The organism is Dechloromonas aromatica RCB (assembly GCF_000012425.1).
The window spans coordinates 2553698-2669040 of the sequence record NC_007298.1 but is presented as its reverse complement, the minus strand read 5'-3'; the positions used below and the strand labels follow the sequence as shown (position 1 = coordinate 2669040).

100 protein-coding genes, 2 tRNA genes and 2 riboswitches (2 of these 104 running past the window's edge) are annotated in these 115343 nt (G+C 54.2%); of the genes, 39 read left to right on the top strand and 63 right to left on the bottom strand.

Translation table 11 applies throughout. The features are described 5' to 3' along the window. Both DARO_RS12690 and DARO_RS12685 read left to right on the top strand, forming a co-directional pair. On the top strand, window positions 1-57 hold the end of the coding sequence (locus tag DARO_RS12690; protein ID WP_041225023.1) for an arginase. It extends 843 nt beyond the left edge of the window; only the last 57 of its 900 coding nucleotides appear in the window; its start codon lies off the left edge, out of view; it ends in the stop codon at window positions 55-57. A 3-nt stretch (window positions 58-60) separates the two neighbouring features. Continuing rightward, entirely contained in the window at window positions 61-1068 is a 1008-nt protein-coding gene (locus DARO_RS12685) for a J domain-containing protein (RefSeq protein ID WP_011288201.1), read from the top strand. A gap of 9 nt (window positions 1069-1077) precedes the next feature. Here DARO_RS12685 and DARO_RS12680 read toward each other — a convergent pair whose 3' ends face one another. From DARO_RS12680 to gcvT, 4 genes are all read right to left on the bottom strand, one after another. After that, window positions 1078-1620, bottom strand: a complete 543-nt coding sequence (locus tag DARO_RS12680; protein WP_011288200.1) for a DUF2946 family protein — start codon at window positions 1618-1620, stop codon at window positions 1078-1080. Continuing rightward, window positions 1620-4511: an aminomethyl-transferring glycine dehydrogenase gene (gcvP, locus tag DARO_RS12675; protein WP_011288199.1), complete on the bottom strand. Its 2892-nt coding sequence runs from the start codon at window positions 4509-4511 to the stop codon at window positions 1620-1622. Before gcvP ends, DARO_RS12680 begins: the two co-directional genes overlap by 1 nt. Window positions 4512-4642: 131 nt before the next feature. Further along, window positions 4643-5029, bottom strand: coding sequence for a glycine cleavage system protein GcvH (gcvH, locus tag DARO_RS12670; RefSeq protein ID WP_011288198.1), 387 nt, complete (start codon window positions 5027-5029; stop codon window positions 4643-4645). A gap of 23 nt (window positions 5030-5052) precedes the next feature. Beyond that, on the bottom strand, window positions 5053-6144 hold the full coding sequence (gene gcvT / locus DARO_RS12665) for a glycine cleavage system aminomethyltransferase GcvT (protein WP_011288197.1): 1092 nt from the start codon (window positions 6142-6144) through the stop codon (window positions 5053-5055). 77 nt (window positions 6145-6221) lie between these two features. Continuing rightward, window positions 6222-6301, bottom strand: a riboswitch (glycine riboswitch). Between the two features lie 11 nt (window positions 6302-6312). Then, window positions 6313-6401, bottom strand: a riboswitch (glycine riboswitch). 110 nt (window positions 6402-6511) lie between these two features. Here gcvT and DARO_RS12660 point away from each other — a divergent pair. From DARO_RS12660 to pnp, 15 genes are all read left to right on the top strand, one after another. After that, the gene (locus DARO_RS12660) at window positions 6512-7351 is read left to right on the top strand and encodes a 3',5'-nucleoside bisphosphate phosphatase (RefSeq protein ID WP_497462971.1); all 840 of its coding nucleotides are present in this window, start codon (window positions 6512-6514) and stop codon (window positions 7349-7351) included. A 1-nt stretch (window position 7352) separates the two neighbouring features. Further along, on the top strand, window positions 7353-7979 hold the full coding sequence (locus DARO_RS12655) for an L-threonylcarbamoyladenylate synthase (RefSeq protein WP_011288195.1): 627 nt from the start codon (window positions 7353-7355) through the stop codon (window positions 7977-7979). Window positions 7980-7986: 7 nt separating this feature from the next. Next, window positions 7987-8640 carry a site-2 protease family protein gene (locus DARO_RS12650; protein WP_011288194.1) on the top strand — a complete coding sequence of 218 codons (654 nt, stop codon included), beginning with the start codon at window positions 7987-7989 and terminating at the stop codon, window positions 8638-8640. A gap of 7 nt (window positions 8641-8647) precedes the next feature. After that, window positions 8648-9850, top strand: coding sequence for a tryptophan--tRNA ligase (locus DARO_RS12645; protein WP_011288193.1), 1203 nt, complete (start codon window positions 8648-8650; stop codon window positions 9848-9850). Further along, window positions 9850-10140, top strand: coding sequence for a lipid-A-disaccharide synthase N-terminal domain-containing protein (locus DARO_RS12640; RefSeq protein WP_011288192.1), 291 nt, complete (start codon window positions 9850-9852; stop codon window positions 10138-10140). Before DARO_RS12645 ends, DARO_RS12640 begins: the two co-directional genes overlap by 1 nt. 1 nt (window position 10141) lies before the next feature. After that, window positions 10142-10993, top strand: a complete 852-nt coding sequence (locus DARO_RS12635; RefSeq protein ID WP_011288191.1) for a segregation and condensation protein A — start codon at window positions 10142-10144, stop codon at window positions 10991-10993. A gap of 28 nt (window positions 10994-11021) precedes the next feature. Further along, on the top strand, window positions 11022-11498 hold the full coding sequence (scpB, locus tag DARO_RS12630) for an SMC-Scp complex subunit ScpB (protein ID WP_157037309.1): 477 nt from the start codon (window positions 11022-11024) through the stop codon (window positions 11496-11498). Continuing rightward, on the top strand, window positions 11495-12517 hold the full coding sequence (gene rluB, locus DARO_RS12625) for a 23S rRNA pseudouridine(2605) synthase RluB (RefSeq protein WP_011288189.1): 1023 nt from the start codon (window positions 11495-11497) through the stop codon (window positions 12515-12517). The genes scpB and rluB overlap by 4 nt, the downstream gene beginning before the upstream one ends. Before the next feature lie 117 nt (window positions 12518-12634). Beyond that, window positions 12635-13075, top strand: a complete 441-nt coding sequence (gene rimP / locus DARO_RS12620) for a ribosome maturation factor RimP (RefSeq protein WP_011288188.1) — start codon at window positions 12635-12637, stop codon at window positions 13073-13075. Between the two features lie 21 nt (window positions 13076-13096). After that, the gene (nusA, locus tag DARO_RS12615) at window positions 13097-14569 is read left to right on the top strand and encodes a transcription termination factor NusA (protein ID WP_011288187.1); all 1473 of its coding nucleotides are present in this window, start codon (window positions 13097-13099) and stop codon (window positions 14567-14569) included. A gap of 16 nt (window positions 14570-14585) precedes the next feature. Then, window positions 14586-17300 carry a translation initiation factor IF-2 gene (gene infB, locus DARO_RS12610; RefSeq protein ID WP_011288186.1) on the top strand — a complete coding sequence of 905 codons (2715 nt, stop codon included), beginning with the start codon at window positions 14586-14588 and terminating at the stop codon, window positions 17298-17300. After that, the gene (rbfA, locus tag DARO_RS12605) at window positions 17300-17671 is read left to right on the top strand and encodes a 30S ribosome-binding factor RbfA (protein WP_011288185.1); all 372 of its coding nucleotides are present in this window, start codon (window positions 17300-17302) and stop codon (window positions 17669-17671) included. Before infB ends, rbfA begins: the two co-directional genes overlap by 1 nt. 7 nt (window positions 17672-17678) lie before the next feature. Further along, a complete protein-coding gene (truB, locus tag DARO_RS12600; RefSeq protein ID WP_011288184.1) occupies window positions 17679-18578 on the top strand; it encodes a tRNA pseudouridine(55) synthase TruB in 900 nt (299 codons plus the stop codon). Window positions 18579-18679: 101 nt separating this feature from the next. Next, the gene (gene rpsO, locus DARO_RS12595) at window positions 18680-18949 is read left to right on the top strand and encodes a 30S ribosomal protein S15 (RefSeq protein WP_011288183.1); all 270 of its coding nucleotides are present in this window, start codon (window positions 18680-18682) and stop codon (window positions 18947-18949) included. 133 nt (window positions 18950-19082) lie between these two features. After that, on the top strand, window positions 19083-21230 hold the full coding sequence (gene pnp, locus DARO_RS12590) for a polyribonucleotide nucleotidyltransferase (RefSeq protein ID WP_011288182.1): 2148 nt from the start codon (window positions 19083-19085) through the stop codon (window positions 21228-21230). 91 nt (window positions 21231-21321) lie between these two features. Here the strand turns inward: pnp and dksA are convergent, their stop codons facing one another. Further along, on the bottom strand, window positions 21322-21747 hold the full coding sequence (dksA, locus tag DARO_RS12585) for an RNA polymerase-binding protein DksA (protein ID WP_011288181.1): 426 nt from the start codon (window positions 21745-21747) through the stop codon (window positions 21322-21324). A 139-nt stretch (window positions 21748-21886) separates the two neighbouring features. Between dksA and DARO_RS12580 the strand changes: the two genes are divergently transcribed. After that, a tRNA-Pro gene (locus DARO_RS12580) sits at window positions 21887-21963 on the top strand. Between the two features lie 23 nt (window positions 21964-21986). Continuing rightward, window positions 21987-22063 (top strand) — tRNA-Arg (locus DARO_RS12575). Window positions 22064-22165: 102 nt separating this feature from the next. Here DARO_RS12575 and DARO_RS12570 read toward each other — a convergent pair. The 13 genes from DARO_RS12570 to DARO_RS12520 form a co-directional block, all read right to left on the bottom strand. Continuing rightward, window positions 22166-23182 carry a nucleotidyltransferase domain-containing protein gene (locus tag DARO_RS12570; protein WP_049758679.1) on the bottom strand — a complete coding sequence of 339 codons (1017 nt, stop codon included), beginning with the start codon at window positions 23180-23182 and terminating at the stop codon, window positions 22166-22168. A 70-nt stretch (window positions 23183-23252) separates the two neighbouring features. Next, window positions 23253-24194, bottom strand: coding sequence for an HprK-related kinase A (locus DARO_RS12565; protein ID WP_011288179.1), 942 nt, complete (start codon window positions 24192-24194; stop codon window positions 23253-23255). Continuing rightward, entirely contained in the window at window positions 24191-24457 is a 267-nt protein-coding gene (locus tag DARO_RS22330; RefSeq protein ID WP_011288178.1) for an HPr-rel-A system PqqD family peptide chaperone, read from the bottom strand. Before DARO_RS22330 ends, DARO_RS12565 begins: the two co-directional genes overlap by 4 nt. Before the next feature lie 8 nt (window positions 24458-24465). Further along, window positions 24466-24993, bottom strand: a complete 528-nt coding sequence (locus DARO_RS22855; protein ID WP_157037206.1) for a hypothetical protein — start codon at window positions 24991-24993, stop codon at window positions 24466-24468. Between the two features lie 210 nt (window positions 24994-25203). Next, window positions 25204-25983: a S1 family peptidase gene (locus DARO_RS12560; RefSeq protein WP_011288176.1), complete on the bottom strand. Its 780-nt coding sequence runs from the start codon at window positions 25981-25983 to the stop codon at window positions 25204-25206. 2 nt (window positions 25984-25985) lie between these two features. Further along, a complete protein-coding gene (locus DARO_RS12555) occupies window positions 25986-26888 on the bottom strand; it encodes a lytic transglycosylase domain-containing protein (protein WP_011288175.1) in 903 nt (300 codons plus the stop codon). Between the two features lies 1 nt (window position 26889). After that, a complete protein-coding gene (locus DARO_RS12550) occupies window positions 26890-28170 on the bottom strand; it encodes a nucleotide sugar dehydrogenase (protein WP_011288174.1) in 1281 nt (426 codons plus the stop codon). Window positions 28171-28207: 37 nt separating this feature from the next. Then, the gene (prsT, locus tag DARO_RS12545; protein WP_011288173.1) at window positions 28208-30979 is read right to left on the bottom strand and encodes an XrtA/PEP-CTERM system TPR-repeat protein PrsT; all 2772 of its coding nucleotides are present in this window, start codon (window positions 30977-30979) and stop codon (window positions 28208-28210) included. Between the two features lie 30 nt (window positions 30980-31009). Next, window positions 31010-32365, bottom strand: a complete 1356-nt coding sequence (gene prsR, locus DARO_RS12540) for a PEP-CTERM-box response regulator transcription factor (RefSeq protein ID WP_011288172.1) — start codon at window positions 32363-32365, stop codon at window positions 31010-31012. Further along, window positions 32362-34476 (bottom strand): XrtA/PEP-CTERM system histidine kinase PrsK, encoded by a 2115-nt coding sequence (gene prsK, locus DARO_RS12535; protein ID WP_011288171.1) that lies wholly within the window; start codon window positions 34474-34476, stop codon window positions 32362-32364. Before prsK ends, prsR begins: the two co-directional genes overlap by 4 nt. 41 nt (window positions 34477-34517) lie before the next feature. Then, window positions 34518-35900, bottom strand: coding sequence for a TIGR03013 family XrtA/PEP-CTERM system glycosyltransferase (locus tag DARO_RS12530; protein ID WP_011288170.1), 1383 nt, complete (start codon window positions 35898-35900; stop codon window positions 34518-34520). A gap of 363 nt (window positions 35901-36263) precedes the next feature. Then, complete coding sequence (locus DARO_RS12525) at window positions 36264-37502, bottom strand: pyridoxal-dependent decarboxylase, exosortase A system-associated (RefSeq protein WP_011288169.1); 1239 nt, start codon at window positions 37500-37502, stop codon at window positions 36264-36266. Further along, window positions 37492-39090, bottom strand: a complete 1599-nt coding sequence (locus tag DARO_RS12520) for an acyl-CoA ligase (AMP-forming), exosortase A system-associated (RefSeq protein WP_041224378.1) — start codon at window positions 39088-39090, stop codon at window positions 37492-37494. The genes DARO_RS12525 and DARO_RS12520 overlap by 11 nt, the downstream gene beginning before the upstream one ends. Before the next feature lie 115 nt (window positions 39091-39205). Between DARO_RS12520 and DARO_RS12515 the strand changes: the two genes are divergently transcribed. The 7 genes from DARO_RS12515 to DARO_RS22325 all read left to right on the top strand — a co-directional run bounded on the left by DARO_RS12515 (window position 39206) and on the right by DARO_RS22325 (window position 48624). Then, entirely contained in the window at window positions 39206-39457 is a 252-nt protein-coding gene (locus DARO_RS12515) for an acyl carrier protein (RefSeq protein ID WP_041225009.1), read from the top strand. An 89-nt stretch (window positions 39458-39546) separates the two neighbouring features. Continuing rightward, window positions 39547-40296, top strand: a complete 750-nt coding sequence (locus DARO_RS12510) for a hypothetical protein (protein WP_011288166.1) — start codon at window positions 39547-39549, stop codon at window positions 40294-40296. Between the two features lie 195 nt (window positions 40297-40491). After that, window positions 40492-41307, top strand: coding sequence for a hydrolase 2, exosortase A system-associated (locus DARO_RS12505; protein ID WP_041224377.1), 816 nt, complete (start codon window positions 40492-40494; stop codon window positions 41305-41307). Continuing rightward, entirely contained in the window at window positions 41304-42161 is an 858-nt protein-coding gene (locus DARO_RS12500; RefSeq protein ID WP_011288164.1) for a hydrolase 1, exosortase A system-associated, read from the top strand. Before DARO_RS12505 ends, DARO_RS12500 begins: the two co-directional genes overlap by 4 nt. 51 nt (window positions 42162-42212) lie before the next feature. Then, a complete protein-coding gene (locus tag DARO_RS12495) occupies window positions 42213-45482 on the top strand; it encodes a VanZ family protein (protein WP_011288163.1) in 3270 nt (1089 codons plus the stop codon). 126 nt (window positions 45483-45608) lie between these two features. Next, entirely contained in the window at window positions 45609-47276 is a 1668-nt protein-coding gene (locus tag DARO_RS12490) for an asparagine synthase C-terminal domain-containing protein (RefSeq protein WP_011288162.1), read from the top strand. Window positions 47277-47547: 271 nt separating this feature from the next. Next, complete coding sequence (locus DARO_RS22325) at window positions 47548-48624, top strand: acyltransferase family protein (protein ID WP_011288161.1); 1077 nt, start codon at window positions 47548-47550, stop codon at window positions 48622-48624. Between the two features lie 465 nt (window positions 48625-49089). Here the strand turns inward: DARO_RS22325 and DARO_RS12485 are convergent. After that, a protein-coding gene (locus DARO_RS12485; protein ID WP_085961238.1) for an IS3 family transposase occupies window positions 49090-50210 on the bottom strand; the annotation gives its coding sequence in 2 pieces (ribosomal slippage) (window positions 49090-49964 and window positions 49964-50210; 1122 coding nt in all). 171 nt (window positions 50211-50381) lie between these two features. Between DARO_RS12485 and DARO_RS22850 the strand changes: the two genes are divergently transcribed. Next, on the top strand, window positions 50382-51956 hold the full coding sequence (locus DARO_RS22850; protein WP_198134034.1) for a hypothetical protein: 1575 nt from the start codon (window positions 50382-50384) through the stop codon (window positions 51954-51956). Between the two features lie 18 nt (window positions 51957-51974). Here DARO_RS22850 and DARO_RS12470 read toward each other — a convergent pair whose 3' ends face one another. Further along, window positions 51975-52703, bottom strand: coding sequence for a tetratricopeptide repeat protein (locus DARO_RS12470; RefSeq protein WP_011288157.1), 729 nt, complete (start codon window positions 52701-52703; stop codon window positions 51975-51977). Between the two features lie 287 nt (window positions 52704-52990). On the opposite strand from DARO_RS12470, the gene DARO_RS12465 reads away from it, so the two are divergent. Together DARO_RS12465 and DARO_RS12460 are read left to right on the top strand one after the other, a co-directional pair. After that, window positions 52991-54523, top strand: coding sequence for an MBOAT family O-acyltransferase (locus DARO_RS12465; protein WP_041224376.1), 1533 nt, complete (start codon window positions 52991-52993; stop codon window positions 54521-54523). A 4-nt stretch (window positions 54524-54527) separates the two neighbouring features. Beyond that, the gene (locus DARO_RS12460; protein WP_011288155.1) at window positions 54528-55727 is read left to right on the top strand and encodes a hypothetical protein; all 1200 of its coding nucleotides are present in this window, start codon (window positions 54528-54530) and stop codon (window positions 55725-55727) included. A gap of 87 nt (window positions 55728-55814) precedes the next feature. Here the strand turns inward: DARO_RS12460 and DARO_RS12455 are convergent, their stop codons facing one another. The 26 genes from DARO_RS12455 to DARO_RS12335 form a co-directional block, all read right to left on the bottom strand. Beyond that, on the bottom strand, window positions 55815-56888 hold the full coding sequence (locus DARO_RS12455; RefSeq protein WP_049758672.1) for an acyltransferase family protein: 1074 nt from the start codon (window positions 56886-56888) through the stop codon (window positions 55815-55817). Window positions 56889-56980: 92 nt separating this feature from the next. After that, a complete protein-coding gene (locus DARO_RS12450) occupies window positions 56981-58258 on the bottom strand; it encodes a glycosyltransferase family 4 protein (RefSeq protein WP_041224375.1) in 1278 nt (425 codons plus the stop codon). Between the two features lie 400 nt (window positions 58259-58658). After that, window positions 58659-59453: a methyltransferase domain-containing protein gene (locus DARO_RS12445; protein WP_083761527.1), complete on the bottom strand. Its 795-nt coding sequence runs from the start codon at window positions 59451-59453 to the stop codon at window positions 58659-58661. Between the two features lie 36 nt (window positions 59454-59489). Continuing rightward, window positions 59490-60665, bottom strand: a complete 1176-nt coding sequence (locus DARO_RS12440; RefSeq protein ID WP_011288151.1) for a glycosyltransferase family 4 protein — start codon at window positions 60663-60665, stop codon at window positions 59490-59492. Window positions 60666-60706: 41 nt separating this feature from the next. Then, complete coding sequence (locus DARO_RS22315; RefSeq protein ID WP_011288150.1) at window positions 60707-61570, bottom strand: hypothetical protein; 864 nt, start codon at window positions 61568-61570, stop codon at window positions 60707-60709. 2 nt (window positions 61571-61572) lie between these two features. Next, a complete protein-coding gene (locus tag DARO_RS12435; protein ID WP_011288149.1) occupies window positions 61573-63051 on the bottom strand; it encodes a lipopolysaccharide biosynthesis protein in 1479 nt (492 codons plus the stop codon). Beyond that, a complete protein-coding gene (locus DARO_RS23115) occupies window positions 63048-65066 on the bottom strand; it encodes a glycosyltransferase (protein ID WP_011288148.1) in 2019 nt (672 codons plus the stop codon). The genes DARO_RS12435 and DARO_RS23115 overlap by 4 nt, the downstream gene beginning before the upstream one ends. 4 nt (window positions 65067-65070) lie before the next feature. Further along, window positions 65071-66405 carry a putative O-glycosylation ligase, exosortase A system-associated gene (locus tag DARO_RS12425; RefSeq protein WP_011288147.1) on the bottom strand — a complete coding sequence of 445 codons (1335 nt, stop codon included), beginning with the start codon at window positions 66403-66405 and terminating at the stop codon, window positions 65071-65073. A gap of 9 nt (window positions 66406-66414) precedes the next feature. Then, window positions 66415-67770: an AMP-binding protein gene (locus DARO_RS12420; RefSeq protein ID WP_011288146.1), complete on the bottom strand. Its 1356-nt coding sequence runs from the start codon at window positions 67768-67770 to the stop codon at window positions 66415-66417. After that, complete coding sequence (locus tag DARO_RS12415) at window positions 67767-68873, bottom strand: glycosyltransferase family 4 protein (protein WP_011288145.1); 1107 nt, start codon at window positions 68871-68873, stop codon at window positions 67767-67769. The genes DARO_RS12420 and DARO_RS12415 overlap by 4 nt, the downstream gene beginning before the upstream one ends. Further along, on the bottom strand, window positions 68870-70087 hold the full coding sequence (locus tag DARO_RS12410) for a TIGR04063 family PEP-CTERM/XrtA system glycosyltransferase (protein ID WP_041224998.1): 1218 nt from the start codon (window positions 70085-70087) through the stop codon (window positions 68870-68872). The genes DARO_RS12415 and DARO_RS12410 overlap by 4 nt, the downstream gene beginning before the upstream one ends. Further along, entirely contained in the window at window positions 70087-71994 is a 1908-nt protein-coding gene (locus DARO_RS12405; protein ID WP_011288143.1) for an XrtA/PEP-CTERM system amidotransferase, read from the bottom strand. Before DARO_RS12405 ends, DARO_RS12410 begins: the two co-directional genes overlap by 1 nt. Before the next feature lie 11 nt (window positions 71995-72005). Further along, window positions 72006-73169 carry a TIGR03088 family PEP-CTERM/XrtA system glycosyltransferase gene (locus tag DARO_RS12400; protein WP_011288142.1) on the bottom strand — a complete coding sequence of 388 codons (1164 nt, stop codon included), beginning with the start codon at window positions 73167-73169 and terminating at the stop codon, window positions 72006-72008. Beyond that, window positions 73166-74683: an exosortase A gene (xrtA, locus tag DARO_RS12395; protein WP_011288141.1), complete on the bottom strand. Its 1518-nt coding sequence runs from the start codon at window positions 74681-74683 to the stop codon at window positions 73166-73168. The genes DARO_RS12400 and xrtA overlap by 4 nt, the downstream gene beginning before the upstream one ends. Continuing rightward, a complete protein-coding gene (locus tag DARO_RS12390; RefSeq protein ID WP_011288140.1) occupies window positions 74674-75894 on the bottom strand; it encodes a TIGR03087 family PEP-CTERM/XrtA system glycosyltransferase in 1221 nt (406 codons plus the stop codon). Before DARO_RS12390 ends, xrtA begins: the two co-directional genes overlap by 10 nt. 6 nt (window positions 75895-75900) lie before the next feature. Further along, window positions 75901-76935, bottom strand: coding sequence for a FemAB family XrtA/PEP-CTERM system-associated protein (locus DARO_RS12385; protein ID WP_011288139.1), 1035 nt, complete (start codon window positions 76933-76935; stop codon window positions 75901-75903). Between the two features lie 3 nt (window positions 76936-76938). Further along, window positions 76939-77778, bottom strand: a complete 840-nt coding sequence (locus tag DARO_RS12380) for an XrtA system polysaccharide deacetylase (RefSeq protein WP_011288138.1) — start codon at window positions 77776-77778, stop codon at window positions 76939-76941. Window positions 77779-77780: 2 nt separating this feature from the next. Then, entirely contained in the window at window positions 77781-78953 is a 1173-nt protein-coding gene (wecB, locus tag DARO_RS12375) for a non-hydrolyzing UDP-N-acetylglucosamine 2-epimerase (protein WP_011288137.1), read from the bottom strand. Beyond that, a complete protein-coding gene (locus DARO_RS12370) occupies window positions 78946-80022 on the bottom strand; it encodes an XrtA/PEP-CTERM system-associated ATPase (RefSeq protein ID WP_011288136.1) in 1077 nt (358 codons plus the stop codon). The genes wecB and DARO_RS12370 overlap by 8 nt, the downstream gene beginning before the upstream one ends. Before the next feature lie 4 nt (window positions 80023-80026). After that, entirely contained in the window at window positions 80027-81556 is a 1530-nt protein-coding gene (locus DARO_RS12365; protein WP_198134033.1) for a TIGR03016 family PEP-CTERM system-associated outer membrane protein, read from the bottom strand. A gap of 31 nt (window positions 81557-81587) precedes the next feature. Next, window positions 81588-82559, bottom strand: coding sequence for an XrtA-associated tyrosine autokinase (locus DARO_RS12360; protein ID WP_011288134.1), 972 nt, complete (start codon window positions 82557-82559; stop codon window positions 81588-81590). A gap of 9 nt (window positions 82560-82568) precedes the next feature. Further along, window positions 82569-84128 carry an XrtA system polysaccharide chain length determinant gene (locus DARO_RS12355; RefSeq protein ID WP_041224374.1) on the bottom strand — a complete coding sequence of 520 codons (1560 nt, stop codon included), beginning with the start codon at window positions 84126-84128 and terminating at the stop codon, window positions 82569-82571. Window positions 84129-84196: 68 nt separating this feature from the next. Then, complete coding sequence (locus DARO_RS12350) at window positions 84197-84820, bottom strand: XrtA/PEP-CTERM system exopolysaccharide export protein (RefSeq protein ID WP_011288132.1); 624 nt, start codon at window positions 84818-84820, stop codon at window positions 84197-84199. 167 nt (window positions 84821-84987) lie between these two features. Then, window positions 84988-85860 (bottom strand): ThiF family adenylyltransferase, encoded by an 873-nt coding sequence (locus tag DARO_RS12345; protein ID WP_011288131.1) that lies wholly within the window; start codon window positions 85858-85860, stop codon window positions 84988-84990. A gap of 59 nt (window positions 85861-85919) precedes the next feature. After that, window positions 85920-87134, bottom strand: a complete 1215-nt coding sequence (locus tag DARO_RS12340; RefSeq protein ID WP_011288130.1) for an FtsX-like permease family protein — start codon at window positions 87132-87134, stop codon at window positions 85920-85922. 6 nt (window positions 87135-87140) lie between these two features. Further along, window positions 87141-88361: an FtsX-like permease family protein gene (locus DARO_RS12335; protein ID WP_011288129.1), complete on the bottom strand. Its 1221-nt coding sequence runs from the start codon at window positions 88359-88361 to the stop codon at window positions 87141-87143. 236 nt (window positions 88362-88597) lie between these two features. Here DARO_RS12335 and pepA point away from each other — a divergent pair, with 236 nt between their 5' ends. Beyond that, window positions 88598-89431 carry a flocculation-associated PEP-CTERM protein PepA gene (gene pepA, locus DARO_RS12330; protein ID WP_041224372.1) on the top strand — a complete coding sequence of 278 codons (834 nt, stop codon included), beginning with the start codon at window positions 88598-88600 and terminating at the stop codon, window positions 89429-89431. Between the two features lie 501 nt (window positions 89432-89932). On the opposite strand, the gene DARO_RS12325 is transcribed toward pepA, so the two are convergent. Beyond that, window positions 89933-91294 (bottom strand): DUF1302 family protein, encoded by a 1362-nt coding sequence (locus tag DARO_RS12325; protein ID WP_011288127.1) that lies wholly within the window; start codon window positions 91292-91294, stop codon window positions 89933-89935. Between the two features lie 21 nt (window positions 91295-91315). After that, window positions 91316-92077, bottom strand: a complete 762-nt coding sequence (locus DARO_RS12320) for an ABC transporter ATP-binding protein (RefSeq protein WP_011288126.1) — start codon at window positions 92075-92077, stop codon at window positions 91316-91318. A 50-nt stretch (window positions 92078-92127) separates the two neighbouring features. Here DARO_RS12320 and DARO_RS12315 point away from each other — a divergent pair, with 50 nt between their 5' ends. Beyond that, window positions 92128-92925 (top strand): outer membrane lipoprotein-sorting protein, encoded by a 798-nt coding sequence (locus tag DARO_RS12315; RefSeq protein WP_011288125.1) that lies wholly within the window; start codon window positions 92128-92130, stop codon window positions 92923-92925. 44 nt (window positions 92926-92969) lie between these two features. Continuing rightward, window positions 92970-94409: a mannose-1-phosphate guanylyltransferase/mannose-6-phosphate isomerase gene (locus tag DARO_RS12310; protein WP_011288124.1), complete on the top strand. Its 1440-nt coding sequence runs from the start codon at window positions 92970-92972 to the stop codon at window positions 94407-94409. Here DARO_RS12310 and DARO_RS12305 read toward each other — a convergent pair whose 3' ends face one another. Then, entirely contained in the window at window positions 94410-94781 is a 372-nt protein-coding gene (locus tag DARO_RS12305; protein WP_041224994.1) for an Mth938-like domain-containing protein, read from the bottom strand. It abuts the gene before it with no gap. A 107-nt stretch (window positions 94782-94888) separates the two neighbouring features. Between DARO_RS12305 and DARO_RS12300 the strand changes: the two genes are divergently transcribed. The 7 genes from DARO_RS12300 to DARO_RS12270 all read left to right on the top strand — a co-directional run bounded on the left by DARO_RS12300 (window position 94889) and on the right by DARO_RS12270 (window position 102276). Beyond that, window positions 94889-96133, top strand: coding sequence for a pyridoxal phosphate-dependent aminotransferase (locus tag DARO_RS12300; protein WP_011288122.1), 1245 nt, complete (start codon window positions 94889-94891; stop codon window positions 96131-96133). Between the two features lie 2 nt (window positions 96134-96135). Continuing rightward, window positions 96136-97446, top strand: coding sequence for a homoserine dehydrogenase (locus tag DARO_RS12295; protein WP_011288121.1), 1311 nt, complete (start codon window positions 96136-96138; stop codon window positions 97444-97446). A 135-nt stretch (window positions 97447-97581) separates the two neighbouring features. Beyond that, window positions 97582-98658 carry a rhomboid family protein gene (locus tag DARO_RS12290; RefSeq protein ID WP_011288120.1) on the top strand — a complete coding sequence of 359 codons (1077 nt, stop codon included), beginning with the start codon at window positions 97582-97584 and terminating at the stop codon, window positions 98656-98658. 131 nt (window positions 98659-98789) lie between these two features. Continuing rightward, window positions 98790-99065 (top strand): DUF2249 domain-containing protein, encoded by a 276-nt coding sequence (locus tag DARO_RS12285; protein ID WP_011288119.1) that lies wholly within the window; start codon window positions 98790-98792, stop codon window positions 99063-99065. Further along, the gene (locus DARO_RS12280; protein ID WP_157037204.1) at window positions 99066-100190 is read left to right on the top strand and encodes a hypothetical protein; all 1125 of its coding nucleotides are present in this window, start codon (window positions 99066-99068) and stop codon (window positions 100188-100190) included. Window positions 100191-100222: 32 nt separating this feature from the next. Next, window positions 100223-101650, top strand: coding sequence for a threonine synthase (gene thrC / locus DARO_RS12275; protein WP_011288117.1), 1428 nt, complete (start codon window positions 100223-100225; stop codon window positions 101648-101650). Further along, entirely contained in the window at window positions 101647-102276 is a 630-nt protein-coding gene (locus tag DARO_RS12270; RefSeq protein ID WP_011288116.1) for a class I SAM-dependent methyltransferase, read from the top strand. The genes thrC and DARO_RS12270 overlap by 4 nt, the downstream gene beginning before the upstream one ends. On the opposite strand, the gene DARO_RS23110 is transcribed toward DARO_RS12270, so the two are convergent. The 14 genes from DARO_RS23110 to DARO_RS12205 form a co-directional block, all read right to left on the bottom strand. After that, on the bottom strand, window positions 102263-102400 hold the full coding sequence (locus tag DARO_RS23110; protein ID WP_198134032.1) for a hypothetical protein: 138 nt from the start codon (window positions 102398-102400) through the stop codon (window positions 102263-102265). The two genes, DARO_RS12270 and DARO_RS23110, sit on opposite strands and share 14 nt — an antisense overlap. 69 nt (window positions 102401-102469) lie before the next feature. Then, complete coding sequence (nadC, locus tag DARO_RS12265) at window positions 102470-103333, bottom strand: carboxylating nicotinate-nucleotide diphosphorylase (protein WP_011288115.1); 864 nt, start codon at window positions 103331-103333, stop codon at window positions 102470-102472. 8 nt (window positions 103334-103341) lie between these two features. Then, a complete protein-coding gene (locus DARO_RS12260; protein ID WP_011288114.1) occupies window positions 103342-104862 on the bottom strand; it encodes a bifunctional ADP-dependent NAD(P)H-hydrate dehydratase/NAD(P)H-hydrate epimerase in 1521 nt (506 codons plus the stop codon). A gap of 30 nt (window positions 104863-104892) precedes the next feature. Further along, a complete protein-coding gene (locus DARO_RS21760; RefSeq protein WP_011288113.1) occupies window positions 104893-107598 on the bottom strand; it encodes an ATP-binding protein in 2706 nt (901 codons plus the stop codon). Between the two features lie 125 nt (window positions 107599-107723). Then, the gene (locus DARO_RS12250; protein WP_011288112.1) at window positions 107724-108626 is read right to left on the bottom strand and encodes a histone deacetylase family protein; all 903 of its coding nucleotides are present in this window, start codon (window positions 108624-108626) and stop codon (window positions 107724-107726) included. Window positions 108627-108648: 22 nt separating this feature from the next. Continuing rightward, entirely contained in the window at window positions 108649-109509 is an 861-nt protein-coding gene (locus tag DARO_RS12245; protein ID WP_011288111.1) for a tetratricopeptide repeat protein, read from the bottom strand. Window positions 109510-109527: 18 nt separating this feature from the next. Next, window positions 109528-110202: a hypothetical protein gene (locus DARO_RS12240; protein WP_011288110.1), complete on the bottom strand. Its 675-nt coding sequence runs from the start codon at window positions 110200-110202 to the stop codon at window positions 109528-109530. Further along, window positions 110202-111281 (bottom strand): beta-ketoacyl synthase N-terminal-like domain-containing protein, encoded by a 1080-nt coding sequence (locus tag DARO_RS12235; RefSeq protein WP_011288109.1) that lies wholly within the window; start codon window positions 111279-111281, stop codon window positions 110202-110204. The genes DARO_RS12240 and DARO_RS12235 overlap by 1 nt, the downstream gene beginning before the upstream one ends. Next, window positions 111278-111547: a phosphopantetheine-binding protein gene (locus DARO_RS12230; protein WP_011288108.1), complete on the bottom strand. Its 270-nt coding sequence runs from the start codon at window positions 111545-111547 to the stop codon at window positions 111278-111280. Before DARO_RS12230 ends, DARO_RS12235 begins: the two co-directional genes overlap by 4 nt. Beyond that, window positions 111544-112776 carry an ABC transporter permease gene (locus DARO_RS12225; RefSeq protein ID WP_011288107.1) on the bottom strand — a complete coding sequence of 411 codons (1233 nt, stop codon included), beginning with the start codon at window positions 112774-112776 and terminating at the stop codon, window positions 111544-111546. The genes DARO_RS12230 and DARO_RS12225 overlap by 4 nt, the downstream gene beginning before the upstream one ends. Before the next feature lie 3 nt (window positions 112777-112779). After that, a complete protein-coding gene (locus DARO_RS12220) occupies window positions 112780-113691 on the bottom strand; it encodes an ABC transporter ATP-binding protein (protein ID WP_011288106.1) in 912 nt (303 codons plus the stop codon). Further along, complete coding sequence (gene darH, locus DARO_RS12215) at window positions 113691-114683, bottom strand: BtrH-related acyltransferase DarH (protein WP_011288105.1); 993 nt, start codon at window positions 114681-114683, stop codon at window positions 113691-113693. Before darH ends, DARO_RS12220 begins: the two co-directional genes overlap by 1 nt. Beyond that, window positions 114683-115078 (bottom strand): DarG family dialkylresorcinol biosynthesis protein, encoded by a 396-nt coding sequence (locus DARO_RS12210; protein WP_011288104.1) that lies wholly within the window; start codon window positions 115076-115078, stop codon window positions 114683-114685. Before DARO_RS12210 ends, darH begins: the two co-directional genes overlap by 1 nt. Continuing rightward, a protein-coding gene (locus DARO_RS12205; protein WP_011288103.1) for a beta-ketoacyl-ACP synthase III crosses the window boundary here: on the bottom strand, window positions 115068-115343 show its 3' portion. It continues 876 nt past the right edge of the window; the window shows 276 of its 1152 coding nt (coding positions 877-1152); its start codon lies off the right edge, out of view; its stop codon occupies window positions 115068-115070. Before DARO_RS12205 ends, DARO_RS12210 begins: the two co-directional genes overlap by 11 nt.

The window sequence follows — 115343 nt, the reverse complement described above, 5'->3', positions numbered from 1 at the left end:
ACGGCGGCGTTGATTTCCAACATGATCGAGCAGATTTTGCCGGTTGGCGCAAAGTAAGCCATGGACATTGATCCTTACGAAATTCTCGATGTGGCCAAAGATTCAGGCCCGGTTGAGTGGAAACGGGCCTATCGTCGTCTTGCCATGCGCTGGCACCCGGATCGTAATGCTCACCCGGAGGCCACCGAGCGTTTCAAGGCAATCAACATCGCCTACGAGCGCCTGACGACCGGCGATTTGCCGGAAGAGAATGATGCCGAATCGCCGGAAAACCAAGCCGCTGAACCGGAAGAGAGTGTCGCCAAGGCTGCTGATATCCGCCTGAACCTCGAGGTCAGCCTGGAAGAAGCCGCCACCGGTTGCCGCAAGACGGTTCATTACGCTCGCGGCAAGGATTGTCCGACCTGCGAGGGCAGCGGCGAGGCAGGCATGTCGCGGACCCGCTTTTGCGATGCCTGTCATGGTAGTGGCCGTATCCACGATGCTCAACGCAAGCTGGTTCGTTGTGATGCCTGTGACGGCCGAGGCTTGTTCAGGGAGCGTATCTGCCCGGATTGCGGCGGCAGTGGTCGTGAAACGGATGATGTCAGCCTGACAATCACCGTGCCACCCGGCATGCTGCCTGGCGATGAGCTGCGGCTGGCTGGGCAGGGCGAACCGGGCAACGATGAATGCACGGCAGGCGATCTGTATCTGACGCTGATCATTCGTTCGCACCCGCTCTATCAGTTGCAAGGCCGCGATCTACATTTTCAGATGCCGGTCAGCGCGCTGGCGATGATTGCCGGGGCTGAGGTTGAACTACCATCCTTGAACGGTGTATTCGGTTATTCGCTGGCGCCTGGTGTTGCCGAGCGCCGCGAGTTGCGGCTGGCCGGCAAGGGTTATCCGGGGCGTGGCACGAATCCGGTCGGCGATCTGGTGGTTGAACTGGAGCCAGTGTTTCCGCACAAGCTCAGTGCTCGCCAGCGCAAGCTGCTTCTGCAGGCGAATGCGGCGTTGCTTGACGATGCCGCTGAGGCATTGCCGGAAATCGCCGAGTGGCGGCAAAGTCACGGCCTCGACTGAACGCTGTCTTCAGGGGCGGGGATTGGGGTTGAAACTGAAGCGTTTGGGCAAGTCGGCAGCCGCAATGGTTTGCACGCGCAGGTTTTGCCAGTGGATGTCGCCAGAGCCGGTTTCCATCAGATGGATGATTGCCTCGTCGCTGGCGAGTTTGCCATTGCCAGCACGGCATTCGGCCAGGATACCTGCCAGATCGCGGTCATCCAGCAGGCCGATGCCAAGTTCCGCTTCAAGCAGCAGGTTGCCGTCTTCATCGAGATAGAGCGCCTTCAACAGGCCGGTCGGTGCGCCGGTATGACTGACGAAGCCAGTCCCTTCTCGGCGAAAGATCCAGGGGGTGGAGGCCAGCGCAACGAACACCCGTTGCGGGCCGTTTTGCAGAAACCAGCAGCCTGATTCATCACGACCATACTGCCGGTTGATGAATTGAATCAGGCCGCTGTGCGTCACACGCTCTCCCTGCAATCGCCAGTCGCCCCGCCGGTCGAGCGACAACCAGTCGTAACAGGCGGGGACGTTGGGCCATTTGGCGATGGCAGAGAGATCGATAGCCATCAGTCGGCGTAGGCTTCCATCGGCGGGCAGGCGCAGTTCAGGTTGCGATCGCCATACACATCGTCGATGCGATTGACGCTCGGCCAGAACTTGTTGGCCGCCACCCAAGGCAGCGGGAAGACGGCCTGCTGACGGCTGTACGGATGCTTCCATTCGGCATCCATGACGTCCGCCTGCGAATGCGGGGCATTCTTCAACGGATTGTTGTCGGCCGTCCAAACGCCATTTTCGATCTGGCGGATTTCCTCACGGATGGCGATCATGGCGCCGATGAAGCGATCCAGTTCGGCCTTCGATTCGGATTCCGTCGGCTCGACCATGATCGTGCCAGCGACCGGGAAGGAGACCGTCGGCGCATGGAAACCGTAGTCCATCAGGCGCTTGGCGATGTCGATCTCGGCGATGCCGGTAGCGGCCTTGATCGGGCGGATGTCGAGAATGCACTCGTGCGCCACGCGGCCGTTCTTGCCGACGTAGAGCACCGGGTAGTGCGCGTTGAGCTGCTTGGCGACGTAGTTGGCGTTGAGGATGGCAACCTGCGTCGCCTTCTTGACGCCGGCGCCGCCCAACATGGCCAGGTACATCCACGAAATGGTCAGGATCGAGGCCGAGCCGAAAGGCGCTGCGGAGACTGCTCCCTGGCCGGCGTTGACGCGGTTGGCGTCGCCGGTTGGCTGGACAACGTGGTCGGCCATGAACGGTGCCAAGTGAGCCTTGAGGCCGATCGGGCCCATGCCCGGTCCACCGCCGCCGTGCGGGATGGCGAAGGTCTTGTGCAGGTTCATGTGGCTGACATCGGCGCCGATGAAGCCGGGCGAGGTCAGGCCGACCTGGGCGTTGAGGTTGGCACCGTCCATATACACCTGGCCGCCGTTGGCATGCACGATGGCGCAGATGTCGCGAATGGCTTCCTCGAACACGCCGTGCGTCGACGGGTAAGTGATCATCAGGCAGGCCAGGTCGTCCTTGTGCTCTTCGGCCTTGGCCTTGAGATCGGCGACATCGACATTGCCGTTCTCGTCACAATCGACAACCACCACCTTCATGTTGGCCATCTGGGCGGTGGCCGGGTTGGTGCCGTGGGCCGATTTGGGAATCAGGCAGACGTTGCGGTGCTCTTCACCACGGCTGGCGTGGAAACGGTCGATAGCGACCAGACCGGCGTATTCACCCTGCGCCCCGGAGTTCGGCTGCATGCAGATGGCGTCGAAGCCGGTGACGGTCTTCAGCCACTCGGTCAGGCTGGTGATCATTTCCAGATAGCCAACGGCCTGATCGCGCGGCGCGAACGGGTGTATCCCGCCGAATTCCGGCCAAGTGACCGGGATCATCTCGCTGGTCGCGTTCAGCTTCATGGTGCAGGAGCCGAGCGAGATCATCGAGTGGTCGAGCGCCAGGTCCTTGTTCTGCAGCGACTTCAGGTAGCGCAGCATCTCGTGCTCGGTGTGGTGCGTGTTGAACACCGGGTGCTGCAGCACGGCATCGCTGCGGATCAGGCTGTCGGGCAGAGCGGAGTCGGCTGCGGCGACTTGCGCATCGATGGTAGCAACGTCGAGCGTGGTTTGGGCGATCAGCTTGAACAGGGTGGCGACATCGTCTCGCGTGGTGGTTTCGTCGAAGGAAATACCAAGCACACCGGCCGAGACGCGGCGCAGGTTGTAACCGGCGGCGAGCGCGTCGTTGTAAACCGATTCGGCGCGGGCGCCAAGATCAAAATGCACGGTATCGTAGAACTGCTTGGTCAGCAGATTGACGCTGGCACGCTTGAGGCCTTCGGCCAGGATCGCGGTCAGGCGGTGGATGCGACCGGCGATGGTACGCAGACCTTCGGCGCCATGATAGACCACGTACATGCCGGCCATGTTGGCGAGCAGTACCTGCGAGGTACAGATGTTGGAGTTGGCCTTTTCGCGGCGGATGTGCTGTTCGCGAGTCTGCAATGCCATGCGGTAAGCGGTGTTGCCGCGCGCATCCTTGGAGATGCCGATGATGCGGCCGGGCATCGAGCGAACGAAGGCTTCGCGGGTGGCGAAGAAGGCAGCATGCGGCCCGCCGAAGCCCATCGGAATGCCGAAGCGCTGGCTGGAGCCAAGCGCGATGTCGGCACCCATGGCACCGGGGGATTTGAGTAGCACCAGTGCCATCAGGTCGGAGGCGACAGCAACGGTCGTGCCCTTGGCCTTCAGGCCGGCGATCACGTCGGTCAGGTCACGGACTTCGCCGTTGTCGCCCGGGTACTGGAGCAGGGCGCCGAAGAAGTCACCGTCCTTGTGCGCGTCGATGTTGCCGATGACCAACTCGAAGCCGAAATAGGCGGCGCGGGTCTTGACCACGTCGATACTCTGCGGGAAACAGTTGGCATCGACCAGGAAACGGTTGGATTTCGACTTCGAAACACGGCGCGCCATGGTCATCGCTTCAGCGGCGGCGGTGGCTTCGTCGAGCAGTGAGGCGTTGGCGATTTCCAGTCCGGTCAGGTCGATGACCATTTGCTGGAAGTTCATCAGCGCTTCCAGGCGGCCCTGGGCGATTTCAGCCTGGTAGGGCGTGTAGGCCGTATACCAGCCCGGGTTTTCCATGACGTTGCGCAGGATGACCTTGGGCGTCAGTGTGTCGTAATAGCCCATGCCGATGCAGGACTTGTTGACGACATTCTTGCTGGCCATGGCCTTGAGGTCGGCCAGCGCTTCGTGTTCGCGGCGCGGGGCGGGCAGCGGCAGATCAGCCGGCAAACGGATGGCGGCGGGAACGGTCTGGTCGATCAGCTGCTCCAGGCTGTCGGCACCGATGGCGGTCAGCATGGTAGCCATTTCGGTCGAGCATGGGCCGATGTGGCGGCCGATGAACTCGTCGTGCTGCTCCAGGGCTGAAAGGGGAAGATTCAACGGCATGGGAATCCTTGCATTAGATATACTTGAATACATCATCCCCGCCCAGGCGGGGATTCACTGATTTGATGTTTTTGGGTTCCCGCTTGCCCCCAGAGGGGACTCCCTGTGGGGGCGGGAACGACATGCCGCTTTTAGGCGGCGTCAGCAACGGCCTGGTAGGCAGCGGCGTCAAGCATCTTGTCGAGGTCGGCGACATTGTCCGGGGTCATCTTGAACAGCCAGGCGGCGTAGGCGTCCTGATTGACCGATTCCGGGGCATCGGCAGCGGCCTGATTGACTTCGGTCACGGTGCCGGCGATCGGGGCGTACACGTCAGCCGCAGCCTTGACCGATTCGACGACAGCAATTTCCTTTTCGGCATCGAAATGGGCGCCGACTTCCGGCAGTTCGACGAAAACGAGGTCGCCGAGGGCTTCCTGGGCGTGGTCGGTAATGCCGACAGTGACCGAGCCGTCAGCGTTGAGCAGCATCCATTCGTGGGAGGCGGTGTACTTGAGGTTGGAAGGAACGTTCGACATGGTTTTCTCCTGAATGGGTTGAATTAGATGACTGCTTTGCCGTTGCGGGCGAATACGGGTTTGGTGACCTTGGCTTTCAAAGCCTTGCCACGGATATCGACTTCGACTTCGTCGCCAATCTGCACGCCGAGCGGTAGGCGGGCGAGAGCGATGGACTGCTGGAGCGTCGGCGAGAAGCTTCCGGAGGTGATTTCACCGTCGCCTTGCTTGGTCATGACCTTCTGGTGGCCGCGCAGCACGCCCTTGTCGAGCAGGATCAGGCCGAGGAACTGCTTCTGCTGGCCGTTGGTGACCAACGCAGCCTTGCCGACGAAATCACGGTCGGTGTTCAGCGAAACCGTCCAAGCCAGGCCGGCGTCGAGCGGCGAAACCGTCTCATCCATGTCCTGGCCGTACAGGTTCATGCCGGCTTCCAGGCGCAGCGTGTCGCGGGCACCGAGGCCGCAGGGGGCAACACCAGCAGCATTGAGCTTGTTCCACAGAGCCTCTGCTTCGCCGGCCGGCATCATGATTTCGTAACCGTCTTCACCGGTGTAGCCGGTGCTGGCAATGAAATACTGATCGACCTCAGCGGCGAAGAAAGCCTTCAGGCCTGCGGTCGCGGCCTTGGTCTGCGGCAGCACTTCCCACACCTTGGCACGGGCATTCGGGCCCTGGACGGCGATGATGCCGAGATTGTTGGCGCCGTCACGGCGCTGGGTAATGGTCACGTCGAGCTTCCATTCGGCGACCTTGGCCTGCATCCAGGCCAGATCCTTCTCGGCGGTGCCAGCATTGACCACGATGCGGAAGCGCGTGTCGGTCAGGAAATAGATGATCAGGTCGTCGATGACGCCGCCGGCTTCATTGAGCATGGCCGCATAGAGCGCCTTGCCGGAAACCTTGAGCTTGGCCACATCGTTGGCGACGAGGCGGGACAGGAAGGTGCGGCAATCCGCGCCAACGACGTCGACCGGGCACATGTGCGAAACATCGAACATGCCGCAGTTGTTGCGGACCGCGTTGTGCTCCTCGATCTGCGAACCGTAGTTGACCGGCATGTCCCAACCACCGAAATCGACCATCCGGGCATTCATTGCGCGGTGAGCGGCGTTCAAAACTGTTTTCTTCAGCATATCAATCCTTTACAGGCGGTTGTTGGCGCCAGTTCTAGAAACGAAAAAGGGGTGAAACGAAAGATACACATCTTGCGTTTCACCCCTCTGTCCTCGATACCTGAGAGATTTGCCCCATCGGTGGGCGCTGTTAACGCCGCTCTCCAGAGTTTCAAAATGGCCAGCCATTTTGGTTCCGCGGTCCTTTTGCCTGAGCGTTTTCGGGTGAAATTGCGCCTTCGGCGGCAGACGGATCTGCGCTCTCCCACGGAACGGGAGGCACTATAGCGGGATGCACGGGTCTAATCAACCTGCTGCACCGCACAAGGGGGGCCGGGCCATGGCCTCCTTCGTGCTAAACTCTTCGTTTGCCTTCAATCGCTTGCCTGTGACGCCTACCAATTTCGATTTTCACTGCCATTCCATCGTTTCCGACGGCCTGTTGCCGCCCGAAGTGGTGGCTAGACGCGCGGCAGAAAACGGCGTCGATCTTTGGGCGCTGACCGATCACGACGATATCGGTGGTCTGGTCACAGCCCGGACGACTGCTGAGGAAGTCGGCATGAGCTTCGTCAATGGTGTCGAAATTTCCATTGAGTGGCGCGGCACCCCGATTCATATTGTCGGACTCGGTTTCGATGCAGCCAATGCAGCACTGACCGGTGGCCTTGATGAGCTTCGTATTGGCCGTGTCGAGCGGGCCAAGCGCATGGGCGACGCCCTCGCAGCGATCGGTATTCCCGGCGTCTATGAAGGTGCCCTGTGTTTTGTGACCAATCCCAGTCTGATCTCGCGAGCGCATTTTGGACGCTATATGGTCTCTATCGGGATTGCCCGGGACATGGCCGGTATCTTTCAACACTATCTGACACCCGGCAAGCCGGGCTACGTCGACCATCGCTGGGCGACGCTCGAAGAAGCGGTTGGCTGGATCGCCGGCGCCGGCGGCGTGGCCGTTGTCGCGCATCCCGGGCGCTACAAGATGTCCGGTGGTGACATGCGCCGCTTCCTTGATGATTTCAAGGATGTTGGCGGTCAGGGTATCGAAGTGACCTGTGGCAGCCATTCGCCGGATCACGTGATGCATTTCGCCCGTCTGGCTCGTCATTATGAGTTCCATGCTTCGCGCGGCTCCGATTTTCATGGGCCCGAGGAAAGCTATGTGGATCTCGGTAAACTTCCTCAATTGCCTGAAGACCTGAAACCGGTCTGGCGTCTGGTGTTCTGACATGGCACGCGTTGTCAATATTCATCCCGAATCTCCGCAGCAGCGCCTGCTCGCCCAGGCAGCCGAATTTATTCGCAATGGCGCCATCGTCGCCTTGCCCACCGACTCCTGCTACGCGCTGGGTTGTCATCTCGGCGACAAGGAAGCGCTGGACAAGATTCGCCTGATTCGCCAGATGGATGATCGCCATCACCTGACGCTGATGGTCCGCGACCTTTCCGAAATTGCTCATTTCGCCCGGGTCGACAATGCACAGTACCGTCTGCTCAAGGCGGCGACGCCGGGCAGCTATACCTTCATTCTGGAAGGTTCCAAGGAACTGCCGCGCCGGGTCATGCATCCGAAACGCAAGACCATCGGCCTGCGTGTGCCGGATCATCCGGTCGCGCTGGCCTTGCTTGAAGAGTTGAATGAGCCGCTGCTGACAACGACGCTGCAGTTGCCGGGCGACGAGTTTCCGCTGACCGAAGGCTGGGAAATCCAGGATCGACTTGAAGATCAATTGGAGCTGATTCTCGATGCGGGGCCTTGTGGTACTGAGCCGACAACCGTCATCGATCTGACCGGTTCGGCACCCGAGCTGATTCGCGCCGGCCGCGGTCCGCTCGAAATCTTCGGTCTGGGCTAAAGGGCCCATGCTCGAAAGCCTGATCCAGACCCTCGCCATATCGGCTCTGCCGGTGATTTTTGCAATCACGCTGCACGAAGCGGCACACGGCTATGCGGCACGACATTTCGGCGATCCGACCGCCTGGATGCAGGGGCGCATCAGCCTGAATCCGCTGCGCCACATCGATCTGGTCGGCACCATTATCATCCCGATTACTATCCTGCTCTTTTCGGGTGGTACCTTCCTGTTCGGCTACGCCAAGCCGGTACCAGTCGATTTCAGTCGCCTGCGCAAACCCAAACAGGACATGTTCTGGGTGGCTGCCGCCGGTCCTGGAGCCAACCTTTTCATGGCTTTCGTCTGGGCTGCCTTGCTCAAGCTGGCCTGGCTGCTGCCAAGCAGCGAATACACGCTGCCGCTCTCCGAAATGAGCAAGATCGGCATCATGGTCAATTGCGTGCTGATGGTGCTCAATCTGCTGCCCCTGCCGCCGCTTGATGGTGGCCGCATCGCGGTCAGCCTGCTACCGCATCAGCTGGCATGGAAGTTTGCCCAGCTCGAACGCTGGGGTTTTCCGATTTTGCTGCTCCTGTTATTCACCGGTATCCTCGGTGCTGTCATGAACCCGCTGGTTGTTTTGTCAGCCCGGGCGATCGAGTTAATTTTTGGTCTTTACTAAATAATCTATGTACGCAGAACGTGTTCTCTCCGGCATGCGCCCAACCGGGTCGCTGCACCTTGGCCACTATCACGGTGTTCTCAAGAACTGGGTCAAGCTCCAGCATGAATACCCCTGCTTGTTTTTTGTGGCTGACTGGCATGCGCTGACCACCCAATACGACAATCCGCAGGGGATCGAAAAGTCCTCGATGGACATGGTCATCGACTGGCTGGCGGCTGGTGTCGATCCGAATCAGGCGACGCTGTTCATCCAGTCCAAGGTGCCGGAGCATGCCGAACTGCACCTGCTGATGTCGATGATGACGCCGCTCAGCTGGCTGGAGCGGGTGCCGACCTACAAGGACCAGCAGGAAAAGCTGGCAGGCAAGGACCTGACAACCTACGGCTTCCTCGGCTACCCGCTGCTGATGAGCGCCGACATCCTGATCTATCGTGCCGACAAGGTGCCGGTTGGCGAAGACCAGATTCCGCACGTTGAATTCACCCGGGAGCTGGCCCGCCGCTTCAATCATATGTATGGCCGTGAGCCGGGTTTCGAAGACAAGGCTCGCGAGGCCGTCAAGAAGCTGGGCAGCAAGAAGGCACGTTTGTATGAAGAGTTGCGCACCCGTTTTCAGCAGAACGGCGACAAGGAAGCCGTCGAGCAGGCCAAGGCCATGCTCAACGAAATTCAGCACATGTCGGCGATCGACCGTGAGCGCCTGTTCGGTTTCCTCGAAGGCACGGGCAAGATGATCCTGGTTGAACCCGGTTACCTGCTGACCGAGGAATCCAAAATGCCCGGCCTGGATGGGCAGAAGATGTCCAAGTCATATCACAACACCATCACCATGCGCGAATCCGAGGAATCGGTGGCCAAGAAGGTGAAGAGCATGCCGACCGACACCAATCGCGTGCGTCGCACCGATCCGGGTGATCCGGCACGTTGCCCGGTCTGGCAGCTGCATCAGGTCTATTCCGACGACAGCACCAAGGAATGGGTGCAGCAGGGTTGCAAGACCGCCGGCATCGGTTGCATCGAGTGCAAGCAACCGGTCATTGATGGCATCCTGAAAGAGCAGGTGCCGATGCGGGAGCGGGCGCAGGTCTATCTGGACGATCCGACGCTGGTCAAGAACATCATTGCCGACGGCTGCGAGAAGGCTCGTGAATACGCCCGTGAAACGATGCGCGATGTCCGCGAGTCGATGGGGCTGGAATACCACTGATGTTCGGTTATGACTGGGAAGCGCTGATCTGGATCGGTATTGGCTTTGGCGGCCAGGCGCTGTTCATGATGCGCTTCGTTATCCAGTGGTGGAGCAGTGAAAAGGCCAAGCGGGTCGTGATCCCGGTTGCCTTTTGGTATTTCAGTTTGGCAGGAAGTTTGGTGTTGGTGATCTATGCAATTCACCGCAGGGATCCTGTCTTTATTTTCGGGCAGGCGTTGCCGGTGGTGATCTACCTGCGCAACCTGCATCTGCACTACAAGGGCAAGGGCCGCGCCGCGGCCTCCTGAGATGATTGCCGAGCTTGATGTTCCTGAAATTGGCAAGACTGCGGAGCTTTTTACGCCGGTCGCCCGCATCTATGGCGAGCCCATGGAGCATCTGCCGCAGGATCTTTATATCCCGCCCGATGCGCTGGCCATCATGCTCGATGCCTTCGAGGGGCCGCTTGACCTGCTGCTTTACCTGATTCGCAAGGCCAATGTCGATATCCTCGACATTCCCATGGCGCCGCTAACCCGGCAGTATCTCGATTACATCGAGTCCATGCATGCCAGCAATCTAGAACTGGCGGCCGAATATCTGGTCATGGCCGCCATGCTGATCGAGATCAAGTCGCGCATGCTGTTGCCGCGTCCCAAACTGGGTGAGGGTGACGAAGCAGAAGATCCTCGTGCCGAGCTGGTTCGCCGCCTGATGGAGTACGAGCAGATCAAGCTGGCCGGGCAGAAGCTGAATGAAATGCCACAAGCCGAGCGGGAGTTTTTCTGGGTCGAGACGCTGATTGAAAAATCGCTCTATGTGCGCCAGCCAGAAGTCTCGGTTGATGATCTGAAGGATGCCTGGATGGCTGTGGTGCGCCAGGCTGGTTTGAAGAAGCACCACAAGATTGGTCGTGAGGAGTTGTCGGTGCGTGAGCACATGGGCATCATCTTGCGTGCCTTGCAGGAAAAGGGTGGTTTTGTGCAGTTCGAAACCCTGTTTGACCCGGAAATGGGCGTGCCTGGCCTGGTTGTTCATTTCATTGCCATGCTTGAACTCGGCCGGGAAAAACTGATTGAAATTACCCAGAGCGAAGCTTTTCAACCCATTTACGTTCGAGTGCATCAAGGTGGAACCGAGCCTGATCAAGAGAGTGCTTGAGGCGGCGCTGCTCGCCGCGCGTGAGCCGATGACGCCCAGCGACATGAAAAAGATGTTCGACGAGGAATTTTCGTCCGAAACCCTGCGCAAGCTGCTCGACCAGCTCCGCGAGGAGTGGGCCGAGCGGCCGGTCGAACTGATCCAGCTCGCGTCCGGCTGGCGCTTCCGGACGCGGGCCGAATACCTGCCGTACATCGAGCGTTTGAACCCCGAGCGGCCGCCAAAATATTCGCGCGCCGTCCTTGAAACCTTGGCCATCATCGCCTATCGTCAGCCGGTAACGCGGGGTGATATCGAAGAGATTCGTGGTGTCGCGGTCAATACCAACGTCGTCAAAACCCTTGAAGAGCGCGGCTGGATCGATGTTGTCGGCCATCGTGATACACCGGGGCGGCCAGCGCTATTTGCCACGACCAAGCAATTTCTCGATGATCTCGGTCTCAGAAGCGTCAGCGAACTGCCGCCGTTAGAACAAATCAGCCAGACACTGGAGCTGGAACAATGAAAAATAAACGCACACCATTCCGTCAATCGTCGAACAAATCCGAGGGGGCTGCCGAGCGCCGACCGGAAGATGCAGGTCCACGTGTCGGCGCACCGTCGCGTGGACGCGCGGCCGCGCAGCGTGACCAGGTGCCAGGCGATGCTCAGGGGGCGAAACCTGCGCCGCGCAGAAAGCCGGCACCCAATACCGGCGGAAGAGCCAATCGTGGTAGCGTCGCCCGCGACGGACGGCCGCTTGCTGAGGCCAAGCCAGTGCGTTTGCAGAAGGTGCTGGCCGAGGCTGGTGTCGGTTCGCGTCGCGAAATGGAAGAGTGGATTGCTGCAGGCAAGGTCAGCGTCAATGGCGTCGTGGCGACTGTAGGGCAATCGGTTGTGAATTCCGACAAGGTCAAAATTGGTGGCCGCCTGATCAATATCCGCTTTACGGGCAGTTCTCGTCCGCCGCGCGTCTTGATGTATCACAAGCCGGAAGGCGAAATCGTTTCGCGCGACGACCCGGATGGTCGGCCGTCGGTGTTTGCTGCGCTGCCACGGATGCGCGGTGGGCGGTGGATCAATGTCGGTCGCCTCGACTTCAATACCTCGGGTTTGCTGTTATTCACTACTTCTGGTGAGCTGGCCAACAAACTGATGCATCCGAGTTCGGAACTGGTTCGCGAGTACGCCGTGCGTGTTCTTGGTGAACTGACCCTGGATGCACAACAGAAGCTGTTGCACGGCGTCGAACTGGAAGATGGTCGAGCGAACTTTGGTTCGCTACACGACGGTGGTGGCGAGGGGGCGAACCACTGGTACCGAGTAACGATCTCCGAGGGGCGTAACCGTGAGGTCCGTCGCATGTTCGAGGCGGTCGGTTGCACGGTCAGCCGATTGATTCGCGTTCGCTATGGCCCGTTCATCCTGCCGCCGCAACTGAAACGAGGTATGGCCCGCGAGTTGAAAGAGGCGGAAATCAAAATGCTGATGCGAGAACTCGAAAACATGCCATCGTCTCAGCGAAAAGGCCCTGAAGGCACGTAAATCGATTTACTGGGGGGAATAAACTCGTTATAATTCACGGGTTTGTTCCTCCCGTCGTTTCTGGCGGGCATCTTTTTATTGTGATGTGGGCGTTTCGCCCATTTTTTATTTGTGGCTATGGATTTAAACACGCTGCTTGAAACGACTGTTGTTGGTCTGGGTTATGAACTCGTTGATGTCGAGATGTCGCCGCGCGGTCGTACGATTCGCGTCTTCATCGATGCGCCGGCGAAAGAAACCGGTATTGATGTTGAGGATTGTGCCAAGGTTTCCAATCAGCTGACGCGTGTTTTCGAAGTCGAGAATTTCGATTTTGATCGTCTTGAAATTTCTTCGCCGGGGCTCGATCGAGTCGTCAAGAAGGCTGCAGATTTCGAGCGTTTTTCTGGCCAGGAAATTCAAATAAAGGTTCGTATTCCCCAGGGGGGGCGCCGCAATTTCCAGGGTGAACTGCTTGGCCTGAAAGATGGCAAGGTTGGTTTGCGCCTGGCAAAAGATGATGTGGAACTGGAATTCACCAATATCGAGAAGGCACGTCTGGTGCCTCGTTTCGACTGAAGGACTAGGAGGTTTTAGCCCATGAGCCGTGAAATTTTGCTGCTGGTCGATGCTCTGGCCCGCGAAAAAAATGTCAGCAAGGAGATCGTCTTTGGCGCCCTTGAGCTGGCACTCGCGTCAGCGACCAAAAAGCGCATCAATGACGAGGCCGATGTTCGTATCTCAATCGATCGCGACACTGGTAGCTTCGAATCATTCCGTCGCTGGCAGGTTGTGCCGGATAACGAATACGTCAACGAATTCCTCGAAATTCCGTTGTCCGATGCCCAGAAGGATGATCCTGAAATCGAGCCCGGCGACTCTCTGGAAGAGCCGCTTGAGCCGATCGATTTTGGTCGTATCGGTGCTCAGGCTGCCAAACAGGTTATTTTGCAGAAGATCCGCGACGCCGAGCGCGAGCAGATTCTGGCTGACTTTCTTGGTCGCGGCGAGCATGTCGTTTCCGGTACCATCAAGCGCATGGAGCGTGGCAACGCCATTATTGAGGCTGGTAAAATTGAAGCCATGCTGCCGCGCGACCAGATGATCCCCAAGGAAAATCTGCGTGTCGGCGACAGAGTTCGTGCCTATTTGCTGCGCATTGATCGCAATGCCCGTGGTCCGCAAATCATCCTTTCGCGCACCGCTCCGGAATTTGTCATCAAGCTTTTTGACATGGAAGTGCCGGAAATTTCCGATGGCCTGATGGAACTCAAGGCCTGTGCCCGTGACCCCGGTCTGCGCGCCAAAATCGCTGTCAAGTCGAACGATCCCCGTGTTGATCCAATCGGTACCTGCGTCGGTTTGCGCGGTTCCCGGGTTACCGCCGTTCGTAACGAAATCGGTGGCGAGAATATCGACATCGTGCTGTGGTCAGCCGATCCGGCGCAATTCGTTATCGGCGCGTTGTCGCCAGCTGAAGTGTCCTCCATCGTGGTTGATGAAGAAAAGCACGCAATGGATGTCGTGGTCGACGAGGATAACCTTGCGATCGCCATCGGTCGCAACGGGCAGAACGTTCGCCTGGCCTCCGAACTGACTGGCTGGACCATCAATCTGATGACGCAGGACGAGTCGGCCAAGAAATCCGAAGCCGAATTCGCCGAGACGCGCGTCGTCTTTATGGAAAAGCTGGATATCGATGAAGAACTTGCCGATCTGCTGATCGAGGAAGGGTTCTCGACGCTGGAAGAAGTGGCCTACGTGCCGCTGGCAGAAATGCTGGAAATCGAAGGTCTGGATGAGGAAATCGTAAATGAGTTGCGTAATCGGGCTCGTAACGTCCTGCTCACCGAGGCTATCGCAACTGAAGAAAAGCTGGAAAGTGTTTCCGAAGACCTGATTGGTCTCGAAGGCATGAGCAAGGAACTGGCCGCCAAACTGGCTGGACACGATGTCAAAACCCGGGATGATCTCGCGGAATTGGCTGTTGATGAATTGACGGAAATGACCGGCATTGACGATGAGCGTGCCAAGGATCTTATCCTGAAGGCACGGGCTCACTGGTTCGAGTGAGCGGGAGGTAGCAAATATGTCCGCAACAACTGTTTCACAATTTGCCGTTGAACTCAAAATGCCGGTTGTGGCCTTGCTCGAGCAATTGGGCAAGGCTGGCGTTGGCAAGTCCGATGCTAACGATATGCTGAACGATCAGGATAAGACACGGCTTCTCGACTACCTGCGCCGCGCGCACGGCGACGAGTCCCAGACCAAGATCACCCTGACGCGTAAGCAGACTTCTGAAATCAAGGCGACCGATTCGCATGGTCGAGCCCGTACCGTCCAGGTCGAGGTGCGCAAGAAGCGTGTCCTGGTCAAGCGCGATATTGGCGAGCACGCGCCAGAGGTTGAACTGGAAGCGTCCAATGCGCTGCAGGAAGAGGTTTCTGCTCCGGAGGTGATTCCTGAGCCGGTGGTCGAAGTTGTTCCTGAACCCGTTATCGAAGTAGTCCCTGAGCCGGTCGTTGAGATTGTTCCCGAACCGGTGGTCGAAGCTCCAGTTGAGGTTCCCGTAGAGGAAGTGGTCCTTGAAAAGGCTGCCCCTGTCGCGCCAACTCGTGCTTCGATTATTGGTGAGAAGGAACTGCAGGCGCGTGCGGAAGAGTCTCGTCGTTACAACCAGTTGCGCGAGATTCAGGAGCGCGAACTGCGTGAAAAGCAGGCCCGCGAAGCCCAGTTAGTTCAGATGCGCCAGCAGGCCGAATTGGCTGCAGCCGCAGCCAAGGCTGCCGAATTGGCCAAAAACCAGGCTGCCACACAAGCAAAGACTAGCGAAGGTGCCGAGAAAGGCACGCTGCACAAGAAGCCGGAAACCCCGGGCAAGAAGGGTGACAAGGGCGGCCGTGCGGCTGATGATGGCAAGAAGAAGGGTGGTATCAAGACCCGAGGTTCCGATGGTGCGGGTGGCTGGAAGGATAATCGCCACGGCCATAAGAAATCCCACAAGGTTGATGATGGTCAGGGCAGTTTCCAGGCCCCGACCGAGCCGGTGGTTCGTGAAGTCCATATTCCCGAAACCATTTCCGTGTCTGATCTGGCGCACAAGATGGCCATCAAGGCTACCGAGATCATCAAGGTCATGATGAAGATGGGTTCGATGGTTACCATCAACCAGGTGCTTGATCAGGAAACGGCCATGATCGTGGTCGAGGAAATGGGGCACCAGGCCCTGGCCGCCAAACTTGATGACCCGGATGCCTTCCTGGAAGAGCACGCCGAGCACAAGGATGTGCCGCTCGAGCATCGCGCTCCGGTCGTTACGGTCATGGGTCACGTTGACCACGGCAAGACATCGCTGCTCGACTATATTCGTCGCGCCAAGGTTGCTTCCGGCGAAGCTGGTGGCATTACTCAGCACATTGGTGCCTACCACGTCGAAACCGACCGTGGCATGGTGACCTTTCTCGATACCCCGGGTCACGAAGCCTTTACGGCGATGCGTGCGCGTGGTGCCAAGGCAACTGACATCGTTATCCTGGTGGTCGCTGCCGATGATGGCGTGATGCCGCAGACCAAGGAAGCGATCCACCACGCCAAGGCGGCCGGTGTGCCGCTGGTCGTGGCGGTCAACAAGATCGACAAGCCCGATGCCAATCCGGAGCGCGTCAAGCAGGAACTGGTTGCTGAAGGTGTTATCCCTGAAGAGTACGGTGGCGACTCGCCCTTCGTGCCGGTATCGGCCAAGAAGGGAACTGGTATCGATGAACTGCTTGAGCAGGTTCTGCTGCAGGCCGAAATTCTCGAACTGACGGCACAGAAGGATGCGCCGGCCAAGGGGTTGATCATTGAAGCGCGTCTCGACAAGGGGCGTGGTGCCGTGGCGACTATGCTGGTTCAGTCCGGTACCTTGAAGCGTGGTGATATCGTGTTGGCTGGCCAAGTTTTCGGTCGCGTTCGTGCCATGCTTGATGAGAACGGCAAGCCGATCAACGAAGCAGGTCCATCCATTCCGGTTGAAATTCTCGGTCTGTCTGACGTGCCGGCGGCTGGCGAAGAAGCCATTGTGCTCGGTGATGAAAAGAAGGCCCGTGAAATTGCGCTGTTCCGTCAGGGTAAGTTCCGCGACGTCAAGCTGGCCAAGCAGCAAGCCGCCAAGCTGGAGAACATGTTCCAGCAGATGGAGGAGGGCGAGGTCAAGACTCTGCCGCTTATCGTCAAAGCCGACGTGCAGGGTTCGCAGGAGGCTCTGGTTCAGACGCTGTCCAAGCTATCCAACGAGGAAGTTCGTGTCCAGATCATCCATGGCGCGGTCGGTGCAATCAGCGAATCCGACGTCAATCTGGCTCAGGCTTCGGGTGCGGTCATCATCGGCTTCAACATCCGTGCCGATGCCGGTTCCCGCAAGTTGGCCGAGAGCTTCGGCGTTGATATCCGTTACTACAACGTGATTTACGACGCAGTTGACGAGGTCAAGGCTGCACTGTCTGGCATGTTGTCGCCGGAGAAGCGCGAGCAGATTACCGGTATGGTCGAAATTCGTCAGGTCTTCCTCGTTTCCAAGGTTGGCGCCATTGCCGGCTGTTACGTGCTGGAAGGTTTCGTCAAGCGCAATTCCCGCGTTCGTCTGCTGCGCAACAACGTCGTACAGTGGGACGGCGAGCTGGATTCGCTCAAGCGCTTCAAGGACGATGTCAAGGAAGTGCGTTCGAACTTCGAGTGCGGTCTGTCGCTGCGTGGCAATAACGACATTCAGGTCGGCGATCAGCTCGAAGTGTACGAAATCCAGGAAGTGGCGCGTTCCCTGTAATGAAGAAAAAGGGTTTTCAGCGCAGTGATCGGGTCGCGGAGCAAGTGCGCCGCGACCTTGCCGATCTGATTCGCACCGAACTCAAGGACCCGCGTGTCGGGATGATCAGCCTGACTGCCGTCGAGCTGACGCCGGACTACGCGCATGCAAAGGTTTTCTTCGCAACCTTGAATTCGGAGCATCTGGAAGAAGTTGAACGTGGCCTGAAGCGGGCAGCGGGTTTCCTGCGCCGCGAGTTAGGTAAGCGCATCCATATACATACCTTGCCGGAGCTGCATTTTGTATATGACAGTTCCATTGAGCGTGGTGCCAGCCTGTCGCTGCTGATTGATCAGGCCAACGCACTTAGCGACCAGACGCCGGAAGAGTAATTCCCCAATGCAATTTAAAAGGGCCTGGAAACAGGTCGATGGCGTTCTCTTGCTCGACAAGCCGCTAGGGATGACCTCCAACGATGCTCTGCAAAAGGCACGTCGCCTCTTTTCGGCGGCAAAGGGCGGCCATACAGGGACACTGGACCCCCTGGCTACTGGCCTGCTCCCATTGTGTTTCGGCGAGGCGACCAAGTTTTCGGCCGATTTGCTTGATGCCGACAAGACCTATGAGGCCGTTCTCAAGCTTGGTGTTACGACTGATTCAGGGGATGCAGAGGGGCAGGTGACGTCGACTGCGATGGTCGATATCCAAAAGGAGCAGGTTTCTGAAGTCTTGCCCAGATTCGTTGGCGACATCCAGCAGATTCCGCCCATGCATTCGGCCTTGAAACGCAATGGTCGGCCACTCTATGAATTGGCTCGCCAGGGGATCGAAGTCGAACGCGAGCCGAGGGCGGTTACTATTTTTGCCATCGATTGCCTCGATTTTTCCGGTGATTTGCTGACGTTGCGCGTTGCTTGCAGCAAGGGAACCTATATTCGTGTGCTGGCCGCTGATATCGGCAAGGCATTGGGTTGCGGTGCGCATCTGGCAGCGCTCCGCCGAATCGTGGTGGGCGATATACGCCTGGGCAACTCCGTCACACTGGCTGAGTTGGAAACCTTGGACGAGGCAGGCCGTATGGAGAGGCTCCTGCCGGTTGATGCCTTGCTGCAGTCTTTGCCCATCGTCGGCGTCGAGGGGCCGGAAGCGGAACGCTTCCGCCATGGCAATCCGGTGAGCTTGCCGGCCGGGTTGGCCGGTAAAGCTCGGGTCTATGCCGAGGGGCGATTGATTGGTGTCGGTGAGCCGGGTCATGGTGGTTTGCTTTGGCCGAAAAGGCTGGTTCAACTGGCTGATTAAACTGTTATAATCTTTTACTTTCCGTCTTTGGCGGAATTTTCCCAACGGGCGCCCGCTCTATCAAACTGGGGCAGCGTCGCATCAATGAAAGAGAGTTTGACATGGCATTGACCACCGAAAACAAGGCGGCTATCGTCGCCGATTACGCTCAGTCCAAGGGTGATACCGGTTCTCCGGAAGTGCAAGTTGCGCTGCTGACCGCACGTATCAACGACCTGACCCCGCACTTCAAGGAGCATTCCAAGGATCATCACTCCCGCCGTGGTCTGCTGCATCTGGTTTCCCAGCGTCGCAAGCTGCTTGACTACTTGAAGGGTAAGAATGTCGAGCGTTATCGCACCTTGATTACCCGTCTCGGTCTGCGGAAATAAGCTAGACCGTAGCGAAGGAAGAGCGGCCCGGAAATCTCCCGGCCGCTTTTTTGTTTTTGTTGCTTCGTTGTTTTTTGTTGATATCGTAAGTTGTTGTTATTGTTGTTAATTGTGATGAGAGAGAAAGGAAGCTATGTTTAACGTCGTTAAAAAGACCTTCGCCTATGGGGACCATCAGGTCACCATCGAAACCGGTGAAGTTGCCCGCCAGGCTGGCGGTGCTGTTCTCGTTTCCATGGAAGAAACCGTGGTTCTGGTTACCGTCGTGGCTGCCAAGAATGCCAAGCCGGGTCAGGATTTCTTCCCGCTGACCGTTGATTACCAGGAAAAGACCTACGCTGCCGGCCGTATCCCCGGTGGCTTCTTCAAGCGCGAAGGCCGTCCTTCCGAAAAGGAAACGCTGACCTGCCGCCTGATCGACCGTCCGATCCGTCCGCTGTTCCCGGATGGTTTCTACAACGAAGTCCAGGTCATCGCCACGGTGATGTCCCTGAACCCGGAAATCGATTCTGACATTCCCGCCTTGATTGGCGCTTCCGCCGCACTGGCTATTTCCGGCGTGCCGTTCAACGGCCCGATCGGCGCCGCTCGCGTTGGTTATATCGATGGTCAGTACGTCCTGTGCCCGACCCTGAGCCAACTCAAGGGTAGCCAGCTCGACCTCGTCGTCGCCGGTACCGAAGCTGCTGTGCTGATGGTTGAGTCCGAAGCCGACCAGCTGTCCGAAGAGGTCATGCTCGGCGCCGTCGTTTTTGGCCACACCGAAATGCAGAAGGCGATCAACGCCATCAACGAACTGGTTGAAGAAGCCGGCAAGCCGGAATGGGAATGGGAGGCTGCGCCGAAAGACGAAGCGTTGGTTGCCAGCCTGTCCGCTCTGGTTAGCGCCAAGCTCGAAGAAGCCTACAACATCACCGTCAAGCAAACGCGCAGCCAGGCCGTCAAGGCCATCCGTGCTGAAGCTGTTGCCGCCCTTTGTACCGGTGCCGAAGGCGCCCCGGACGAAAACACCGTCGGCAACCTGTTCCATGAAATCGAAGCCTCGATCGTTCGTGGCCGCATCCTGAGCGGTGCCCCGCGTATCGACGGTCGCGACACGCGCACTGTGCGTCCGATCACCATGCGTTCTGGCGTTCTGCCGCGTACCCATGGTTCCGCCCTGTTTACCCGTGGCGAAACCCAGGCGCTGGCAGTTGCCACGCTCGGTACCAACCGCGACGAGCAGATCATCGATGCCCTGGCTGGTGAGTATCGTGATCGCTTCATGCTGCACTACAACATGCCCCCGTACGCCACCGGCGAATGCGGTCGTGTCGGTACGCCGAAGCGTCGTGAAATCGGTCACGGCCGTCTGGCCAAGCGTGCACTGCTTGCTGTGCTACCAAAGCCGGAAGACTTCTCCTACTCGATGCGTCTGGTTTCGGAAATCACTGAATCCAACGGTTCGTCCTCGATGGCTTCCGTCTGTGGCGGCTGCCTCGCCCTGCTCGACGCCGGTGTGCCGCTCAAGGCCCACGTCGCCGGTATCGCCATGGGGCTGATCAAGGATGGCAATCGTTTTGCCGTTCTGACCGACATTCTCGGCGACGAAGATCACCTCGGTGACATGGACTTCAAGGTGGCCGGTTCGACAACCGGTATTACTGCGCTGCAGATGGACATCAAGATCCAGGGTATCACCAAGGAAATCATGCAGGTTGCACTGGCCCAGGCCAAGGAGGCACGCATCCACATCCTGAACCTGATGCAGGAATCGGCTGCCGGTCCGCGTGAAGAGATGTCTGCTTACGCTCCGCGTCTGTATACCTTCAAGATCAATCCGGAAAAGATCCGTGACGTCATTGGCAAGGGCGGTGCTGTTATCCGCGCCCTGACCGAAGAGACCGGCACGACGATCGATATTCAGGATGATGGCACGATTACCATTGCTGCCACCAGTGGCGAAGCTGCTGCTGCGGCTCGTTCGCGTATTGATGCGATTACCGCTGAAGTCGAGATTGGCAAGATCTATGAAGGAACTGTGCTGAAGATTCTTGACTTCGGTGCAATCGTCTCCGTGTTGCCGGGCAAGGATGGTTTGCTGCACATCTCCCAGATCGCTCAAGAGCGAGTCAATAAGGTCGAAGATTACGTCAAGGAAGGCCAGATTGTTCGCGTCAAGGTTCTGGAAACCGATGACCGTGGTCGCGTCAAGCTGTCGATGAAGGCTGCTGCAGCGGACGAGGGTACGGTAGCTCAGCCGGTCGCTGCACCAGAGGCCGCTGTCCAACAACAGCAGTAATTCAGCATCGTCTGAACGCAAAAAGGGCGCCGAAAGGCGCCCTTTTTTTGTGCTGCCGATTGAGATATAGGCAGCGGAAAAACGTGGCGAGTTACTTCGCCATCTGCTTTTCCTTGAGTTCGTCCAATGTCTTGCAATCAATGCACAGCGTCGCGGTCGGGCGCGCTTCCAAGCGCTTAATGCCGATTTCGACACCGCACTTGTCGCAGAAGCCGTAGTCACCGCTTTCGATGCGCCCAAGGGTTTCATCGATCTTTTTGATCAGCTTGCGCTCGCGGTCACGGTTGCGCAATTCGATCGCCATGTCCGTTTCCTGGCTGGCGCGATCATTGGGATCGGCAAACACCGTCGCTTCGTCCTGCATGGTGTGAACCGTGCGGTCGATATCTTCGCTCAGTTCTTTCTTGAGCGTTTCTAGAATCTTGCGGAAATGCGTTAGCTGCTTGGTGCTCATGTAATCCTCGCCAGCCTTTGGCTGGTAGGGAGTGAAATGTTTGTGGAGCAGTTCTTCTGCCATTTTTTTGTGCGTCCTGGTGACGAGAAAAGCGATTAAATATCATGAAGACGGCCATCAGGCAAGGATTCTTTCTTTCAAAAAGATAGTCGCTTGATCTGGTGCGGTTTTTCAGGCGGTGCTAGAATGCGGTCTCTCGTGTCGGGGCGTAGCGCAGTCTGGTAGCGCATCTGCTTTGGGAGCAGAGGGTCGTGAGTTCGAATCCCACCGCCCCGACCAATCCCTCCTAGTTTCACCCTCAAGTGCCCGTAGCTCAACTGGATAGAGCAGCTGCCTTCTAAGCAGCAGGTCGGGGGTTCGAGTCCCTCCGGGCACACCAAAAAAATCAGATGGTTAAGCTGTACCATGATGTTGGCTGAATGCTCTATCCGGCATTTGTCTCTCAACAGCATGGGCTAGGTAGCCTTCAATGGGATTTCCATCAGGCGCCTTGCCGTTTGATTAGTCCTTGAAGAATTTTATGGGATGCGTGCCGGACCAGCAGGCCGGGGGGCATTCTCAGCCAGTGATAATGCAGGCGTCCGAATTGCTCAGCGATACGCTTGCGGAAACCAGTATTCCTATCAGGTAGGCTGGGTAGGCAGCAGTGGGTGAGAATGCTGTCCATAAGTCTACGCGCTACTGCAGGAGGTGGTGGCAGGGCGAGGTTTTCCGGCGCTGGTGTGTCCAGCCAAGAATGGCAGTAGTGCAGCGTGTACCAGAGATAGCGGCTGGCACCGTGTGCTTCTGCGCGCAGCAGCAATTGCTCCCAGTTGGTCGTGCTGCGTACGGACAGTCGAATCATGCCGTCAATGTCGACAAAATCGCGCAAGCGACCACTCAGTTCTGAATCCTGGAAGAGATGGATGCTTGCGTGGATGATCTGGTCAAATGGATGCAGGCAGAGAAATCGCGATCCAGGGATAGTCTGCAGGCCTGAAAAGAGGATGTTGTCGTCTGCGCGTACCCTGCTTGTGACCGGTGTGATTGTATGGTGCAGGTCGACCTCAAGCGCATGGCCTGGTAGGCGCATTGGTGGTAGCTCATGGCTCCATTCCCGATAGTAGTGCTGATCGTAGGCATCTTGTGTATCCGAAACCCAGCCGGCTGCATTCAGGATTGCTTCAGTGCGATCAAGGTCAGTACGCGTGACCAGCAGGTCCACATCATTTGGAATGCGCCCTTGCGCATATTCGGCGCCCTGGGCAATGTAGGCTGCACCTTTTAGGAGGATAACCGGTATGTCCTCGGGAATCGCCTTGTTGATCGTATCAAGCTCCATGAGAACCATTTGCTTTCGGTGCGCGGAGTAATTGATTGCGGAAGTTAAGTGTCCTTGAACGGGAGGGGGTATTTGGGCCCAAATATCCTTTTGCTCGCATAGCCGGTGGCCGAGTAGGCCAAGCAATCGGGCTTGCCTGGCAAGTCGAAGCGTATCGTCCCAATCGGTAAGAGTCATTGCTGCAGCATGGGCAGTGTCTCTAAGGAGTGGAAGGAGGTTGTGGCCGGCCGGAATTGTTGTCCAGATATTAAACATCGTTTGTATGGGTGTTCGCGACGAGGTCGCGCAAGCAGTTCACGGCTTCATCAAGTTGGCTGTAGCGCAGCTCGTAAGCTGGGCATCTTGCAGCGAGAGCGGCTACGGCAGTAAATGAAATAGGGCCGAGCAATGCATAGTTAAAACTGTTGAATGCCAATCTGGAAAAAGCAAGGTCCGGTGACTGGAGGGTCAGGGTAAGCTTTGCTCCATCTTCGTAGCGCGGAAAGATAATCAGGGCTGGTGTTGCCGCTTGGTGCCGGGCAATGACGCTTGGCCGGTCAGGGCCAAGATGTGCAACATCTCCCTTTTTCGTACCCACAAAGGTAGTTCCTAGCGACGCACTGTCAGAAAAAAAACGGATGATATCGATAGATTGGTTTTTCAGTGCAATGGGTTTGAGCATCGGAAGTAACCCGCCTGTCGCTGGATCAAGCACCCCGAACTCATCGGAAAGAAGGCGGAATCCCCTCAGCATCATGGCGGCGGAAAGAGTGCTCTTGCCCGACCCCGGAACGGCTGCCATGACGATACCTTTGTTGCCCTGTGCCAGTGTTCCTGCATGTAGAAGAATGTATTGATTGAAACGCTGAGCAAAACACCAATTGATTCCCCATTCGTAAAGAGGGAGTGCGTTGGAGAGGGGGAAAGGGTCAAAAGGTCGAATGCCGTCGATCTGAAAGTGAACAGTGGGGCGAATATAACGGCGAATCTTTGAGCCGCGCTGCAGGTTGATATGAAAATCAGAGAATTCTGGGTTTTCGATGAAATCGAAAGCGCCGTAGACCGTTTTTAGTGAGGTCTCGAATCCTGTATGTGGTGCAACAATCCTGACGGTGCATGCGCCGTAATCAAGACTCAGGCCGACATTTTTTAAGGATGACGCGATTAATGCAGGAGGAGTGGATTCAAGAGATTGGAGTTGCAGGCTCATTCGTCGAGCATACCAATTTCCCTTAATGTTCCCAAGAACTGACGTAGGGAAAGCGCGTCCAACTCGATTTTGTATTCGCTTCTCAGGGTGTGTTCCAGCTCCGCTTCGGAAACATTTCCAGATTGCTCTTTAAGCTCTTGAGCGATTTCAAGCAACACAGCCGCTTGCGCAGGTAAAAGGTGCGACTCCCATGTACGGCAATCAAAGACTGCTAACGCATCCCCGAAATTGGCTACAAGAAAACGTTCTTTGGCAAGTCGCAAGTTCTTGATTAATTCAATACAGTCGAGCTGATCTGTTTATTTGGTGTGACAGAGTTCCAGCAACTATTCCCGGCAACGGGAGAGGTAACTTGATTTTCACTGCCCAAAAATACAAAACTCTGCGGGGAGTTTGGCTGATTCTGGTATTTTGACTGGTCGACCAACAAGAAATATCCCCCTGTCTGCAGAACTGGGGTGTATGTTGTATCTCGATTCAGGCTAACGTTCGCGATGGTGTTAGCGGCACCGGTTACGCTATACCATTGGTTGTTAAGACTGAATCCGAGAACTTTTGAACTGTCTTTTAGTTTGATTTTGTATTTGGCTACACTAAATCGAACCCATGTATCGGCTGCCGTCGTCACTCCCATCGGTGGCGTTTGAGCAGCAAAAGCCTTACTTTTATCAACGCAAGTCAGGCTCGTCTGGGCTAATGCAGCCCCTGTAGGTAGCGTGAAAATAGCAGGAACTGCTGTCGCAGCTTTTAGGATGTTGCGGCGCCGTTGTTTTTGCTTGTCTGAGTCGGAAGTCGACATGTGTAGCCTCTTTGTTTCGTTATCCACCTATAACTTACGATATGAATAACTACCTAAGGTGGAAATATTTCTCAGTGATGCTGTTTTGGACGCAATATTCATACCAAAAAACAATTGTCCCGTAAGATCATCGACATAAGGCCTTTTAGAGAAGAGTTGGAGTGTTAGGCAGTCAATAATGTAAAAAAAGCCGACAACTTCTTCATTGGGTCAGAATTTTCTCAACGCATCAATTAAGTAGCGGACGGGTATGGCGTAAGTGATGCCTGATGGCTGGCTGAGGATGGCTTCTTTGCTTCCTTTAATGAATACCATATTGATAATGCCAAGGACTTCACCTGTTTCCGGGTCAAAAACCGGACTTCCACTGTTGCCTGGATAGGCCGTCGCATCCAGTTGGAGAATATCGAAGGTGCCACTTTTCAGTCGTTGGATCAGTTTTTCGTTGAGTTGTTGCGCATTCCCACCAGGAATGGCGATGGGGGTGATGGCGGATATTATGCCGCGATGAGTAACGGGAGAAAAGCCGAGAGCTCCCCCGATTGGGAAGCCGGTAAAAGCAACTGCCTGCCCCTCACGAACGCGATAGTTGTCGGCAAGATGAAAAGGCGGAAGAGGTGATCCTTCAACACGCAATATGGCCAAATCATGGTCCTTGTCACTGGCTATTTTTTGGGCTCGCCGTAACTGGATGTCGCCATTAGTTGCCCTTGCCTGAATGACAAGTATCGGACCATCCGGGTCCGATTGCTCGGCGACAACGTGTGCATTGGTGGCTACAAGGTTGCCATTTCCTACAACAAACCCTGTGCCGCGTAGCGTAAATGCTGGACTACTCGTTTTCTTGTAGCTTCCGACGACGACAATCGAGGGTTTTATTTTTTCGATTGTTTCCGCCAGGTCGGCACTCGCCGAGGAGGGCGAGGCAAGGAGTCCTGCAAGGCAAAGAAGAGAAGAAAAATGCTTGAGTAACAGAGGAGCGTATGCCACGGCTACATGAGTTGCCGACGGGTTATTTTCGGCAATTCCGGTGATGGTGTTGTCACTGATGGATCAAATGGATGATCATCGCGTTTGAACATCTCCCGTATGCGCTTTACGTAGCCTTGTGTTTCCGCGTATGGCGGAATCCCTGCATAGCGATTCACCGCGCCTTCTCCTGCGTTGTAGGCTGCTGCCACCAGTGTGATATTCCCCTCGAAGTAGGCCAGAAGCCAGCGCAGGTATGAAAGCCCACCCCTAATGTTCTGCTCCGGGTCAAGCGGCTTCTTGACGTTAAATCGTTCTGCCGTTTCCGGAATCAACTGCATCAGCCCTTGTGCATTCTTCGGTGATATGGCTCCGGGGTTGAAGTTGGATTCTGTACGAATAATTGCCATTGCAAATCGTGGGTAAATGCCGTATTCCGGTGCCAGTTTTTGAACAAGGTCCATTACCTTTCGGTGTTCTAGTGGAGCCTTGGATACGATGTCATCGCCTTCGCTATCAAATAGGCACGCAGGAGGCTTGGCAATCGGCTCTCCGACTTGGCGAAGCATGCGTGCAGCCAACGCGTCTCCCTGCTTGGCAGCCATGGTAAAGAAATAGGCCGCTGTCGCGTCGTCGCGCGTGATGCCTCGGCCCATTGCGTACATCCAGCCCAGATTGTATTGGGCCTCCATATCCCCAAGGCGAGCAGCTTCGCAATAGAGTTCTACCGCTTTTTCCGGGTTCCGTGGATTTCCATTTCCATGTTCAAAACTCTTGGCTTCTGTGCGAAGAGCGGCTGCTCGTTTGCCCTGTTCGGAGAGATCGGCAATGGCAGGCTTTACCACGGAAAAAGCGGCAAGAAACGCCAAAAGCAGCCAAGGGCGTTGCCATTGGTTGGCTTGCTTTGAGCGTTTCGTAGATTTCATTTTATAGTCGCCAAACAGTAATACCGTTTTCCGAAAAGGCCTTGCTATCAAGCATGCTCTTGACGTCGGCGATTACGCCATCTTTTTCCAGTCTAGCCAGAAAGTCGCCAATTGGAAGGGCTTTGTATTCCTTGTGATTGACGGCTGCGACAATGGCTGCTGCCTTTGGCAGATCGTTCCAGGCAACTAGATCGACGCCATATTCGTGACGCGCCTCGGCTGCATCGGCAACTGGGTCGTGAACTACCACCTTGGCGCCGTAGGATTCCAGTTCCCGAATGACATCGATGACTCTTGAGTTGCGTAGGTCGGGACAGTCTTCCTTGAAGGTAAGGCCCAGCACAATAATTGGGCAATCCTTGACCGGGTGCCCTGCCTTGACGAGCATCTTGATCGTTTGCTCGGCGATGAACTTCCCCATTCCGTCATTGATACGGCGGCCGGCAAGAATGACCTCCGGGTGATAGCCCAGCTTTTGTGCCTTGTGGGTCAGGTAGTACGGGTCAACGCCAATACAGTGCCCACCGACCAGGCCCGGGCGGAAGGGAAGGAAATTCCACTTTGTACCGGCCGCTTGCAAGACCTCCAGTGTGTCGATGCCTATCTTGTCAAATATGATCGCCAGTTCGTTCATCAACGCAATATTCAGGTCACGCTGCGTGTTCTCGATTACCTTGGCGGCTTCTGCAACCTTGATGTTCGATGCTGGGTAGACACCGGCCGTGATTATGCTGCCGTAGATTTCCTGTACCGTGGCCAGTGTCTCAGGGGTGTCACCAGAGACTATCTTGATGATCTTGGTGACGGTTCTTTCCTTATCGCCAGGATTGATGCGCTCAGGCGAATAGCCAACGAAAAAGTCTTTCTTCCACGTTTTTCCGGATTCTCTTTCGATAATTGGAATACAAACTTCTTCGGTGGCACCGGGGTAAACGGTCGATTCAAAAACGACAATCGCACCTTGTTTTAGATTTTGGCCAACAGCCGTCGATGAGCCGACTAGTGGGGAGAAATCAGGCTGATGGGCATCATCTACAGGAGTGGGCACGGCAACAACAACAAAGTCAGCCTCACGGATGGCCGCGGGATCTGTGCCAACTTCTAGCAACGTAGCTGCTTTTAGATCGTCGGTACTGACTTCCCCCGTGGGATCGTAGTGCTTTTTATAGCATTCGATCTTGTGCGTCGAGAGATCAAATCCAATCGTCCGATATTTTTTGCCAAATTCCACTGCCAAGGGCAAACCAACATATCCCAAGCCCACCACTGCTATTGTCGTCATCGAAAATTCCTATTTATTAATGGTTTGTTAATTATGTTCAAAGAGCCTGCAGCAGTTTAGCAACCTCCGGTTGGCCGGAGAATTTGTCGCCTAGCTTCGCAAGGGCCTCAAGCTCCTTGCGGGCCTCTTTTTTCTCGCCGGCGGATATCAATACCTTCGCGAGGTTGAGCTGAATCGATGCGGCGTTTGGCGCGGCGTTCATAGCATTACGTAAGAGGTCAATGGCCCGTTTGGTTTCGCCTTTTTGCGCAAGTAGCATTGCGAGGGTGTCCATGAATTGTGGTTGCCCTGGCGCCAGTTGGTTGGCCTTTTCTGCATACTCGATTGCTTTTGGTGCTTTGAGTTCCCCGGATACCCAGGCTAAATTGTTCAGGACAAGCGCATTGTTTGGCTGGATGTCGAGCGCTTGACGATAATGTTGTGCCGCCAATGAATAGTCCTTGCGAGCGGTCGCTACGTCCCCTTGATGAACGAGCAGTGCAATGTCTTTGGGGTGTTCTTTCTGCCATGCTGCTGCCATCCGTCCTGCTTCTTGGGGGTTACCCGATGCCAGTAATACGGAGTGAAGCTTGATGGCAATGTCTGCGCTGCCGGCTCGTTTTATTGCATTACGATAGGCATTTGCCGCCTCAGTCCAATTCTTTGATGTGGCGTGGATGTCTCCTTCTAGCGCAAAACCAACGGCTTCCTTGGGGCGTTGTTTTTCAATCTGTTGGGCAATCTGCAGCGCTTCGTTCGGCTTTTTTGCGTCCAGTGCCAACAAAATTAGACCTCGCTGCGCTTCAACCAGGTCCGATTTGATCTCAAGTGCCTTTTTTAGACTCTTTGCTGCTTCATCCTTATTCTTGTTCGCGAGATGAACGTCTGCTGTCCTTACCAAGGGCAATGGTGAGGCTGGCTGAAGTGCTGCGAGCTTGGTGTAGCTTGCCAAAGCCTGATTCAGGTCTCCGGCCATCTGCTGGGTACGACCGAGGGCATCTATGATTTCTGGCTTGTCTTTAATTGCTGCAGCGGCGTCATTCGCAGCGCCCAAGGCCTTTTTGGTCTCTTTTTGGCTAAGGTAATACTGGATCAGAGCGAGCCGTGGGCTGATTTCTGTTGGATTGCTCGTGATGGCTTTCCCGATTAAGCCGGCAACTTCATCAACAGAACCTTTGTTCGCAGCTTTTAATTCAGCAAGGGCAAGTAACGCGGGGACGCTCTTTGGGTCGGCAAGGAGTACGTTTTCAAAGCGTTTTTTTGCGTCGTCTGGCTTCTTTTCTGCCAGATCGATTTTCGCGAGACTGGCGGCTGCGGGGAAGAAGGCCGGATTGATCTTTAACGCAGCCTCATAGCTTGAGCGGGCGCCAGCCAGATCTTTCTTTAACAACAGCGTCTGGGCGCGCAAGTTATGCGTTGCAGGGTTGTCAGGCTGTTTCTTTTCAAGGCTGTCGATTGCTTTCAGCGCCTTGTCGGCTTGGTTGGTACGGATAAAAGTGGAGATCAACGCGAGGTCTGCCCTCACGCCTTTATCGGTTTGGGCAATTTGTTCCAGATCCTCAACTGCACCAGAAACATCGCCCTGAGCCAAGTGGGTCAAAGCAATTGACGTTTTCTTCCCGGGGTCGTTCGGATCAAGCTTGCTGGCCTTTGCAAAATACTCTTCGGCTTTTTTGGCATCCCCATTTTGCAAATAGGTCTCTCCTGCCAGCGTTAGTAGTGCTGAATCAGTATCTGCCTTGTCAAGCATCGGTTGGAGCGTGTTCAGAGCTTTCGCTGCTTGTCCGTTACGAAGATAGGTGGCAACTAAAATGCGTCGTGCTAAGCGCAATTCAGGGGCTTGCGAGAGGGCTTTATTCAGGTAAGTTTCCGCCTGCATATACGAACGTAGTTGGAATTCGACGGCACCCGCAAGCTGTAATGCAGTTGGATTGTTTGTGTTGAACTTGAGTAGATCTTGAAGTTTTGAGCGTGCGCCTTGGAAATCCTTCCGCTGGTAGCTGGCTTGGGCATCCAGATAGAGCGTTTGCGGATGTTTCGGCGCAATTTTCCTCAAGGCATCCAACTGGGTGGATGCCTCGTCGAATTTCTGTTGCTGGAATAGCGTGGTAATGAGCGCAGCGTGCCCGGCAATAAAGTCAGGCTTGGCCTCGATTGCCTTGCGATATTCAGCTAAGGCGGCTTCGGGACCCGACTTGACTCCTTGCAGGGAGCCATTCAACAGCAAAGCGTCGTGATTTTTTGGGTTCTTCTCCAAGACTTGGGCGACGAGTGCTTGGGCGCCATCAATGTCTCGATTTGTGACTTTGCTACGAGCCAGGGAAAGTAGGGCAGGAGCGAAGTCCGGTTGTGCCTTTAGAGCATCGGAAAGTGCTGATTGAGCAGCATCTTGGTTGCCTTGGATGAGGTAAGCAACGCTCAAGGTCGTCTTGAGCGCAGCAAGAGATTCCCCGCTAAGCGAATCAGTTTTTCCGAATTCGTCGATTAACTTCTTTGCTTGGCCAGCGCCAAGCATCGCCTTGGCCAGAAGAGGAGTTGTTTGTTCTGGGGAGTATTTCAGATCTTGGGCCTTGCGGAGCTCAACTTCCGCACCCGCTGCATCGCCAGTCTCAAGAAGCGTTTTCCCGAGCAAAAAGCGTGCTTCGCCAAGACTGGGATTTTGTTGAAGGGCATTTTTTAACTGAATAACAGCCGCCTTATTGTCATTCTTGGCGAGAAACTCTCGGCTTGAGGCGATGAGCGATTCAGGGGAGTCGCCGCAGCCCCCAAGGAATGCAGCGAGCAGTGCAGTAGTGAGAGCTGACGTAATGAAGAAACGGTTTTTTTTCATGATTGTCTTCTTTGCTGGATTTGCGTCGGATTATTTCAAGCCAAGGCGGTGCATCAGGTCATAAAGGGTCGGTCGGCTAATACCCAGAATTTCGGAGGCGCGAACCATATTGCCATCTGCTCGGGATACAGCAGTGGCTACAGCACGTCGTTCGGCCTCTTCGCGAACCAGTCGCAAATCAATGAAGTTGGCAGTACCTTCAAGATGGTCAAGGCCAATGTCCTCGCGAGTGATTTGGTGACCATCGGCCATGATCACGGCACGTTTCACAGCATTTTCAAGTTCTCGGACATTGCCAGGCCAATTGTGCGCCTCAATGGCCCGTACGGCATCTTCCGTTAAGGTCATGCCGCCTCGCTTGTGGTCATTGGCAAAGCGGTGGACAAAGGCATGTGCGAGTAAGGCAGCGTCCCCATCTCTGCTGCGAAGTGGTGGAATATCGATAACAATTTCCGCCAATCGGTAGAAGAGGTCCTCCCGAAAACGGCCTTCCTTGATGTGCGATTTGAGATCCTGATGGGTAGCACAGACAATCCGGACATCAACGGGTATTTCATGCCTGCCACCGAGTCGTTCGATGACACGTTCTTGCAAAAAGCGCAGGAGTTTTGCCTGAAGTGCTAGTGGAAGATCGCCGATTTCATCAAGCATCAGAGTGCCACCGTGCGCCGTTTCGATCTTGCCAAGCGTGGTCTTGGCTGCACCGGTGAATGCGCCTTTTTCGTAGCCGAACAATTCGCTTTCGAGCAGGTTTTCAGGTATTGCCGCGCAGTTAATTGCGACAAAGCGCTCATTCTTGCGTGGGGAGGCTTCATGCAGGCCACGTGCGAGAACTTCTTTGCCTGTACCGCTCTCGCCGAGGAGCAAAACTGTTGCGTTGCTGTTGGCAACCTTTTCGATGGTGCGGCAGATACGCTGCATGCCGGCATCGCGGGTCAGCAAACCGCCAAGAGCTGTCGGATGCTGCGCAGCCTGCAGTCTTCGGTTCTCTTGCTGTAATTCATACAGGCGGAACGCACGGTCGATCGTTAAGGTAAGTAGTTCTGGCTCAAACGGTTTGGCGAAGAAGTCGTAGGCACCGAGGCCTATGGCACGCAAGGCGTTAGTCCTGTCGTTTTGACCGGTCAATACGATGACCTTGGTATCTGGTTGTGCGGAAAGTATTTGTTCCAGAAGGAGAAACCCTTCAGAGACCGAGTCTGCATCTGGCGGCAGACCCAGATCCATCGTGACCACTGCTGGGCGGTGGCGGTGAACCAGAGCCAGCGCGCTTTCGCGGTCGCCTGCCGCAAGGGGTTCATACTGATCGAAGGACCAGCGCAATTGTTTTTGCAGTGCCGGATCGTCTTCTACGATCAGTAGCGGGAGCGTCTTGTCAGTACTCACGCAGCCTCCTTGTGGTGCAGGTCGGATTCTTGCCGAATTTCCAGAAGAGGAAGAATAAGGGTCATTCGGGTTCCAATGCCTGGGGTGCTATCAACTGTAATTTCGCCTCCCAATTCCCGGATGTACTGGGCACTTTCGTACGCACCGATCCCCATTCCGGCATGCTTGGTGGTCTGGAAAGGTTTGAACAGTCGATCGCGAATAAATTCAGGTGTCATTCCTTGGCCAGTGTCGCCAATTTCCAGCGAGGCGCGATCACCTCGGCGCTCAAGATTTATCCATACGCGGCCTTCGATTGGGGTCGCATCAAGTGCGTTTTGTGCCAGATGTCCGATCACTCTTTCCAGTCTTTCCTGATGTCCGCGGGTTGTAAGAGAAGTTGTGATGCTGACTTCTATTTGACGCCCCTGTCCGCGCTTGTCACGTTGAACTCTCTCAATGACATCTGAAAGACTAACACCGACAGCCGCTCCAGGAGGCGTGGCTCCTTCACGAAGTTGCATCATAAGTTGGCGCATGCGCTCCACAGAGTTTTCGACAGTCATCAACATGTCTTGCTGGAATTCGGGGTTGTCTCGATGACGCTCAGCATTTTTCAACATCAGAGAGAGTTGAGTAACAATATTCTTTAGGTCGTGCACCACGAATGCAGACATCTTGTTGAATGCGTCGAATTTTCGCACTTCGAGCAAAGCCTCTGTTGCCTGCATCTTGGCCAAAAAACTAGCTGCTTGGCAGCCGGCTGTGCGTAACAGATCGTTGACTTCCCAATTGACATTTAAAGGTGTGCGAGAGCTTGCGAGAATCACAAAGCCCTGCATTTCATTGCCAGCCATCAAAGGAACAATTAGCCAGGCATTTGGGAGTTCGGAAAGCCAGTCAGGGATTTCCAGATTGTTGTAGCGGGCAGGATAGCAGCGATACTCCTCAAGATTGATGACCCAGCCACTGGCAAGCAAAAAACGACAGAGAGGTGAGTCATATTGCGCTGCCGATACGCATTCCGGAAGATTCCAGCGCGCACTTTGCCGATACGTTGCTTGGTTAACATCCCTTAGCCATAAAGTTCCGGCTGGGCTTTCTACCATGTTCGCAAGTCCGCGTATGACCTGTTGGCCCATGGTTTGAGGTGAGTCCTGGAGAGTCAGTGTCTGGGTAAAACGTAACCACTCCTCACGATAGTCGTAGCGGTAACGGAAAAAATGTTTTCCAACCAAAACTTTCATCTTGGCGCGCATCGATCCAGATACCAGCAAAATACCTAGAAGTAGCGTGGCAGCGACGATCACGGCTAGTTGGAAGGCGCGGCCCCATTCCCCACCAAAGTAGCGAACGTAATAGCCAACGCTCGCCATGAATAACAGATAAATCCCGGCGAACAGAAGTGTGGCAGAGTGAAAGGCCGCTTTCTGTGACAGATGAATTTTCGATGTCCAGTCCTTGCTTCGTTCTGTCGCGAGAATCAGCAGAGGAATCGACATGACCTGGACGAATCCGCGAACGGTCAGGGCATCAGTGTCGAACCGGTTGAACATCATGGCGTCAGAAAATAGATAGACGTCAAATGCGAACAGGAAGAGTAAGCCAAGGCAGAGTGGCTTGAGGTTCCAGCGTGAATCCTCGGCCACCGTTCGAAATAGTTGCTCGATGAGTATCAATCCCAGAACCGCCTCAGCGAGCCCGTGAAAGATCGTATTACGCAGCCACTCCTGAGGAGAAAGTACGCCCATTGCAAGCGTAAATTGAAGGACCACTCCACCAATAACCAGCAACCAACAGGCTTTGGGCAACCAAGTGACAACTTGTGGCTTTTCTGCTGATGTGTCGGTTGGCTGCAATAGCAAGGATAAGAGAAAAGCGTACCAGGTACCGTACCTAATGACATCAAGCACAGACGCAGTAACCAGCGTGATTGGTTTGGTGTCAAGCGTAAAGGCCAGGCTGGCGAAGGCCCAGAGTGCCGAGATAAACCCCGTAGCAAGCATTCTCTGGGGGCGCTTGTCCTGACGCCAATCATTGCCAAAAGAGAATAGATAGGCGGAAAAAAACAGGTAGCCGAAGGCGGCGAGTCCGAAACCCCAAGAGATCAGCGATGTGTTTGTTGTATCCATGAAATGGGGTTCTTGGTCACGAGTGATCGTGACGATGGCGACTAGTGAGCACCTTTGCCTGTCAGTACGACTCCCACTGTTTCAAAAAGAACCACAATATCCAGAAAAAGAGAGTGATTTTTTACATAGTAGAGATCGTACTGCAATTTTTCAGCTGAATCTTCGACCGTGGCGCCATAGTGATACCGTACTTGTGCCCAGCCGGTTACGCCAGGCTTCACGCTGTGACGTACCGCATAGAATGGAATTTCCTTGGTCAGTTGATCCACAAAGAACGGACGTTCAGGGCGTGGTCCGACTAGGCTCATGTCGCCTTTCAGAACGCTAAACAATTGAGGTAGTTCATCGATACGAAGTTTGCGGATAATTTGGCCGATACGGGTGACGCGGTTGTCTTGCGCCTGCGCCCAGATCGGTTTTCCATCTTTTTCGGCATCGCGTCGCATGCTGCGAAACTTGATGACGTTGAACAGGCGACCATTTAGGCCAACCCGCTCTTGCTGATAGAGCAGAGGAAAACCATCTTCCACGACGATCAACAATGCCGCCAGGAGCATGATGGGCAGGGCGGCAATGATCAGAGTAGCGGCGCAGACAATATCAAATACACGCTTTACGGCTGTCCTCAACGCGCCCTGGCGGAAACCATCACCAAAGATGAGCCATCCTGCGTACAGTGAATCAAGCCGAATCTGACCAAGCGTTTGTTCGAAGTGGCTTGCCAAATCGAGAACGCGAATACCCTGCAGTTTGCAGTCAAGCAGTTCACGTAGCGGCATTGCTCCACCTCTCCGTTCACTTAGTGCGACAACGATTTCATCCGCATTTATATTGCGAGCGGTGTCGGTTAACGACTGGTCACGGCTGAGTATTAGATTTGCTGGAACTTGAGATTGATCTTCATTGGCACCAGGGAAGAATCCAATAATCTGTGCAGACGGGTCTGAACGCTCCAAGGCAAGTTTGACGGCCAATGCTTGGTAGCCAGTCCCGAAAACCAGAATACGGCGCCGCAACATCTTTGCAGCGGGGGCATGAGCTGCCCCCACCCGGGTAACGAGCATGCCAAATACGGCCGACATGGCCGAAAGATGAATCAATTCACGATTGACTGCTGCCAATGGCAACAATGCGTAGAGCAGGTACGCTACAGGTATCGCGAGATAAAGGGATAAAACGACTCGAGCACGGGTTTCGGTCGAGGCACGAATGGACAAGCGCTGATATAGCCCCAGCACGGTATTGATACAAAGCATCACTATGGCAAACAGTGCGGCATAGATGATGATGTGTAGAGGATTGATTGGTAGGTCACTGTGTACCCACATCAGCGTGATGGCGAGGCTGACAATTAGAAACGACAGGTCGAACAGCATCCCTGCAGCACTCCGCCAAGAAAACCAGTGATTGAATAATCTGATCATGATGCTGATGCTCCATCCTAGCTTTGCTGCTTGAAAGTTAAGCTGGGTAATGGTGGCACTATCCCCAATTGCTTGTATCCCCACGCCGAACCACGATTTTAGGAGTCAAAAACGAGGTGGGCTTGGTTCCGTACACAGTCTTAAGTCTATTTATTCGGGCATATCCTGCCTGTGCACTATTTCACAGAGACTACGAATGGATGCTAAGAGTTTCGTTAGACAAGGGCGGTATTGTAATGAAATGCCATTCAAATTTCCTTACTACGAATGGCATAGCCAGTGTAGCCCCGATGCCCGGACACCGGTGAGAGAATGATGTTGAAAATACTTCCCTTTGTATTCGGAGATAACTGACTCTCGAATCTAAACGAGAACTTCAGTAACCTCAGGGTGCCCAAGAAAACTCTGTGGGCTGGCGCTGGCGCCGTAAGCGCCCGATTGGAATACCACCACCAAGTCCCCCGGCATCGCAACAGAGAGTGCCATTCGGTCACCGAGTATATCCAGTGGAGTGCACAGGGGGCCAACGACAGTGGCTATTTCGATATCCTCAGCATTCATTCTGTTGCCGATTGAAACTGGGTAATTCTTGCGTATTACCTGCCCAAAATTACCAGATGCCGACAGGTGATGGTTCAGTCCGCCATCTGTCACCAGATAGGTTTGTCCACGCGAGATTTTTCGATCAATGATTCTGGAAACATAGATTCCTGCCTCGCCGACAAGATAGCGTCCCAATTCAATAACCAACGAGGCGAGAGGGAAATCCTGAGCTGCTCGGGAGGCAAGCTGCGCCAAGTTGTCGCCGATTGATGAAAGATCGAGGGGGCGTTCACCAGGAAAATAGGGGATTCCGAATCCTCCACCCAGGTTCAGGAAACGTACTGGTGACGGTGCATGACGGGATAGTGCAAGCGCAAGTTCGTAAGATTTTTGCTGTGCTTCGCAAATGGATTCAGGCTTGAGGTTTTGCGAACCGGCAAATAAATGAAATCCTTCGAAACTCAGTTTTAATTCACCAATACGGGCCAGCAGGAGCGGTACCTGTTCGGCATCGACGCCAAACTGTTTTGGTCCGCCGCCCATCTTCATGCCCGAACCCTTTAGCTCGAAATCGGGGTTCACACGGACCGCCACTCGCGCAGGCAGGCCAAGTTCAGTCGATATACGGGCGAGTAGATCGAGTTCACGAAATGACTCGACGTTGATCAGCACGCCCGCAGCGACTGCCTGTCGAAGTTCTGCATCCCGTTTGCCGGGGCCGGCAAAACTGATTTCTTGCGGGACTCCGCCAGCATCCAGAGCGACCTTCATTTCGCCGCCGGAAGCCACGTCAATGCCATCAACCAGGGACGCCATGAAAGCGACCAACGCAGGCATCGGATTGGCTTTCATGGCGTAGTGCAATTTGATTCCGGCTGGTAAGACAGCCTTCAATTCCCGAACCCGAGTACGCAACAATTCGCGGTCGTAGGCATAGAAGGGGGTTTGGCCAACTCGCTCAGCGAGGCGAGAGAGTGGTAGCCCTCCGACCTGTAACTCGCCATCGACAGTGGCAAATTGGGTCATTGGCGAGTGAGTTGGGGGCACTTTAGCTTCCATGAGCTTCGATCCATGCTGTAGAAAGGGTTTTTCGGTCAATCTTGCCATTCGGATTGCGTGGTAGCGGGCCATCCTGGATTTCTATGCCGCTTGGTACCATGTACGCAGGCATACGAGCACGGCATTCGGCAAGGAGCGCGGCAGTGTCGAGTGTGCCATTGGGGGGGGCGGTGGCAATAACCTGAATGGCTTGGCCGAGTCGGTCATTGTCTACGCCAAAGGCAACGCATTCTCCAACCATCTTGGTTGCGTAGAGAATTTCCTCAACCTCGGTTGGGCTGACCCGGTAACCGGAGGTTTTCATCATCTCGTCACGGCGGCCGATAAAATACAGGAATCCTTCTTCGTCCATGCGTACGGTATCGCCGGAAAAGACAGCGATTTCGGGCAACACAAGACCGGCCTCGCGGCCAGGAGCATGGACGGGCAGCGGTTTGTAGCGCTCGGCTGTCTTTTCTATATCGTTCCAGTAACCCATGCCGACCAGCGCTCCTCGATGTACCAATTCACCAGGTTCGTTTGGTGCACATGGTGTGCCATCTTCGCGCAAAACCAGAATTTCGGCATTGGGGATTGCTTTGCCGATCGAGTCCGGCCGCTTGTCTACTTCACTAGGTGGCAGGAAGGTTGAACGGAAGGCCTCTGTCAGGCCATACATCAGAAACGGTTTGGTTTTGGGCAAGTGCTGCCGCAGTGAATCCAGCGTTTCACGCGGCATTCGACCACCGGTATTGGCGAAATACCGCAGGTGATCGGTGATCGATTCAGGCCACTGGAGTTGTGTCAGCTGGATATACAGCGGCGGAACCGCCGTCAGCCCGGTTACCTTTTCGCGTTCGATGGTCTTGAGTACATCTCGCGGCAAAAGGTAATTGAGAAGCACAACCCGAGCGCCAACATGAAAAGCTGTGGTTAGCTGGCTGAAGCCGGCATCGAACGAGAGGGGGAGGGCGGCCAGTAGTGTGTCGTCGGCCCGGTTTTCCAGATAGCTGGCGACACTTTTTGCACCAGCCACCATGTTGCGGTGCGAAAGCACAACTCCTTTGGGTTTGCCTGTGCTGCCGGATGTGTACAAAATACCCAACACGTCGGTATCTATTACACGATGGCCTCTTGCCGGAGGATTTGCGAGCAGGGTACTCCAGCGAATCGTGTTCAGACCATTGATTACTGGAAGTGGCTCAGCAGAATCAAGTACCACGACATGGCGAAGATCATGGCAAGCGGCAAGAGTATCTTGCAACTGAGCGAAGCGTTCCTGCGATGTGACCAAAATGCGGACATTGCAATCGCGCAAGATGTAGCCCACTTGCTCTGGTTTGAGTAAGGGATTCAGCGGCACAAAAACGCCACCTGCAGCGGGGGCACCAAAGCTGGAAATAACGGTCTCGAAGCGTTTTTCGAGATAAATGCCGACTCGCTCGCCGCGCTGAAGACCTAGATTTATGAGGCCGCCGGCAAAGTGATTGATTGCGCTCTGCAGGTCACCGTAATTCAGGGTGGACTTGCCGTAGGTCAGCGCAGGTGCCGTAGCATCGCGCTGCGCTGCACAGAAAATCAGTTCGTGAAGAAGTGTGGAATCTCTCATGGGGACTGAGTCTTGCATGTGGGTTGAGTATGACGATATGTAGTATCTCACAGTCGAAATCATATTCTTTCCCTATAATTGCAAGCTTGATTCCTTGGAAAAGATGGAGCGAAGCTTGAATACAGAAAAGGAAGTGTTATCTCTGCTGGATGAAATCCTGGGCTTGAAGGGGCGCTCGGCAGAATTTACTAGTGATACCCCTCTTCTCGGGGCGATCCCAGAGCTAGATTCAATGGCTGTTGTTGCTCTCATTACTGCTCTTGAAGAACGTTTTGGTTTTGCTATAGAGGACGACGAAATTGAGGGAAGTTCCTTTGCTACGCTGGGATCTTTGGTCGAATTCGTTGAGTCTAAGCTGGCTGGCTGAAATTGCAGTTCAAGATTGGGATTCCTATGTTCGGAACGTACTTTAGTTCGGTGAATGCGGTTTTCCGAAAATGGAACTCGGTGACTTGATTGCTTGAAGGCCGTTTTCGAATGCTTCGGGTTTTCAAGTCGGCCATTGATAGCCTCGGCTTCATCAATGGGGTGCTCTACCTGATTGGTCGGGCAATGCAAGCCTTGAGTGGCGGCCGTTGCCGCCTGATACGTTATTACTTGGTTGCGCAGCCAATCCACACTCCATTCGTGCCGGCCTGCCGGGCTTCCTCACTTGAGGCAGTTCATCAGGTGGTCAAAGGAGATTCTCTGGTCGGCATGTTTCCTCGCCCTGATGCTGTCCTCGAGTCTCGCTTCGAGAGGGGGCATGTTTGTCTAGCAGCCGAGAGCAAAGGTGTGTTTGCAGGTTTTCTCTGGTATGCCCAAGGGCATTACGACGAGGATGAGGTGCATTGTCGATTTGTTCTTGATGACCCGAAAACGGGTGTTTGGGACTATGACGTGCACGTGGAGCCTCGTTATCGGATGGGTAGAACTTTTGCTCGGCTATGGGATGCCGCCAATGAGCGCCTGGCTGCTGCCGGTGTTCTCTGGAGCTTCTCACGTATTTCAGCGTTTAACCGGCAATCTCTGCTCTCTCATCAGCGCTTGGGTATCCGTAAGCTTGAATCGATGACTTTCTTCTGCTTCGGGCCTCTGCAAATAGCCCTATTTTCCTGTAAGCCGTATATCAACCTTAGTTGGAATGGCGTAGGTTCTCCGAAGGTTCTGGTTGGGCTTTGGCAGGCCGACTGTGAATTAGGGAAAGAAGGCCGTTCCAAGCGATGATGTCGGTTCGGTATCTTATTTGATGCTTAGAACATGATTTATGCTGAAGCAGAAATTGGATCTCAAATGGAAAACTCTGTCCCTCATGAATGAAACTCTTTGCTTCAATCGGGCGGTAGCGGAGCTTAATCAGGTATTCCGTATGTTGGACTATTTCCGCCTTCGGGCTCGTTTCGCCGATTGGTTAGAGGGGTAATGGCCTTGCAGCCATTCTTTCTCAAGGCTGAAAAAGGGCAGCGTTTTTGTATTTATCACCCTGCCGAGGCTAGTGGAGCGCGAGGGGCTGTCATTTATCTGCATCCATTTGCCGAGGAGCTAAACAAATCCAGGCGCATGGCTGCATGCCAAGCGCGGGAAATGGCCAAACTTGGATTTGATGTACTTCAAATTGATTTGTTAGGGTGTGGAGATAGCAGCGGAGACTATGCCGATGCCACCTGGAACGCATGGCAGGACGATGTTCTTCTTGCTTATCGCTGGTTGCGTGCTCGAAGTGAAGCGCCGCTAACACTGTGGGGGTTACGCTCAGGATGTTTACTTGCAGCAAGCGCTGCAGTTAATTTGCCGGAAAAAGCCAATTTTGTCTTCTGGCAGCCCGTTGTTTCGGGCAAGCAGTATTGGCAACAATTCATGCGTTTGAAATTGGTCTCTGAGATAACTTCAGGGCAATCCAAAAGCGCTTCGGAGGAAATCCGAAAGCAATTGATCGCGGGGACGCCTGTCGAGATTGCGGGTTATACGGTTGCTCCTGCCTTAGTTAATGACTTCGAGCAATCTCAACTTAACCCTGCTCAGTATTGCAATGGTCGAGTCGCGTGGCTTGAGCTTTCGATGCGAGAAGGCGCAACGCTCTCTCCGGTATTTGTCAGACTTGCTGAACAATGGCAACAGTCCGGCTATGAAGTGGATCTTCGCCTGGTTCGTGGCCCTGCTTTTTGGCAAACATCAGAAATCGAGGAAGCTCCGGAATTGATTTCATCAACCATCGCGTTAATGGAGTCATGGGGATGAGTTGCACTGAACGTGCCTTCACTTTTTCGTGTAGTGGTGAAGCGCTACTTGCAATTCTTGCCGAGCCGGAAGCATCCGGACAAACGGGGGTTCTGATCGTTGTGGGGGGGCCCCAATATCGCGTTGGGAGTCACCGCCAGTTTGTTCTTCTGTCACGCGCGCTTGCAGACGCTGGATTTCCTGTGTTGCGCTTTGATTCTCGCGGTATGGGCGATAGTACCGGAGTATTTGGCGGTTTCGAGCAGATAGATGAAGACATTGCTGCTGCCATTGACGCTTTTTTTGAAAACTGTCCACAGGTAGAGCGCATTGTTGTCTGGGGCTTATGCGATGCAGCCTCGGCAAGCCTGCTCTACTGGGATGCCACGCATGATGAGCGTGTTTGCGGCTTGGTGCTGCTCAATCCGTGGGTTCGCTCTGAGGCTACGCTGGCGAAAACTCATATCAAGCATTACTACGGACAACGTTTATTACAGGCCGATTTCTGGCGAAAGATGTTGACTGGAAAGCTTGGTTTTTCCAGTTCGCTCAAGGGTTTTATCTCAAGCGTCCTGAATGCCAGACAGCAAGGGAAAAAAGTAGTTGATGGCAAAAAACTTCCTTTTCAGGAAAAAATGGCGAGAGGCCTTGAGCGATTTTCGGGCCCCGCACTTTTCGTCCTAAGTGGCAATGATTTCACAGCAAAAGAGTTTCTCGGCGCCTTGAAAACTGAGCCTCTTTGGAATGCAATACAACAGCGTAGCCATGTTGAGATGGTTCATGTTGATGATGCTGACCACACGTTTTCCTCTGCGGTCTGGCGAAATGCGGTTGCTACTGGTGTTACTGATTGGCTCCAGCGTAGATTCAATTAGAGTATCTGAAGCACCGCGACGGCCACCTCCTAACCCAAGACGACGAAGCCCATGAAATCTCCTGTCGATCAAGTAGATGGCCGGTTAGCCTTCCCCTTCATGATCTGGGTGGGTTATCTTTTTTTTCTCGCCTACGGAAGTCTGGTTCCTTTTGAGTACCAGTACGTCTCATGGTCGGATGCCTGGGAGCAATTCAAGCATATACCGATGTACCGCTTGGATGTCGATACGCGTGCCGACTGGGTTGCTAACCTCATTCTTGCTATTCCAACGGGGTTCCTGACAACTCACTTATTGTTGGATAGATTCTCCAAGGCGAATAAGGCTTCCCTATTTTTTATTTCAGGGCTTTTCTCTCTCTCTTTTGTAATCTGTATCGAGTTTGCCCAGCTTTTTTTCCCTCCGCGGACTTGTTCGCTTAATGACATAGTCTCTCAGTCAGTGGGCGCTTTGATTGGTTTGGTCTTGGCAGCCAAATACTCAGATTGGTTTAAAGATTTTTTTTCTATTGATGGCGATTCCAGGCGATTGGCTTTTCGACTGCTCGAGGCCTATCTTGTTGGCTATGCTGCCTTCAGTCTTTTCCCATACGACTTCCTGTTTTCTGGAGCGGAGCTCGAGCAAAAACTTTCGGGGGGCAATTGGGGATGGCTAATGGCAAGAGGTGGTTCGCAATTAGGGGCGCTCAGCGGTATTAAGCTGTTGTTCGAAATTATCCTGACATTGCCATTTGGTCTGTTTCTTGGATATCGCTCAGAAAGTCAGTCCGGAAGTTATAGGCAGGCGCTATTTCTTGGCATCCTGTTGGGGGCTTCCATCGAGATTCTGCAGTTCTTCATGGCATCGGGAATCAGCGAAGGGCTTTCGATATTGACGCGCGTAACCGGCGTTTGTGGCGGTTTGGCGCTATGGAAACACCATGCAACTTGCTCACCAAAAAGGTTTCAGGCGCTGATACGCCAATTTCTGTACCCGCTTGGTGCTATTTACATGTTGGTCCTGTTGCAGGCGAATGGCTGGTTTTCTGGTCACTGGGATGGACTTGGTTTTGCTGGTGCGCAGCTGACTGAACTGCATTTCACGCCCTTTTACTACCATTACTTCACTTCAGAGGCCAAAGCTTTGGTCAGTGTTGTAATGGTTGTGATGATGTATGCCCCAATCGGATTAGTAGTTTGGCTAATGCGGGGCTCACCAAGGCAGGCACTTTTCTCTGCCGTCTTGCTTGCTTCTGGCATAGAGGTCGGCAAGCTTTTTTTGCAAGGCATGCATCCCGATCCAACGAATGTGTTGCTAGGCGGATTGTCTGGATGGGGCGCATTTTGTTCAACCAGGGCTCTTTCAGCGATGAGTGCGCTGTTCTCCGTCAAGGAAGTAGGAGAAAGACATATGCAGAAGTCGACCAAAATGCCTCCGCACTCTTCGCAATTTGGTGTAACTACGCCATTTGCTGGAAGATCCAATCGCCAGGGAAAACTTCGCTTCGCGCATGTCGCATTGCTGCCCCTGCTGCTATTTTCAGCATATTGGGCCATTACCTTTCCGACTCAACCGATATTGCTCAGTCTCTTTCTCTCCGTATGCGCAGTCGCCATATGGCTTAGGCCGGTACTGATCGCCGTCATTATTCCGTTCGCGTTGCCGTCGCTCGATCTGGCCCAGTGGAGCGGGCGCTTCTATTTTGATGAATTCGACTTGCTGTTGCTGGTCGCTCTTAGTATCGGGTTTGCTCGCATTCCTTCTAAACGCCACAAGCGGAGAGCAAACACCTTCTTCGTTCTTGCTTGTGGACTTGTGGCGCTTAGCTTATTCATTAGCGCCATTCGGGGGATGCTTCCGTTCCAATTTCCAGATTCCAACTCATTTAGCAATTATTACAGTGCCTATAATTCACTTCGCATTGCTAAAGGTGCGATTTGGGCTTTTCTGAGCTTTGGATTGCTGCGTCGCATGCTTGCTTCAGAAATGGATATCGAGCGTCCGTTGACGACTGGTGCAATCGCTGGTCTTGCTTTTACAGTTGGGGTCATTCTCTGGGAGCGACTGACGTTTAGTGGGTTATTCAATTTTTCCAGTGATTACCGTGTTACCGGTCCATTCTCTTCCATGCATACGGGCGGGGCTTACATTGAGTGTTTTCTTGCAGTTTCAACGCCATTCCTGTTACTGCTGGTACTGCAAACGAAAAGTTGGCTGGTCAGGCTGCTGGGCGGGGGGCTGTTGCTCGCAGCGACCTATGCCCTGATGGTTACGTTTTCACGTAATGGTTATATGGCATTTGGTGTGGCATCGGCGATCACCATGTTTTTTGCGTTGTTTAAATCTGCTCGCTGGAAACAACGCGGTCTGATCTTGGTAGCTCTGACAGGTGCCATGTTTGCGGTGGCCATGCCAGTCTTTACCGGGCAGTTTGCGCAGGAGCGGATCGCTACGCTGGGGAACGACTACTATGTCCGTCAAGCTCATTGGGAGGATGCGCTTGACATTCGCAGCCCGGATTTGCTGACGACGCTATTTGGTATGGGGCTCGGTCGCTATCCGGAAAGCCATTATCTCTTAAGCAGGGAAGAGAATCACGCTGGTACTTATCAGCTGGTTTCAGAAGAGGGCAACAGCTTTCTGCGACTGGTCTCCGGAAGCTCAATCTATTTGGGGCAACGCGTCTCTGTTGAACCTCTGCAAAAATACATTCTAAAACTTGATGCGCGTGCCAATAGACCAGATGCCACAATCACGATTCCAATTTGTGAAAAATGGCTGATTTCCTCCTTTGAATGCATCTGGAGCACGATTGAGATCGGCAAAGAGATAGGGATTTGGCATCATTTCGAAAGGGTTATTACTTCCGATCACTTCAATGCCAGTCATTGGTATTCCCAGCGACCAATAAAGTTCGCTCTCTACAACGGCAACCTCAAGACAATTGTTGATGTGGACAATGTAAGACTTGAAACGCTCCAAGGCGACAATCTGCTACGAAATGGTGACTTCTCGAAAGAACTGGATCACTGGCTCTTTACCGCCGACAGCCATTTGGAATGGCATGTCAAAAGTCTTCCCATTTCGGTCATCTTCGATCAGGGTTGGTTTGGCTTGGTCGCTATCGGCTTGTTTTCCTTGCTCGCCATAAAAGGTGCAATGGGTCGAGCGTGGCAAGGAGATCTTGGGGCTGCCGCCTTGCTGGCATCCTTTAGTGGATTTCTGGTGGTTGGGCTGTTTGACACACTTATCGATGCTCCGCGCTTCCTGTTTTTGTTTTTGATGCTTGGAGGATTCTGTGGTTATGACGTTGACAAGAAAAAGATAGTCCAAAGGGCGTAAATCGAGGTTGGCTCAAATACACTGTGGGTCTTCGCGGTGAGGTCGGCTGTTGCGTAATCACAAACGTAGAATCCGGGGGGCTCGTCCACGTTGTTCTTCGGCTCTCAAACTTAATTGCTTAAATTCATGTTAAAAAATCCAGATATTCTTGTGGTTGGAAAACACAGCTTCAATGACGCGGCTTTGTCTCAAATTGCCAAGTCCAAAGGTGACGAAGCTGCTTGGCAACAAGCCTTCCAGCGCTTCGGCGTCAAGGCGGCGGAGCACGTATCTGGAGATTTTGCAGTAGCGCTTAATGAGCCGAATGGCCAGGTCTTTCTGGCAATTGATCGCTTTGCCATACGCAGTCTTTGTTATCGCCAGATTGGAAATCGACTGCTCTTTGCCGAGCGCGCCGATGAATTGGCGGATGCGAGTACGGAAATTGATCCTCAAGCGATCTTTGACTATTTCTACTTTCACGCAATCCCATCCCCGAGGACGATCTTCAAAGGAGTCTATCGGGTACCCCCCGGCCACTATGTTTTGTTTGAAAATGCTCAATTAACTGTTGCGCCCTATTGGATACCCACTTTCGAGGAGACCAGGAATCAGCCCTTCGAGAAACTTCGTGATGAGTTCCGGGACATTCTGCAGCAAGCAACAACTCGCCAATTGGATGGCGGTAAAGCCGCGTGTTTCCTGAGCGGCGGAACCGATAGCTCTACCGTGGCAGGGATGATTGGCCTCGCTCACGGTGCGCCGGCAGCGACATACTCCATCGGATTTGAGGCCGAGGGCTATGACGAAATGGCATTCGCCCGCATTGCCGCCCGCCGTTTCAATACTGAACATCATGAGTATTACGTTACTCCAGACGATCTCGTGAGTAGCATTCCGATGGTTGCATCCAGCTACGATCAGCCCTTCGGTAATTCTTCAGCTCTCCCTGCCTATTACTGCGCGAAGATGGCAAAGGAGGGCGGTGTCTCCAAGATACTGGCCGGTGATGGTGGCGATGAACTCTTCGGCGGAAATTCGCGTTATGCCAAACAAAGAATTTTCAATAGCTACCGGCATCTCCCGAGCTTCTTGCAAAAAGGACTTCTTGAGCCGTTATTCAGCCTGCCTGGTATGGATCAAATCCCCTTGCTTAAAAAAGGCAGTAGCTATATTGAGCAGGCTAGCATTCCGATGCCAGACCGCCTTCAGCTATACAACCTGATTACACGCCTCGGTGTTGATCAGGTGCTGACCCCCGGATTTTTGCAAGCTATTAACCTAAATGCGCCACTGGGCCTTCAACGAGAGGTTTGGTCCTCTGCAGTTACTGACAGTCTGACCAACCGGGAACTGGCATTCGATTGGCGTTTTACGCTGGCGGAAAGTGATTTGCCTAAGGTTTGTGGAACTACTCGCTTGGCTGGTATCAATGTCGGATTTCCGATGCTTGATGACGAACTGCTAGCGTTTTCATTACGCTTGCCAGTCGAGTACAAACTGAAGGGGCTGAAGCTGCGCTGGTTCTTCAAGGAGGCACTGCGCGGATTTTTGCCCGACGAAATCATTGTCAAGAAAAAGCAGGGGTTTGGTCTTCCCTTTGGAGTCTGGCTGAATCGTCACGATGCGTTAAGAAAGCTAGCCAGAAACTCGGTCATGGGATTGGTTGATCGTGGGGTGCTTCGTGGCGAATTTGTCGATCAACTCTTCAATAAACATCTGCAAGAACATCCTGGCTACTATGGCGAGATGATCTGGATATCAATGATGCTTGAGCAATGGCTAGTGCATCATCGAGCGAACTATTCGATCTGAAAATTGTGTGACGATTTGCAGAAATGATGTTGAAAAAAATTGATACTAAACTGATATTTCTCTTCGGTATGCCAAGCACCTCCAAGTAGACAATGATTTAAGCGGAGAAAAGTGGTTGGCTGTTATTCGCTATTCCGATTCTGTCTGGATTAGATATAGGCAGTATTACGATAAACAACAATGAAGATAATTCACCTTCCTCGATTGTTTTTCGATAAAAATTCGGGATGTATCGATATTCTGTATTGCTCTTGATAGAAATCATAAATACATGCCGATTGTTCTATCTTTATATCTCGATCTAATAAGATTTTTTGCTTCACTAGGCGTGCTTTTTGAGCACATTTCTTCGAAGCTAATAACGTCAGATATTTTTTGGTGGAGGCTTGGAAATTATGGATCTATTAGTGTGATCGTATTTTTTGTGTTGTCTGGATATGTTATAGCGTATGTTTCATCAAGTAGAGAAAGTGATCTTGGTGCATATTGTTATAGCAGAATATCAAGGCTTTATTCGGTTGTACTTCCAGCATTAATTTTAACCTTTGCTTTTGATTCGTTTGGAATGTTTATAAACCCCGATTTTTATAATATAAAAACAATACTCTGGAGGCCGGAGAGTTGGTCGGGCTATATATCTTCGCTCTTCTTTGTGAACGAATATCAAATTTTTAATTTTGGTGGCATTTCGCCAGGAACAAATGGACCATATTGGTCCCTGAGTTTTGAGGCGACGTACTATCTAGTCGCAGGGATAGTTATTTTCTTTCCACGAAAAATGGCCATCCCTGCAGCAATTATAATTCTTCTAATTGCTGGTAGAACAATCGCGGCTTTGTTGCCAGTTTGGATGTTAGGTTATTATTTATATAAATATAGCTGTAGAGCAAAAATAAATATATTTTTTGCAGCTGCTGGCTTTTTGTTGAGCCTCCTTGCCTTGGCGTTATTTCCCTCCATAGAGGATCAATTAGCAAACGATAATTTTGGCTTGTTTTTGCCATGGGGTCGTGCGGCATATAATAGAAATATATCTGCCGACTATATGGTTGCCGTTCTGTTTGGAGTTCACTTATTATCAGCGCAAAGCATAGCTCGAAGCGTGGATCCTCAAACATATAATTTTTCTGCCGCGATTCGGTGGCTTGGTGGGCTAACTTTTCCTTTGTATTGTATCCACTATCCGGTGTTATGTTTTTTTAGGGCTGTCAGCCCGTGGGGGGTAGATACTTGGCAGAATGCATTATTTCTATTGGTTGCCATATTCGTAATTACGATTGCGATAAGTTATTTCTGCGAATATCTAAAAAGAACAATGAGAAATCAGCTGCTACGATTGGCGTATTAGTAAAACTCCTTGATTAGGCTGCACCGGTTTTCGTACCTGTCTTAACAGGACATTTCCGGGTTGAAGGAGTAACTTAGATGGATTTTTTGGCAAAGTATGCTGCGGCCATTTTAAGGATGCCGTGCTCCTCGCTGACTCGCTTCAACTCAGCCTTAAGTCGGCAGATTTCTACAGCTAGGCTTTGCAGTTTGCTGAGCTCCGACTTAGGCAGGCTGTAGTGCTTCAGAACTTATACAGAGTCGGCAGCGATACCACCACCGATTGACCACGTCCTACGTGGGGTGACCCCGATTCGCCACCTGCTTGACCGCTTCAGTTTTGGATTCTTCCGGATACCGCATGCTGCTCATGGCTTCTCCGTTTGTCTAAGTTTAAGTCTTTGGAGCGACTAGAGATTCCGTCGGGGTGAGGTGCCCCCGGATTTAGTGCCAAGGGCGTTTTAGTAAAAGTCCTTGGTTTGCACTGCTAAAGACATCCTTTCCCGACGGGGTCATCGGGATCACAGGATCGATGCTTGGCCGCAAACTCTGCAGGCGTCAGGTAATCCAGTGAGCTATGCGGCCGATGCTGATTGTAGTCTCGGCGCCAAGCAGCAATCAGGATACGAGCCTGGGGCAAGCTCGTAAACCAATGGTCGTTCAGGCACTCATCCCGGAACCGGCCGTTGAAGCTCTCGATAAACGCGTTCTGTGTCGGTTTGCCCGCCTGGATCAGCTTTAGCTGCACGCCGTGCTGGTAGGCCCATTGGTCCAATGCCTTGCCGGTGAATTCAGGCCCCTGATCAGTCCGGACCGCCTTGGGATAGCCCCTGAAACGAGCCGCCTGATCGAGCACTCGGGTCACGTAATGTCCTGATATTCCGAAATCAACGGCGAGATCGATGGCCTCCTTGCTGAAGTCATCGACGATGGTCAGCACTTTGATCCGGCGGCCATTGGCCAATGCGTCACTGACGAAATCCATCGACCAGACCTGCTTCGGTGACGACGGCAATTCCAGCGCCTGCCGCTCAACGGCTACACCATGTCGTTTCTTGCGGTGCCGAACCGACAGCCCGGCACTGCTGTAGAGGCGATAGATACGCTTGTGATTGACCTGGACTCCCTCGCGGCGAACCAATGCATGCAGACGGCGATAACCGAACCGACGGCGCTCGCTGGCTACTTCAACCAGCCTTGCCTGCAATTGCTCGTTCTCTGGCTGTACCTTTGATTCGTAATGCAGGACCGTGCGCGACAAACCCGCCAGCAGGCAGGCACGGCGCTTGGAAATCGTTGTCGATTCTCGCATCACCATGTCTGCCTCACGCTTTTGCTGGGGGCTCAGCGTTTTCGGCCTAAAGCCGCTTTCAGCGCCTCTGCATCGAGAATCGATTCGGCCAGCAATCGTTTGAGCTTGGCGTTCTCGGCTTCGAGATCCTTCAACCTCTTGGTATCCGGAACCGACATACCGCCAAACTTGGCTCGCCAGTTGTAGAACGATCCGTCACTGAAACCATGCTGCCGACACAGTTCCTTGATCGGCATGCCGGCTTCTGCCTGCTGCAAAAAGCCGATGATCTGCTCTTCTGAAAACCGCTTCTTCAAGTCCATTCTCCTTCTCGAAAACGGACTTTACTAAATTCCCCGTGGCACTGTTTATAGGGGGCATCTCAGGGGGATTCACTCAGGAATGATGTCGGAAAAACTTACACTTGACTGATGTTGTTCTTCTGTATGCCAAGTTCCTCCAAGTAGAGTGTTAATAAATTCAATTGCTTGCAGAATGAATTTTTCTGTGGATTGATTTTTGCTTTAAGAATCAAATACATTTTGGTTCGGAAAGAATTGGAGCGCATGATGAAAGTTTCTCGTTTAGCTGACCGCAATAAATCCATGAAAAATTCATCCTGGATAGGAAAGAGGGCGAGAAAGGCGGCATCCCTCTCTCTGGTAATGATTTGCTTGAACAGTACTTCAGCTACTGCAGCGGTCGATCTGAGCTATCTTCAAGGGTTACTGGCTTCAACTCCTGAAGGTGGCTGGGTTCAGGTTAATACCAACAAGTTTTCCGATGCGTGGGCCTCGACTCAAGCCGGAGGTGTTCCAGGCTCGGATCCAGCAGCCATAGTCCATGCTTGGAGTTCCGTTGCATGGGATTCTACCCGTGGTGACCTGCTTCTATTTGGGGGGGGGCACGCTAACTACGCAGGTAATGAAATGTACGTTTGGCAGGGGTCTGATGGCGCCTGGACCCGAGGTTCCCTGCCTAGTCGAATGGAAAGATATGGTTCAACGGCCACGTTCTTCACCGTAGATAATGCTGCTCCGCAGTCTGCGCATACGTATGACAACAATATATATGTGCCAATAAACGACATGTTTGTCACGTTTGGCGGTGCAGCCTACAATTCTGGTGCTGGCTTCGTCGTTAAAGGGCCTGATGGCAATCCTCTGCCTGCAGGTCCTTGGATGTGGGATCCACAAAAAGCTGATCCGAATAAGGTTGGAGGAACGGATGGCTCTGGATACCTCCCATCGACGCTTGGCGGAATGATGTGGAGCAACCAATACGGCAAGTGGGTCGGAGACCCTGGCTCAACGTATTTGGAAGGTTCTACTGCCTATCGCCAAGAGAATGGTCATGATGTTATTTACGTAACCGGCGCAGGTGGTGGTGGTTGGCCTTCCTTGTTCAGGTATGAGTTAGGCAACGTTCGGGCCGGTGAACTTGGAAGTTTTGAGAAGGTTGCTGTTGCATGGAATGCTCCAAGCTTCCAAGGAACATCCACAATTGCAAATAACCTCTTTATAAGAACGTCGAGCGTACCAGGATTTCAAATGGGTTTTGGCGTATGGGATCTTTCCAAGTCCAATGCGAGCAATCCAGATGGCAATCGTGATATCGCCATCTATCTTGTGAATGAAGACGGAACCCCTTTCATGATGAACGTTGATTACGGCATCGATTTTGATAGCGTCAACGGAAAGATTCTGATGTGGGATGGCCGTGATAAAGGGACAGTCTGGGAAACCGAGGCGGTATACGACAGTTTGGGAAATTTGGTTACGACGTGGGTTGTGAAAAAGCGCGTGAGTTCCACTGTGCAGCAACCTACCGGAAATTTTCAAACAGGGGTGCTCGGAAAGTGGGATTTCGTTGAGCAATTAGGCGCATTTATAGCGCTGGATGAGTTTACTTCGGCTACGCAAGATGCCGGGGTCTGGCTATATAAACCATTTTCCGATGTCCAAGAACCTCCTTCGGGAGACTTGCCTGAGCCGGCCACACTAGCATTGAATATTTTTGCATTGCTGATACTGTTTTGGCGGTTTAGATTGAAGTTGGGCTAAAGACGGGGGAGAGCGGGCTTAATGTTCCATAGGTTCTTGAATTTCGTTTTCTCTTTCTGATTTAATCGGCTCAGAAATATGTTGGTCTGGGGGAGAGGGCTTGATTTGAGCCTCCTCTTTCCATTTTCCAGCTTTCTGTAGTTTGTTTTTTAGTCCAGGAAGAGGAAAGCCAAGCGAATAGGCTTGTTTAGCATATTCAAGTGATTTTTCGAACTGCTTGAGTTCAAAATAGGCCAACCCTAGGTTGTACAAGATGTTTGGATCATCGCTTGCAAGGGCAAGAGCGGATTCGAGTTTAGGAATTCCATCTTTTGACTTTCCTGAGCGAATTAGGTGAAGACCATGTAGCAGCTGTACTGTTGCATCATCAGGTCGAAATCTCTCGGCGCGATCGAACCAGCAACTAACTGTATATATCATTTCTGGCGGGGGGTCTTGCTTGGTTTTTTCCGAGAATCTAACGGTTGCCATCAAGGCCCGTGGGTGGTTCGGAAATGCTCTCAGCGTGTATGCGAGGTCGCCTCCTGGCGTGGATGCAGTGCTTCCCCCTTTTAGCGTTTCCACCTTTGGTGTGAAGTGAAATTTTTCAACGAGTTCTCTTTTTGCGATCTCTGTTGATCGATAGTCAAATGGACCGTAGCCACCGTACTCAAGGTTGCCACAGGCTTGGTAACCACTTTCACTAATTGCAGCGAAAGGTAGGCAGAGTAGGGTGGATAAAACGAATTTGTAAGGTTTTGTGGCCATCTTGGTAGTTTTTCAAAAAAGTGTTAAACGCTCGAAAAAGAGGTGTTTGAATATATATAAAACTGAATTGTGGCAGATTGAGGAGGCCTACAATCAAGCTGAATAATTTGCCGATAAATACTTTTTTACGCTAGCTTAAGCGCATTTCAAGTTTTATACACTCGTTGCTAACCAGTGTTCGCGTGCATCTTGGCAACCACCAACCACCAACCACCAACCACCAACCACCTTAAGGCATGCATGGACCATGCTGGTCTGGCATCTTACTGCGACAAACCGATATAACAATGCTATTCAATACATTCGGGTTCATATTTGCTTTTCTGCCGGCGGTTTTTGCAGGTTTTTTTTCCCTTGCAAAATACTCGCCCCGTTGGGCTGCCGCATGGATGGCATTGGCTTCTCTCTTTTTCTACGGAAGTTGGGACTATCGATATCTTCCCCTGCTTCTGCTCTCCATTACGTTCAATTTTTATGCCGGCAAGCGTATCGCCAATTCTTGCCAGCCGCTCCGTAAGCACCTTCTGGCCGTCTCTGTTGGAGCAAACCTCATCCTGCTCGGGTATTTTAAGTACGCTGACTTTTTTGTCGCGAGCATCAGAAGCATAACCGGCATACCGCATGAGCCATTGGGGGTTATCCTGCCCATTGGGATATCTTTTTTTACATTTACACAAATTGCATTTCTTGTAGATACTTATCAAGGCAAGGTGAATGAATACAAATTTGTTCACTATCTACTTTTCGTTACCTATTTCCCTCATCTCGTTGCGGGGCCTGTTCTGCACCACAGAGAGATGATGCCGCAATTTGCAGATAAATCGACCTATCGTCTGTCATACGAGAACATCGCTGCAGGCTTGTCGATCTTCATTCTCGGACTGGCAAAGAAGGTCCTGATCGCCGATAACCTGGCGCCGATGGCTAACCCGGTATTTGAAGCGGGAGCCAATCCAGCGTTTCTGGAAGCATGGGTTGGCTCCATCGCATACGCTCTGCAGTTGTATTTTGATTTTTCCGGTTATTCGGACATGGCAATCGGCCTTTCGCGCCTGTTCGGGGTTCGCTTGCCCCTTAACTTCAACTCCCCTTACCAAGCCACGAACATCACCGAATTCTGGCGTCGATGGCACATGACCCTGTCGAGATTCCTGCGTGACTACCTCTACATACCGCTAGGCGGTAATCGGAATGGTCCGGTGGCCAGATACCTCAACCTGATTATCACCATGCTTCTTGGCGGACTCTGGCATGGTGCGGGCTGGACTTTTGTGATCTGGGGTGGTCTGCACGGGCTCTTCATCGCCAGCAACCACTACTGGCAGCATATTCGCCAAAAATTCGGGTGGGCCGGGGGGCAAGGACGCTTCTGTATTTTTGTGTGCCGTGCCCTCACGCTTTTTGTGGTGACCGTGGCATGGGTCTTCTTCCGTGCTCCTGACCTGTCAACGGCACTCGATGTATTGGCCGGGATGTTCGGCATGAATGGACTTGCCCTTCCTGCTTGGTCGCAAGCCAAGCTTTCGTGGCTTGCATCGCTAGGAATCAATGCACGCTTCGAGGGTATCCGCTGGATCGATATTTCCTCAATTGGGCCGCCACTCCTTGTCATTGCATTATTGATCGCTTTGCTTGCCCCAAACACTCAGGAAATTATGGGCCCTACTCAGCCGTGCCTCGATCCGGTAACACCTCGGATATCCGGCTGGAAATTCTCCTGGAGCCCTTCATCTTACTGGGCGCTGGCTCTCACCATCGGTTTCTTCAGTTGCGTATTTAGCCTTAATCGCGCAACTGAATTTCTATACTTCCAGTTTTGAACCAATGACCGCCAAGAAATTCGTTTTCATTCTGGCTGCGCTCAATCTTCCGGCCATGCTGTTAATCAGCGCCCTCAATTTCGTCATCGACGGGGATTCAAGCCGGCATCTCCCAGGTGAACCCAGTATTTTCCCCCGTAGCACCAATCATTCCGCGCTTTCAAAACTGCACTATCTTTCGTTGGAAAAGCCGGAGGTCATTTATTTTGGATCTTCGCGAACCGAAATAGGCCTGCCGGCAGATCCTGCGTTGATTGGAGGGAAAACCGTGTACAACGCAGGGCTGTCAGCGAACACGTTGGGAAACACGCTTCCATTGATACAGCACGTTCTGGCGATATCCGAGCCCAAGGCCATTGTTCTCGGAGTTGATTTTGTATCTTTTTTGCCCAAACCCAGCACCTTTTCCAATCTGGACATGTCGCTGCTGTCCTCGGGTATCACAGAATATCGCTTCAAGCGCTTGTTCCATGACATCAAGCGAACCTTAACGATTGAAACGACAGCAAATTCAATACATTCACTCTCTGCACTCTGTGCAGGCAAGCCTTACGATGAGATTGACGGGCTGGCATCAATTGGCGGCCAGACCAGCGACGCCGAAATGGAGTTGCTGACAACTGTTCGCGGAAAATCCCTAACCGCCTTCCAACGGAAGCTTCAGATGGCTGCCGGACGCCCCCCAGATTGGAAAACAATCGAAAATGGGCTTCATATGCTGGACAATTTCGTCGATTTTGCCTGTCGGCGCCATATCACAGTCAGAATTTACACAAACCCCAGGCATGCACTTGCCGAGCAGATGCTCGAGCAAAATGGTGCGTGGCCTCAGGTTGAGCGCTGGAAGAGTGCATTGGGGGAGATCGCCACGCGCTATCAACCGCAATGCGACATCAGAATTTTTGATTTCTCAGGCTACAACAGCGTTACTACTGAGTCCGCTGTTGGCCTGGCGCCTAGCAAGGGCATGACTCATTACTGGGAAGCGTCACATTACAAGAGTGTAGTAGGGGCAATGATTCTTCACCGCCTGTTCACTACCGATAGCTCATCCCTGCCTCCCGACTTTGGTCGCGAACTTACAAAAGACAGTACGGACAAGGTCAATGCCCTAGTGCGGAAGGAGCAGCAGGATTACATTAGGGCCCACGCAAACGAAATTGCCAAGGCCAATCAATGGGCATCAGCCAGCCAAAAATATTGAGTTCCAAGCAAGCGCTGCTTTCAATGCGACATCCGCGAACTGTAATCGTTTTCCCGATATCCAGATATTCTGAAAAATGTCTCGGCCTCAGCTAGAGCGCTGGGGCAGCAAACACTTCGCCAGCCAGGCTTGGCGCTTGACCAGAGCTAGCAGCACAAGGGGGCCGCACACCCCAAGCAGGAATGCCACCAATCCGTTCAAATAAGCCATTTCCGAGATGCGGGTGAGGTGCGCAAAAGCCTTGTTTTGGATGGCTTGATGAAACATCAGAATAAACAAGCTCCCGGATCCTATCATCGCCAGTGAGCGTGCAACTACGCTGGCTTGTGGAATCAGGGCTGAAAGCGAAAGGATGATATATATCCCGCAAATCGCTTGCAGGGAGGCTATGGCGGGATTTCCATATAGCCTGGAGTTCAGGTCGATCGTTTCGTTAAAAATGTAATGCAATGCAGAAAACAGAACCACGGCGACCAAAACGCTTGTGGTACGAAACTTCAGTGACTTGACTTTTTGGTCCATAAAAAACCCCAAAAGCATAAATGCGGTAGTCACCGGCACAAGGTCAGCGCTAAAGGGCAATCCGCGTACCAGCATTGCTGTTCCACCCATCCCGCTCGCTCGCCCAGCAAGCGGAATCCACTGCTGTCTGAATGCCTCTATCAATAGGCTTCCGCAGAGGATGAGCATGGTCAAAAATAGGCCGATGGATACTCCGTTCATGCCCATTTTTCTTATGAAACGCAAGGTCACCTGCGCAAACAAGGTGGCGATAAAGAGATGAGGGAGAAACCAAATTGGCACCATGGCTATCGTATCTCCCGTAGCCAGTGCGATGGCATCTCCCGTCCCATACATAACTTCCGCCAGATAGGCCAACGGTGGAGTCTGCTGATATATGACCAGTACGCCCCCCAGCACCGCCATCACGCAGAAATAGGGTTTCAGGATTGCGTCGGTTTTTGAAGCGACCAGATCCTTCAATGCCACGGAGTCTTTTAGAAATATCCCTGACAAAAAGAAAAACAAGGGCATATGGAAAGAAAATATGATGCGAAACAACTCTCCGCTATCGTGCAGCACGATCCAGTTGTGGCCAAACACAACCAGAAGCATTCCCAATCCCTTCGCAACATCGATCGAGTTATATCTCATTGCCATGTTAACAACGGCAAAATGCTACGAAAAAAGCCGGACTTTTCCTGCATTCCAGGCTGAGTCTTTGCGGATCAGGGGCGCACTCTTTCATGAAATCAGGGAGTTCTGGAAACATGGTCAAGCAGCGCGGCCAGATCCTTAGTCAGGCTGCTTCGCTCATAGCGTGCCGCAGCCCCAGGAATTCGCTCTGAAAATGCTGTCGATCCATCGGCAGCGCACAATTTCTCAATCGCCTTGGCCAATCCATCAATATCGCCTGGGGCGACTACACAATTACCACCGACGGACGAGAGGACCGCTGTCACCTCACTATCCGGCAGGCTGGAGGCGATGATTGGGCGACCGCTGCCTAGATATTCGAACAGCTTTCCCGGCAACGAAGCCTTCTCATATATTCCCTTTGAAACAGGGAGATAAAGAGCACTTGCGTTCATCATGAGATCAACAGCACGGCCATGGGGAACCTGACCCAGTTCCTCAATAACGTCGTTAATGCCATATTCCCGGGCCCGTCCAGGCGGAAACCCGGCAACGGTCACCCTTAACCTGGCCAGACACGAGGAGCCTGCATCCTTCAAGCGACGTAATGCCTCGTAAAGGTTGTCCGGGCCATATCCAGGACGCCAAACCCCCGTATAGGAGATTTTGACGAGGCTGTCCCGATTGGAGTCGTCCGACGCGGTCGAACCCAAGAAATCATCAGGATCGAAACCATTGGTAATGCATATCGCCTTGCCTCTCGCACCTTCCTCGTCCAGAATTTTGGCAAAGGAGGGGGTTGTTGTGATGACAGCGGCGGCATTGCGCAAGACCTTTTTCTCGAGATGCGGCTGCAGCCATTTCTGCAACTTGGTGTGCTTGTCCCACTCAGCGTCCGAAGGTTTCCACAGATCCCTGTAATCGACCACGAAGGGAGTGCCCGTTTTACGGCTGACTTCCGCAGCAATGAGAAACGAAGTCCAAGGCCACCCGGTAGCGTAGATAGCATCGAATCCTTCCTGTTCATGCAGCGCAACGGCGTGGCGGATTGCCGTTGATTTCCAGGCAGCGCAATCGTCTGGAATCTGGAAGAAGCGTTCTATTCTCCATTTGAGTCCATCGGCCAAGCGATTTCTGTTACCGAACATTCCAAAGACGGCGGCAATTTTTTCTGCGGCGATGTCGCTCCAAAGCGGAACCCGCTCTACACGCGTTCCGGGGCGTACCTCATCCAGCAGCGATGGTTCGCATGCCTTGGGTGCTGGATTCGCGACGGTAAGCACGATCGGCTCCCACCCGTTCTCTGGCAGATGATTGACGAATTCTAGGCTTCGTCTTGTGCCTGAATTGGCTATAGGGGGATAAAGATAGGCAATGAACAGGACTTTTTTCATGGTTTTGTTTGGTCGAGCGATGGGCTGTCGATCGCTGATCTCCGGGGGCTCAAGTCTAGCGCGGAGGGATTTTTGGTCCGGGATTCCACAGGAGCCGCAGGGATCAGATGTGTGGGCAAGCGGCACCGAACGGCTCGAATCGCCCTAGTGGATCTGTACGGCATAGCGAGAGCGAGGTTCCGCATGATATCGGAGTTTGCCGGAGGGAGTTTCAATTTTTGCCAAAATTTCCGGTTGGCCATAAGGGGGCTCTGGCCATGCAGAAATGCGTCGGAATCTAGATATTTGCTGAGTACCGGGGGGCTGGGGCGTGTAGAGGTGGCTGGCAAGCGGGACGGCGGCAGAACGTGTTTTCGCGGTTTCTAGTCGCCAGTTGAGAACGCTATTCCTTGCATAGTCGTTATACTGAGCGGGCGAGCAGGCCAATTTGATGGCCGCGCTCCCTGAAAAGCAACAGGGCTTCCTTGAAGTAACCACAACTGAAAAGACTTGCGGCAAAGAGCAAGCGCAGTATTCCGTTGCGTAGGCCCCTCGGATCGGACGGATAGGGGTCCCAAGTCCGGAAGCTGACGATTTCGAAGCCTTCCGACTTAAGCAGCGTTTTTAATTCCCAGGGGGAATACTCGTAAACGTGGCACATGAAATGTCGAGGCCCGAAATCCTGACTGTAGGGTTTGGAGTCATACAGAGGTGCTTGCTGGAACTGGCGCATCATCTTTGCCCAAGCATTGACATTCGGCGTCCCGAAGAAGAGATATCCCCCGGGTTTCAGAACGCGCTTGATTTCCCGGATGAATTGTCTGGGGCTGCCAACGACATGCTCGACGACCTCGAATGCTGTGACAAGGTCGAACGCACCCGGATGATAGGGAAAGGTGGTCTCGAAGTCGAAGGCATCGGTTGTCCACTCATAGGCTTGCCCCCCGGGAAGCTCGAAACGCGGCTGATCGGGTTTGATGGTCGAGTCCTGAACAGGTGCTACATTGCCAACAAGTTCGGCTCCTGCCCGGGCTAGCAACAGGCCGACGAAGGTGTCATGCCCGAGATCGAGCGTCTTCAGACCTTTCAGGTTCAAGAAACGCTGTAAGGCTTCGACTGATGTGAATATGCGCTCCTTGTTCCAGGTGATGTAATCTGGGTTGGCAACGGCTGCTGCTAAGGCTTCGAATTCTTTTCTATCCATCATTTCTCCCATGGGAAAGGTCAACGCGACAGGCCTGGTACTTGGCGATCATACGAGCCTCATGCGTTTGAGCAGATTGCGGATATTTGAATTGAGTCGGGCGCTAAACGAGTACCGGGGCAAGGACACAGGGGTTGCAGCAAGACGGGCATAAGTGTCGAGGTAGCGTTGTCTCAATACCTTGATGTCGTAAAACCTTTTTGCCGTTTCGACGCCTATTTTTCCTAATTCGGCATAAGTGCGGGCATCGCGTTGCTGCAGCACAGCCGCTAGTGCTGCCGGTTGTGTCATGTCGACAAAAATACCATCCTTGATGATCGATTTCTGATTGGGATGATTCGTTGAAATCACTGGCAAGCCCATAGCCATCGCCTCAATGTAAACGATGCCGAACGTTTCGAACAATGAACCCAGTGTGAAGACATCTGCTGCGGCATATGCTTTGGGAAGTTCGTCATGGGGCATGGTCGTGAAGACAATGCGCTCCCCCATCAACTCGCGCCCCAAGGCCTTGATCGCAGGCGAATCGCCGCTTTCCTGGCCGACGATCACCAGCCATGCATCGGGCACCGCCGCCACTTCCCTGATCACATAATCCATCCGCTTGTGCCAGTAGCATATAGTGCCGACGCTGATTACGACGAAAGCATCTTCGGGAATGCCGTGGCGTTCGCGGAAATCTGTTTGCAAGCCCGGATGGAAGCGTTTGAGATCGACTCCATGTGGAATCATGAAGGCCTTGGAACGATTGCTTCTCTGAAGATTGTATTCGGTGTGCTCTTGAACGAAATCGCATTTCGGTTGGGCTGACTTTGGAAGAGCTCCTCCGTTAGACCAAAGTATCTTTGGTGTATGCCGAAACAGGTGACGATTTTCATAGATAACGTTGCAGACCTCCTGTTCCAGGCAATGAATAACATTGAAGTCACCTATGAGAAGATGTTTGAGGGCGGCATAAGCGAAGGTCAATCCCTCTATGCGCATTCGTTCTTCTTCCCGAACCGCACTTTCCCATCGAGGAGAAGCGGAAATTTTCATTTCGCTTAGAAAGTCAGAGTTTCGCCCAATGTTATCGACAACTATTTCCGCGGTGTCTGTTTCTCCACCGCCTTTAAATAGTGTGATGTCTACATGGCCTTTGAGGGTGTTGAAAATGTCGCGAGCAAATACTTCATGTCCGCGGTTAATTATTCCAAGTCCGGAGCAAAGAAGTGCGATTTTCATGGTTGTTTCAGAAGGTGGCGGCAATGAAATAAAATTATAAACTAGTGTTCTGATAGTAGGAGCGAATAGTCTTCTTCGTTATATGTCTTACGAATCTGGTTGTCGTTTCCGCCGGAAAATTGGTTCGAGTGAAATAAAGCCATGTCTTGAGTATCCGGGGTGTCAATAACTCCCCGGATAAGGTTGTTTGATATTTGTTTTATCTTAAATCCTGATCGTATTGCTATTGCATGGAGCCATATGTCATCGGCTTTTGGGCAATAGTTAATAAATGAGCGGCCTGCTAATTTGAGTTTATTCTGAAATTCAGGTGGATAGATAACGCCAAATATTCCGAGCGCGAAATTTCGGAACGATGGCTCCGAATTCGAACAGTAGCTCCAGTTTAAGTAAGGGGCTATTTTTCCATTGGTGAATTTAATGGTTCGAGCACCATGGGCATTAATGTATTCCGGGTTTTTTTTCCATGCGTCGAATAATTGAGAAAGCCAATATTTGGGATAGATTACATCATCATCTGCTGTGACGAGAGGGAGGGTTGGATTTTGTTCATTTTCAATGTATGGAAAATACTTTGTGTGGGGGCCAAAATTTTCGCATAAATAGACTTCTAAACCTCGTTTCATAAGACGCATTAACGAAGCTGGTTTGTTTTTAAAAATCAAAGGATCATCAAGCCATAATATTATCCGGCTTGGGAGTATCGTTCCTTTGGCAATCGATTCAATAGTTAAGAAAACACTGTTGACGCGTTTTCCATAAGTTGTAAGTGAAATAACAGGGTTTTTTTCTTTGTTTGTTATTTTTTTTGTCGAAAAATAGTTGGTTAGGTGAAAAGAGTATATTTCCCTTATTTGATGTAGTTTTGAATCAATTTTCCAATAAATCTGTTTGATTTTTTTCATTTTTATTGCGTTTTATGTGATTTTTTTTTAAAAATGCCGAGCGTTCTTTTGCTGATTGATAAGAATATGGTTTCGTTAATTAATTGGTGCTTAATTATGTGCAGGCTAATGTACCATCCCGTTGCCGCTGCAATGGATGCAAGTAGGAGTTTTGGAAAAGTAATTGTCAATATTTCAAATTCGTAATTTGCAAAAATTAAAGTTGGGGTCAAGCTAAATGCAGTTACAATCAGACTTTTTGTTAGATTTTTGGTTAATAAGCGCCAATTGTTTGGAAGTACTTTATTCTTCATGAAAAAAGCATAAGGGGAGGAAAATGCAGCAGCGATTACAAAAAGTATGGGAGGTGTCTCAATATGGGGAAAGATGATTAAGCCAATGACAAAGAACGACGCCCGTAACGGGTGGGTTATTAATTCAATTTTCGTCGCCGTTGTAATGTTTCCCGTTGCTGTTAGTAATGAAATAATCAAGTAGCTTGGGGTTAAAACTGCGCCTGCTAGGCAATACCATCCGACAAAACCGGCGGCGGAATCCCATTGGGGACCAAATAGTAAGTTGAGTATTTCAAGAGAGAATATTGAGACAAATCCATAGAATGGCCATGCGAAGACGGATATTATCGCTATGGAATTTATGTGGTGGGTTTCCAAGTCTTGGTTTTGACGGTGGGCATTTGCAAATGCGGGATAGGCTACTCCATGAACGGCGGCCATCAAGTCGCGCTGGAATAGATTCATCAAACCTTGGGCTCGGCTGAGGATAGCTACGGGACCAAATCCTAAAAGCTTTCCTGCAACTAATTCAGTGATATCTGAGGATATTGTTACTGCAATGCTAGCAGCAGATCGCTTACTTCCAAATCCTACAACTGATCGCCATTCGTGCAGCGCGGGGAGCAATATCACACGCTCTTTTCGAACTATCCAAGCTCCGAATCCACTGCATATATTTGTAGTGACGGTGCCGATCGCCATGCTATTTGCACCAAATTCAAGATATGCAAGTGCAATTGTTGCTATGAATCCTAGGATTGTTGCAGACAGGGTAACGTATAGAATTTTTTGGAATAGCATCTCTCGGCGAAGCATCGCCAGAGAAACTGTACAGAACGGTAATATGAGAAAATTGATCGAGCAGATTTGTAGTGTTAATAGCATTCGAGGTTCTGCATAAACTCTGACTGCAAGCGAAGCGCCAGCGAGAGTAATTATGAAAAGCAATAGCCCCATGATGAGTGCTACGCCAAATGCAGTGCGAATGTGTGCTTCAGTGAGGTTTTTTTCTTGAATGAGGTAGCCGCCAACCCCAAAATCACGAAGGACTTGAGCGATACCGATGACAGCTAAGCTGACGGAGTAAAGGCCAATTTCTTCTGGTGAGAGAAGACGGGCGATTAAAATATTACTGGCGAGCGATATTGCGATCAGCGCGTAACGTTCGATAAACGAGATAGCAAGAGCTCGGCGAACGCTGGTCATTTGGAGGGCGCATTCTGCGATAGGGAGCGCAGGATACTGCGGCAGGCCAGTTTCCATCCACGCAACTGGCGCCAGTCACTACGCAAGGACATGAGGCTGCCATGGCGGGCGCGTTCAAGGTTGCCTACCGCCAGATGGGCTCCGGCAAAATCTCGCCAGGTTCGTGCGAGGGCAAGATCGACTTTTCTCTTGGCTGCGTGCTGGCCGTCCGGCGAGTTGTAGCCCCATTGGTCAATGGCACGAACAATGACGAGTGCTTGGTAATTTGTATCAGGCGCTTTTTTTGTAATGCTATCCGGGTGCATGCGGTAGAGCGCCAGTGGTTTTGGAATCCGGACAATCGGCGTTACTTGGGAGGCGCGCAGCCACAAATCATAGTCTTCACCGATTCGCAGCTTCTCATCGAAAATGCCAATTTCGTCGAACAGTGAGCGATGCATGAGTACGGTCGATGTCCAGACGCAGCAGTCTTCAAGCAAATCAGGATAGATCCAGCCAGTGGGGCCATCCCACAGAGAGGCATCGGTGCTGCGCTGAGCAAGATCCTTTAGGAGAGCTGCTTCAGGCTCTGGATTTGTGCAAGGCCAGACATGCCAAGCGGTATAGGCCATGCGTCCCCCCGGCTGGAGCGTAAATGCCTGCCATTGCGCATGCAGTTTACCGGGCAACCAGATATCGTCGGCATCAACAAAGGCAATCCAATCGCCTTTAGCATTCGCAATTCCGTTGTTACGGGCCACTGCAACACCGCTATTCTTTTGCTGCACCAGCGTTACGCCGGGGAATTGTGTGCGTACAAGTTCTGCTGAGCGATCAGAGGAGCCATCGTCGACTACGATGATTTCTAACCTGGGCCAGTCTTGCGCCAGCACCGAGCGCAGCGTCGCTCCTAGCCAGCGTTCGGCGTTGTAGCAGGGGATGACAACCGAAATCATCGGGAGCGCATCGCTTGGATGATCCTGTTGATTCTTCGCAGCAGGGGCCTCTTGTGCAGGGCGGGGGGCAGAGCCGACACCGAAGGTATGGCTTCCCTGTTCAGTCGCAGAAGCGCCGGTAGTCAGTGCTGCATCGTGCTGCCGAATGTTCATGAGAAGGCGCAGGCCGAAGCGCCAGCGACGGGCATCCCAAGGGGTGAAACGAGGCAGTTGAAAGATATCGGATGCTTTGGAGCAGGTGCCCCAATTGGTTGCAACAGCAGCATCGAAGCCAAGGGATTTGACAATGCTGGCATGAGCGGGAGAGTAGTCGGTCCCGAGCCTGCCGTTGGGGTAGGCAAAGAGTCCCACCCGTTCCCCCAGTATTCCCTCCAGGTGATCGCGGCTGTCGGCAATTTCGCGTTTGGCGACTATCTCATCAAGCTTGGCAAGGATCGGATGACTGACCGTATGTGCGCCAATTCCCGCCCCTTCGGCGCGCAATTGCTGCAGTTGCTGTGTTGAGAGCATCAGATCGTTCGGGAGAGTCGCTTGGCAGTACTCCGTGATGCGTGCAACTGCCTCCGAGCGCTGTTCCACGGGCAGATGTTTCACGGCCGGAATGATTTTCGCCAAGGCTGATCGCTTGTCTGCAATGCTATTCAGGGGAAGCGCGCCAAGACCCAAGAATGCTCCGTCGATTTCAGGTAGGGCTGCGCCACGGACAGATTCGATAATCGTGTCATTCCACATCCTTCCCCCGTCAAGGAACCCGGTCGCGATGAAGAATGTTGCTGGGAGGCCATGCTTGCGGAGGATGGGGTGAGCGCAAGTGAGGTTATCTGCATAGCCGTCATCGAAAGTGATAGCTGCTGCACGTGGGGGCAGATTGCACCGCTGCAGGCGTAACACAGCTTCGTTCAACGGGAGGACATTGAACCACTCTTTCAACCAGCGGGCTATTTGTTCGAAGCGAGCAACGTCAGGCTCATCCGGAAAGAGCGGGTCAGGTACTGGGAGCACCCGATGAAAAATCAGAATCGACAAATGCGCTTTACTCCCTCCCGGGGAGGCGAGCTGGAAGGCCTGTTTGAGAAACATGGCCTTAGTATCCCTTTGCAATGCGCTGAGTAGGCAAGCTTGTTGCCGGAGAGGGCTTGGGCTTGCGAAGCCCTGCGTATTCCAGAAAAGGTATCTTCGGTTCACGCTCCCATGCTTTGGTTTCCACCCAATTTCGAGCAATTACTACCAGTACCATCATGTAGTACGGTAGGTCGAAATACGCCAAGCTAAGAAACGCTCCCCCAACGGCATAGCCTACTAAAGCAACCTGGACCATGCCGCCTAAGTTTGCAGCCCATTTTGCCTCAGGAATCGATATCGCATGCTTGTTCAACCAGCCCCCATAGCGATATGTGGAGAACCACAGGCAAACAAAAATAAACAAACCGACAAATCCGTGGTTTCCGAGCACTTGGAAGTAAATACTGTGTGCGGCAATGGGGCCAGCTCCATCACCATAAAGAGCGAAGATGGAGCCATGCTGATAGGACATTCCGGCACCAAATAACTCGTGTTTGGCGACCGCCCAGGCAACTCCCCAGGCGTATAGACGTCCTTGCGCCGATTGGTCCTCTTCGTAGGTGCCGATTGTTTCCATTCGGCTCCACCATTCCTCCGGCATCATCGGCAACATGGCCATAAGGAAAACCAGAATGAGCAGTGAGGTTGCACCTTTCCGCCGACTGCGCCACCACAACATTGCTCCCATCGCCGCAATGGCAAGCAATCCCCCGCGAGAGTGTGAGCCAAGTGCCGATGCCGCACAGAGAAACATCGTTGCGCTCAGTCCGTGACGGACCCATTTGTTGGTTGCCTGTAATTGCAGGAAATGCAGCAGGGGAATCGTGATAATTAGTGCCAGCGCAAATTCGTTGTTGTCTTCAATAAAAGATCCCGGCGGCCCCCAGACACGAAAGCTGCCGCCATGGAGAATGGTGAACACTCCTCCTTTGGCCCCGAGAATGGCTAGCGAAGCAGCTGCTACCCAGGCGAAAGCAATGATGTGATGCTTCGTTTGAAGTAGCGCAAGCGCAATAAAGGTCATGAAGTAGATCTTCATGACTTTGCTCCACTGCAAATAGTCGCCATCGGTATCTACCCCGAATAGCCAAGATAGAGTAATCCAGATAGCGAAGGCAGCGAAGATTCCAACTGGCGCCCCCTTGAAAGGGGATTGACGTTCTTTCGTCATGAACAGCCCGAGCAGGGTAGCGACTGCTGCGATAGCCGCGAGTGGTGCATCGTAGGCAAATCCCCAAGTAAAGCGGTGGGGGTTCATTAGACTGAGCCAGGTCCATAGCAATACACCGATCCATGGGCGCCTCAATGCCATGACTGCCAAGACTAAAACCATGGAAACAACGATTACATCGCGCATGAGTCGTACCTATTCATTGATCTGGACATGGCTCACGATGTATCGGAATTTGCCAGAGTTCTCACGCGGAATATCAGCGACACGTTCAACGGTAACGTTGACCATTTGTCCAAGGCGGGCCTTGATACCTGCCGTTATCGTCGCTTCGACCTCAGATCCACAAACTTCGCCAGGAACGATCTGAACTGTCATTTGTTCCTTGGTGTGTTGAATGACCTTGAACGCGGCAATGCCGGGTATATCCCGGATTGGATAAATTACCGCCAGACCATGCACAATTGTGCCGTCTGCCGCGACGACGAAATCGGTGGTTCTTCCCTGAATTTCCTCAAGAAGTGGCAAGCCGCGTCCACAAGCACAACGTTTATCGGACATGACTGCTACGTCGCCGGTACGGTAGCGGATGAACGGGTAATCTCCCGTTGCCAGGTGTGTTACGACGACTTCTCCCGCGGTGCCATGGGGCAGGGGAGACCCATCCTTGTCGACAATCTCGATAATGATGTCTTCGGCCGTGATGTGCATCCCGCCCTGCGGGCATTGATGCGCAATAAAGCCAGCATCGCGACCGCCGTAACCATTGGCTACAGGGCACGCAAAGACGCGGGAAATGTCGTCGCGCTGGTGGTCGTAGAGCCGTTCAGAGGTTACGAAGGCGACCTTGATGCCGAGATCGTTCATCGCTATTCCGCGCTTTTCAGCATGTCTGGCGATTAAGGAGAGTGAAGATGGGTAGCCAAAAAGCATGGCTGGTTTTTTTCTGCGGATACACGTGATGAAATCATCAAGACGGGATTCGCTCATTTCAAAGGCTGACAGGAGTTCCGTGCGCATTAGTCGATCACGAATCTGGCGCATTCTGTCTTGGGCGGTTAACTCAATGGGAGAGCCCCAGACGACGATTTCCGGGTCGCCAATATCAACATCCCACCAGCGGGTCGCTCGCCACTTGGCGGCGACATCGTGGCTGATCCGCTCGTTGCCAATGAAGAAAATAAGGGGTTCGCCGGAGGATCCGCCGGTATTGAAGCGTGCTAGTCCTTGGGCAATATCGGATTTCATGCGCTCACCTTCGGCGCGGATGATTGCCTTTGTCAGAAATGGCAGTTTCTGTAGGTCAGCTGTTGTCGTCACGGCCTCCGGGTTGAAACCCAGCTTGGCGAACAGTTCCCGATAATACGGCACGTGTGTGCCAGCCAAGGTAAGCAGACGGCGCAGTCGCTCGACTCTGAGGAATTCCAGCTTGTCGCCAGACCACCACTGAGAATCGTCCATTGCCTTGCGGACCTTCAGCGTTGTATGTCCCTTGTAGGTTTCCTGAGCGGGAAACAGGATATTGGCAACGAAGGATGTGTATAGACTCATGATTGCCTTAAAACCAGTTTGGGGTTTTTTGAAAGCGCCAATTTGTAGACTTTTTCCCACTGAGGCCAGACGTTGTCCCACGTATAGCGCCGGACTTCGGCTAGTCCATTGTCGATCAATTGGTTGCAGAGGCTCGGTTCGTCGATCAGCCGCATTAGTGCGTTTGCCATGGCTTCGGGGGAACGGGCCGGTACCAGCAGTGCTGTTTCGCCATCGCTGACAATATAAGGCACGCCGCCCACATTGGTACTCACCACGGGAACTCCGCTGGCCAGGGCTTCCAAAACAGAGTTAGGCATGTTGTCGACCAAGCTTGGATTGATCGCAATGTCGACCGCTCGATAGAGGCTGGCCATGGCTTGCGGTTCGAGTCGGCCAGTGAACTTTACTGCAGCTGAAAGCGATAGATTGTTGACGAGAGATTGCAACGCGTTAGCTTCAGGTCCTGAGCCAGCAATGGTCAGGGTCACGTCGGGGTAACGGGAGTGCACCAAGGCAAAGGCGCGGATCGCAGTTTCATTGTCGTAGATGGGCTCAAGATTTCGCGCGATCAGTAGGTGGCGTCGGATGTTGCGATGAGGATTTGGATTACGGAAGCGCTCCAGATTGATTATGTTCGGTACCACTTCCGCCGTGATCCCGAAGCGCCCGAAGACTTCCTGCAAAAATCCCGAGGGTACTGCGAGAACCGATGCTCTCGAAAGGCTCCAACGAATTTTTGACGCTGATCTATCGAGGAATGCTCCAGCTTCTCCGCCACGATAATTGACTACGACCGGTACTTTTCGCCAGTGAGCGATCCAGATTGCAGGAGCGGCAAAGAGATGCCATGACCAACCTGAGTTGGCCATGACGTGCATAAGGTCGGCGCGACCTGCCAGACGCCACAACGACAGGATGTAAGGCAGCAGTCTGAAGACTGCTCGCAAAAATGGCACCTGGCCGATCCAGGTTGGGCAATATGGAGCATTTACCTGTGCCATTGAAACCGTTATTCCCTTATCGGAAAGCAGCTCCGCGAGTTGTCGCGTCTGGTTCGCCATGCCGCCAAAGGGCGGAGGCAGAGGCCCGACCAGCCCAACTCGGAGCTTTTCTGAAATCATGAAACAACCTGGCGGCCAAGCAGCTGACTGTATGGTGTGACGTAATTGGCCACGCTGTTAGGCCAATTACGTATTTCCTCAACAAAATGGCGACCGTTTTTCTTTATCTCAGGCCAGCTTTCAGGATCGTTCAACAGGTGGGAAATGGCTTGTGCAAGTGCGTCGCGATCGCCGGCTTTGAACAGAATGCCGGTTTTATTGTGCTCCACAAGTTCTTTGTGCCCACCCACATCGGAGGCGACAAACAGTTGGCCTTGGGCCATGGCTTCCAGCGGTTTGAGCGGGGTGACCAGTTCGGTCAGGCGCATCGGGTGGCGTGGATAGGCCAGCACGTTGATCAGATCGTAGTAGCGCCCAACTTCCTTGTGCGGCACACGGCCAGTGAAGATGACGTGCTCGTTGAGCCCGAGCCGTTCGGCCTGCTGGCGCAAATTTTCTTCCTGTGGTCCGCCTCCGACCAGAAGCACGCGAACGTCCGGGCGTTGTCTGATCATTTCTGGCAGGGCGTCAAGCAGAAGATCGAGGCCTTCGTAGGCGTAGAAGGAGCCGATGAAGCCGACCACCGTCTTGCCGATCAGTCCCCATTTTTCCTGGAGTTGCGGGTCGGGCGGACTGGCGAGTTTGAAGGAGTCGACATCGACTGCATTCGGGATAACAGTCACTTTGTTAGCCGGGGTACCGCGTGCGACGATATCGGCCCGAAGTCCTTCACAGATGGTGAAGATGTGGTCAGCCTGCTGGATGGCTCTGGTTTCAAGTTTGCGGGTGGCACGATAGCGCAGGCTACCTTCAGTGGTACTGCCATGGTCGACTGCCGCATCCTCCCAAAAGGCGCGAATTTCATAGACGACAGGAATGCCCAGGCGCCGAGCAACCTTGATGGCTGGCAGAATGTTAAGTACCGGTGAGTGCGCATGAATGATGTCTGGCCTGACATCTCGCGCAACTTCTTCCAGTCTCTTTTCAAGTTGCTTCATAAGTGCCAGTTCTTTGCCTATCGGCAAAGAAGCAAGTGTACCCCTAGCTAATGGCGTGCGGTGGAAGCGCAGGCCATCTACATCTTCCCACTGGGCTGATGTTTCACCTTGTTTGGGAGATGTCAAATGATAGGTTTCCCATCCCAGGGCACGCTGCTCGCGCAGCAGCGCCGCCGTGCGGAAGGTGTAGCCGCTATGTAACGGTATGGAATGATCCAGGACGTGGAGAATTTTTATCATGCGGCTTCGCCTTGTTCCATGACGTTGCGCAGGAAGGCTTCGAACATCAGAATGGTCCAGATCGAAGCACTGTAGTCTCGGCTACCGTTGTTATGGTCGGTAACCAGTTTCTGCAGGTAGTCGCGGTTGAACCAGCCCGTATCGGCCAGTCGTGATCCAAGGATGGACTCTTGCACCCGCGTCTTGAGCGGGCCGCGGAACCAGCGAGCGAGCGGCACGCTAAAGCCCATCTTGGGACGATAGAGGACGTCGTTCGGCAGATGCGGTTCCATGCTCTTCTTCAGCAGATATTTTCCTTCCTGGCCTCGGATTTTCAGCGTCGAGGGCAGGGTGGCGAGCCATTCGACCAGCTTGTGGTCCATCAGCGGTTCGCGTACTTCCAGTGAATGGGCCATGCTGGCACGGTCGACCTTGGTGTTGATGTCGCCGATCAGGTAGGTTTTTAGATCGAGATACTGGATCAGCGCCAGCGGGTCAGTGGTGTCTGCCTTTGCCGCATGGTCGGTGAATACCTTGAGGGCATCATAACCACTGAGCGCAGACTTGAACTGGGTACTGAACAGCCGGTCGCGCATCGGGGCGCGCAGGATTGAGACAGAGTGGAAATAGGCTTCCACAGAGTTGCGAGCCATGCCTTCAAAGGTCGTCTTGGCGCGGAAGACGCGCGGTGCCCAGTCGGCTTTCGGATAGAGCTTGCCCAGCGCACCGAAGAGCGGACGGCGCAGGCCAAGTGGCAGTGCCGAGCGCATTTTCTCTTCCATCATGTGCAGCCGGTAGCGGCGATAGCCGCCGAAACTCTCGTCGCCGCCATCGCCGGAGAGGGCAACGGTCACATGCTTGCGGGCGAGCTGGCAGACGCGATAGGTGGGGATGGCCGAGCTGTCGGCGTAGGGCTCGTCGTAGAGTCGGGCCAGTGTGTCGATCAGGTCGAAGTCGTCACTTTCGACGATGTCGAGGTGATGGTTGGTCTGGTAGCGGTCGGCCACCATCTTGGCGAACTCGGATTCGTTGAAGGCTGGATCGGAGAATCCGATCGAGCAGGTATTGACCGGTTTCTGCGAGAGGCCGGCCATGAGGGCGACAACAGCGCTGGAATCGACTCCGCCGGAAAGAAAGGCGCCGAGTGGCACTTCCGAGATCATGCGAAGTTTGATTGATTCTTCCAAACGGTGCGTCAGCTCGGCCTGGGCATCTGCATCGCTGATCGGATTGTCGAGGGTGAAACGGACGTCCCAGTACTCACGGGGAGTGCCGACCGGCTGGCCACGGCGCACCAGCAGGGTACTGGCGGGGGGGAGCTTCAATGCCTGCTTGAAGATGGACCGCGGTTCGGCTACGTAGCCAAGGGCGAAGTATTCCTCGACGGCACAAGGATCGATGTCGCGCTTGAGGCCGCCGTGGGCGAGCAGGGATTTGAGTTCGGAACCGAAAAGAAAGGTGCCGTCGTCGAGGAGGGCATAAAACAGTGGCTTGACGCCGAGGCGGTCGCGGGCCAAGAAGAGCGTTTCCCTATTGCGGTCCCACAGTGCGAAGGCAAACATCCCACGGAAGCGGTCGACGCAGCTTTCGCCCCAGGCTTCCCAAGCGTGCACGATGACTTCAGTATCGCTACGGGTGTGGAAAACGTGGCCGAGCGCCTGCAATTCCGGAATCAGTTCCTGATAGTTGTAGATTTCGCCGTTGAAGACGACGCAAACACTATTGTCCTCGTTGTAAAGAGGCTGCTGGCCGGTGGACAGGTCAATGATCGACAGCCGGCGATGGCCGAGCCCGACGCCGGGTTCGACATGGGTACCGCCTTCGTCTGGACCGCGATGGATCTGCGATTCGTTCATGCGGTGCAGAACGGCACGATCAATATCGCGTTTGCTTCGGGTGTCGAAAATGCCAGTGATGCCGCACATGCTGTGTCCTGTCAGTGCTTGGGGAGTGCACCGCTACGGTGCAGTAATTGGTCGTAGATGCCTTGGTAGGCTGCAACCATGGCGTTCATGCTGAATTTCTGCTCGACGCGTTGCCTTCCTGCGCGGCCAATGGCTTTTGCCGCGCCAGGGTCACTCGCATAGCGCACAATGCTTTTGGCCATGGTTTCATGATCTGTCGGAGGAATGATTTCCCCGGTAATGCCGGAATCCACCAAGTCTGAATTGCCACCGACGTCGGTGGCAATTACGGGTAAGCCCGAAGCCATCGCTTCGAGAATGGTATTGGAAATACCTTCAGCCAGCGAAGGCAGAACGAAACAGTCCAGAGTTCGCATGATCTCGGGAATATCGGTGCGCTCGCCTGGCAGCCAAGCCAAGCGTCCAATTCCCGCGGCGTCCAGAACTTGCTGGCATTCAGCCCTGAGCGGGCCATCGCCGACGAGTAGCAGGCGAATGCGGGGCTGAAGTTCTGGTGCAATTTCGAGAGCTCGAACAAATGCTCTGGCAAGCGTCACCTGATCTTTTACTGTTTGCATACGCCCAACGGTACCGATCACCCAGTGATCATCAGCTGAAAACGGGTAATTCGATATTGGTGAGCGAGTGCCTGATGGGGTAAAACGTTCAGTGTCGACACCGTTATATACCTGCAACATCTTGTTTTCCGGGACATGAATAATACCATTTAGATACTGGGCAAGATCCCTGGACAGGGCGAGGTAATAACTCACGAAGGGACGGTAAAATCGGCGGATACGTTGATAGGTGATATTGCTGCCATCCAGATCGCCTACGTCACGGCCATGTTCGCCGTGAATACGTATGGGAACTCCGGCCAGCCAGGCTGGCAATTGGGCTTCTAGCGCTGCGAGGTTGCGACTATGGACAATGGCCGGACGTAATTGGCGGAATAAACGAAACAGCTGCGGAAAAATCCAGAAAGTTTGCCCTGGTTGTTTTCTCAACGAGAAAAACTGAACATCGTTTCGCTGGATGCGCTTACGAAAATCGGTGATCTCGGTGAGTGCGATAACGGCATGTCGGTATCGATCCGGCGACATATGGTTGATCAGGTTGATGACACCATTTTCCAGCCCCCCCGTGTCGAAACGGTACACCACATGCGCAATGAGCGGGCGTGGATCGTCGTTCATCGAGCGTCGCGAGTCGCCGCAAGCCATTGGTTGATGGTTCCCGCAGCCTGGGTTGAGAAAGCGGGCAATGTGTCGGCAGCTGATTCGCTTGGTGCATAAATCATGATGACGGCAGAATCATCACCGGCGCCACGCAGACGAGACAGGGCTGTCTGTAGTTTGGCCTCGGCTTCGGAAGTAACGAGCTTGCCGTTGACCCAGTACCACTGCCAAACAATGAGATTGCTTGGAGGGCTGGTGTCTTTCCCTAAAATCTGGGCTGTACGAACCACCGGGGGGAGGCCGTCGATATTTATATTTGCAGTGTCCCGGGATAGAACAGACCACACAGTGTCGTTGGACTTGGCCAGCATATTGGTTGATGTGACCAGCTTGCGTTGATAGTCCTGGTTCCGGTAATAGGCCACGTACAGACCAACAGTTTTAGCATCTTGACTGAACGCAGTCTGAAGTTTTGCAGGCGGGGAATCGTAGGCAGGTTGCCAACTGGCAAAAAGGGGCCGGTTCTGCCAGCCATTCTCTATGGATAGTGTTGGAAGTTTCGGTTCGCTGGCCTTGTCCAACTTGTCGATGGCGGCGAAAGCAAGTGGTCCAGCTGCTGCAAGCAAGGCGATAATCAGGCTGGCTAGCCAGCCTGATTTAGCCGTAGTGGGCGAGGTAAAGAGAGCTGGTTGCGAGGCGGCGGGGGACTCGGCCCACCGGGTCCCGATCATGAACATTGCCATGATTACCACGCCAAAGAACAGCCATCCATAGATCAGGTGATCGACACCGGCCGCGAGTTTGTTGCCGGAAAAGTGGCCGAGCATGACGATCATGTAGGCGCGCAACCAGTTGGCGACCACTGGAACCAGCATCGAAACCAGAATGAAAATCAAGCGACGGCGTAACGTGACAAAATTGAGATAGGCGAAAAGGGTACCGACCGTTACTGACGCGATGATGTAGCGGATGCCGCTGCATGCTTCGACTACCGACCAATTGCCGGATGGAATAACAAATTGGTTGCCTTCTTGGTAAACCGGAATGCCGGTCGCGCGTAGCGCGGTAACCGTGAAGGCCGCTGTCCAGTCCATCAATTTCGGCATCATGAAATCACCGATTGGGACAGAGAAGAGCAGGAAGGCGAGCGGAAAGGCGATGTGGCGGCTGATCCTCAGTCCCAGGAGGGACATGATGGAAAGAATCAACGTAATCACAAGTGCAAACTGGGTCAGTGCATTGACTGCCGTCAATTGGCCCAGGAGCCAAGCGAAAGTTGCTACTGCCAGCGGTAGAGCCAGCCAGCCGGAGGCTGTTGGTTGGATAGCAAGAAGTTCATCGCGCTTGCGCCAGATCAACCACAGGGCGATAGGCGGCACGATAAACGCATGGGCGTAAGTGTCTGAGCGCGCCCAGATTTCCAGCATCGCCGACATTGTTCCCCAATACCAGAAGAGGATCCAGCCGATCAGAGCCAGCAGTAGCGGTAAAGTGCGTAGCCAGGCCGTAGGGAGTCTAGTGACTAGGAACATGTCAATTCTGGCTGTTCAGGGAAATGGAGATAGGGGTTGATACCGCTCAGGTGTGCCTCCCAGCTGTATCGGCCCACGACCCGTGTGCGGGCTGCCTGACCGATGGCGTTGCCGATCGTCGGGTTCGCCAGTTGCTTGTCGATCGCAGCAATGAACTCGCTGGCTGTTGCTGCTGCGAGCAATTCTGCATCGATTTTGGCGTCGACCGCAGCGGCACATTCTGTCGTGGCAATGACGGGGCGTCCCATGGCCATGGCCTCCAGAATCTTGTTTTGGATGCCTCTCGCGACGCGTAGCGGGGCGACGACGATACTCGCGTGTTGCAAATAGGGGCGGACGTCTGGAACGGTTCCCGTCACAACGACATGCTCATTTGCCAGCGCAAGTACTTCAGGGGTGGGGCTACGGCCAACGATATAGAAGCGAACTTCAGGACGCTGCTGCCTCACTCTTGGCAATATTTCGTTCACAAACCAAATGGCAGCGTCAATGTTCGGCCAGTAGTCCATTGCACCGGTGAATACAACAGGAGTTTCTTTATCGCCAAACGGGTTTGGTCGCTCAGGATCGGGCGAGAAGAAGTCGGCATCTACGCCATTGCACATCGCATCGATACGGACGCCACATTCTGGTGCAAGTCGCTTGAACAGGGCGACTTCTGCGTCGGTGACAAAAAAAGATCGGATTGCCAAGGAGGCCATCAGTCGTTCGTAGGCAAGCAGTAACTCGCCTTCACGACGATAAATCCAGGACATGGGCCAGCGATGCTTATCGGCATACTGAGTCCATTTGGCCGAATCAACGTCGACAAAGTCGATCAATACCGGCACTCGTCGTTTGTCTTCGATGTATTGCGCCATCGCTGAACTAAAGATCACGATCGCATCAATCTGGTGATGCTTGCAGATGTTGTCCACCCATGCCTGTAAGCCAGCATCACGATAGTAGCGAAGAGTCAAAGGTTCGCCGGCAAGCAGGCCATTGAGGCTGCGAATCTTGGCGAAACGTGGATCAAGGCGGGCGACATACAATTCAGTGCAAAGGCCTCGTACGGTTTCAATATGCACCTCGTCTTCCGGATCATCAACGAAGGTTCCGAGGAAGACCTTGTGCTCTTTGACCAAGTGTTTAAGCAGGTGGAACGAACGTACCTTGTCGCCTTTGTTCGGCGGATATGGCAGTCGGTGGACGAGGTAGAGAATGTTAGCCATTCGATCTCAGCCCAGGTTGCGGACAATGTGCGGTCCGAGCAGGTTGGCGAGTCCGATTGGCAGGCGTCGCCAAGCTGCGATGAACAATTTGTATTTGGCGTTGCTGGGATTGTTTTGAGGGATATCGTTGCCCTTGTACAGGCAATATTCATAAGACAAAGGGCGCGGCTCAAAGCCCCAGTTTTTCTTGAATGCGTAGGGACCTGTACCTACCTTGCTGCGGCCGTAGTCGAAAATCTTTAGTCCGCGCTCGCAAGCACGACGCATGAGTTCCCAGTATTTGAAATCGTTGGCTGCCTGGTCACGGGCTGCTTCATCGTCACCAGCGTAATAGGGAAGGACTTCGTCGCGGAAATAAAACGAAAGTACGCTACTTAAGATCCGTCCATCCGGGCCTGTCACCGTAAGGATTTCGCAGTCGTTACCAAAAGTCCTGAGCAGACTGTCGAAATAGCGCTTTGGCAGGGCTGGTGTGCCATGGCGATGGACATTGTCGGCAAAGAGCGAGAAGAACCTGTCACAGGTAGGGTCAACCGTACTGATCAATCCGTTCTTGATGCCTTTGCGGACCATCGCGCGCTGTTTGCGAGGAATAGCCAGCATGTTGGCTTCGACATCGGGCAGAATTTCCTTGCGGAAAGTTACGTAGAGATCCTGGATTGGCCACTCGCTATGGCGTGGTGTGAGGTTCCGGAATTCGAGGTGGTCTACCTTGAGTTCCTGTGCGAGCTTTTGGGCTTCTTGCTCCAGCATGGAGACGACATCTGGACGGCTGGCCACGACTCCACCATAGACAGCAAAGGGTAGGGAGGTCAGTGAATTGCCGAAAAGCAAACTATTGATCTGCGCCAGTGGCAAAACGCCGACGATTTCGCCATTTTCTTCGGCATAAAGATACCAGGTGGGGTGTTTAAAAACTTCCCGAATAATGCCTTGCCAGTCCGCGCGATGAAAAAAGGTGGCTTCTGGGCTGGCGTAAACAAAAGCATCCCAGCGCGCAGCGCCTTCCTTGTCTGAAGGATTTAGTTGCCTGATCTGCATGGGCTAGTGATTATCGAGAAAAAGCTTGTCCATGCGACCCCATGAGAAATCCTTGAGAAGGCAGCGCAGACGGAGTTCCATGCGATGGAGATTCAGATAGTGGCGAAAACGTGTTTTGGTGCTAATGCCAGCGATACGCGGCTGACCGGGGTCAACTTCCCATGGATGAAAGTAAAAAACCGCCGGCAATTTATCGATTTCATTGACTCGGCGGATCATCCAGGATGACAGCTTGTAGGGCATTAAACGAAAATAACCACCACCGCTTGCTGGCCAGTTTCGGCTCAGGAGCCGCAACGTGGTCGGCGGTATTTCCAGTAATTGGCCGATTTGGTGCGCATGCCGCGGGGCATCTGGCATTCCGTAATGGTCGTGGTGAATGGGATAGACGCTGGAACTGTAACGGTAGCCAGCTCGCTCAAGGCATTCAAATGCCCACAGGTTCATTTTTCCAATGGAGAAACTGGGAGCTCGATAGCCACTGACTTTTACTCCGGTAATGTCTTCAAGGAGTAACTTGGCCAGATTGATATCAGCGAAGAAGTTTTCAGGGGTCTGGTCGCTGGCACGCTCGTGACCATAGCCGTGGCTGGCAACTTCGTGTCCGTTATCTACAATACTTCGAACGAGATTTGGATAGCGCTCGGCAATCCAGCCAAGGGTGAAAAAGGTTGCCTTGGTCGCGTGCTCATCAAGCATCGCAAGGATGCAGTCGACATTTCGTTCAACGCGACATTCACGCTCCGGCCATTCAATACGAGGAATGTGAGGAGCGAATGCCGAAACCTGAAAATAGTCTTCGACATCAATGGTAAAAGCATTGCGGATGCCACTGGGTTCCATTGTCACTGAATGGACGACTGAGATTGATGACGATCGACAAGCCATCTGCCGAGATCGGCTGCTATACGCTGGGCGGCATGGCCATCCCAAAGTTCCGGAACACGGCCTGATTTGCCGTGGCCTGCCAATGTTTCGTGAGTGTGCCGACGAATGGCTTCAATATCCCTGCCCACCATGGTATTGGTGCCTTGCTCGACAGTAATTGGTCGTTCGGTATTTTCGCGCATGGTAAGACAGGGAATGCCAAGTGCAGTAGTCTCTTCCTGCAACCCGCCGGAATCTGTCAGCACAATACGGGCGTGCGCCATGAGGCCCAGTATTTCCAGATACCCCTGGGGGGGTAACATGATCATGCGTGCTGTATCGATCAGGTCACCTAGACCGAAACGCTCGATATTTCCTTTGGTTCGAGGATGAAGCGCGAAGACCAGTGGCAGCGATTCGGAAATTTCCCGTAATACCGCAAGCAAGGAGCGCAGAACCTCTGGATGGTCGACGTTTGATGGCCTGTGCATTGTTACCACGCCAAAACCTTGGGCTCCGGTGATTGCAGCAGGATCAGCACCGCAGCTACGAAGGGTATCTTGAGGGTCACGCGCCTTTTCACGGTTGCTCAGAAGCGAGTCGATCATTACATTGCCGACAAAACGAATACGTTCTTCTGAGATGCCCTCACGAGTCAGGTTGGCTGTCGCACTACGTTCGGTTGTGTAGAGAAGATCGGCAACCTGGTCGGTCAAGATGCGGTTGATTTCTTCGGGCATTGCTCGGTCGTAACTACGTAGTCCAGCTTCCACGTGAACAACAGGAATTCCCTTTTTTACAGCGACCAAAGTGCAGGCAAGTGTTGAATTGACATCGCCAACGACAAGAACGCATGAGGGCTTTTTTTCGTCCAGCACTGGTTCAAAACGACGCATTACTTCTGCGGTCTGTACGGCGTGGGTGCCGGAACCAACTTCAAGGTTGATGTCCGGATGAGGCAGGCGCAGGTCCTCGAATAGCTTGTCGTTCATGTCGCGGTCATAGTGCTGGCCGGTATGCACTAACAATGTGGGAATCGCGGGCTGGTTGTCAGAGAAAGCACGAAGAACCGGAGCCATCTTCATGAAATTGGGGCGGGCACCGACGACACAAATAACCGGTCCCAGGTTCTTCGGCCACGTACTAGGCATTTGTTTTCTCGATTTCAGGAATTGGGGTTTGAGTACGATTGCCAAGTACCTGCTGAAGCAGGGCAAGCGTAGCACTATTGGTTTTCTGGAGCTGAGTCAATCCGTGTTCAAGGCGCGCAAGGCGGTCGCCGAATTGCTGAACGTTCAATGAGGCCAGGAAATCTGCAGGATGACAAATGGAACCGTCGGCAAGGGAGAATTGGCTGTTATCAACATCAGATAATCCGTTGGGCGCTGATATCAATGTGGAGCCACCCATTGTTTCTTCGTAGATTTCTCTGGCAACTTCTTCAACATCTTCTGCCTTGAATTCTTTCTTGTTGCTCAGGAAACCGAAGAGCAATAGTCGGTCGCAGACAGAGTTAATTCTCCTGGGAATACCGCTACTGGCTTTGAAGATAGCTTCGTGTGCGTCAGGGGAAATAACGATGCTGTCATTGGCTCCAGCGCATTTGAGACGATGATCGATATAAGACTTGGTTTCATCGACATCAAGTGGTCCAATATGGCAGGCAGCAATTACTCGTTGCCGAAACTGCATCAAATTCGGGCTCTGCAGGATATGGCGGAATTCTGGCTGACCAACGAGGAAGCTTTGCAGAAGTGCGTGATTGCCAAATTGAAAGTTTGAAAGCATGCGCAGTTCTTCGACCGCACGTTGCGTCAGATTCTGGGCCTCATCGACAACCAGAAGGCAGCGCTTGCCCTTGCCGGTCATGCTGATCAGGAAGGCCTCCAAGGTCATCAGGACATCAGCCTTCGATACATCTTTGGTACGCAAGCCAAAGGCCGCGCCAACCAGGCGAAGGGTATCGTCGGCATCAAGCTGGGTGCTGACTAGATGGGCGGCAATCACCTTGTCCTGGTCCAGACTGTCAAGCATGCCTCGGACAATGGTTGTCTTGCCGGCACCGACTTCTCCAGTGATGACAATAAATCCTTCATTTTGGTGTAGGCCATATTCGAGATAGGCCGCGGCGCGCCGGTGCTGCTTGCTACCGAAGTAGAAGGAGGGGTCTGGATTTAGTTGGAAAGGCTTGCTGGTCAAGCCATAGAACGCTTCGTACATGTGTTTAATAAATGTAAGTAACCATGCCGATCAATGCGTTCTCGATGAAGGGTGTGGTCGAATTGTCGAATTCTGAGCGGCGAACGCTCAGAGAGCCTGTCGTTTTTGCACCCAGTTGTGTCGATACATTGAGTTGATAGATTGTCGTCGTCGCCTTCAGCGAACTGCCAGTGCCGCCGGTGTTCTCCTGGCGCGATAGCAACAAATTCAAATTGGAAATCTCGCTCAGGCGGTGGGCAAAATTGACACTGAGTCCGCTCTGGCGAATTGTGGTGCTCTTGGAAAAATCATCATTTCCTATGCTCGTCGCCAGAAGTGATTGGTTTTCGCTGCGATTGGCCAGCAGAGTTATGGAGTTTCGTGCCCCATATATTACATAAGAGAGTTGCTGGCGACGTTGGATGCTGGCCTGCGATGAGATAAAGCTGCTAACGATTTGGCTTTTGGGGTTGATACCGAATGCGGCGAGAAATGCATTAACAAAATTGGCCCGCAGAACTGGGTCGGAAATGCCACTGAATAATTGGTAGTACTGGTCGTAAACTGTTCCCCTGCCAACATATCCAAATTGATCTGGCAGCACCGATACATCGCGGGTATTGGTGTACTGGATACTGCTCATTGGGAAACGGTGGCTGAAGGAAATATTGTGGCCATCACCAAAAAAACGCCGCTCCTTAAAGACTGACAACTGTGTCCGCTCTGTCGGATTCCAGTCGAAACCATATCCATGGGTAGTACGGCTTTCCTGGGTAGCGGATGCGTAATTGTTTGACTCCCAGCCACCACTGGCTGATATCCGAAATTGTGGGAATAGAGAATAGGTCAACATTCCTCGATAGGTTTCTGCATCCGTGGTGCGCCCGGTGCTGTAATCGGTAGTTTGTTGATTTCCATCTATCGTCCATTTCAAACGTTGAAATGGTGTGCTTCCCTTCAACTGACCGCTAAGTTGGGAGATATCAATCCCAGCGGCAGTACTAGAGTCAGAGCGCGTGGTCGATACGTTATAACGAAGCATGTATTCGGCAATGCCACCGAATTGGCCACGAACATAGGGCGAGAGTCGATAGGTCGATGTTTCGGTACTGTTGCTATTGACAGAGGTGCTGGCCGGAGATTGTGCGCCGAATGCTGAGATAGATTGCTGGGCAATTACTCCACTGAAATCAAGAAAGAGCCAGTTGTCGATGGCTTCCAGGGTTCCGAAGGCATTCAGCGAGTTTTGAGTGCGAGCGGAATTGGTGTTTTGTGCATATTGCTGACCACGTAGAGAATAGTCGAGGTAGCCTTTCAAGCGAGCAGTTCTAGCTTGGATTTGGATGCCTGGCGCTACCTCTGTGATCAAGTCACTTTGCTTCGAGTTTGTGCCTTGATTAAGGTTGGCGTTATCAGTCCACGTTTCCGTCAGCGAAATACGGGGCTTGATGACCCAAGTTGGTTGCAGGGTTGCTTCCAGCTTATTCTGGTCTGATACTTGGCTTGGATCGGCTGCCGTTTGTTGCGCCAACGCGTTGCCCGTTACAAGCAGCATCAGGCTGGAAAAAAGACAGATTCTGGAGAGATTATTTCTCATTTCCGTACCTGTTTCCGTACCCATAGCCATAACCGTAGCCGTATGTGCCGGATCCTGCCTGACGCGCCTGATTGAGGAGCATCATCTTGACTGGACAAGCCTCAATGGTGGCGATCGCCTCTTTGACCGCCGCTTGAGTTGTGTTCTCGGCATTGACCACAATGACAATCTGCCCCATGTGGGTTGCCAATGCTCGCGCTTCGGTCGTTAACAACAGGGGAGGGGAGTCGAATATGATGATCCGATCGCTGTAGCGCCTTGACATATCATCAAGGAGTTTGATCATTGCATCACTTGCGAGCAACTCAGTTGCTCTTGGATGTTGGGTCCCGCTCGGCAGAATGGATAGCTTGTCGATGTTAGTGCGTAGCAGAACACCGGAAATATCTACCGAGCTACGGTCAACCACATCCAGCAGGCCTGGAGCAGGGGAAAGCCCCAGCATATTGAGTATTGATGGACGTGCAACATCAGCATCGACCAGCATGACCGTGTTGTCGAGTTCCATGGCAATACTGATGGCGAGGTTGATAGCAGAAAAACTCTTCCCCTCACCGGGAAGCGCGCTTGTCACCATGATCAAATTGCCGTAATCGATCTGCGCACCACTGCGGCCCATTGCGTTGGCGATTAAGGGACGTTTGATCACACGATATTCGTCAGCCAGTTCGCTGCGGGCCGCATTAGGTACCAGCAAGCCGGACGCAGAGATGGCCTCAAGGTTCAATTCAACGCGATTCCCTGAATTGGATGAAGCCTTTTCAGCGTCGAGTGTCGGCGAGCGGGGGGGCTGAGTTGCTTGGTGGCGGTTTGGTGCTATCGCAGGCGCAACTGCTTCTCGTTTTTGGGGCGAATTGGAAGCTGATAACTCCAACCCCTGTTCCGGTTCGCTATTGGGGAGCTCGACCCCAGCTTGGCGCAGTTGCTCTAAACGCTTGGCAGCTTGTTCAATCAGACTCATCAAAATTCCTCAGGCTGCGCGTTGGGTGAGTATAAAAAGCGCGGCTATGCCAAAGCCATACGCTGAAATTAGGCCAAACGTGGCGATGAGAAATCTCTTCAGACTTGCTCGTTCCTTCTGTTTTCGAACGGGGTTTGGCAGTAGTGAAACCGTGCCAAGAAGAGGCAAGCCTGATACTTCGCGAAGGGTCTTGCCATCAAAGAATACCGGGCGAATCTGGCTAGCGACAAATGCAACAAACAAGCCCGCAGCCAAAGCCAAGGCAAGTCCGCCAGGAAGGAGCAAGAGGCGGTTGGGGGCTACAGGCTTTGACGAAGCCCGTGGCGGGTCGATTAGCCGAAAGTCAGCGCCAGAACCTGTTGACTCAAGATCGCCGGACAGTTCGGCGGCTTCTCGGCGGGTAACCAGCTGTTCGTAGTTTTTCTTGTGAATGTCGTAGTCGCGATTAAGTTGGGTATATTCTGCTTCGAGTTGCGGTTGTGTCTTGAGCAAGTCAGTAGTGCGCTTGTAACGAGTTTCGTACTCGCTGACACGGGCGCGCAACGAGGCTACATTGGCTTCGGACTCGGCTAACGACACCTTTAGTTGTTGATACACGGGGTTGTTGCTGACGGAGGCTCCAGGATTGGCCGCTGCAAATTTTTTGCGAGCCAAGAGCTCCTGACGTTTCTGCTCTTCAATATCCTTGATCAGTCGACGTGTTCCAATGACATCGGGGTGTTGATCAGTGTAGCGCTGTAATAAATTGTCAAGGTTGCGCTTCTGTACATCCAGTCTGCCATCAATCTCGGGTAATGAAACACCTGAGTCGCCGCTAGATGATTCTGGCAACAACACCGGCTCTTCACCGAGGATTTGCCTGCGCAGTGCATCACGTGAATTCTCGGCTTCGCGAAGTGCAAGTCTTGAACTATTCAAAACATTGGTCAATTCGGAGAGTTTATCAATGCCGCTTCTGCCTTCGCCGGTATTCAGCTCAACGTTGCGAAGCTTGAAATCCTTCAGGCGGCTTTCTGCATCTTCGAGTTTCTTTTCGTAGTTCCTTATTTGTTCATCAATGAATTTTAGTGCGGAGTCACTGTCCTGCCGCTTGTCCCCTAAGCTTGATTCAACAAAAATCGACACCAGAGCCTGTACGACCCGTTGCGCCTTTGAAGGATCAGTGTCGCGGTAGGCGATGGTGTACAGGTTGTCGCGGCCCAAACTTTGAATCACGAGAGTCTTCATTAACTCGTCAATCAGTGCTTCTTGTTCGCGTTTCCCCTGAATCTTTAGGTCAAGATCAGCCATCCGAATCAATTTTTCGATATTGGGTCGGCTGATTAGCGTTCGACTGAGCATCATCACTTGTTGTTCTATGTTCGGCTGAACGGTCAGTCCGGACATCAACGGCTTAAGAATGGATTGTGTATCCACGTAGATACGGGCTGAGGCTTCGTAGCGATCAGGCATCTTAAGCACGATGCCTGCGGCAACTGCTCCAACGACCCACGCGACGAGCATGCCAAGGCGACGGTATTTCCAGGTCGCTCGGAGAATTGACAGGGCCTGACGAAGAATTTCTTCCATTTAGAAGTCCAGACAAACACACGCTCGGCCAAATGGCCGAGCGGATGGTATTGAGTAACGACTTAAGATCAGAACCAGCTTTGGGGGATGATCAACACATCGCCAGGTTTCATCTCAACGTTGGCCGAAACGTCACCGCGTTTGACCAGATCCTTGATGCGCACACTATATTGAGCATTGTTTTCGGAGGTGCGTAGAATCGTAGCTCCATTGCCATCTGCAAAGTCGGTAATGCCGCCTACTGCAATCATGACGTCAAGCAGGGTCATCTTTTGTTTGTACGCGAGAATTTGTGGTTTGGTCGCCGCGCCAATGACTCTGATCTGCTCGCTATATGGTCCAACAAAGCCCGTTACGATCACAGTGACGACTGGGTCTCGAATGTATTTTGCCAGTTCTTTTTCAATATCACGAGCAAGTGAGGTCGAATCCTTGCCCATGGCATTCAGGTCGTCAATCAGCGGAGAGGAAATCTTTCCATCGGGACGAACCGGTACAACCATTGAAAGCTCTGGATTTCGCCAAACGACAATATTTAGATTGTCTCCTGGGCCAATTTTATAGCTGTATTCGGCCGATGCTGCTTCTGCGGGAGCGGCCGGGCGGTTGCTGGCACATCCGGAGGTAATAATTAGAACGGCAACACTCAAGGTTAGCCAATGCTTAGTGGATCTAACGGTCGAACGAAACATGATTGTCCTCTTTTCCCTCGATCTGGCCACAGGAAGCTGCGGCCGGTAAATGGTCAGGGCATAATGATAACGGAAACGTTTCAAGAATACCGTGCTTTCAAAGCCGGTGGCATGGAACTATTTCACGGAAATGGATGCTTTCAGAATAGAGTCATTTTGCCCGATGGTTACATAGATTTGCTGATTTTCTCCAATTGTTTGCGCAGAAGAAAACGCATGAGGCGTTGCAATGGGTTTCGGTAGCCACCCGGTCGCCAGGTGCGGACATATTTCATGCGGTAGGCATCAAACTGGCTACCCCAAGGGGCGTACCGAATTTCTCCACGGCCTAGAAGAAGTTTAAGCGTCTCAACGGCAGCGACGCCGGCGCATAGCTGGCATGATGCGATGGAGGATGGACCTCGTCGTTCGGGGAGGCTAATGCGGCTCATGTCCGCAACATAGCCGCGTTGCAAAACTGCCGGCGAGAGACCGACAAGAAAGCGAATAGCCATTTCTAGTTCGTCGCATCCCTCGAAACCAAAGTAGTCTTCACTGGACATACCAGTTGGGCTGAAGACAAGTACTGCTGTGCCTAGACCTAAAGGCGCTGCTGTAACGACCGGAATTCCCTTGGCCTGACAGGCGGCAAAGGTCTTTCGTCTAATATCGAATACGAAAAAATCCAAGCCGTCGACATAAACGTCAACGCCATCCAGAAATTCGTCCAGATTTTTCGTGGAAATACCGTCGGGGAAGAGGCGGAGTTCCAGTTCCGGGTTGATATCCCGCGCCATTTCTTCAAGGACGTCAATCTTGGGGCGGTCAATCGAACTCATGGTTGCGCCAACCTGTCGGTTGAAATTGACGAAATCGAATTTGTCGAAGTCAGCAACGTTGAATTTTCCAATGCCCAAGCGAGCGAGGGTTAGCAGATGCACGCCGCCAACCCCACCCAGTCCAGCAATAGCAACACGGCAATTTCTTAGGCGTGCTTGTTCGTCTTCGGTAACCCAGCCTATATTTCGGGAAAATGCGGTGTTGTAGTCAAAGGTGCGCATTGTCGGTCTCCTGGTTTATTGGTGGTTATCCCCGGATTAGCAAGAGAGGTGAGTCGGTTTTAGATCTGATTCTGTCGCAATGCATCGATGACTGGCAGCTTGGTTACACGGATTCCAGGCCAGAGACAGGCGAGCGTTGTTGCCAAAAAGCCAATTGCGAACGAAATAAGAATGTCGATCGGAGCGAGTTGTATCGTAGCCATGTAACCGAGGTTTGCGTTTGGAGGCGGTGGCATAGGAATCCCTATACTGGATATCAACAGAGCGGCAGCGATGCCGAGTACAACGCCTAATCCTGACCCGATCAAACCTAGCAGTGCGCTTTCAGTTATCAACATTTTAATGACATCTATTGGGCGACTTCCTATGGCCATAATTGTTCCGAACTCACCTGTGCGCTCAAAAATGCTCATGCTGACACTGTTGGCTACACTCAAAAGAACCATGGTCAGGATGATCAATTGCAGAAAGCCGAATTGCTGTTCATAAAGGGCAACAGTCTTTTCGTAGAAGTCATTAAGCTGAATCCAGGTTCGGCTTTCATATTGATCAGGGTTGAGTATGGCCTTCAGTTTAAGTGACACTGTTTCTGTGTCGGACGTCTGCTTTAGGGAGATGACCAGACTATTTATGCCATTCGATCCAAGTAGCTCTTGAGCTGCTGGTAAGGGTAAGCGAATGAAACGGGCGTCGTAGTCTTTCGAGAAGCTCTGAAAAATACCTACGATGTTGAGTTCCATCGTATTCAGGGCGCCTTCTGGTGTATTGACTAGCAGAGACACCCTGTCGCCCGGTTTGAGATTAAGTGCCTTGGCAATTCCTTGCCCAACCGTTACTCCGAAATTGTCTTTGTGGGTAAGCTGTCGCCCTTCGACGATCTGCATGAAGCTGCCAAGTCGTGCTTCACCATCGGGTTCGACACCATCAGCGACGATTGGCCAATCCGTTTTTCCGTTGTTGAGTAGCCCTGTGAAACTGACTCGTTCGAGTACTTCCTGTATTTCAGGAATCTTTGCCAATTCACGCTTCAGGGACGAGGAGTCGGTGATCAGAAATTTTTCCGGAGACCTTGAGCCATAAGTGAAGTAACCGGTCTTGACTACTTGCAAGTGGCCAGATTGGGAATGGATCAAGGCTTCGCCGAGTTGAAAAAAAATGTCCCGGACAAAGCCGCCTCCCAGGATCAGTCCGACAACGCCAAATACAATTGCGGCTAGCGTGATTGCTGTACGAATGTACTGGCGAAAAATGTTGCGGAATGCAAGTTTGATCATTGCTGCTTAGCGATTGTGACGTAACGCATTGACGATTTCCATGCGCGATGCCTTAACTGCAGGGATCACGCTGGCCAGCAGCGTTGTAATGATGGCAAGCAAATATGCATCCAATGCCATCTGCCAAGTAATGAGAATTTCCGCGGTATAGCCAAAGGACATGCCTGGCGGGGCTGGCATGGGTATGCCAACGGCAGAGATCAGTGCACCAAAAGCGTATGCAAGTACAAGCCCTAGCGCTCCTCCGATAAGGCCCAGTATGACTCCTTCTGCTAAAAACTGACTAAGCACTTCTTTGCGCTTGACGCCAGTGGCCATAATCGTCCCTATCTCACCCGTTCGCTCCATAACGTTCATCATTAGCGTATTCGATATGCTTAGTACGATGATGACGGCAATGATCAGTCGAACGATGCTTACCTGGCGTGAGAATAGTTCTGCCGTCTTGTTGTAAAAATCAGCCATGTCATACCATGGTATGAACTCAAGATTTTTCCCGGCAAAATGCTTTTTTAGATCGCTCAAGGTTTCTGATGTGTTTTCGGTCTTGTCCAGGAGGATCGCGTAGGTGTGAGCCCCCTTGACGCGTAGCAACTGGCGAGCGAGGGTGATTGGGACTCGCAATGCAGCATCGTCGTAGGCTTTCGTGATGGTCGCGAAAAGCCCAAGTACAGTCACCTCTGCTGCGTTTACCCCTCCTGTCGCACTATTTGCCATCAGAACTAGAGTATCGCCAGGCTTTACCCCTAAGTTGTTTGCCAAGCCTTGGCCAATGATAATTCCTTTTTGCTGCTCAGGTGACAGGGGGCGGCCTGAGACAATGGTCAAGGATTTGCTCAAATGCTCCTCGAGAGTGGGGTCTACGCCTTCTCCGATGAAAGAGATTGTTGATTCTCCGTAGCTAGCCAAGCCATTGAAAGATAGTCGAGGGGTCAGTAGCTCTACATGAGGTAATTGTAGGACTGCTTTTTCACGACTGGCATCCGCATCGAGCAGAAACTCAAATGGATCAGCTAAACCTGATTGCAAATAACCCGGTTTGAAAATGCGAATATGACCGAGTTCGGAGTGGATGGTTGATTCGCGACCGTAGCGCAGATTCCATTCGATAAAGCCGCTGGCCAAGAGCAGTGCTGCGATTCCGGATGTGATTGCCAATACAGCTGTCGTCGAGCGACGAAACTGCCTGAAAATGCTCAAAAAGGCTAGTGAGAGCGTTGTCATCATCCAAGGGAGGGGCGATATGGTGTAGGGGAAGACTACTACGAATCGCGTGCCTACTTCTACTAAATGCTATTTAGTTGGCCCGATGAAGAGACGTCGGATTTCTTTACACTTGGCCGGGAAATGAATCTTGTTATTTTTTTAAGATGATGATTTTAAGTGTAAATATATATGTGGCACGTGATGTGCTTAGAACTTCGCGAGTAGCACATTTGATTAATTCGTTCATGGAGGTTGTTATGAACACCAAGTCTAAACTTTCGAAGGCCGTTGCAGCTTTGGCTTTCGTTGCAGCTGCTTCTTCCGTTCAAGCGGCAAATGTTTTTCAGGAATTCACGGTTGCGGAAGGTAGCGTTGCAGGCGCTCTTACTAACACCTTTGTTGCTGACAAGCTCAATGGCGGTTATGCAGAGTATTTGACCATCAATACGGATCTTACTTTTTCTAGTGTTGCCTACGGGGATATTGGTCAATTCTATAAGAATGAGGGATCATCTACGGTATCTTCCCAGCTTGGTTCTTTTACCCCGAATCAGTATGGGATGTATGCCTTGTTTGACTCGTCGGGTCTCTTGACGCCGGGCGGGTTCGTGGGGACGGCTGGTAATTTCCACCTGTGGATTGATCCGAATTCGGATACCACCAAAACTTTAACGGAAAGCGGTAATGTTGCTTCAGTCGCTCTGACTGGGACCGCTGATGATTATGAGATTTTGTTCTCCATCGATCCTACCAAGTTGCTCGGTTTGCCTGGTACGCCTGGGGCATACGATTTTATCTTTAAGGATTTGGTATTGACGGCTGCTGGTGGTAGTTACTTTATTGCACCTAGCCCATTCCATGCCGTAGTGGATGTGAATGGCGATTTCGATGCCTTTAATGATGTTGTGAATGATGTGAATTCGCGTATCGCAGCTGGGACCTTCACAACAACGACCTATAAGGGATCCCAAGGTACGGGTCTCACAGGGGACGTCAGTGCTGTTTTCGTGGTGCCTGAACCTGCATCTCTGGCATTGGTTGGGTTTGGGTTGTTCGCAGCAGGTATGAGCCGTCGCCGTAAATCTGCTTAAATGGCTTTGCTTTAGTCGGTTAAGCCCATGAGCCTTAAACCCCCTCACGCCCTGCGTGGGGGTTTATAAGATGGGTCAGCCTGATCCCCGCCAGCGGTAAGCTGAGTGGGGATTCTTTTTGGAGGCCAGCCCGTGAACGCCATTCATCCTCGTCGGCATTGATCTTGGGAAGTGTTGCTTTCTCTGAGGCGCCGGGGTTCCAGATGCCAGGCGCCTGCAATAGTTGGAAGCCGGGAGAGGCGTGCAAGCGACTACAGGCAGAATTCATCCTCGATGCCGGGGCGCTCATGGCTGCCTTGGGTCGAAACCCTAGCAAAAGCGTAAGGCAGTCATGGTGACGCAGGAGTTAACAACGATTTCTGAGCACCGTGCCTGCCAGTTGTTGGGTAGAGGTAGCCCCGCGCTGTTCGACTGGAGTTCGGTTTTCTAAAGTGAGCGCTCTGTAGCTTGAGCCGCTGTGAGGCCTGAAATTAATTTTGCTCTATTACAAAACTAGTGCGCTCAAAAGCTATAGCGCATTTCAGAATAAATGCGATCGTGTTGATCATATCGCCCAAACATCCCCGTCGGGGGGCCGTTGAAGATGTCAGCGCCCAATAGCAGACGCCAGTTGCGCTGGAGGTTCCAGGTGACGCGGGGGCGGAGTAGCCAGTCGGAGCGGTTCAGGCTGGAGATGAATGTCGCCTGTGCTTCCCAGTTGTTGGTGAGCTTTGTGCTGGCAAAGAGGCTGTAACCATTTTCCAGGCGGTCCGCAATGAGGTCCGGGTTGTGATCGAAGTGCTGGCGTTGGAAGAACTGGATGTTGAGCCGGCTTTCGGCCGGAAGTGTGAAGTCGAGTCCGACGGCCCAATCCAGTGTGTTCTGTTTTGCCAGGCCATCCGGGTCGGTCATGTTCAGTACTGCGAATTGGCGGTCGCGAGTGTAAACCCCTTCCGCCTTGAGAACGATATCTCCAAAATCCTTGGCGAGCGTTCCACCAAACTGGTGAATTCGATCGTGGCGAGCCTGGTAGATATACGTTGGTGTTGGGCCGAGCACGATCTCTCGATAGAACGTGGGGTTGGTGTCTGAACTGCGGTAATAGAAACCGGAGACATCCCAGCCGTTCTTGAGTGTTGAGAGGCGGGCCCCGTAGTTCATATTATTGGCGTTCCGGTCGGGGCGTTGTTCGGGAAGATATTGAACGTTGGCGCCGGGCGGGAGCGGCTGGTAGGGGAAATACTCTGCTCCCGGCTTGCCGATATTGTCGTAGGTGGCGACGGGAATCCAGAGCAATTCGGCGTGTGTGTCATCGATGAAGTATTCGGCGCGCGCTGCCCACTGTGGGGTGCGCATCTGGTCGAATTCTGGCAGGATAAACTCGCGCTGGTCACGGGCGGAAACAACATCCGCAAAGAATAGTCCAACCATTTCGCCCCAGACAACGTGCTGTCGTCCGATACGGAAATCCCAATTGCCGGCGCTGTAATCCAGATAGTTCTCGCGTAGCGCAACATCGAAACGCTGGTTCTGCTCGACGGCACTGTTGTAAAAGTCGTTGATGCCGTAGACGAAATCGTAGTCGAGTCTAACGCCCAGTTTCCATTTCAGGCCTTCTCCGAGTTTTCCGTTGCTATTGAGATCAGCACGAGTTCTAAGTTTTGACCAATGATCCGGAGATGACGTGGTTCTGGCTCCTTCGAACTGGACAAAACCTTTTACGCCTCCGCCCGATCCGGATGGGCTGGTGGCTACCGGTTTGATGTCGTCGCCAAAAAGTGCATCTCGACCGAGTGGGTCATCATCTGCGGCGAGGCAATTCAGTGAGAAGCAGGCCGAAATGGCCAAAGAGAGCTTCAGTAGTTTGTGTTTTTGGGTAATCACGATGTGTGCAGGCAAAGGACGTTAGTCGGAGTCAGCTTCGTCATCGGCGTCCGGCATGGGGCGAACGCGGGCAATATTCCAGGTTTTTTCGCCTTGAGTGCGTATGCCAAAGGCAGTGATGTAACCATCTTCGACCTGAACCAGGCGGTCAGCATGGTCGATGACTTTTTGGTCGTGGGTCGAGAAAATAAAGGTAGTTTTCAGGTGGCGATTGATCTGTTTCATGAGCCGCAGAATCTCGCGGCCTGTTGCCTTGTCCAAGTTGGCGGTCGGTTCATCGGCAAGAATGATGCTTGGCTTGATGGCCAGGGCGCGAGCGATAGCGACCCGCTGCCTTTGGCCGCCGCTTAGTTGGTTTGGGCGATGGTCGGCAAATTTGGTCAGGCCGACGATATCCAGGAAGTAGGCAACCCGCTTTTTGCGCTCCTCTGCTGAGATGTCTGAACGTCTGAGAAGCGGGTATTCGACATTTTCTGCCGCAGAAAGTACTGGCAACAGATTGAAGGTCTGGAAAATAAATCCAATGGAATGGGAGCGGATGTCAGCCAGTTCGTTGGCCGATTTTTCGGAGACGTCTTCTTCGTTGATGAAGATTTTTCCGCTGGTCGGTTTGTCGATGCAACCGATCAGGTTGAGCAGGGTCGTTTTGCCGCTCCCCGATGGTCCGGAGATCGCCAGGAATACTCCGGCGTCAATTGACCATGTAATATCATGCAGGGCTTGAACGGTTTGATCGCCAAGCTGATAGTCCTTGTAAACATGTTCAATACGAACGACGCTCATGGCATTAGGTGGGCAACTAATTGAAGGTTCTGAACTGGATGGAGCTACTCATGCAATCGACAATCGAAAGGCGTTTTTCGATACATTCTGCATTGGTTTTGGTCGGTGCTATATACATGGCAGTCCTATCATTTCCTTTGCACGCAGAGGAGGCAGGAGCAACGTCGGCTAGTGATGCTTTAGCGCGCAGTATAGTTGAAAAGGCAGACAAAGTTCGATTTCCAGCCGAGGCATTTCAGGTTGACGTGGTCATAAACAGTGTGCGTCCGGACAAGGAGGCTGATCTCCACAAATATCGCGTTCTCTCCAAGGGAAATGAGAACGCAGTAGTGATGGTTACTGAGCCCGCTTCGGAGCGTGGTCAGATCATCTTGATGAAGGGCCGTGACCTGTGGGTCTTTATGCCGGAAGTTTCACAGCCGGTGCGGATTTCCTTGGCCCAGCGCCTGACTGGGCAGGTGGCAAACGGCGATCTGGCACGGGCTAATTTTTCTGGGGATTACAATCCGAAAATTATCAGCACCGAGAAAATTGGCGGTGAAAGCTATCACGTACTGGAGTTAATTGCCGTTGATCGTAGTGTGACTTATCAACGTGTGGTTTATTGGGTTAATGAAAAGTCAGGTTGGCCCTTGAAAGCTGAGTTTTATTCGCTATCCAACCGGCTGTTGAAAAAATGCACCTATGAAAATTTCCAGACCATGGCTGGGCGAGTGCGTCCGACGCGGCTGGTAATGGAGGATGCGCTGCGCAATGGAGAGAAGTCAGTGCTTGAGTATAGCGAGATGAAGTTACGTGATTTGCCGGACAAGATTTTTACCAAGGAGTATCTGAAGAAACTGGATTAGTATGCTTTTTGGTTATTCTTCTATTTGGTTGAAAGTTTTTGAAAATGACGCAAGTGATACCCGTTGTGCTCTCCGGAGGTTCTGGAACCCGTTTGTGGCCCTTGTCCCGCGAAAAGTATCCCAAGCAGTTGCTGCCGCTGGTTGGCGACAAATCGATGTTGCAAGAAACCGTGGCGCGGTTGGATGGGCTTGCCGGGTTGTCTGAGCCTTTGCTGGTCTGTAACGAAGAGCATCGTTTTGTCGTGGCCGAACAGCTTCGGGTGCTGGGTAAGCATGGCCAGATACTGCTTGAGCCATTTGGTCGCAATACCGCACCGGCGCTAACGCTGGCAGCCTTGTTGGCGCGACAGAATGGTGATGACCCTGTTCTGGTGGTCATGCCGGCGGATCATGTGATTCTTGAGGGAGATGTTTTCCGGGAGGCGGTTGCCAACGCGGTAAAACTTGCTGAGCAAGGATATGCCGTTACTTTCGGGATTACTCCGGATTGCCCAGAGACTGGCTATGGTTACATCCACCGTGGTGCCGCTATTGCATGCGAAGAAGAAGCCTTTTTGCTTCGCCGCTTCGTCGAGAAGCCGGATCGTGGTACCGCTCAAGCTTATCTGGATTCAGGCGATTACCTGTGGAATAGCGGTATTTTCGTGCTGCGCGTGTCGACTTGGCTGTCTGCGTTGGAGATTTGCCGGCCTGACATCTTGGCGGCTTGTGGTAAAGCCTTGAACTGCGTCAGTCAGGACGGCGATTTTGTGCGACTCGATCGTGCCGAGTTTGAGCGTTGTCCATCGGATTCCATTGATTACGCAGTCATGGAGCGCCTTTCCGGTGGGGAGGCAAATTTGCCAAAAAGTGCGGTTATTCCGCTTTCCGCTGGCTGGTCTGATGTCGGTGCCTGGGATGCACTGTGGAAGGTGTTGCCGAAGTGTGAGGCGGGAAATGCCATCCGCGGTGATGTCATGCTCGAATCCTGCAGCAACACTCTGGCGTTTTCCGAGAGTCGTCTGGTGACCTGTATTGGTCTCAAGGATCTGGTTGTGGTTGAGACTAACGATGCTGTCCTGGTCGCTCACCAAAATGCGACGCAGGACGTCAAAAAGATTGTTGATCGTCTGAAGGCCGACAAGCGTTCAGTGGCGCAGTGGCATCGCAAGATTCATCGGCCGTGGGGGTGGTATGACGGAGTTGATTCTGGGCAGCGTTTTCAGGTGAAACGGATCTGTGTGAAGCCGGGGGCTTCGTTATCCCTGCAGATGCACCATCATCGTGCCGAGCACTGGATCGTTGTTACCGGTACAGCGAAAGTAACCAAGGGCGACGAGGCGTTTCTGGTTTCCGAGAACCAGTCGACCTATATCCCGCTCGGTACCAAGCATCGCCTGGAAAATCCGGGGATCGTGCCGCTCGAAATGATCGAGGTGCAGTCTGGAAGCTATCTTGGCGAGGACGATATTGTCCGCTTTGAAGATACCTACGGGCGCAACTGATCAGTCGAAGATGAGGGCTGCAGCCACTTTGCGGCCCTCGGCAGCAAGGATGTTGTAAGTGCGACAGGCGGCTTGCAGGTCCATGACATCCAGCCCAATGCCGGCTGCGGCAAATGGGCGGAGCAGGGCGCCGGGAGGGAAGCGTAGTCGGCTACCGGTGCCGAGGAGGATTATTTCCGTCCCCAGTTCAAGCAATCGTTGCATGTCTGCTTCGGTCAGCGATTCAAGCTTTGCCGAGGTCCAGTCGGGAATGATCGACTCTGGCAGCAGGATCAGGTTGGTGCTGTATTTTTCCTGATTGACCGCAATGTAGTCGTCGCCGTAAGCGGTGAACAGGTTGAGGCCAGCGGTGTTGGGAATGTGAAGTTTCACTGCGGGATCGTTCCAAAAAGTCCGCGCAAAATTGCGGTGCACCATTCGATAAAGTAGGATTATACCTTTGGCCTTTGTTGGCCAAGCCGCCACGCCGGAAGATTCGCATGAAACACGTCAAGAAATCCGCCAAACTCGCCAACGTCTGCTACGACATTCGCGGCCCCGTGCTGCAAAAAGCCAAGCAGATGGAGGAAGAGGGTCACAAGATCATCAAGCTGAACATCGGCAACCTGGCCGCGTTCGGTTTTGATTCGCCCGAGGAAATCCAGCAGGACATGATCCGCAACCTGCCGAATGCGGCTGGTTATACGGATTCCAAGGGTATTTTCGCGGCGCGTAAGGCGATCATGCATTACACCCAACAGAAGGGCATCAAGGGCGTGACGCTGGAGGATATCTACGTCGGTAACGGCGTGTCCGAACTGATCGTCATGGCCATGAACGCCTTGCTCGATGCCGGTGACGAAGTGCTGGTCCCGGCGCCGGATTACCCGCTATGGACGGCAGCGATCAGCCTGTCCGGCGGAACGCCAAAGCATTACCTGTGCGACGAGAGCAAGGGCTGGCTGCCAGATCTCGACGATATCCGCAGCAAGATCAACGCCCACACCAAGGCGATCGTGCTGATCAACCCGAATAATCCGACCGGCGCCCTTTACCCGGATGATCTGCTGTACGAGATCATTGACATCGCCCGTCAGCATCACCTGACTATCTACGCCGACGAGGTGTACGACAAGGTGCTCTACGACGATGTGAAGCACACGTCGATTGCCTCGCTGGCCGAGGATGTGCTGATGATCACGTTCAATGGTCTGTCGAAGAACTATCGTTCTTGCGGTTATCGTGCCGGCTGGATGGTGGTTTCCGGCGACAAGCGCCATGCCAAGGACTATATCGAAGGCCTCGACATGCTGGCCTCGATGCGTCTGTGTGCTAACGCACCGGGGCAGCACGGTATCCAGACGGCCTTGGGTGGTTATCAGAGTATCAATGATCTAATCAAGGACGGCGGTCGCCTACGTCGTCAGCGCGACATCGCCCACGAGCTGATTACAGCCATTCCTGGCGTCACCTGCGTCAAGCCGAAGGCCGCGTTGTACATGTTCCCAAGGCTTGACCCGAAGATTTACCCGATCAAGAACGATCAACAGTTCATTTCCGAGCTGTTGCAGGAAGAGAAAGTGTTACTGGTTCAGGGGACTGGCTTCAACTGGCCGCATCCCGACCATTTCCGTCTTGTCTTCCTGCCGCACGAGGATGACCTGCGGGAAGCAGTCGCACGTATTGCCCGCTTTCTTGAAAATTATCGCAAACGTCACAACACCAACCAACTTATCAAAGACTGAACATGAAACCCATCAATGTTGGCCTTATCGGCATCGGCACCGTCGGCGGTGGCACCTGGACCGTTCTTAAGCGCAACGAGGAAGAGATTACCCGTCGTGCCGGTCGGCCGATTCGCATCACCGCTGTGGCCGACAAGAACGTTGAACTCGCCAAGCAGATTACTGGTGGTGCAGCCCGTGTTACCGACGATGCCTTTTCGTTGGTCAATGACCCGGAAATCGATATCATCGTCGAACTGATCGGCGGTTATGGTGTTGCCAAGGAAGTGGTCATGCAGGCCATCGCCAACGGCAAACATGTCGTGACGGCCAACAAGGCACTGCTTGCCGTGCATGGCACTGAAATCTTTACGGCCGCTCAACAAAAGGGCGTGATGGTCGCTTTCGAAGCGGCAGTAGCCGGCGGCATTCCCATCATCAAGGCATTGCGCGAGGGCCTGACGGCCAATCGCATCGAGTGGGCGGCCGGCATTATCAATGGTACGACCAACTTCATCCTGTCTGAAATGCGCGACAAGGGCCTGTCCTTTGGCGATGTGCTGAAAGAAGCTCAGCGTCTTGGTTATGCCGAAGCAGATCCGACTTTCGACATCGAAGGTGTCGATGCGGCCCACAAGGCGACATTGATTGCTTCGATTGCCTATGGCATTCCGGTCCAGTTCGACAAGGCTTACATCGAAGGCATCACCAAGCTGGAAGCCTCCGATATCAAGTATGCCGAACAGCTCGGTTACCGCATCAAGCTGCTTGGCATCGCCAAGCGTCGCGAGAAGGGTATCGAGTTGCGCGTCCATCCGACCCTGATCCCGGCAAAGCGCCTGCTGGCCAATGTCGAAGGTGCGATGAATGCCGTCATGGTCAAGGGCGACGCGGTTGGCATCACCCTGTATTACGGCAAGGGGGCTGGTGCTGAGCCGACCGCTTCCGCCGTGGTGGCTGATCTGGTCGATGTTGCTCGTCTGGCCACCGCTGATGCCGCGCACCGCGTGCCGCACCTGGCCTTCCAGCCGGACGCCATGTCCAACCTGCCGATCCTGCCAATGAGCGAAGTCGAGACTGGTTATTACCTGCGTTTGCGCGTTGAAGACAAGCCTGGGGTACTGGCAGATATCACTCGCATCCTGGCCGATCAGGGTATTTCTATCGATGCCATGCTGCAGCGCGAGCCGGAAGAGGGTGAGGGCGAGACCGACATTATCATCCTGACCCACATCTGCAAGGAAAGTGCGGCCGATGCGGCGATTGCCAAGATCGAAGGCTTGTCTGCGCAAAAGGGCAAGGTCAAGCGTATTCGCCTGGAAGAGCTGCAATAAGCCAGGTTTCTCCAAGGCACTGAAACGGGAGCTACGGGCTCCCGTTTTTATTGATGCGAGCTTTGTTGGTCAGCCTCTTGAGCCAACAGACGCGCATAATTCAAGTTTGGGTGCTCATTGATTTCTGCAGAGACCATGCCTTCACTTCACGATCAGCTTCGCCATGCCATGCCGCAATTGCACCTGACGCCGCTGCTGATCGCGGCTAACGTCCTGATTTTCGTGGCGATGTTGCTCAATGGCGCAAGTCTGTGGCATGCGCAAAACACCATCCAGCTAGCCTGGGGCGCCAATTTCGGGCCTGCAACACAGGATGGAGAATGGTGGCGCCTGGGTAGTGCGCTCTTTCTGCATTTCGGTATCCTGCACCTGCTCCTGAACATGGCGGCTTTGTGGGATGTCGGTCAGTGGGTCGAGCGCATGTACGGCACCCTGCGATTCGCGGTGATCTACCTGACTGCCGGCCTGACCGGAAATCTACTGTCGCTGGTGGCGAATGCCGGGGCAGCCGTGTCCGGAGGAGCATCCGGCGCCATTTTCGGCATTTACGGTGCGCTACTCAGTTATCTGTGGCTGGAACGTTCGAGTATCCATCGCGGCGAGTTCCGCTGGTTGTTCTGGGCCGCGATCGGTTTTTCCGGGGCGACTATTATTTTCGGATTGCTGGTTCCCGGCATCGACAATGCCGCCCACGTTGGTGGATGGATTGCCGGTGTTCTGATGGGCGTGCTGCTGATCAGGTCCGAGCCTGGCATTGTGGCCGGGCCTCAACTTGGTAGATGGGTGTCGGGGCTGTTTTTTCTCTTTCTCGTCGCGGTTATCGTGGGCCAGATTCCAAAGCCAGCCTATCGCTGGAGCGAAGAAAAGCAGATTCGCGGGGAGGTCTTCGAGTTCCTTCAGGAAGATGCGGCGATTACTCGAAATTGGGACAATCTTTTGTGGCAAGGCGGCAAAAAGGGTGTCTCCGCCGACGAACTGGCCGATGCGATTGAGAGCATGGTGGCCGAGCGATACGACCAAAGTTTTGAGGAGCTTTTGGCCTTACCGATCGATGAAAATTTGCCGTCTGCGCCGACGGTTGAACATTTGAAGCTCTATGCCGAACAGCGGCGTGACGCATCGCGGGCGATGGTCGAAGGATTGCGGGCCCGGGATAAATCAAAGATCAAAAAAGCACTGGATCAGGCGCGCCAGTCCGGCAAAGTCAATTAACGGGAGGCGCCATTTTCTTCAGATGGCCTGATGGGGGTGAGGTTATTCCAATCCTGATCAAGGAAATGGACTGGGAGGATCGGCAAAATCGCTATCGATTGCCATCCCGGCAAGCCAATTTAGGAGCTAAGATGCAAACCATTCACCCCGTACATTCCTGTGACCGTCCGACTGCTGAAGCACTCTATCCCTTTGATGCCCGCGGTATCGCCAAGCGCTTCCGTCATGCGGCCATCTTCGGTGCACTTGATTCACTTCAGCCTGGTGAGACCATGCGTTTTTGCAATGACCACGATCCTTTGCCGCTGTTGGCCCAGTTGCAGCATCGTTACGGCCCCCATCTGAGCATCGAATACAAGCAGCGTGAGCCAGGTGCCATCGTGATCGACTTTACCGTCGTCGGCTGAGTGATACCCACCGCGAGCCTCAGCCTGTTTTCATTGATCGCCAGCGCCATGCTGGCGTTGCGTGGCTGGGGTTCGCCATTGGCGGTGGCGCATCTGGCGTTTGCCGTCGGCATCGTGCCGCTGATCTTTGCGGCGATGATGCATTTTGTGCCGGTGCTGACGCGTACCGGTGATCCCGGTGAGCGTTTGGGGCGCTTGCCGATGGCAGCACAGGCCACTGGTTTGATCGCTGTTGGCGGGATGCAGGGCTGGTTGCCCTATCCACTGGTTTATCTGGCGGCTGCGCTTGATCTTACCCTGGCAGCCATTCTGCTTAACTGGATTGCCCTGCGAGCCCGATCAACGCTTGGTTCGCCACATCCGGGCTGGCGCTGGTACGGTACAGCGCTGGGTTGTCTGCTGCTGGCTTTGCTGGCCATTCTGCTTATTCCGGTTTGGCCATCCTATTGGCGAAGCCTGCGAGTTTTTCATTTGCATCTCAATACGTTAGGGCTGGTTGGATTGTCGGCCTTGGGTACCTTGCCGGTCCTTTTGCCGACGGCGCTCGGCAAGCCCGACCCGGAAGCCGCTGGCTGGTTACAGCGGCGCTTATGGCTGGTTGCTTCCGGTGCGCTGGTGATAGCGACCGGGGCAGTCATTGCGTGGCCATTTGCCGCGCCGGGAACAGCGCTTCTTGTCGTCGCGGCGCTCGGGCTGGCCGGGCAATGGGTGCGCCGCTTCGGGGTGTGGAGCCTGCTTCAGGATGGTGTAGCTGCTTCATTGCTGGCGGCGGTCGTCGGCTTGCTGGTCACTTTGGTCGCCGGGTTGCTGCATGGTGCCGGAATATTACCGACTCGCCCGTCTTTGCTGGCTTGGGGGGCCGGGTTTTTGTTGCCCTTGGTGACTGGTGCGCTCAGTCAGTTGCTGCCAGTATGGCGCTGGCCGGGGCCGACGATTCCAGCCCGCAACCTGATGCGCCAGAAGCTGGCGGCAAGCGGTGCTTGGCGCGGCTTGTTGTTCCTCGCCTCAGCGATGGCTTTGCTCTCCGGTCGTGAACGCTTGGGCGGGGCTTTGGTGGCCTGCGGATTGGCACTCTTTATCGTTGCGCTCGTCCAAGCCGTGCGCATGCATCGCTCGACGCGGTAAAATCGCAGTTTTTCGCTTTTCAGGTTTCCGCCATGCGCTATCTCTCGACCCGCGGTCACGCCGCGCCCCAGGCTTTCTGCGACATTCTCCTTGGTGGCCTGGCCCCGGATGGTGGTCTCTACCTCCCGGAAAGCTACCCGCAGATCAGCCGAGCCGAACTTGATGCCTGGCGCCAACTGTCGTATGCCGATCTGGCTTATGAGATCCTGTCCAAGTTCATCACCGATATTCCGGCAGCCGATCTGAAGGCGCTGGTCGCCAAGACCTACACTGCCAAGGTTTATTGCCATACCCGCAACGGGGGGGATGCTGCCCAGATCACGCCGCTGACCAAGCTGGAAGACGGCCTCTACACTCAGGAACTGTCCAACGGCCCGACGCTGGCCTTCAAGGATATGGCCATGCAGTTGCTCGGCAACCTGTTTGAGTACGTGCTCGACAAGCGTGGTGAGTCGATCAACATCCTTGGCGCGACTTCCGGCGACACCGGTTCGGCGGCCGAGTACGCCATGCGCGGCAAGCACAACGTCAAGGTCTTCATGCTCTCGCCGGATGGCAAGATGAGCGCCTTCCAGCGCGCCCAGATGTATTCGCTGCAGGATGCCAACATCTTCAACATTGCCGTCACCGGCATGTTCGACGACGCGCAGGATATCGTGAAGGCTGTCTCGAATGACGCTGCGTTCAAGGCCAAGTACAAGATTGGCGCCGTCAATTCGATCAATTGGGCACGGGTCGCTGCACAGATTGTCTATTACTTCCAAGGCTACTTCCTGGCTACCCGGTCGAACGACGAGCAGGTCGCTTTCGCCGTGCCGTCGGGTAATTTCGGCAATATCTGCGCCGGCCACATCGCTCGCCAGATGGGCTTGCCAATCGCCCGTCTCGTTTTGGCCACCAATGAAAACGACGTGCTCGACGAGTTTTTCCGCACCGGTGTCTATCGTCCGCGTACCTCGGCTGAAACCAGCATTACTTCCAGCCCGTCGATGGATATTTCCAAGGCCTCCAATTTCGAGCGCTTTGTGTTCGACCTGGTCGGCCGTGATCCGGCTGTCGTCAAGGAGTTGTGGGCCAAAGTGGACAAGGGGCAGGCTTTCGATCTGTCGGCAACGGCCTTCTGGAAAAACATGCCGAAATTCGGGTTTGTGTCTGGCAAGAGCACGCACATCGACCGCATCAACACGATCCGTTTTGCGCAAGGCCGCTATAACGTGATGCTCGACACCCATACCGCCGATGGCCTGAAGGTGGCGCTTGAGCATCGTCTGCCGAATGTGCCGATGATTGTTCTGGAAACTGCTCAGCCGGCCAAGTTCGAGGAAACGATTCGTGAGGCACTGGGCACCGAGCCGGTTCGTCCAGCTGATCTGGCGGGTATCGAGAACCTGCCACAGCGCGTCGTGGTCATGGCGCCGGATGTGGAGGCCATCAAGCAGTTCCTCGTCGAGCGAGTGTGAGTTTCGACCACGAAGCGCACTGGTCTGCCCGCTATCGTGATGTGGGGGACGAATACTTGTTCGGCACGGCGCCGAACAAGTTCCTGGCTTCTCAGGCGGAGCACTTCGGGAGCGGCATGAGCGTGCTTTCGGTTGCCGATGGCGAGGGGCGCAACGCTGTCTGGCTGGCCGAGCAGGGCTGTCAGGTAACCGCGGCTGAAATTTCTCCAGTCGCCCAGGAAAAAGCGGCCAAGCTGGCGCGGGCCCGGCATGTGGCCGTCGAATTCATTCGGGCGGATATCCTGAACTGGGATTGGCCGGAGGAGGCCTACGACGCCGTAGTCGGCATCTTCATCCAGTTTGCTTCTCCTCCCGAGCGTCCACGCCAACTGGCGGGGATGAAGCAGGCGGTGAAACCGGGAGGCTTGCTGCTGTTGCAGGGCTACACGCCGAAACAACTGGAATACCGGACGGGGGGGCCGTCAGCAGTTGAAAACCTCTACACCGAGGCGATGCTGCGCGAATTGTTTGCCGATTGGGAGATTGTTCTGCTCCGTGAGCACGAAGATATGATCGGCGAGGGAGTGGCCCACGTTGGCCGATCTGCCTTGATCGACCTGGTGGTGCGCAAACCTACAGGTAAATAACCGCAGGAAAGACGGCAACAGCCAGAACCAGAACGAGCCATTCGAGGTTATGCCGGGCCAGGTAGCCCGTGAAATGCATCACCAGGATCGAAATGGCGACGATGTAGAACAACGCGAACAACATTTTGGGCTCCCCTTGTTTCTCGTTTTTGGCCTTCTGGTGGTCGATTATGAAGACAATCGACTAAAAAGCCTAGCCAACGAAGCGCATCGACAGGTCGAGCGCCTTGACGTCCTTGGTCAGCGCGCCGACCGAGATTCTATCGACCCCGGTTTCGGCAATGCCGCGAATGGTTTCCAGGGTGACATTTCCCGATGCTTCCAGAATGGCACGGCCGGCGTTGATTTGAGCAGCCTCGCGCATCATGTCGAGGCTGAAGTTGTCGAGCAGAATCATCGTGGCACCAGCAGTCAGGGCCTGATTCAGTTCGTCGATGCTTTCGACTTCGATCTGGATAAACTTGCAACGACCTTTTGCCTGCTCGGCCACCTGCTTGGCTGCGGCCATTGCCTGGGCGATGCCGCCGGCTGCATGAATGTGGTTTTCCTTGATCAGGATGGCATCCCAGAGCGCTAGGCGATGGTTGCCACCGCCACCCGCCCGGACGGCGTATTTTTGCGCAATGCGCAGGCCTGGGAGGGTTTTGCGGGTATCGACGACCTGTGCCTTGGTGCCGGTGATGGCATCGGCGTAGACGCGAGCCTTGCTGGCCACGGCCGAGAGCAGTTGCAGGAAATTCAATGCACTCCTTTCGGCGGTGAGCAGGGCGCGGCCGTTGCCGTCGATTTCGCATAGCAACTGGTTGGGAGCAATCCGGTCGCCATCGGCGCCGTGCCACGTGATGCGGGCGGTCGGATCAAGGCGGGCGACACATTCGGCAAACCAGGCGGTACCGCACAGGACGCCGGCTTCGCGGGAGATGACGGTGGCTCTGACCTGGCGTTCAGCGGGAACAAGAGTGGCTGTCAGATCGCCGGCCCCGACGTCTTCGCTCAGGGCGGCATCCACGTTGCGGGAAATCTCGGCAGCGAGTGGGTAATCGAATTCGATGGTCATTTCAGTTTTCAGGCAGCGTTTGAGGCGAACATTTTACAGGCAGGGGGGACGGCTACCCACTCGTTGAATATATCTCGTGAGGTGTCGATGATTTCGCCAGCCGTCAGGCCGATCGGACCGCGGCCATGGGCAACCAGGCGATCAGCTGCCGCGCCATGCAGATGGACGGCGGCGAGCAGGGCCATTTCCGGCGGCCAGTTCTGGGCAAGCAGGGCGACGATCAGGCCGCTCAGTACATCGCCCATGCCGGCAGTGGCCATGCCGGGGTTGCCGGTGGTGTTGATCCACCAGCGACCATCGACCGTCGCAATGAGGGTGCCACACCCCTTGAGGGCAATGTGGCTGCGATAGCGCTCGGCCAGTTCACGGGCAGCCTTGATGCGGTCGCTTTGAATGTCGCGGACCGAACAGCCGAGCAGGCGGGCAGCTTCGGCTGGATGCGGGGTCAGGATGGCTGGCCCGACGCGATTGTAGAGCTTGCCTTCGAGGCGGCTGTCTTCGGCCAGCAGATTCAGCGCATCGGCATCTAGAACCAGCTGGACGGGGGCCTTCAGCGACTGTTCAAGGAGGCGGAGGGCTTCGGCTGAACGACCGAGGCCGGGACCGCAGGCCAGCGCTTGCAAGTCGGCCTGGAGCAGGGCATCAGCCCGGCGCATCATCAGTTCGGGTTGAAGGAGATCGACTGACGGCGCTTCAGGGTCGAGCATGCCGAGATAGACGCGTCCGGCGCCCATCTTGAGCGCAGCCCGGCCAGCCAGGAAGGCGGCGCCGACCATGGACTTGGCGCCACCGAGGATGCCGGCGCTGCCAAAACTGCCCTTGTGCGTATTGTTGCGGCGGGGTTTCAGGCGCGAATCAACGTCGGCCAGGCTGAGCCGTTGTCCATCTGGTGGGATTTCACTGACGGGGTCGAGATCAAGGCTGGCGACACGGATTTCACCGCAGTGGTCTGGCCCGTCGGCCGTGAATAGGCCGGGTTTGGCGGCAATGAAGGTGATCGTGTGAGTGGCATGGATACTCGGCGCCTGGGCGATGCCGGTATCGGCATTGAGGCCGGACGGACAGTCGAGGGCGAGCAATGGACAGTGGTCACGTTCGGCGAGCCGATTGGCGGCTGTAATCCATTGGGCGTAGTCGCCTTCCGGTGCGCGGGTCAGTCCGATGCCGAACAGACCGTCGACGATCAGCGACCAGCGAGTCTCTTCCGGGATCGCATGGGTTGTGACGCCACCGGCGGCCACGTAGCGCTGGCGGGCTGAAGCGGCGTCAGCGGGGAGCTTGTCCGGGGGCGCGGCAAACACGACGCAGACATCGAAAAACCGTTTCTGCAACAGACGCGCCACTTCGAATGCGTCGCCTCCATTGTTGCCGGGGCCAGCCAGGACAAGGACAGGATGATTCTGGTCGCCGGCCAGCGTTGCCACCCATTCGGCTGCGGCGGCACCGGCGCGTTGCATCAGTGGCTCAGTGGCGTGCCGGGTTTCAACGCGACGCAGCGTGGTGCTCAGGTAGAGGCTGGATGGATTCATGGTGAGTCGTATGTGACGTTTTTACCAGGCTCAAGGTTTGTTGTTGCGAACATGCTTGAGAATAACGCCTAGCAGCTTGTCCGGTTCGATAGGCTTGGCAATATGGTCAACCATGCCTGAGGCAAAGCACGCTTCCCTTTCTTCGGTCAGCGCGTGGGCAGTTTGCCCGATGATCGGCAAACCGGGAGCGATGCGCAATATTTGACGTGTGGCGTCATGGCCATTCATGACCGGCATCTGGATATCCATCAGCACCACGTCGAAGCCGCTATCGCCATGCTGCTGAATTTTTTGGACGGCTTCCAGGCCGTTGCTGACCATGCTGACCTCGGCGCCGAAGTCATGCAGTATGGCCTCCATGATTTCCTGGTTGATATCAATATCTTCAGCCACCAGGATGCGTAGTCCGGACAGTGGCTTGGCTGCCAAGGCCGGGGCTGCCAGTGGAATTGCGGCGGACTCCGCAACGATGGGGTGGTAGGGAAGTCGGATTTCAAAGCGGCTGCCGTTATCCGGGGTGCTTTCGAGATGGATAGTGCCCTCCATCAATTTGACCAGATGCGAGGTGATGGCCAGCCCGAGACCGGTGCCGCCGAAACGGCGGGTGGTTGAATTGTCACCTTGCTCGAAGGGGTTGAATATTTTGCTGGATTGTTCGTGGGTGATGCCAATTCCGGTATCGCTGACCTTGAAGATGAGTTGATGACCGTCAAAAGAGGCATCGAGCGTTACCGAGCCGCTCACGGTAAATTTCACGGCATTGGAAAGCAGGTTCAGGAGTATCTGGCGCAGGCGTAGTGAGTCGCTTTGGCAGTGGGCCGGCAGGTTTTCTGCCACCCGGAGTTGCAAGGACAGTTTTTTGGCATTCGCACGTTCCTGCATCAACTCCATCGACTCGGCGAGGATAGCCGGCAAATCGATATCGGTCGATTCGATCTTGAGCATGCCGGCTTCCATTTTCGAAAAATCGAGAATGTCATTGATGATGCCAAGCAGGAGGTTGCCAGAGTGGGTGATCTTGGCAAATGCTTCATGTGCCTTGCTGCCTTCGCTCGTGTTACGGCCACCAATATGGGCCATGCCGAGCACACCATGCAAGGGAGTGCGGATTTCGTGGCTCATCTTGGCCAGGAATTCGCTCTTGGCCAGGGCCAGCCGCTCGGCTTCGGCACGAGAGGCTTCAAGGTCGGCGGTTCTGACCTTGACCAGTTGTTCGAGGTGGTCGCGATAGTGTTCAAGTTCGGCCGACATGGCCTTCATTTCAGAGATGTCGGCAATAAAACCGTGCCAGAGCGTGCTGCCATCCTTGCTGCTCTCTGGTTGAGCGTTGATCATCAACCACTTGGTTTTGCCATCCGGCAGGCAGATGCGGTAATCGACGTGCCATGGAGAAAGCGTTTTTGCCGACTCGTGCATCGTTGCCAGAAAGTGTTCTGCATCATCCGGGTGCATCATGTCGCTTAGTGGGCGGACGTCGTTCTCGACTTGATCGGGGGCCAAACCGTAGATTTCCCGGATGCCGTCGCTGGCAAAGGGGAAGGCGCTATGGCCATCCGGAAAGAGGCGGTATTGAAAGACGATGCCTGGTATGTAGGAAACGATGTGCCGCAAGCGGTTATTGGCGGCATGTTCGGCGGCCATCGCTTCTTCGGTGACGATGACTTCCTGCAGGCCGTTCAGCGCTTCAGTCAACAATCCGATTTCATCCTGCCGTATTACTGGCAGTGCCTGCCTGGGGATTTCGCCATCCCGCATCTGGCGCAGCAAGGAGGATATTTCGGAGAGGGGGCGGAATTGCAGGCGCAGCCACCACCAACTGGCGAAAGTCGCGATGAGCGTCAAGATCAGCGAAATGACGATCAGGTGGCGCTCCATGGCATGGATCGGTGCGAAAGCCTCGTCTGTCGGGAGTACGGCTTGCATCAACCAGCCGGTGCTGGCGATTCGTTTATTTGAAGATAGTTCGACAACGCCGCGGGAGCTCATGGCCACGCCTGAGCCTTCGTAGCCGCCGATATAGCGGTCATAGACCGGGTTAAGGCCGGGTGGTGGCCCGGCCTTCATGACGCGTCGCTTGTCCGAGGAGGCCACAAAGAGCCGCTTGGCCGGAGCGGTGATGAGAAAGTCACCCGTGTTGCCGTATTTGGCGGAGCCGATTTCGTCAAGAAAGTTGGGCAGGGCGAGATTGGTGACGCCGATGACCAGGCCTATGGTCTTGCCGGCCGGATTCTGAATGGGAACAACTATCGTGAAGACCGGCAAACCGCTGTTCGGGCTGAAAACAGGATCGGCGATCTGCGGAATGCCCGTGCTCAGGGCTTTCGAGATGAAATCATAATTGGCGTAGTTCGTACCTTTGCGATCCAGTTCAAGCGGCGTACTGGCAATGGCAGTGCCCTGGCTGTCGGTGACAATGATCCCCCAGTTGAAAATCCGCTGTGGAATCTTGCGTTCTTCCACGAGGCGCTGCGTGGCTGCAGGGGAGGCAAGGATGGTGGCGGTAAGGCTGCTGGCGACAGATTCGGCGATGCTCTGGCGTTCAAGGATGGAACGGTCAATTTCATTGGCGATCAGCGAAACCGTTGAAAATTGCTGTGCCGAAATGGATTCCTCCATATCGCGATGCAATAACTGGCCGAGCGCAATGACCGTTGTCCAGAGTATCCCCAGCACCACGATCAATGTGCCGACCGCAATCCGAGTCTGAAGCGAACGCCAGTTGAACAGGCCGAACATCGTTTTCAAATCTCTCCTGAGTCCATCGCAATACGTTTGAATGGTTCAGTCTTCATGGGAACCTGGCATCATTTTTTAGTCGCTATTTTTTTGATCGGACCAGCAGTTCGTGCCTAAGCGTAACTCTAACTGCCCAGCAGCGCTTTGGCGAGGTGAATCGTCGTGCTGTGGATGCTTACCGTATCGTTGATCTGACGGGCATATCCCCCTGCCATCGCAATGGCGACGGGGATCCGGTTGGCTTTGCATCGGGCAAGGACCAGCCGGTCCCTTTCGGCCAGTCCAGCGAAGCTCAGGCCAAGGCGGCCCAGGCGATCATCGTGATATGGGTCGGCGCCGGCCAGATAAATGACGAGATCGGGCCGGGAGGCGTCAAAAGCGATACCCAGGCCTTCCTCAAGATGGGCGAGGTAAGCGTCGTCGGAGCAGCCATCGGGCAATTCGATGTCGAGATCGCTTTGTTCCTTGTCGAACGGAAAATTGCGGGCGCCGTGGATGGAGAAGGTGAAAATGCTGTCATCGCCGCGCAGGATGCTGGCGGTGCCGTTGCCCTGATGAACGTCGCAATCAACGATCAATACCCGCTTGGCCCGGCCTTCGGCCTGCATGGTGCGGGCGGCGACGGCCGCATCGTTGAAGATGCAGAAGCCCTCGCCGTGGTCGCGAAAGGCGTGGTGGGTGCCGCCGGCCAGGTTGGCAGAAACGTCTTCTGCCAATGCGGCGCGACAGGCGCAGATGGTGGCTCCGGCCGAGCGCCGCGAGCGTTCGACCATGCCTTGGCTCCACGGAAAGCCGATGGCTTTCTGGGCTGCTTCGGAGAGCTCGCCTATGGAAATGGCCTGGATGTAGTCGAGATCGTGGGCCCGGCCCAACTCTTCGTCGGTGGCGGCGTGGGGAAGCTGGAAATCGCTTTCGCTGAACTCGCCGCTGGCGAGCAAAGCCTGGCGCAGCCGGGAATACTTTTCCATTGGAAAGCGATGCCCGGCCGGCAGGGGGAGAACGAAAACATCGGTGTAGAACAGGCGCACGGCCGATGTTTCCGGATGGCGATTAGTTTAGCGCGGCGGACATCTTGCGGCGGAATTCGCGGATCAGGTCGTCGTACTGTTCGCTGCCGCCCAGTGCTTCGAACAGTTGCAGCAATGCTTTGCGGCCGGCGCCTTCGTCGAAGGCACGGTCGCGGATGACGACTTCGAGCGCCGCTTCCATCGCTTCGCGGAAACGGCTTTGCGCGGCGTAGGCGCGGGACAGTTCGAGGCGAGCACCGTTGTCGGCCGGGTTGGCGGCGAGCCTGGCTTCGATTTCCGCCGTGTCGGCAGCGCCGCCGGCCAGCGCCAGACGAGCACGCAGGGCGTTGGCACGGTCCGCTTCATTGACGTATTCGCCGGCCAGCAGCTGCTTGGCTTCATCGATTCGGCCGAGTTGCAGCAGCACATCGACGGCATCGAGCTGGATCGCCTGGTCCTGCGGATTGGCTTGGCTGGCCTGGACCAGCACGGCCAGCGCTTCGTCCAGCTTGCCTTCGACGACCAGGGCAGCGGCCTGCTCGCGCAGGTTGATCTGCTCCGGGCCTTCCGGCAGGGCGATGCGGTCGAGAAATTCGCGGATTTGGCTTTCCGGGATGGCGCCGTTGAATTCGTCTACCAATTGGCCCTGGAACAGTACCTTGACCGATGGAATGCTGCGCACGCCGAAGTGCTGGGCGAGTTCCGGGAATTCATCGGAATTGACCTTGGCGAGCAGGAAGCGGCCCTTGTATTCCTCGGCCAGCTTTTCCAGCATGGGCTTCAGTACCTTGCAGGGCTCGCACCACGGCGCCCAGAAGTCGACGACCACCGGTACTTCCTGGGCGGGCAGGAGAACCTTGGTTTCAAATTCTTCGAGGGTAACGTCAAAGGAAAATTCGGACATGGTGGGTGCCTGTGGAAATTAGAGTCGGGTGAATTCTACCGCCAGCCGTGGCGCCGCGGGTGAATGCAGGGAAAGGCTGGCGGTTTTGCCATGATTCAGCCAATCGGCCAGCCGTGCCGGGAAATCTGGCGTGTCGGCCTGTGCTTCTTGTGACGGCTCTGTTGCTATTTGAAGGCTGGCAAGCGAGTTTTCAAGGGGCTCCATGCCCACGCATAGCCAGTGGCCGCTGGCAGTGTCGGGCCAAAGATTGAGTTGGGCGCAGAGGACTTGGGCATAACGCTCCTCGTTCAGCCATTCGATGGCCAGATTGAGTAGCAGCGACCAGTTGGCGACATTCTCACTATCGAGCGGGATATGCATGGCAGAGTGCGGTCCGGGCAGCATGGGCTGAATCTGGGCTGCAGCAATCGCTGGCTGGGTGGCCAGAAAATCGTAGGGCATCGGCTCGGCGGCTCCGTCACAGATTTCCTCCAGCAGGGTGATCGTTTCGAGCCGTGGGCCGCTGGTCGATTGCCAGAGCAGGGCGGTTGGCAGGTGCCGGCGCTCTTCCGGCAGGCAGGCGAAGGCGCCGAGCAGGGCGAGTTGAGTCAGGCCGGCGGCGCGGCGCAGCGGTTTGCCAAGCGCAGCACGGACCGCACCCGGAAGGTCGGCCGGGGGGAATTGCTGGTTGAGTGCGGCGTGAAGATAGACCATCAGGTGCGCTCCACGATCATGGTGGCCAGTCCGCCGCCGAAGCCAATCAGGTTAAGCATGGCTCGGCGAACCGGATCATGGTTGCGGTGAGTGATCGGCATTAAGCCAAGTTCGGGGTCTGCTTCGGCGAAACCGGCGGTTGCCGGGATGATTCCTGCATCGAGGCAGGCCAGCAGGGCCGCCAGTTCGGCAATACCGCTGGCGCCCAACGTGTGGCCAAGGGCCGGTTTCAGCGACAGCAGCGGCGGCATCTCCGTACCGAAGACCTTGTGCAGCGCATTGGCTTCGGCGAGGTCGGTGCCGGGCGAGCCGGCGGCCTGCAATTTGACCAGATCGATTTCGGCCGGACCGACATTGGCCGCTTTCAGGCTGGCGATAGCCGTGTTGGCGATTGGCCCGCCATCCGGGTCCGGGCCGGTCGTCGAGTAGCCATCCAGCCCGGTACGCAGTCCGGTTATCTTCCAGCGGCCAGGTCTTGCGCTCAGGCGAACGGCGGCGACCGCCTCGCCAAGAACCAGCCCATCGCGTCGGAGATCGAAGGGGCGACAGGTCGTGCGCGACAGCAGTTCCATCGATGCAAAGCCAGCCAGCGTGGTGTCATTGGCCAGTTCGAAACCGAGCACGACGGCTTCATCGATCTGTCCGGCGGCGATCAGTGTGGTGGCGGCATCGATGGCCGAGAAACCCGAAATGCAGGCATTCGAGAAGCTGTAACGCGGGCCGGAAAGCCCCATCCATTCGGCGATTTTCCGGCTGAGCGAGGCTGTCGCCAAAGGGAGGTCGAACGGCGCTCCCTGTTGCTCGAAATGGCCGATCTGGAACGAGGAGGAGGCGATGAACAGCGGTGTTGCCGGGACGATTGCTTCCATTTGGCAAGCAACTTGGTCAATGGCCTGCTTGGCACGTTGCAACCAGTCTTCTTCGGTCAGCGGCAGCGCAAAGTAGGGGAATTCACGTTCGCCCAGGTGGCGCTTTCCGGTGCCGGATTCTCCCCGCCACAAGGCTGCGGCCACGGCCGCCGTCGTCTCGCCACGCGCACAGAGCAGTCCGCTGTCGGCGATATAAACCGGCCGTTTCATGCGCGACTGGCCAGCCAGGCTTCGAGGTGCTCGGCCATGTTGGCGACACTGGATAGGATGCGGCGGGTTTCCTTGCTGTCCGGCAGGCGCAGGCCGTATTTTTTCTTGATCGCCATCGAGACCTGCAAGGCGTCGAGCGAATCGAGTTGCAGCGGGGCTTCCGGGCCGAACAGTACTTCGTCGTCGGAAATACTGGCTGGTTCGCAGTCCTTATCGCAGGCTTCGATGATCAGGGCCTTGAGTTCGAGGCGGAGTTCGGCAGTCATGATTGGGCGGCAAGAGAACGGTGGTTGAGCCAGACGGCAGCGGCCAATGCAGCGCCAGCAAAGACGAGCAACTGGGCCAGGGAGGGCAGGATGTCGGCGAAACTGCCGTGACGCAGCATCACGATATGGAAGCCTTCGAGGCCCCAGGCCATCGGTGACAGGGTAGCGAGTTTTTGCATGGCGGCCGGCATGATGAATTTCGGCACCATGATGCCGCCGATGGCGCCCATCAGGATATTGCCGACGCCGCCGATGACCGTCGCCTGTTCTGAGGTCCGTGCCAGGCTGGCGACGAGCAACGCGAGCGAGACGGCGGCCAGGCTGACGGCAGCAGCGACGGCCCACAGGTTCAGCAACAGCGGCAGGCTGCCCGGCAGCTCCAGGGCTTCGCTGCCGAACAGCGGCACGAGGTAAATGCCGACCAGCACCATCAGCACGGCTTGCAGTTGATTGACGATGAAAAAGGGCAGCAGCTTGCCGGCCAGGATCAGGTGGAAAGGAAGGCCCATGGCGCGCAGGCGCTGTAGGGTGCCTTGCTGGCGTTCGATGATGAATATCGACGAGACCGGAATGACCACGAAGAACATCGCGAAGATCAGCCAGGCCGGTACGTTCTGCTGAACCGACGAAGGCGGGCGAACGCTGCGGTCGTTGCGCACGGCGACGCTGTGGATTTCGTCCGGCCATTCGCGTTCGGTATCTGCACCGGGAGCGATGGGCAGGCCGAACAGCTTGCCGGCGCTGCGCGTCAGTTCATCGGCCCGCACTGCGCCGAGCGCGGCCATGACCTGATTGCGGAAAGCGAGTTGCAGGGCCGGGCTGAGGGCCGGGTCGAGCAGCAATTGCAGGGCCTCTGTCGGCTGTCCATCGGCGCCGGCCGGTGCCAGCAGGCGCTCGCCAAATCCCTTGGGCAGGACCAGGGCCAGCACGTGATGGCCATTGAGGATGCCTTGGCGGGCGTTTTCGGCATCGTCGGCGGCTGGCAGGCGCTTGAAGGAAACACTCTTGTCGAGCCGCTTGATCAGTGCTTTTGAGTGCTGGCTGTGGTCGAGGTCGACCACGACATAGGCGGCGTCGATGCTGACGCCCGGCGAAAAGGCGTCGCGTAGCGCCATGGTCATGACCAGGATGAAAATGGTCGGCATGATGAACAACGCTAGCAGGCCGTGCCGGTCGCGCAGCAGGGCGATCGATTCCTTGAGCCAGAGGGCGAGCAGGCGAGGCGACATGGTTTAGTCCCGCAGCGAGCGTTTGGTCAGGCGCATGAAGAACTGCTCCAGATCATGTTGGCCGAGGTTCAGATGACGGACCGTGCAGTTCGCCGCCGCCAGTTCGTCGAGCAGCTTGGACAAGGCAGCGGTTGAAGTCAGGCTTAGGCGATATTGCAGATGGCCAAGCGGGCTGGCGGCGTAGCGCTTGGCGATATCCTCGGGCAAAGCTTGGTCGAGTTGGAGCTCGAGCTGAGGTTCGGGGCTGTGCAGAATGTCGGTCAGCGCACCTTCGGCCAGCAGTTTGCCCTGATCAATGATGGCGATGCGCTGGCAGATGGCCTCGACTTCTTCCATGTAGTGGCTGGTGTAGATCACCGTCGTGCCGGCCTCCGGCAGGGCAGCAATGGCGTCGAGCAGGAAGTGGCGAGATTGCGGGTCGACACCGACCGTCGGCTCGTCGAGCAGCAGCAGTTGCGGCTGGCCGAGCAGGCCGATGGCCAGGTTCAGGCGCCGGCGAAGGCCGCCGGAAAGCTGTTCAGCCCGCTTGCCCGTGACCTGCTCGAGCCGGGCGAAGGTGATGGCGGCATCGGTCTGCGCCTTCAGGTCGGCACTGCTCAGCCCGAGCACGCCGCCGAAGAAACGCAGGTTTTCGGCGACGGTCAGCATCGGGTAGAACGCGTAATCCTGCGGCACCAGGGCAATGGCGCGTGGGTTGGCGGCACGGGCATCGGCCAGAGGCTGGTCATGCAGCGAGATTTTTCCGGTGGGCGTTTTCAGCAACCCGGCCAGCAGCGAAATCAATGTTGTCTTGCCGGCACCGTTTGGGCCGAGCAGGCCATAGACGCCACCGGCCGGGATATTCAGCGTGAGGTCGGTCAGCGCCGGGCTCGTCGCATCACGGTAGCGGTACGAGACCCCCTCGATATGCAGCATCAGACGGCGCTACGCAGGTTGCGGAAGAAACCCTGTTCGCGGTCGGCGATCTGGCGCAGCTTGTCGGCCAGGGCCGCCGGGGCGAGCGGGTCGCGGTCGCGGATCTGGCGGGCGGTGGCCAGCGCGAATTCACGCCATTCGTCACCGATGTCGATCAGGGTTTCGGAGAGTTCGTTGAGCCCCGGACTCGCCAATAATTCAGCGGCTTCCTGCAGGAACGAGGCGTAAATGAAGCGGAAGCCGCCCCCCCCTGTGCCGATTTCTTCCTGCATGCGCACGACCTGGCCGATGAACATCTTGGTGCGGGCCGGGTCGCCGCTGGCGTCGAGCCTTTCGATGGCCTTGGCCAGATGCCGGATGCCGCGCACACCAATGATCGGCAGCGGCGCGTCGAGCATGATCCGCGTCGTCTTCTTGATGGCGGCGGGCAGCACCTTCTGCCAGTCCGGTGTCTGCGGCTGGCCGACCGGGTAGTAGAGCAGGCCTTTCGGGGCCAGTGCACCCTTGGCGAAACGGGCCCGTTGCAAATCGGTGGCCGGGCAACTGACGGTGGTTTCGGCTACCGGGTCGGACAGCAGGTAGTCGCCGGAGGTCTGATCGCGGCCGAAGGCCAGTACGTTATGGGCGTTGAAATGGAAGCGCAGGTCTTCCGGCAGGTAAGGGAGCCAGAATACCGAGGTTTGCAGGCCGACGATCTTGCCATCAGCCAGCAGCTCATTGAGACGAGCGACACCGGCGGCCGGGTTGCGGAAGGTCTCGAAACGCATCTTCAGGCCGAGCGGTTTCTGCAAGCCCTTAATGATGGCCTTGGGTGGCATGCGGTAAGCCACCAGCGGCAGCCCGTTGATCTTGATGATCGGCAGGTAGGCGAAGGAGAGGGCAGATGACAGGCCGAAGGTCATCGGCTCCGAAAGTGGCAGGCCGTGATGGCGCAGCATCGACGACATGACGCCGCTTTCGCAGTGGGAGGCCTGGCTGTGCTGGAAGTCCATCAGTCGGCCTTTTCCAGTTGTTCGACACTGAGGCCCATGGCGTCGGCGTAGCGGGCGAGCAGGGCGGGCGACAGGCTGGCGAAAACCGCCGGGCGAAAATGCCGGCGAATGCGCCATTGCCAGACACCGCTGGCCTGCGAGAGCAGCGGGACGTCCATTCGCACCCGGTACATGTGGTATTCGAGTGGCGAGGTTTGGCCGGCAAGCACGCGCTGACGGGCCTCTTCGGTCAGCCGCAGCAGGTCATCGATGGCCTGGCGGGTAACGATTTCCTCGACCTCCCAGCCAGCCGACTGGACGATGTGCAGCTTGCCATCGTCACCACGGGCGTAAAGCGCCTTGCGGTGCCCGCCCAGTGTGCTGTTGCCTTCCTGCGGGACTTCGCTATCCAGCATGGTCGACCGCCGTCAGGTGCATCAACGAACCGGTGAAGCGACCACTTTCCGGTACAAAGCAGAGCAGGCGATCGCCTGCTTTTAACCGGTTGCTGCGAAACAGTTCATCGAGCATGATGAAGATCGACGCCGAGCCTGTATTGCCCTTGCTTTGCAGGTTGGTGAACCATTTGGCCTGCGGCAACTCAAACCCGGCCTGCGTCATGTAATTAGCCAATGGCTGGCGGAAATATTCGGATGACATGTGCGGCAGGAACCAGTCGAC

Coding starts and splice junctions, on each gene's coding strand:
- truB (WP_011288184.1), top strand. CDS start 17,679: ATGCAATTTAAAAGGGCCTGGAAACAGGTCGATGGCGTTCTCTTGCTC.
- DARO_RS21760 (WP_011288113.1), bottom strand. CDS start 107,598: ATGTTCGGCCTGTTCAACTGGCGTTCGCTTCAGACTCGGATTGCGGTC.
- DARO_RS12300 (WP_011288122.1), top strand. CDS start 94,889: ATGAAACACGTCAAGAAATCCGCCAAACTCGCCAACGTCTGCTACGAC.
- pepA (WP_041224372.1), top strand. CDS start 88,598: ATGAACACCAAGTCTAAACTTTCGAAGGCCGTTGCAGCTTTGGCTTTC.
- xrtA (WP_011288141.1), bottom strand. CDS start 74,683: ATGTTCCTAGTCACTAGACTCCCTACGGCCTGGCTACGCACTTTACCG.
- DARO_RS12550 (WP_011288174.1), bottom strand. CDS start 28,170: ATGACGACAATAGCAGTGGTGGGCTTGGGATATGTTGGTTTGCCCTTG.
- nusA (WP_011288187.1), top strand. CDS start 13,097: ATGAGCCGTGAAATTTTGCTGCTGGTCGATGCTCTGGCCCGCGAAAAA.
- DARO_RS22315 (WP_011288150.1), bottom strand. CDS start 61,570: ATGAAAAAAATCAAACAGATTTATTGGAAAATTGATTCAAAACTACAT.
- DARO_RS12360 (WP_011288134.1), bottom strand. CDS start 82,559: ATGAGTCTGATTGAACAAGCTGCCAAGCGTTTAGAGCAACTGCGCCAA.
- dksA (WP_011288181.1), bottom strand. CDS start 21,747: ATGGCAGAAGAACTGCTCCACAAACATTTCACTCCCTACCAGCCAAAG.
- gcvH (WP_011288198.1), bottom strand. CDS start 5,029: ATGTCGAACGTTCCTTCCAACCTCAAGTACACCGCCTCCCACGAATGG.
- DARO_RS12440 (WP_011288151.1), bottom strand. CDS start 60,665: ATGAAAATCGCACTTCTTTGCTCCGGACTTGGAATAATTAACCGCGGA.
- DARO_RS12495 (WP_011288163.1), top strand. CDS start 42,213: ATGAAATCTCCTGTCGATCAAGTAGATGGCCGGTTAGCCTTCCCCTTC.
- DARO_RS12490 (WP_011288162.1), top strand. CDS start 45,609: ATGTTAAAAAATCCAGATATTCTTGTGGTTGGAAAACACAGCTTCAAT.
- DARO_RS23115 (WP_011288148.1), bottom strand. CDS start 65,066: ATGTTTCTCAAACAGGCCTTCCAGCTCGCCTCCCCGGGAGGGAGTAAA.
- DARO_RS12245 (WP_011288111.1), bottom strand. CDS start 109,509: ATGTCCGAATTTTCCTTTGACGTTACCCTCGAAGAATTTGAAACCAAG.
- rluB (WP_011288189.1), top strand. CDS start 11,495: ATGAAAAATAAACGCACACCATTCCGTCAATCGTCGAACAAATCCGAG.
- DARO_RS12405 (WP_011288143.1), bottom strand. CDS start 71,994: ATGTGCGGCATCACTGGCATTTTCGACACCCGAAGCAAACGCGATATT.
- DARO_RS12435 (WP_011288149.1), bottom strand. CDS start 63,051: ATGACCAGCGTTCGCCGAGCTCTTGCTATCTCGTTTATCGAACGTTAC.
- DARO_RS12370 (WP_011288136.1), bottom strand. CDS start 80,022: ATGTACGAAGCGTTCTATGGCTTGACCAGCAAGCCTTTCCAACTAAAT.
- DARO_RS12385 (WP_011288139.1), bottom strand. CDS start 76,935: ATGCAGATCAGGCAACTAAATCCTTCAGACAAGGAAGGCGCTGCGCGC.
- DARO_RS12230 (WP_011288108.1), bottom strand. CDS start 111,547: ATGACTGCCGAACTCCGCCTCGAACTCAAGGCCCTGATCATCGAAGCC.
- DARO_RS12415 (WP_011288145.1), bottom strand. CDS start 68,873: ATGATTTCAGAAAAGCTCCGAGTTGGGCTGGTCGGGCCTCTGCCTCCG.
- DARO_RS12285 (WP_011288119.1), top strand. CDS start 98,790: ATGCAAACCATTCACCCCGTACATTCCTGTGACCGTCCGACTGCTGAA.
- rimP (WP_011288188.1), top strand. CDS start 12,635: ATGGATTTAAACACGCTGCTTGAAACGACTGTTGTTGGTCTGGGTTAT.
- DARO_RS12340 (WP_011288130.1), bottom strand. CDS start 87,134: ATGATCAAACTTGCATTCCGCAACATTTTTCGCCAGTACATTCGTACA.
- DARO_RS12505 (WP_041224377.1), top strand. CDS start 40,492: ATGGCCTTGCAGCCATTCTTTCTCAAGGCTGAAAAAGGGCAGCGTTTT.
- DARO_RS12390 (WP_011288140.1), bottom strand. CDS start 75,894: ATGGCTAACATTCTCTACCTCGTCCACCGACTGCCATATCCGCCGAAC.
- DARO_RS12635 (WP_011288191.1), top strand. CDS start 10,142: ATGATTGCCGAGCTTGATGTTCCTGAAATTGGCAAGACTGCGGAGCTT.
- DARO_RS12350 (WP_011288132.1), bottom strand. CDS start 84,820: ATGTTTCGTTCGACCGTTAGATCCACTAAGCATTGGCTAACCTTGAGT.
- DARO_RS12310 (WP_011288124.1), top strand. CDS start 92,970: ATGACGCAAGTGATACCCGTTGTGCTCTCCGGAGGTTCTGGAACCCGT.
- DARO_RS12465 (WP_041224376.1), top strand. CDS start 52,991: ATGCTATTCAATACATTCGGGTTCATATTTGCTTTTCTGCCGGCGGTT.
- nadC (WP_011288115.1), bottom strand. CDS start 103,333: ATGACCATCGAATTCGATTACCCACTCGCTGCCGAGATTTCCCGCAAC.
- thrC (WP_011288117.1), top strand. CDS start 100,223: ATGCGCTATCTCTCGACCCGCGGTCACGCCGCGCCCCAGGCTTTCTGC.
- DARO_RS12220 (WP_011288106.1), bottom strand. CDS start 113,691: ATGCTGCATATCGAGGGGGTCTCGTACCGCTACCGTGATGCGACGAGC.
- rbfA (WP_011288185.1), top strand. CDS start 17,300: ATGAAGAAAAAGGGTTTTCAGCGCAGTGATCGGGTCGCGGAGCAAGTG.
- DARO_RS12235 (WP_011288109.1), bottom strand. CDS start 111,281: ATGAAACGGCCGGTTTATATCGCCGACAGCGGACTGCTCTGTGCGCGT.
- DARO_RS12500 (WP_011288164.1), top strand. CDS start 41,304: ATGAGTTGCACTGAACGTGCCTTCACTTTTTCGTGTAGTGGTGAAGCG.
- DARO_RS12225 (WP_011288107.1), bottom strand. CDS start 112,776: ATGTCGCCTCGCCTGCTCGCCCTCTGGCTCAAGGAATCGATCGCCCTG.
- DARO_RS12355 (WP_041224374.1), bottom strand. CDS start 84,128: ATGGAAGAAATTCTTCGTCAGGCCCTGTCAATTCTCCGAGCGACCTGG.
- DARO_RS12470 (WP_011288157.1), bottom strand. CDS start 52,703: ATGGCCACAAAACCTTACAAATTCGTTTTATCCACCCTACTCTGCCTA.
- DARO_RS12570 (WP_049758679.1), bottom strand. CDS start 23,182: ATGACTCTTACCGATTGGGACGATACGCTTCGACTTGCCAGGCAAGCC.
- DARO_RS12565 (WP_011288179.1), bottom strand. CDS start 24,194: ATGAGCCTGCAACTCCAATCTCTTGAATCCACTCCTCCTGCATTAATC.
- DARO_RS12400 (WP_011288142.1), bottom strand. CDS start 73,169: ATGAACGACGATCCACGCCCGCTCATTGCGCATGTGGTGTACCGTTTC.
- DARO_RS23110 (WP_198134032.1), bottom strand. CDS start 102,400: ATGTTGTTCGCGTTGTTCTACATCGTCGCCATTTCGATCCTGGTGATG.
- DARO_RS12425 (WP_011288147.1), bottom strand. CDS start 66,405: ATGCGCGATGTAATCGTTGTTTCCATGGTTTTAGTCTTGGCAGTCATG.
- DARO_RS12345 (WP_011288131.1), bottom strand. CDS start 85,860: ATGCGCACCTTTGACTACAACACCGCATTTTCCCGAAATATAGGCTGG.
- scpB (WP_157037309.1), top strand. CDS start 11,022: ATGACGCCCAGCGACATGAAAAAGATGTTCGACGAGGAATTTTCGTCC.
- DARO_RS12290 (WP_011288120.1), top strand. CDS start 97,582: ATGCCTTCACTTCACGATCAGCTTCGCCATGCCATGCCGCAATTGCAC.
- DARO_RS12685 (WP_011288201.1), top strand. CDS start 61: ATGGACATTGATCCTTACGAAATTCTCGATGTGGCCAAAGATTCAGGC.
- DARO_RS12445 (WP_083761527.1), bottom strand. CDS start 59,453: ATGGGAGAAATGATGGATAGAAAAGAATTCGAAGCCTTAGCAGCAGCC.
- DARO_RS12320 (WP_011288126.1), bottom strand. CDS start 92,077: ATGAGCGTCGTTCGTATTGAACATGTTTACAAGGACTATCAGCTTGGC.
- DARO_RS12530 (WP_011288170.1), bottom strand. CDS start 35,900: ATGATCAGATTATTCAATCACTGGTTTTCTTGGCGGAGTGCTGCAGGG.
- DARO_RS12460 (WP_011288155.1), top strand. CDS start 54,528: ATGACCGCCAAGAAATTCGTTTTCATTCTGGCTGCGCTCAATCTTCCG.
- DARO_RS12365 (WP_198134033.1), bottom strand. CDS start 81,556: ATGCTGCTTGTAACGGGCAACGCGTTGGCGCAACAAACGGCAGCCGAT.
- pnp (WP_011288182.1), top strand. CDS start 19,083: ATGTTTAACGTCGTTAAAAAGACCTTCGCCTATGGGGACCATCAGGTC.
- DARO_RS12420 (WP_011288146.1), bottom strand. CDS start 67,770: ATGAGTCTATACACATCCTTCGTTGCCAATATCCTGTTTCCCGCTCAG.
- DARO_RS12380 (WP_011288138.1), bottom strand. CDS start 77,778: ATGGAACCCAGTGGCATCCGCAATGCTTTTACCATTGATGTCGAAGAC.
- DARO_RS12680 (WP_011288200.1), bottom strand. CDS start 1,620: ATGGCTATCGATCTCTCTGCCATCGCCAAATGGCCCAACGTCCCCGCC.
- DARO_RS12645 (WP_011288193.1), top strand. CDS start 8,648: ATGTACGCAGAACGTGTTCTCTCCGGCATGCGCCCAACCGGGTCGCTG.
- DARO_RS12455 (WP_049758672.1), bottom strand. CDS start 56,888: ATGGCAATGAGATATAACTCGATCGATGTTGCGAAGGGATTGGGAATG.
- gcvT (WP_011288197.1), bottom strand. CDS start 6,144: ATGCTGAAGAAAACAGTTTTGAACGCCGCTCACCGCGCAATGAATGCC.
- DARO_RS12335 (WP_011288129.1), bottom strand. CDS start 88,361: ATGATGACAACGCTCTCACTAGCCTTTTTGAGCATTTTCAGGCAGTTT.
- DARO_RS22325 (WP_011288161.1), top strand. CDS start 47,548: ATGCCGATTGTTCTATCTTTATATCTCGATCTAATAAGATTTTTTGCT.
- DARO_RS12555 (WP_011288175.1), bottom strand. CDS start 26,888: ATGAAATCTACGAAACGCTCAAAGCAAGCCAACCAATGGCAACGCCCT.
- prsT (WP_011288173.1), bottom strand. CDS start 30,979: ATGAAAAAAAACCGTTTCTTCATTACGTCAGCTCTCACTACTGCACTG.
- DARO_RS12650 (WP_011288194.1), top strand. CDS start 7,987: ATGCTCGAAAGCCTGATCCAGACCCTCGCCATATCGGCTCTGCCGGTG.
- DARO_RS12295 (WP_011288121.1), top strand. CDS start 96,136: ATGAAACCCATCAATGTTGGCCTTATCGGCATCGGCACCGTCGGCGGT.
- DARO_RS22855 (WP_157037206.1), bottom strand. CDS start 24,993: ATGTCGACTTCCGACTCAGACAAGCAAAAACAACGGCGCCGCAACATC.
- DARO_RS12260 (WP_011288114.1), bottom strand. CDS start 104,862: ATGAATCCATCCAGCCTCTACCTGAGCACCACGCTGCGTCGCGTTGAA.
- prsK (WP_011288171.1), bottom strand. CDS start 34,476: ATGGATACAACAAACACATCGCTGATCTCTTGGGGTTTCGGACTCGCC.
- DARO_RS12655 (WP_011288195.1), top strand. CDS start 7,353: ATGGCACGCGTTGTCAATATTCATCCCGAATCTCCGCAGCAGCGCCTG.
- DARO_RS12450 (WP_041224375.1), bottom strand. CDS start 58,258: ATGAAAAAAGTCCTGTTCATTGCCTATCTTTATCCCCCTATAGCCAAT.
- DARO_RS12640 (WP_011288192.1), top strand. CDS start 9,850: ATGTTCGGTTATGACTGGGAAGCGCTGATCTGGATCGGTATTGGCTTT.
- rpsO (WP_011288183.1), top strand. CDS start 18,680: ATGGCATTGACCACCGAAAACAAGGCGGCTATCGTCGCCGATTACGCT.
- wecB (WP_011288137.1), bottom strand. CDS start 78,953: ATGCCTAGTACGTGGCCGAAGAACCTGGGACCGGTTATTTGTGTCGTC.
- DARO_RS12240 (WP_011288110.1), bottom strand. CDS start 110,202: ATGGTCTATCTTCACGCCGCACTCAACCAGCAATTCCCCCCGGCCGAC.
- DARO_RS12210 (WP_011288104.1), bottom strand. CDS start 115,078: ATGCTGGATAGCGAAGTCCCGCAGGAAGGCAACAGCACACTGGGCGGG.
- DARO_RS12520 (WP_041224378.1), bottom strand. CDS start 39,090: ATGAGAGATTCCACACTTCTTCACGAACTGATTTTCTGTGCAGCGCAG.
- infB (WP_011288186.1), top strand. CDS start 14,586: ATGTCCGCAACAACTGTTTCACAATTTGCCGTTGAACTCAAAATGCCG.
- gcvP (WP_011288199.1), bottom strand. CDS start 4,511: ATGCCGTTGAATCTTCCCCTTTCAGCCCTGGAGCAGCACGACGAGTTC.
- darH (WP_011288105.1), bottom strand. CDS start 114,683: ATGGACTTCCAGCACAGCCAGGCCTCCCACTGCGAAAGCGGCGTCATG.
- DARO_RS12315 (WP_011288125.1), top strand. CDS start 92,128: ATGCAATCGACAATCGAAAGGCGTTTTTCGATACATTCTGCATTGGTT.
- DARO_RS12525 (WP_011288169.1), bottom strand. CDS start 37,502: ATGGAAGCTAAAGTGCCCCCAACTCACTCGCCAATGACCCAATTTGCC.